Annotated in this window: 79 protein-coding genes and 1 other RNA gene; 30 read left to right on the forward strand and 50 right to left on the reverse strand. The window is 70.7% G+C overall.

Going from position 1 to position 103,374, the window contains the following annotated elements:
- Positions 1-118: 118 nt before the first annotated feature.
- From AB0D59_RS43010 to AB0D59_RS43035, 6 genes are all read right to left on the reverse strand, one after another.
- Positions 119-1,783: a beta-N-acetylhexosaminidase gene (locus AB0D59_RS43010; RefSeq protein WP_362576761.1), complete on the reverse strand. Its 1,665-nt coding sequence runs from the start codon at positions 1,781-1,783 to the stop codon at positions 119-121.
- A 4-nt stretch (positions 1,784-1,787) separates the two neighbouring features.
- On the reverse strand, positions 1,788-2,633 hold the full coding sequence (locus AB0D59_RS43015) for a carbohydrate ABC transporter permease (RefSeq protein WP_362576763.1): 846 nt from the start codon (positions 2,631-2,633) through the stop codon (positions 1,788-1,790).
- Between the two features lie 5 nt (positions 2,634-2,638).
- The gene (locus AB0D59_RS43020; RefSeq protein ID WP_362576765.1) at positions 2,639-3,499 is read right to left on the reverse strand and encodes a sugar ABC transporter permease; all 861 of its coding nucleotides are present in this window, start codon (positions 3,497-3,499) and stop codon (positions 2,639-2,641) included.
- Between the two features lie 119 nt (positions 3,500-3,618).
- Entirely contained in the window at positions 3,619-4,908 is a 1,290-nt protein-coding gene (locus AB0D59_RS43025) for an extracellular solute-binding protein (RefSeq protein ID WP_362576767.1), read from the reverse strand.
- A 247-nt stretch (positions 4,909-5,155) separates the two neighbouring features.
- A complete protein-coding gene (locus AB0D59_RS43030) occupies positions 5,156-5,437 on the reverse strand; it encodes a DUF3039 domain-containing protein (RefSeq protein ID WP_351746829.1) in 282 nt (93 codons plus the stop codon).
- A gap of 52 nt (positions 5,438-5,489) precedes the next feature.
- Positions 5,490-6,062, reverse strand: a complete 573-nt coding sequence (locus AB0D59_RS43035; RefSeq protein ID WP_351701322.1) for a YqgE/AlgH family protein — start codon at positions 6,060-6,062, stop codon at positions 5,490-5,492.
- A gap of 252 nt (positions 6,063-6,314) precedes the next feature.
- Here AB0D59_RS43035 and murA point away from each other — a divergent pair, with 252 nt between their 5' ends.
- Positions 6,315-7,655, forward strand: a complete 1,341-nt coding sequence (gene murA / locus AB0D59_RS43040; protein ID WP_362576769.1) for a UDP-N-acetylglucosamine 1-carboxyvinyltransferase — start codon at positions 6,315-6,317, stop codon at positions 7,653-7,655.
- Between the two features lie 182 nt (positions 7,656-7,837).
- Here the strand turns inward: murA and AB0D59_RS43045 are convergent, their stop codons facing one another.
- The 6 genes from AB0D59_RS43045 to AB0D59_RS43070 form a co-directional block, all read right to left on the reverse strand.
- Positions 7,838-8,119 (reverse strand): HU family DNA-binding protein, encoded by a 282-nt coding sequence (locus AB0D59_RS43045; RefSeq protein WP_189268239.1) that lies wholly within the window; start codon positions 8,117-8,119, stop codon positions 7,838-7,840.
- 341 nt (positions 8,120-8,460) lie between these two features.
- The gene (locus AB0D59_RS43050) at positions 8,461-9,864 is read right to left on the reverse strand and encodes an NAD-dependent malic enzyme (protein WP_362576770.1); all 1,404 of its coding nucleotides are present in this window, start codon (positions 9,862-9,864) and stop codon (positions 8,461-8,463) included.
- A 325-nt stretch (positions 9,865-10,189) separates the two neighbouring features.
- On the reverse strand, positions 10,190-12,505 hold the full coding sequence (locus tag AB0D59_RS43055; protein WP_362576772.1) for a UvrD-helicase domain-containing protein: 2,316 nt from the start codon (positions 12,503-12,505) through the stop codon (positions 10,190-10,192).
- Positions 12,506-12,565: 60 nt separating this feature from the next.
- Positions 12,566-13,330 (reverse strand): zf-HC2 domain-containing protein, encoded by a 765-nt coding sequence (locus AB0D59_RS43060; RefSeq protein WP_362576774.1) that lies wholly within the window; start codon positions 13,328-13,330, stop codon positions 12,566-12,568.
- 59 nt (positions 13,331-13,389) lie between these two features.
- Complete coding sequence (locus AB0D59_RS43065; RefSeq protein WP_010039908.1) at positions 13,390-13,911, reverse strand: sigma-70 family RNA polymerase sigma factor; 522 nt, start codon at positions 13,909-13,911, stop codon at positions 13,390-13,392.
- A gap of 724 nt (positions 13,912-14,635) precedes the next feature.
- The gene (locus AB0D59_RS43070; protein WP_362576775.1) at positions 14,636-15,268 is read right to left on the reverse strand and encodes a CGNR zinc finger domain-containing protein; all 633 of its coding nucleotides are present in this window, start codon (positions 15,266-15,268) and stop codon (positions 14,636-14,638) included.
- A gap of 278 nt (positions 15,269-15,546) precedes the next feature.
- Between AB0D59_RS43070 and AB0D59_RS43075 the strand changes: the two genes are divergently transcribed.
- Positions 15,547-16,083 (forward strand): peptidoglycan-binding domain-containing protein, encoded by a 537-nt coding sequence (locus tag AB0D59_RS43075; RefSeq protein ID WP_362576777.1) that lies wholly within the window; start codon positions 15,547-15,549, stop codon positions 16,081-16,083.
- Here the strand turns inward: AB0D59_RS43075 and AB0D59_RS43080 are convergent.
- From AB0D59_RS43080 to AB0D59_RS43110, 7 genes are all read right to left on the reverse strand, one after another.
- Entirely contained in the window at positions 16,034-16,537 is a 504-nt protein-coding gene (locus AB0D59_RS43080; RefSeq protein ID WP_362576778.1) for a helix-turn-helix transcriptional regulator, read from the reverse strand. The genes AB0D59_RS43075 and AB0D59_RS43080 overlap by 50 nt on opposite strands.
- Before the next feature lie 401 nt (positions 16,538-16,938).
- On the reverse strand, positions 16,939-18,099 hold the full coding sequence (locus tag AB0D59_RS43085) for a uroporphyrinogen-III synthase (RefSeq protein WP_362576780.1): 1,161 nt from the start codon (positions 18,097-18,099) through the stop codon (positions 16,939-16,941).
- Positions 18,100-18,187: 88 nt separating this feature from the next.
- Positions 18,188-19,555, reverse strand: coding sequence for a nitrate/nitrite transporter (locus AB0D59_RS43090; RefSeq protein ID WP_362576782.1), 1,368 nt, complete (start codon positions 19,553-19,555; stop codon positions 18,188-18,190).
- A gap of 188 nt (positions 19,556-19,743) precedes the next feature.
- Positions 19,744-20,736, reverse strand: coding sequence for a hypothetical protein (locus AB0D59_RS43095; protein WP_362576784.1), 993 nt, complete (start codon positions 20,734-20,736; stop codon positions 19,744-19,746).
- 84 nt (positions 20,737-20,820) lie between these two features.
- Positions 20,821-21,171 carry an ATP-binding protein gene (locus AB0D59_RS43100; RefSeq protein ID WP_362576886.1) on the reverse strand — a complete coding sequence of 117 codons (351 nt, stop codon included), beginning with the start codon at positions 21,169-21,171 and terminating at the stop codon, positions 20,821-20,823.
- A gap of 50 nt (positions 21,172-21,221) precedes the next feature.
- Complete coding sequence (locus tag AB0D59_RS43105; protein ID WP_362576786.1) at positions 21,222-21,689, reverse strand: NUDIX domain-containing protein; 468 nt, start codon at positions 21,687-21,689, stop codon at positions 21,222-21,224.
- A complete protein-coding gene (locus AB0D59_RS43110; RefSeq protein ID WP_362576788.1) occupies positions 21,682-22,398 on the reverse strand; it encodes a DUF5919 domain-containing protein in 717 nt (238 codons plus the stop codon). Before AB0D59_RS43110 ends, AB0D59_RS43105 begins: the two co-directional genes overlap by 8 nt.
- A gap of 318 nt (positions 22,399-22,716) precedes the next feature.
- Between AB0D59_RS43110 and AB0D59_RS43115 the strand changes: the two genes are divergently transcribed.
- Together AB0D59_RS43115 and AB0D59_RS43120 are read left to right on the forward strand one after the other, a co-directional pair.
- Positions 22,717-23,079 (forward strand): hypothetical protein, encoded by a 363-nt coding sequence (locus tag AB0D59_RS43115; protein WP_362576790.1) that lies wholly within the window; start codon positions 22,717-22,719, stop codon positions 23,077-23,079.
- Positions 23,076-23,303: a hypothetical protein gene (locus AB0D59_RS43120; protein WP_362576792.1), complete on the forward strand. Its 228-nt coding sequence runs from the start codon at positions 23,076-23,078 to the stop codon at positions 23,301-23,303. Before AB0D59_RS43115 ends, AB0D59_RS43120 begins: the two co-directional genes overlap by 4 nt.
- 580 nt (positions 23,304-23,883) lie before the next feature.
- Here AB0D59_RS43120 and AB0D59_RS43125 read toward each other — a convergent pair.
- Positions 23,884-24,372, reverse strand: a complete 489-nt coding sequence (locus AB0D59_RS43125; RefSeq protein ID WP_362576793.1) for a hypothetical protein — start codon at positions 24,370-24,372, stop codon at positions 23,884-23,886.
- Positions 24,369-25,007 (reverse strand): hypothetical protein, encoded by a 639-nt coding sequence (locus AB0D59_RS43130; protein WP_362576795.1) that lies wholly within the window; start codon positions 25,005-25,007, stop codon positions 24,369-24,371. Before AB0D59_RS43130 ends, AB0D59_RS43125 begins: the two co-directional genes overlap by 4 nt.
- A gap of 417 nt (positions 25,008-25,424) precedes the next feature.
- On the opposite strand from AB0D59_RS43130, the gene AB0D59_RS43135 reads away from it, so the two are divergent.
- Complete coding sequence (locus AB0D59_RS43135; protein WP_362576797.1) at positions 25,425-25,751, forward strand: hypothetical protein; 327 nt, start codon at positions 25,425-25,427, stop codon at positions 25,749-25,751.
- Here AB0D59_RS43135 and AB0D59_RS43140 read toward each other — a convergent pair.
- Complete coding sequence (locus AB0D59_RS43140) at positions 25,706-26,053, reverse strand: ISAs1 family transposase (RefSeq protein WP_362576799.1); 348 nt, start codon at positions 26,051-26,053, stop codon at positions 25,706-25,708. The two genes, AB0D59_RS43135 and AB0D59_RS43140, sit on opposite strands and share 46 nt — an antisense overlap.
- Before the next feature lie 3 nt (positions 26,054-26,056).
- On the reverse strand, positions 26,057-26,515 hold the full coding sequence (locus AB0D59_RS43145) for a hypothetical protein (RefSeq protein WP_362576801.1): 459 nt from the start codon (positions 26,513-26,515) through the stop codon (positions 26,057-26,059).
- A gap of 49 nt (positions 26,516-26,564) precedes the next feature.
- Here AB0D59_RS43145 and AB0D59_RS43150 point away from each other — a divergent pair, with 49 nt between their 5' ends.
- Positions 26,565-27,041 carry a hypothetical protein gene (locus AB0D59_RS43150; RefSeq protein WP_362576803.1) on the forward strand — a complete coding sequence of 159 codons (477 nt, stop codon included), beginning with the start codon at positions 26,565-26,567 and terminating at the stop codon, positions 27,039-27,041.
- Positions 27,042-27,076: 35 nt separating this feature from the next.
- Here the strand turns inward: AB0D59_RS43150 and AB0D59_RS43155 are convergent, their stop codons facing one another.
- The 3 genes from AB0D59_RS43155 to AB0D59_RS43165 all read right to left on the reverse strand — a co-directional run bounded on the left by AB0D59_RS43155 (position 27,077) and on the right by AB0D59_RS43165 (position 29,118).
- A complete protein-coding gene (locus AB0D59_RS43155; RefSeq protein ID WP_362576805.1) occupies positions 27,077-27,385 on the reverse strand; it encodes a hypothetical protein in 309 nt (102 codons plus the stop codon).
- 39 nt (positions 27,386-27,424) lie between these two features.
- Positions 27,425-28,384 (reverse strand): hypothetical protein, encoded by a 960-nt coding sequence (locus AB0D59_RS43160; protein WP_362576807.1) that lies wholly within the window; start codon positions 28,382-28,384, stop codon positions 27,425-27,427.
- Positions 28,385-28,455: 71 nt separating this feature from the next.
- Positions 28,456-29,118 (reverse strand): hypothetical protein, encoded by a 663-nt coding sequence (locus tag AB0D59_RS43165; protein WP_362576809.1) that lies wholly within the window; start codon positions 29,116-29,118, stop codon positions 28,456-28,458.
- A gap of 350 nt (positions 29,119-29,468) precedes the next feature.
- On the opposite strand from AB0D59_RS43165, the gene AB0D59_RS43170 reads away from it, so the two are divergent.
- Positions 29,469-34,091, forward strand: a complete 4,623-nt coding sequence (locus AB0D59_RS43170; RefSeq protein WP_362576811.1) for a DUF6531 domain-containing protein — start codon at positions 29,469-29,471, stop codon at positions 34,089-34,091.
- Positions 34,092-35,069: an SUKH-3 domain-containing protein gene (locus AB0D59_RS43175; RefSeq protein ID WP_362576813.1), complete on the forward strand. Its 978-nt coding sequence runs from the start codon at positions 34,092-34,094 to the stop codon at positions 35,067-35,069.
- Between the two features lie 48 nt (positions 35,070-35,117).
- Here AB0D59_RS43175 and AB0D59_RS43180 read toward each other — a convergent pair whose 3' ends face one another.
- From AB0D59_RS43180 to AB0D59_RS43195, 4 genes are all read right to left on the reverse strand, one after another.
- Positions 35,118-36,308: an acyltransferase gene (locus tag AB0D59_RS43180; protein ID WP_362576815.1), complete on the reverse strand. Its 1,191-nt coding sequence runs from the start codon at positions 36,306-36,308 to the stop codon at positions 35,118-35,120.
- A 73-nt stretch (positions 36,309-36,381) separates the two neighbouring features.
- Positions 36,382-38,493, reverse strand: coding sequence for a glycosyltransferase (locus AB0D59_RS43185; RefSeq protein ID WP_362576888.1), 2,112 nt, complete (start codon positions 38,491-38,493; stop codon positions 36,382-36,384).
- Positions 38,494-38,615: 122 nt separating this feature from the next.
- Positions 38,616-39,545 (reverse strand): hypothetical protein, encoded by a 930-nt coding sequence (locus AB0D59_RS43190; protein WP_362576817.1) that lies wholly within the window; start codon positions 39,543-39,545, stop codon positions 38,616-38,618.
- 192 nt (positions 39,546-39,737) lie between these two features.
- A complete protein-coding gene (locus AB0D59_RS43195) occupies positions 39,738-40,712 on the reverse strand; it encodes a LysR family transcriptional regulator (protein ID WP_362576818.1) in 975 nt (324 codons plus the stop codon).
- A gap of 266 nt (positions 40,713-40,978) precedes the next feature.
- On the opposite strand from AB0D59_RS43195, the gene AB0D59_RS43200 reads away from it, so the two are divergent.
- The 5 genes from AB0D59_RS43200 to AB0D59_RS43220 all read left to right on the forward strand — a co-directional run bounded on the left by AB0D59_RS43200 (position 40,979) and on the right by AB0D59_RS43220 (position 46,749).
- A complete protein-coding gene (locus tag AB0D59_RS43200; protein WP_362576820.1) occupies positions 40,979-42,154 on the forward strand; it encodes a hypothetical protein in 1,176 nt (391 codons plus the stop codon).
- A 119-nt stretch (positions 42,155-42,273) separates the two neighbouring features.
- Positions 42,274-43,590, forward strand: a complete 1,317-nt coding sequence (locus AB0D59_RS43205; protein WP_362576822.1) for an MFS transporter — start codon at positions 42,274-42,276, stop codon at positions 43,588-43,590.
- A 121-nt stretch (positions 43,591-43,711) separates the two neighbouring features.
- Positions 43,712-44,998: an extracellular solute-binding protein gene (locus tag AB0D59_RS43210; protein WP_362576824.1), complete on the forward strand. Its 1,287-nt coding sequence runs from the start codon at positions 43,712-43,714 to the stop codon at positions 44,996-44,998.
- Positions 44,995-45,927 (forward strand): sugar ABC transporter permease, encoded by a 933-nt coding sequence (locus tag AB0D59_RS43215; RefSeq protein ID WP_362576826.1) that lies wholly within the window; start codon positions 44,995-44,997, stop codon positions 45,925-45,927. Before AB0D59_RS43210 ends, AB0D59_RS43215 begins: the two co-directional genes overlap by 4 nt.
- Positions 45,928-46,749 carry a carbohydrate ABC transporter permease gene (locus AB0D59_RS43220; protein ID WP_362576828.1) on the forward strand — a complete coding sequence of 274 codons (822 nt, stop codon included), beginning with the start codon at positions 45,928-45,930 and terminating at the stop codon, positions 46,747-46,749.
- Between the two features lie 164 nt (positions 46,750-46,913).
- Here AB0D59_RS43220 and AB0D59_RS43225 read toward each other — a convergent pair whose 3' ends face one another.
- From AB0D59_RS43225 to ftsE, 7 genes are all read right to left on the reverse strand, one after another.
- Positions 46,914-48,221, reverse strand: a complete 1,308-nt coding sequence (locus tag AB0D59_RS43225; RefSeq protein ID WP_362576830.1) for a hypothetical protein — start codon at positions 48,219-48,221, stop codon at positions 46,914-46,916.
- Between the two features lie 123 nt (positions 48,222-48,344).
- Positions 48,345-53,252 (reverse strand): ricin-type beta-trefoil lectin domain protein, encoded by a 4,908-nt coding sequence (locus AB0D59_RS43230; protein ID WP_362576832.1) that lies wholly within the window; start codon positions 53,250-53,252, stop codon positions 48,345-48,347.
- A gap of 376 nt (positions 53,253-53,628) precedes the next feature.
- Positions 53,629-54,016: a transfer-messenger RNA gene (gene ssrA / locus AB0D59_RS43235) on the reverse strand.
- Between the two features lie 101 nt (positions 54,017-54,117).
- Positions 54,118-54,660, reverse strand: a complete 543-nt coding sequence (gene smpB, locus AB0D59_RS43240; protein ID WP_351701596.1) for an SsrA-binding protein SmpB — start codon at positions 54,658-54,660, stop codon at positions 54,118-54,120.
- Positions 54,661-54,729: 69 nt separating this feature from the next.
- On the reverse strand, positions 54,730-55,899 hold the full coding sequence (locus AB0D59_RS43245; protein ID WP_362576834.1) for a S41 family peptidase: 1,170 nt from the start codon (positions 55,897-55,899) through the stop codon (positions 54,730-54,732).
- A 68-nt stretch (positions 55,900-55,967) separates the two neighbouring features.
- Complete coding sequence (gene ftsX / locus AB0D59_RS43250; RefSeq protein WP_362576836.1) at positions 55,968-56,888, reverse strand: permease-like cell division protein FtsX; 921 nt, start codon at positions 56,886-56,888, stop codon at positions 55,968-55,970.
- 62 nt (positions 56,889-56,950) lie between these two features.
- Complete coding sequence (ftsE, locus tag AB0D59_RS43255) at positions 56,951-57,640, reverse strand: cell division ATP-binding protein FtsE (protein ID WP_059203505.1); 690 nt, start codon at positions 57,638-57,640, stop codon at positions 56,951-56,953.
- A 247-nt stretch (positions 57,641-57,887) separates the two neighbouring features.
- Here ftsE and AB0D59_RS43260 point away from each other — a divergent pair, with 247 nt between their 5' ends.
- Positions 57,888-58,079: a hypothetical protein gene (locus tag AB0D59_RS43260; protein WP_362576838.1), complete on the forward strand. Its 192-nt coding sequence runs from the start codon at positions 57,888-57,890 to the stop codon at positions 58,077-58,079.
- 139 nt (positions 58,080-58,218) lie between these two features.
- On the opposite strand, the gene AB0D59_RS43265 is transcribed toward AB0D59_RS43260, so the two are convergent.
- From AB0D59_RS43265 to AB0D59_RS43280, 4 genes are all read right to left on the reverse strand, one after another.
- Positions 58,219-58,860 (reverse strand): hypothetical protein, encoded by a 642-nt coding sequence (locus AB0D59_RS43265; protein ID WP_362576840.1) that lies wholly within the window; start codon positions 58,858-58,860, stop codon positions 58,219-58,221.
- 323 nt (positions 58,861-59,183) lie between these two features.
- On the reverse strand, positions 59,184-60,290 hold the full coding sequence (prfB, locus tag AB0D59_RS43270; protein ID WP_351701428.1) for a peptide chain release factor 2: 1,107 nt from the start codon (positions 60,288-60,290) through the stop codon (positions 59,184-59,186).
- A gap of 122 nt (positions 60,291-60,412) precedes the next feature.
- A complete protein-coding gene (locus AB0D59_RS43275; RefSeq protein WP_362576842.1) occupies positions 60,413-61,642 on the reverse strand; it encodes a serine/threonine-protein kinase in 1,230 nt (409 codons plus the stop codon).
- A 111-nt stretch (positions 61,643-61,753) separates the two neighbouring features.
- Entirely contained in the window at positions 61,754-63,496 is a 1,743-nt protein-coding gene (locus AB0D59_RS43280) for a serine/threonine-protein kinase (protein ID WP_362576844.1), read from the reverse strand.
- A gap of 416 nt (positions 63,497-63,912) precedes the next feature.
- On the opposite strand from AB0D59_RS43280, the gene AB0D59_RS43285 reads away from it, so the two are divergent.
- The 9 genes from AB0D59_RS43285 (at position 63,913) to AB0D59_RS43325 (ending at position 81,858) form a co-directional block, all read left to right on the forward strand.
- Complete coding sequence (locus AB0D59_RS43285; protein ID WP_362576846.1) at positions 63,913-68,022, forward strand: FHA domain-containing protein; 4,110 nt, start codon at positions 63,913-63,915, stop codon at positions 68,020-68,022.
- Between the two features lie 162 nt (positions 68,023-68,184).
- Complete coding sequence (locus AB0D59_RS43290) at positions 68,185-69,567, forward strand: ABC transporter substrate-binding protein (protein WP_362576848.1); 1,383 nt, start codon at positions 68,185-68,187, stop codon at positions 69,565-69,567.
- A gap of 7 nt (positions 69,568-69,574) precedes the next feature.
- Entirely contained in the window at positions 69,575-70,906 is a 1,332-nt protein-coding gene (locus AB0D59_RS43295; protein ID WP_362576850.1) for a sugar ABC transporter permease, read from the forward strand.
- Positions 70,903-71,742 carry a carbohydrate ABC transporter permease gene (locus AB0D59_RS43300; protein WP_351746716.1) on the forward strand — a complete coding sequence of 280 codons (840 nt, stop codon included), beginning with the start codon at positions 70,903-70,905 and terminating at the stop codon, positions 71,740-71,742. The genes AB0D59_RS43295 and AB0D59_RS43300 overlap by 4 nt, the downstream gene beginning before the upstream one ends.
- A 187-nt stretch (positions 71,743-71,929) precedes the next feature.
- The gene (locus tag AB0D59_RS43305; protein ID WP_362576852.1) at positions 71,930-74,227 is read left to right on the forward strand and encodes a bifunctional glycosyltransferase family 2 protein/CDP-glycerol:glycerophosphate glycerophosphotransferase; all 2,298 of its coding nucleotides are present in this window, start codon (positions 71,930-71,932) and stop codon (positions 74,225-74,227) included.
- A 124-nt stretch (positions 74,228-74,351) separates the two neighbouring features.
- Positions 74,352-76,553: a bifunctional glycosyltransferase family 2 protein/CDP-glycerol:glycerophosphate glycerophosphotransferase gene (locus AB0D59_RS43310; protein ID WP_362576854.1), complete on the forward strand. Its 2,202-nt coding sequence runs from the start codon at positions 74,352-74,354 to the stop codon at positions 76,551-76,553.
- 2 nt (positions 76,554-76,555) lie between these two features.
- On the forward strand, positions 76,556-78,745 hold the full coding sequence (locus tag AB0D59_RS43315) for a CDP-glycerol glycerophosphotransferase family protein (protein ID WP_362576856.1): 2,190 nt from the start codon (positions 76,556-76,558) through the stop codon (positions 78,743-78,745).
- Positions 78,742-80,037 (forward strand): hypothetical protein, encoded by a 1,296-nt coding sequence (locus AB0D59_RS43320; RefSeq protein WP_362576858.1) that lies wholly within the window; start codon positions 78,742-78,744, stop codon positions 80,035-80,037. Before AB0D59_RS43315 ends, AB0D59_RS43320 begins: the two co-directional genes overlap by 4 nt.
- Positions 80,038-80,115: 78 nt before the next feature.
- A complete protein-coding gene (locus AB0D59_RS43325) occupies positions 80,116-81,858 on the forward strand; it encodes a hypothetical protein (RefSeq protein WP_362576860.1) in 1,743 nt (580 codons plus the stop codon).
- Here the strand turns inward: AB0D59_RS43325 and AB0D59_RS43330 are convergent.
- The gene (locus AB0D59_RS43330; RefSeq protein ID WP_351701464.1) at positions 81,845-82,261 is read right to left on the reverse strand and encodes an organic hydroperoxide resistance protein; all 417 of its coding nucleotides are present in this window, start codon (positions 82,259-82,261) and stop codon (positions 81,845-81,847) included. The genes AB0D59_RS43325 and AB0D59_RS43330 overlap by 14 nt on opposite strands.
- 125 nt (positions 82,262-82,386) lie before the next feature.
- Between AB0D59_RS43330 and AB0D59_RS43335 the strand changes: the two genes are divergently transcribed.
- Positions 82,387-82,869 (forward strand): MarR family transcriptional regulator, encoded by a 483-nt coding sequence (locus tag AB0D59_RS43335; RefSeq protein WP_362576862.1) that lies wholly within the window; start codon positions 82,387-82,389, stop codon positions 82,867-82,869.
- A gap of 13 nt (positions 82,870-82,882) precedes the next feature.
- Here the strand turns inward: AB0D59_RS43335 and AB0D59_RS43340 are convergent, their stop codons facing one another.
- Positions 82,883-84,523, reverse strand: coding sequence for a glycosyltransferase family 39 protein (locus tag AB0D59_RS43340; RefSeq protein ID WP_362576890.1), 1,641 nt, complete (start codon positions 84,521-84,523; stop codon positions 82,883-82,885).
- A 418-nt stretch (positions 84,524-84,941) separates the two neighbouring features.
- Between AB0D59_RS43340 and AB0D59_RS43345 the strand changes: the two genes are divergently transcribed.
- Together AB0D59_RS43345 and galE are read left to right on the forward strand one after the other, a co-directional pair.
- A complete protein-coding gene (locus AB0D59_RS43345) occupies positions 84,942-86,159 on the forward strand; it encodes a glycosyltransferase family 87 protein (protein ID WP_362576864.1) in 1,218 nt (405 codons plus the stop codon).
- 39 nt (positions 86,160-86,198) lie between these two features.
- Complete coding sequence (galE, locus tag AB0D59_RS43350) at positions 86,199-87,179, forward strand: UDP-glucose 4-epimerase GalE (RefSeq protein WP_362576865.1); 981 nt, start codon at positions 86,199-86,201, stop codon at positions 87,177-87,179.
- Positions 87,180-87,507: 328 nt separating this feature from the next.
- On the opposite strand, the gene AB0D59_RS43355 is transcribed toward galE, so the two are convergent.
- The 3 genes from AB0D59_RS43355 to AB0D59_RS43365 form a co-directional block, all read right to left on the reverse strand.
- Positions 87,508-88,431: an RNA polymerase sigma-70 factor gene (locus AB0D59_RS43355; protein ID WP_362576867.1), complete on the reverse strand. Its 924-nt coding sequence runs from the start codon at positions 88,429-88,431 to the stop codon at positions 87,508-87,510.
- A gap of 39 nt (positions 88,432-88,470) precedes the next feature.
- Positions 88,471-88,848: a DoxX family protein gene (locus AB0D59_RS43360; RefSeq protein WP_362576869.1), complete on the reverse strand. Its 378-nt coding sequence runs from the start codon at positions 88,846-88,848 to the stop codon at positions 88,471-88,473.
- An 80-nt stretch (positions 88,849-88,928) separates the two neighbouring features.
- Positions 88,929-89,555, reverse strand: coding sequence for a TetR/AcrR family transcriptional regulator (locus AB0D59_RS43365; RefSeq protein WP_362576871.1), 627 nt, complete (start codon positions 89,553-89,555; stop codon positions 88,929-88,931).
- Between the two features lie 361 nt (positions 89,556-89,916).
- Between AB0D59_RS43365 and AB0D59_RS43370 the strand changes: the two genes are divergently transcribed.
- Both AB0D59_RS43370 and AB0D59_RS43375 read left to right on the forward strand, forming a co-directional pair.
- A complete protein-coding gene (locus AB0D59_RS43370; protein WP_351701484.1) occupies positions 89,917-90,834 on the forward strand; it encodes an ABC transporter permease in 918 nt (305 codons plus the stop codon).
- Positions 90,827-91,714 carry an ABC transporter ATP-binding protein gene (locus AB0D59_RS43375; protein ID WP_362576873.1) on the forward strand — a complete coding sequence of 296 codons (888 nt, stop codon included), beginning with the start codon at positions 90,827-90,829 and terminating at the stop codon, positions 91,712-91,714. The genes AB0D59_RS43370 and AB0D59_RS43375 overlap by 8 nt, the downstream gene beginning before the upstream one ends.
- A 184-nt stretch (positions 91,715-91,898) precedes the next feature.
- Here the strand turns inward: AB0D59_RS43375 and AB0D59_RS43380 are convergent, their stop codons facing one another.
- The 3 genes from AB0D59_RS43380 to AB0D59_RS43390 form a co-directional block, all read right to left on the reverse strand.
- On the reverse strand, positions 91,899-96,836 hold the full coding sequence (locus AB0D59_RS43380) for an NAD-glutamate dehydrogenase (RefSeq protein WP_362576875.1): 4,938 nt from the start codon (positions 96,834-96,836) through the stop codon (positions 91,899-91,901).
- A gap of 432 nt (positions 96,837-97,268) precedes the next feature.
- On the reverse strand, positions 97,269-97,934 hold the full coding sequence (locus tag AB0D59_RS43385) for an HAD family hydrolase (protein ID WP_362576877.1): 666 nt from the start codon (positions 97,932-97,934) through the stop codon (positions 97,269-97,271).
- 91 nt (positions 97,935-98,025) lie between these two features.
- Complete coding sequence (locus AB0D59_RS43390) at positions 98,026-98,541, reverse strand: hypothetical protein (protein ID WP_362576879.1); 516 nt, start codon at positions 98,539-98,541, stop codon at positions 98,026-98,028.
- Positions 98,542-98,865: 324 nt separating this feature from the next.
- On the opposite strand from AB0D59_RS43390, the gene AB0D59_RS43395 reads away from it, so the two are divergent.
- Complete coding sequence (locus AB0D59_RS43395) at positions 98,866-99,327, forward strand: Rv3235 family protein (protein ID WP_362576881.1); 462 nt, start codon at positions 98,866-98,868, stop codon at positions 99,325-99,327.
- Positions 99,328-99,491: 164 nt separating this feature from the next.
- Here AB0D59_RS43395 and secA read toward each other — a convergent pair whose 3' ends face one another.
- Positions 99,492-102,338: a preprotein translocase subunit SecA gene (gene secA, locus AB0D59_RS43400; protein WP_362576883.1), complete on the reverse strand. Its 2,847-nt coding sequence runs from the start codon at positions 102,336-102,338 to the stop codon at positions 99,492-99,494.
- A gap of 346 nt (positions 102,339-102,684) precedes the next feature.
- Between secA and AB0D59_RS43405 the strand changes: the two genes are divergently transcribed.
- The gene (locus AB0D59_RS43405) at positions 102,685-103,260 is read left to right on the forward strand and encodes a GNAT family N-acetyltransferase (RefSeq protein ID WP_362576884.1); all 576 of its coding nucleotides are present in this window, start codon (positions 102,685-102,687) and stop codon (positions 103,258-103,260) included.
- Positions 103,261-103,374: the final 114 nt, after the last annotated feature.

Below are 103,374 nucleotides of genomic sequence, written 5' to 3' on the forward strand. Positions count from 1 at the left end.
CACTCTCGCCGCACCAGCCGAAGACCCAAGTACGTCCAGTACGAGGGCCTCCGTCCGGCACGCCGAGAGTGCGTGCCGGGCGCCGCTCCTTCACGGGCAAACGTTGCCTGCCACGGCACTAGCGGTTCGGGGGCGGGCCGTCGATCGGGCGGCCCGGCACCCCGGGGCGCCGCTGCCACGGCAGCGGTCCGGTCGGCGGGCGGTAGGCGACCCCCAGGGCGTCCAGTCGCCGGTAATGGGCGGCCATACGGTGCTCGAAGGCGGCGAAGTCCCGTTGCTCGGGGGCCGGGAGAGCGCTCCAGGCGACCTCGGCGAAGGCGGCGAGCCGGGGGAAGGCCTGGTAGTCCACGCGCGCGTGGTTCTCCATCACCTCGGTCCAGACGTTGGCCTGGGTGCCCAGCACCCGACCCGCCTCGGACGCGTCGAGGCCCGGCGGAACGGGCTCGAACCGGTACACGTCCTCCAGGGTGCGGACGAATCCGATCGGCACGGGCTCGTCGGCGCCGTCGGCCTGCCGGTGGTCCAGGTACACATGCTGCTCGGGGCACATGACGACCTCGTGCCCGGCCCGCGCGGCCGCGATCCCGCCGCCGTAGCCGCGCCACGACGACACGGCGGCGCCCTCGGCGAGCCCGCCCTCCAGGATCTCGTCCCAGCCGATCAGTCTGCGCCCGCGCGCGGAAAGCCACTTGGCGAAGTGACGGATGAACCACGACTGCAACTCGTCCTCGTCGGCGAGCCCGAGTTCCTTCATCCGCGCCTGCGCGGCCGGTGAGGCCCGCCACTGGTCCTTGGGGCATTCGTCGCCCCCGACGTGAATGAACGCCGAGAACTCGGCGGCGTCCGCCGGGAACAGCTCCAGCACTTCCTCGAACACCCCCTCGTAGAAGCGCAGGGTGTTGTCAGTGGGGGCGAGTACGTTCGGAGAGATCCCCCAGGAGTCCCAGACCGAGAGGGCGGTGCCCCCTGCGATGGATGCAGTGAGGACGTCGGTGTTGCCGAGTTCCGGATACGCGGCGATGGCGGCCTGCGAGTGGCCGGGCACGTCGATTTCGGGGACGACCGTGATATGCCGCGCGGCCGCGTAGGCGACGATCTCCCGGATGTCGTCCTGGGTGTAGTAGCCGCCGTGCGGCTTCTCCTCCCACAGCGGTGAGGCCCGGTGGCCGAATTTCGTGCGGGCCCGCCAGGAGCCGACCTCGGTGAGCCGGGGGTGGCGCTCGATCCGGATGCGCCAGCCCTGGTCGTCCGTCAGATGCAAGTGGAAGACGTTGAGTTTGTGCGCCGCCATGAGATCCAGGTAGCGCAGGACGCCTTCCTTGGGCATGAAGTGCCGGGCGACGTCGAGCATGAGGCCGCGCCAGCGGAATCGGGGGGCGTCGTGGATGACGACGGCGGGCACTTCCCAGGAGCGCCGCGAGCTGACCGGGGCACGGCGGAAGGCATCCGGCCCGAGGAGCTGACGGAAGGTCTGAGCGCCGTGGAACACGCCGGCCTCGCTCGCCCCGACGATGGCGACGCCCTGACCGTCCACGGTGAGGCGGTACGCCTCGCGGCTGCCGAGTTCGTCGGCGAGCGGCGGCGCGATCCACAGGCGGATACGGAGGCCCTCGCCGTCCTCGGACGGCCACAGCGGCAAGCCGGTCGCCGTGCCGACTGTCGTGCGCAGCCAGTCCACGACACGCCAGGTGCCCCGGCCGCCCGTGATCTTCGTGCCCTCGTCGAGGACGAACGCCTGCCCACCCGGGGTGTCGACGCTCGACGGCGCCGGAATCAGTTCCATGACCTCAGTCCTTAACCGCTCCGCCCAGTCCGGAGACCAGCCGTCGCTGTACGAGTACGAAGAACACCAGCACCGGAATCGTCATCACCGTGGAGGCCGCCATGACCCCGCCCCAGTCCGGGTCGTCCGGCTTGAAGAACACCAGCAGCGCCATCGGCAGCGTGGACTGCGAAGTGTCGCTGATGATGAAGGACTTGGCGAAGAGGAAGTCGTTCCAGGCGGAGATGAAGGAAAACACGCTCGTGGCCACCAGACCCGGCAGCACGAGCGGGAAAAGGATCTGCCAGAGAAAGCGCGACCGGCTCGCCCCGTCGATGTACGCGGCCTCCTCCAGCGCCTGAGGCACCCCTTTCACGAACCCCCGCAGCATCCAGATCGCGAAGGGCAGCGAGAAGGCGATGTGGGGCAGGATCAGCGAGCCCAGCGTGTTCAGCAGACCGAAGTCCCGCATCTGGAAGAACAAGGGGATGGTGAGGGCCTCCACGGGCACCATCTGGGCCACCAGAAACATGATCAGCAGGGTGGTCCGGAAGCGGAACCGGAATCGTGTCACGGCGGTCGCGGCGAGAAAGGCGATCAGCGCCGAGACGATGACCACACTGCCCGCGACGACGAGGCTGTTGACGAAGTAGCGGCCGAATTCCTGCTGCCCGAAGACCCGCCGGAAGGAGTCCAGAGAGGGCGCGAGAGTCCATGGCCGGGGCCGGTCGGACTCGATCTCACCGGCCGGTTCGAAGGCGCCCAGCACCATCCAGTACAGCGGAAAGGCGACCACGGCGGCGATCGCCAGCGCCGCCGCCTCGGCGGCCAGCCGCCCCGGCCGGCGGACCAGCCCGCGCACAAGATTCACGACGGTCACAGCTCCTCCCCCTGCCGGCGCAACAGCCGCAGGTAGCCGAGGGTCACGGCGAGCAGGATCAGCAGCGTGACGACACCGATGGCGGCGCCCAGCCCGTACTGCGAGGACGCGAAGGCCTGCTGATAGGCATACACGTTGAGCACCAGGTTCTGCCCGGCGATCCCGCCCCCGCCGGTCATCACATAGATCTGCGTGAAGATCTTGAAGTCCCAGATCACCGACTGGATGGTGACGACCAGGAGGATCGGGCGGAGCATCGGCGCCAGCACCGACCGCCAGATCCGCCACTGCGAGGCACCGTCCAGCGCGGCGGCCTCCAGCACCTCGGACGGCACGGCACGGATCCCGGCGTACACGGTGACCATCACGAACGGGAAGGAGCACCAGACCACTTCGAGCAGGACGAGGAGGAAGGCGCTGTACCGCCCGTACGTCCAGGAGTGGTCGCCGAGCCCGAGGACACGGTTGACGGGCCCGAAGTCCGGGTCGAAGAGGAACAGCCAGACGGTCGACCCGGTGACCGCCGGGGTCGCCCAGGCCCCGAGCGCGGCCAGCATCAACGCCAGCCGGGGCACCGCCCGCACCCGCGTGAGCAACACGGCGAGCGCACACCCGACGGCGAGTGTCGACACGACGCACGCGGCGGCGAAGACAACCGTGGCCAGCACTACCGACCAGAACTGATCGTCCCCGAAGACCTCCGAGTAGTTGTCGAGCCCCACGAAGGCGGTCGGCTCACCACCACTGACCTGGGCCTGGGTGTACCGGAAGACGGAGATCAGGCCGAGCTGGTAGACGGGGTAGAGCAGCAACCCCCCGAGGACCACGAGAGCGGGCGCGAGATAAAGCCAGGGCACGCCCCGACTTGCCAGGGGGCGCGGGGCCGCGCTGAATGCGCGGCTGCCGCCGCGGGGGCGCAACAAGCCACGACGGTCCCGCACCCGCCCACGCGCCGCAGCCCCCGCCCCCGTGGGCGTCACCCGGCCGCCCCGAACGCCGAGTCCATCTTCTTCGCCGCCTCCCCCGAAGCCGCCGCCACGCTCTTCTTGCCGCTGATGACCTCCTGGAACATCGTCGGCAGCACCAGCGACGAGTCGATCCCCGACCATCCGGCGGAGGCCGGCACGAACTTCGTCCCCGCGGCCAGCGTCTGTACGAACGGCTTCACGAACGGCTCCTTGGCCGCCGCCTGGTCCCGCACGTCCTTGAACGTCGGCAGGAACCCCATCGCGTCGAAGAGCGCGGCCTGCGTCTTCTTCGAGGCCAACGCCTCCATCAGCTCGACGGCCAGCGTGCGGTGCGTCGTGCTCTTCAGCACCCCGATGTTGTTGCCGCCCGCGAAGGCCGGCGCGACGGACCCGGCCGTGGCCCCCGGCAGCGGCACCACCGCGTACTTGCCCTTGACGGTCCCCGCCTCCACGGCGGCATGGCTGAAGTCGCCGCCGATCGCCATGGCCGCCTTGCCGGCCGCGAACGCGGTGACCGTGTCGTTGCCGCCGAAGCCCGCGCACTTGGCCGCCGGGCAGTTGTCGTCGCCGAAGAGTGACGTGTACTCCTTGATGCCCTTCTGGGCGGCCGCGCTGTCGATCACCGAGGTGTACGAAGTGCCCTTGGCCGTGGCGAGTTCGCCGCCGGCGGCCCAGATGAAGGGCATCGCGCCGTAGGTGTAGGCGCCGCCGACGACCAGGCCGTACAGGTCGGGTTTCGCCTTGCGGACGGCACGGGCCGTGGACGCCAGCTCGGCCAGGGTCGCCGGCGGCTTCAGGTCGAGTTCCCTGAAGACGTCCGTGCGGTAGTAGAGGGCGCGGACGCCGACGTAGAAGGGGGCGCCGTAGACCTTGCCGGCGACGGTGACCGACTGGCGGGCGGTCGGGTCGGCGTCCTTGGCCTCCGGCCACGCGCCGAAGTCCTTGGTGACGTCGAGCAGTCCGCCGTCCCCTACGTAACCGGCGGTGTCGGTGTTGCCGTACTCCATCACGTCCGGAGCCGACTCCGGGTCGTTGAACGCGGCCTTGACCCGCTGCGCGCGCGTGTCGACCGGGATGTACTCCACGTCGACCTTCGTGCCGGAGTGCGCCTTCTCGAAGTCGGCGACGACCGAGTCGACGACCTTCTGCTTGGGGTCGTTGCCGACCTCCTGGAAGAGCCACACCCGCAGGGTGCCGCTCTTGTCGTCCTTGTCGGAGGCGGAGTTGGAGGAGGTCTGCGGGGCGCAGGCCGCCAGGAACAGGGCGGCGACGAGGAATGCGGGGACGTGGAGCTTCATGGAGTGACCCTCCGGGGCGCGCTGAAGCGTAAGCGTTCAAGGCACTGCACACACTGCATCCGTTGCAACATATGCAACGGCGGTTTCGCTCTGCACAACACCACGGAGGGTAGGGACAACATGAACATGCCGACAAGAGGTCTCGACCACTCTGTGACCGGCGGACGCACCCTGCGCAACGCACGGGTACGACAAAGGCCCCGGAGCACGCCAAAGCGCGCCCGGGGCCTCGGAAGATCCGGGGGTGTTACTTGTCCTTGCCGCCCTCGCCGTCGCCGCCGCTGCCCATGGATTCGTAGATCTCCTTGCACATGGGGCACACGGGGTACTTCTTCGGGTCGCGGCCCGGCACCCACACCTTGCCGCACAGCGCCACGACGGGGGTGCCGTCGAGGGCGCTCGCCATGATCTTGTCCTTCTGGACGTAGTGGGCGAAGCGCTCGTGGTCGCCGTCGCCGTGGGACACCTGTGGCGTCGGCTCTACGAGGGTCCCCGTACCAGTCCCGCGCTCGGGCTCAAGAGTGCTCATAAGGCTCAAGGGTACTGAAGCGCCCGGGCAACGGTTGAGAGAAGGCCCACCGTCAGTTGAGCGAGGCGTCGTCCGGGTAGGTGGCCACCATCGCCAGCTCGTTGCGCTGGCGGCGGAGCACCTCGCGCCAGAGTCTCTCGGGGGACGGCGAGGAGACGTCGCCGGGCTCCGACTCGACGACGTACCAGGCACCCTCGACCAGTTCGTCCTCCAGCTGGCCGGGGCCCCAACCGGCGTAACCGGCGAAGATCCGCAGCGAGCCGAGGGCCGAGGCGAGCAGCTCCGGTGGGGCCTCCAGGTCGACCAGGCCGATCGCGCCGTGCACCCGGCGCCAGCCGAGCGGGGCCCGGTCGCCGTTGCCGCCGCCCGGGATGACCGCGACGCCGAGCGCGGAGTCCAACGACACCGGGCCGCCCTGGAAGACGACCCCGGGCTCGCCGGCGAGAGCGGCCCAGCCCTCCAGGATGTCCCGGACGTCCACCGGGGTGGGCCGGTTGAGGACGACACCGAGGGAGCCCTCCTCGTCGTGGTCGAGAAGGAGCACCACCGCACGGTCGAAGTTCGGGTCCGCCAGGGCGGGCGTGGCCACGAGCAGCCGCCCTGTGAGCGAGGACACCTCGGTCATGCCTGACATGATCCCGCATCTTCCCCTCGCATGGGGAGCCAACTGGGGTGTGGGAGTGAATGCAGCTCAGGGAGGAAGGAAGCACTCCCGGCGCACGGTGACGGGCGGTGACCCCATGTGCCCGATGTGGAACCGTTCGTGTTGTGACACAGCTATGACGTAGCTGGGCGGTCCTTGGGCTTACGGCGGGGGGCCGATGGGCGATTACTCTGTCTTTCCGGCCCTGCCCCACCTCCACGGAACGCGAGATTCATGACCGTCAACGACGATGTCCTGCTTGTCCACGGCGGCACCCCGCTGGAGGGCGAGATCCGGGTCCGCGGTGCGAAGAACCTCGTACCGAAGGCCATGGTCGCCGCCCTGCTGGGCAGTGCGCCGAGTCGGCTGCGCAACGTTCCGGACATCCGTGACGTGCGTGTCGTACGCGGCCTGCTCCAACTGCACGGGGTGACGGTCCGTCCGGGTGAGGAGCCCGGCGAGCTGGTGCTGGATCCGACGTACGTGGAGAGCGCGAACGTCGCTGACATCGATGCCCACGCGGGTTCCAGCAGGATCCCGATCCTGTTCTGCGGCCCGCTGCTGCACCGCCTCGGGCACGCGTTCATCCCGGGCCTGGGCGGCTGTGACATCGGCGGTCGCCCCATCGACTTCCACTTCGACGTGCTGCGGCAGTTCGGCGCGACCATCGAGAAGCGGGCCGACGGGCAGTACCTGGAGGCGCCGACCCGCCTGCGCGGTACGAAGATCCGGCTGCCGTACCCGTCCGTCGGCGCGACCGAGCAGGTGCTGCTGACGGCCGTACTCGCCGAGGGCGTCACGGAGTTGTCCAACGCGGCCGTCGAGCCGGAGATCGAGGACCTCATCTGCGTGCTGCAGAAGATGGGCGCGATCATCGCGATGGACACCGACCGGACCATCCGCATCACCGGCGTGGACGAACTCGGCGGCTACAACCACCGCGCCCTGTCGGACCGTCTGGAGGCCGCCTCCTGGGCGTCGGCGGCGCTGGCGACCGAGGGCAACATCTACGTCCGGGGCGCCCAGCAGCGCTCGATGATGACGTTCCTGAACACCTACCGCAAGGTGGGCGGTGCCTTCGAGATCGACGACGAGGGCATCCGCTTCTGGCACCCGGGCGGCCAGCTGAAGTCGATCGCCCTGGAGACGGACGTGCACCCCGGCTTCCAGACCGACTGGCAGCAGCCGCTGGTGGTCGCCCTGACCCAGGCCACGGGTCTCTCCATCGTCCACGAGACGGTGTACGAGTCGCGCCTCGGCTTCACCTCCGCGCTGAACCAGATGGGTGCGCACATCCAGCTCTACCGCGAGTGCCTGGGCGGCTCGGCCTGCCGCTTCGGACAGCGCAACTTCCTGCACTCCGCGGTCGTCTCCGGCCCGACCAAGCTCCAGGGCGCCGACCTGGTCATCCCCGACCTGCGCGGCGGCTTCTCGTACCTGATCGCGGCCCTGGCGGCCCAGGGCACGTCCCGGGTCCACGGCATCGACCTCATCAACCGCGGCTACGAGAACTTCATGGAGAAGCTCGTGGAACTCGGCGCGAAGGTGGAGCTGCCCGGCAAGGCACTCGGCTGACCGCCACCTCCTGACCCCGGCCCCGACCAGCGCCCTCCGGCCGGGGGTCCGGGGGTCGCCCCCGGGCGGACACAGCGTGGGGAGAGGCTTGCGGTACGACGATGGGGCGGCCCCTGGTGGAGGGGCCGCCCCATCGTCGTGTTACACGCCGTACGCCGTCCCGTGGCCTACGGAAGGCAAGGTCACTTGCCCTTCGCGGATTCCTTCAGCTTCGAACCCGCGGAGACCTTCACGCTGAAGCCGGCGGGGATGTTGATCGGCTCGCCGGTCTGCGGGTTGCGCGCGGTACGAGCGGCACGGTGGGTCCGCTCGAAGGTCAGGAAGCCGGGGATGGTGACCTTCTCGTCGCCCTTGGAGACGATGTCACCGACGACGTCGGCGAACGCGGCCAGCACGGCGTCGGCGTCCTTGCGAGTCACCTCGGCACGGTCGGCCAGCGCGGCCACCAGCTCACTGCGGTTCATGTTGTTACTCCCGTGTTCTTCTTGCCATTGAGGCGTGCCACGCGGCGGAGCCGCATGTTGGGCCGGGACGCATCCTGCCCCCACCTGCGGCGGGAACGCCAATCCGTTGCCGCCCATACCCTACGGGGGGGGCCGAAGGGGGGGTTTCACGACGCGCCGATTGGATGGCGTGGCAAGTTTCACAGACGTTTACTGGGGGCTGCTGCCCCCAGACCCCCGCATCATGCGGGCGCGTCGCGTTCTGGCTGCCGGCCGATGGGGGCTGGTCGCGGCCACGCGGCGGTAGCCGCACATCGACACAGCCCCGCGCCCCTGTCGGGGCGCTCCTGGCGAGGACGCTTTCAGGCGCCCTTCGCCGCCTCCCTCACCGCGCCCGCCACCGCTCCCGCGACCTTCTCGTTGAAGACGCTCGGAATGATGTAGTTCGGGTTCAGCTCGTCCTGGGTGACCACGTCCGCGAGGGCCTTCGCGGCCGCGAGCATCATGTCCGTGTTCACCGTACGGGACTGGGCGTCCAGGAGGCCGCGGAAGACACCCGGGAAGACCAGCACGTTGTTGATCTGGTTGGGGAAGTCGGAGCGGCCGGTGGCCACCACGGCGGCCGTCTGGCGGGCGATCGCCGGGTCAACCTCGGGGTCCGGGTTCGCGAGTGCGAACACGATCGCATCGTCGGCCATGGCGGCCACGTCGTCGCCGTCGAGGACGTTCGGGGCCGAGACGCCGATGAAGACGTCCGCGCCCCGCACGGCCTCCTTCAGCGTGCCGCGGAGGCTCTCGGGGTTGGTGTTGTCGGCGATCCAGCGCAGCGGCGAATCGGCCGGGGCCTCGACCAGGTCCTCGCGGGCGGAGTGCACGACACCGCGGATGTCGGCGACGACGGCGTTCTTCAGGCCGGCCGCGAGCAGCAGCTTGAGGATGGCCGTACCGGCCGCGCCGGCGCCGGACATGACGACCCGGATGTTCTCGATCGCCTTGCCGGTGCAGCGAAGTGCGTTGGTCAGGGCGGCGAGGACGACGATCGCGGTGCCGTGCTGGTCGTCGTGGAAGACGGGGATGTCGAGGGCCTCACGCAGGCGCGCCTCGATCTCGAAGCAGCGGGGGGCCGAGATGTCTTCCAGGTTGATGCCGGCGAAGCCGGGGGCGATCGCCTTGACGATCTCGACGATCGCGTCGGTGTCCTGGGTGTCCAGGCACAGCGGCCAGGCGTCGATGCCGGCGAACCGCTTGAAGAGGGCCGCCTTGCCCTCCATGACGGGCAGCGCGGCCTTCGGGCCGATGTTGCCGAGGCCCAGGACCGCGGAGCCGTCCGTCACGACCGCAACGGAGTTGCGCTTGATGGTGAGGCGGCGCGCGTCCTCGGGGTTCTCCGCGATCGCCATGCACACGCGGGCCACGCCCGGGGTGTAGATCATGGAGAGGTCGTCACGGTTGCGGATGGGGTGCTTGGACTGCATCTCGATCTTGCCGCCGAGGTGCATGAGGAACGTACGGTCCGAGACCTTGCCGAGGGTGACGCCCTCGATCTCACGGAGCTGCCCGACGATCTGGTCGGCGTGGGCGGTCGAGGTGGCCGCGATGGTGACGTCGATGCGGAGCTTCTCGTGGCCGGACGCGGTGACGTCGAGGCCGGTCACCGAGCCTCCGGAGGACTCCACGGCGGTGGTGAGCTGCGAGACGGCGGTTCCGCTCGCGGGCACCTCCAGCCGGATGGTCATCGAGTAGGAGACGCTGGGCGCCGTTGCCATGGCCGACTTCCTTCGTTTCACCGTGTAACGAGTTGTGCCGTCCGATCGTCGCACCTACCGCCGGGTAGGCGTTAGCGGGGGCGGGTTTCGTGCCTATTGTTCGCGCGAAGAAGAGGCCCACATCACACCGTGATGTGGGCCTCTTCGACGTTCATGACACCGACCCGCCATGCTCGCCTCGCGGCAAGTGGTCGCTCGTAGCGACGAAGGTTGGGCCCGGGGGCTTGGATCGAGCCGGTGTCACGACAAGGCTAACAAACGGATCCCGTAGAGCCATTCCCGTCCGGGGACTTCACAGGAAACCTCCAGCCGAACGGCCCCGCGCTCACTCCCTGAGGAGGTCCGGCACCCCGGCCGCGTCCGGCTCGTCCCGCTCCCCGGAGACCACCGTCAGCTGCTGGGTCGCCCGGGTGAGGGCCACGTACAGCACCCGCAGCCCGGCCGGGGACTCGTCGGCGATCTCCGCGGGCGACACGACGACCGTCGCGTCGTACTCCAGGCCCTTGGCCTCCAGGCTGCCCAGGGCCACCACCCGGTCGCCGAGCCCGGCGAGCCAGCGGGCGGCCTCCGCGCGCCGGTCCATGGCGACGACCACGCCGACCGTGCCGTCGACCAGGTCGAGAAGCCGCTCGGCCGCCGCCCGCACGGTCTTCTCCAGCGAGTCGCGGACGACCACGAAACGCGGCTCGACCCCGGTGGAGCGGACCGCCGAGGGGGACTTGGAGCCGGGCATGGCGAGGGCCAGCACCCTCGCCGCCAGCTCGGCGATCTCCGCCGGGTTGCGGTAGTTCACGGTGAGCTCGAAGCGGCGGCGCGGCCGGGTGCCGAGGGCCTCGTCCCGCGCCTCGGCCGCCTCGTCCGGGTCGGACCAGGAGGACTGGGCGGGGTCGCCGACCACCGTCCAGGTGGCGTGCCGGCCGCGGCGGCCGACCATCCGCCACTGCATGGGGGTGAGGTCCTGCGCCTCGTCGACGATGACGTGGGCGTACTCGACGCGCTCCTGGGCGAGCCGTTCGGCGCGCTCGCGCTGGGACTCCTCGCGCGTCGGCATCAGCTCCTCCAGGCCGGTGAGCTGGTCCAGCGGGTCCAGTTCGCGCTTCTTCCTGGGGCGGACCGGGGCGCCGAGGATGGCCTGGAGTTCGTCGAGCATGGCGATGTCGTGCACGGAGTGGCCGCCCCGGCGCAGGGAGCGGGCGACCCTGCGGATCTCGCCGGGGTTGAGGATGCGGCGGGCCCAGCGGCCCAGGCGGCGCTCGTCGGCCATCGCGGTGAGGACGGCCCGCGGGGTCAGCTCGGGCCACCAGGCGTCGAGGAACTCGATGAAGGAGTCCTCCGTGAGGATGTCCTCGTCGAAGGAGGAGCGCAGTTCGGCGGCGAGCTCCGGGTCGCTGTGCCGGCCGGCCGCGCCGGAGCGGGTCCACAGGGCGTCCAGGAGGAGCTTGCGGGCTCGGGGCCGCAGCAGGTTGACGGGGGCCGTGCCGCCGAGCGCGTTGTGTCTGATGCGGTCGAGTTCCTCGGCCTCCAGCTCCAGGCGGCGGCCGAAGGCGACGACTCTGAGCCGGGCCGGTGAACCGTTCACCTCCAGGGCTCCACGGGCGGCCTTGCGCAGCACCCGGAGCATCCGGGAGGAGCCCTTGGCGCGGGCGTTGGCCGGCGTGTCGTACAGGGTCGCCTCGGCGCCGTCGACGAGGGAGCCGATGGCGCGGATGGCGACCTGGCCCTCCTCGCCGAGGGACGGGAGGACCCCTTCGGTGTACGCGACCAGCAGCGGGGTCGGGGAGACGATCAGGATGCCGCCCGCGTACCGGCGCCGGTCCTGGTAGAGCAGGTAGGCGGCGCGGTGCAGCGCCACGGCCGTCTTCCCCGTCCCCGGGCCGCCCTCGACGTAGGTGACGGAGGCGGCGGGGGCGCGGATGACCAGGTCCTGCTCGGACTGGATGGAGGCGACGATGTCCCGCATGGTGTGGGTGCGGGCCTGGCCGAGGGCGGCCATCAGCGCGCCGTCGCCGATGACGGGCAGGGTGCCGCCGTCGAGGAAGGCGGTCAGCTCCGGGCGCATCAGGTCGTCCTCGACCCCGAGGACCCGGCGGCCCTTGGAGCGGATCACCCGGCGTCGTACGACACGCCCGGGATCCACCGGAGTGGACCTGTAGAACGGCGCGGCGGCCGGGGCCCGCCAGTCGATGACCAGCGGAGCGTAGTCCTCGTCGAGGACGCCGATCCGGCCGATGTGCAGGGTCTCGGCGATGTCGGCGGTGTTGTCCGCGCGGACCGCGCCATCGGCGGGCTCCACGGCGGTGTAGGCGCCGTCCGGGCCCTTCTTGCCGTCCTTGCCGAGGAGCAGGTCGATGCGGCCGAAGAGGAAGTCCTCGAACTCGTTGTTGAGCCGGTTGAGGTGGATTCCCGCCCGGAACACCTGCGCGTCCCGCTCGGCGAGGGCACCGGGTGTGCCCACCTGACCGCGCTTGGCCGCGTCGTGCACGAGGAATTCCGCCTCGTGGATCTTCTCCTCGAGGCGCTGGTACACCCGGTCGAGGTGTTCCTGTTCGACGCTGATCTCACGGTCCCGAACGGAGTCCTGACTGGAGTCCTGTTCCGAGCCGTGAGGGCCGACCGCGGATTGTTGAGCCTGAGCGGCCACCGGGCCCCCTTCTGACGTGCTGGGCAGCCGTCAACCGTACGCGAAGGGGGCCCGCTGAAGCTACGCGCTGACCGAGACCAGCTTCTTTCCGTCGAACGTCATGACTTCGAAGTGGTCGATCTGGTTGGGGGTGAAGGCCGCGCCGCCGTGCACGTAGAGGGGCTCCTTGGCCTTCTCCGACTTGGCGTCCGTGATGCCGTATCCCCAGGTCGGGACGGACCAGGAGGTCACCGTCTCGCGCTCGCCGTTCTTGCCGACGGCGATCAGCGAGCACTTCTTCGGGCCGGCGACGTTCTTGAGCTGGAGGACCGCGTGGGTGCCCCAGTCCTTCTTCTCGACGGCGACGGTCGCGCTGACGTGGGTCGTCGGGTCCGTGGCCGACTTCTTGTCGGACATCGTCTGGAAGGCAGCCTGGGCGGGCCCCATGGCCATGTCCGTGCCGCTGCTGTCGCCGCTCGAGCCGCTCAGCGCCACGCCGGCCGCCGTGCCGCCGGCGATCAGCACGACCGAGGCCGCCAGACCGAACAGGCTGCGCCGGGTGCGGACCTTCCGCTTGTCGGCGACCTCCACGACCAGCTTCTCGACCATTCGGGGGCTGGGTTTGGCGGACAGCGACTCGCCGATGGACGGCGTGCTTCCGGAACCCGGCAGATCGGCCAGGGCCGCTAGCATGGGCTCCATTCCGGCCAGCTCGTCGAGCTGCTGGGCGCACCATTCACACCCGGCCAGATGGGCCTCGAAAGCGGTTGCCTCGGCGTCGTCGAGAATCCCGAGCGCGTACGCGCCCACGGTCTCGTGCTCATTGGGAACCGGAGATTCCTGCATAGCACCAGACATACCCGAACCACCTGTGCCGAATCCGCCGTGTCCCCCGTGCACACTCATCACGCCGTCACCCCCCGCTCCTCCAGTGCCAGCTTCATCGACCGCAGGGCGTAGAACACCCGTGAGCGCACGGTGCCGCTGGGTATACCCAGCGTTTCGGCCGCCTCGTTGACGGTACGCCCCTTGAAGTACGTCTCGACGAGCACCTCCCGGTGGGCCGGGGTCAGGTCGTCGAGCGCGTCAGACAGCGTCATCAGCCACAGCGCCTTGTCGATCTCGTCCTCCGCGGGGATGACCTCCAGCGGCGACGGATCGACCTCCTGCGGCCGGGCCTGCCGGCTGCGGTGACCGTCGATGACGATGCGGCGAGCGACCGTCACCAGCCAGGGGCGTACCGATCCGGTCGCTCGATTGAGCTGGCCGGCGTTCTTCCAGGCACGGATGAGTGTCTCTTGCACGACGTCCTCGGCGCGTTGCCGATCACCGGCGACCAGCCGAAGGACATACGCAAGGAGAGGTCCGGCGTGCTCTCGATACAGAGCACGCATCAGCTCCTCATCGGGCTCCGAGGGCTGGGACATGCGATGTCGGGCCCTCGATCCACGTTCATTGGCCACGGCCGCATCCTTGCGCACGCCCACCTCCGGTGTCCGGGGGTTCCCCCAGTCGGTCGCTCCCCCACCGGTACGGAAGTGACTCGCGGTGTGTTCAACAAGACCTCACATTTTTCTGCGAGGTGCCATGACGAGCGGGACATGACCGCACATTCCCACCGCGTGATCTTTACATTTCCGACACATCGTCGAACGCCCGAACGGTGCCCGTGGGTTGCCGCCGGCAAACTGAATGTTGTCGAAATCACTTCCGGGGAGCTTCGATGAAGATCTGACAGATGCCCTAAAAGGGGCGGGGGTTGGGGCGGGCGGGTCGAGCGAGCGCGGCCTTCCGGGCGGCACGGAGGGCCACTTCGCTCGGGCGAGAACCTCTGCCGGGGGGGTGGGCTTCGCGTCGGGCGGGAACTGTGCGGCCGGGGACCGGTCGGGCGTCGCACTCACGCAGGCAGGCAGGCAGGGCCCGCTCGCCGAGTCGGGCGGACGGGACTCACGTGGGCGAGGGCCGCTCGGTGCTCATGCTCGGGCAAGAGCCGCGCCGCCGCGACAGCGGGCCACCCGGCTCGCGAACGCCGCGGACCTCGCCGGAGCAGGCCGCCCGGTGTTCACGCTCGGGCAAGAGCCGCGCCGCCGCGACAGCGGGCCACCCGACTCGCGAACGCCGCGGACCTCGCCGGAGCAGGCCGCCCGGTGTTCATGCTCGGGTGAGGGCCGCGCGGCGGCGGTGGCGGGCCACTCGTTCGCGGTTGCCGCAGATCTCACTGGAGCACCAGCGGCGTCTGCGCCCGCGGGAGGTGTCCAGGTAGACGATGGGGCAGTTGTCGCCCTCGCACTCCCGGACGGCCGCCCGCGCCACGGGGTCGGTGAGCAGCTCCACGGCGTCCCGGGCGACGGCCGCGAGCAGCGCGGCGCACTCCGGCGGGCCGGCCAACTCCCGGACCAGGAACCCGTCCGCGCCGGGTACGGCACACGGGGCCGGGGGTGCGGCGGCGCGCACGAGGTCGTTGACGCCGGCGAGCGCGACGTCGTACGACCGGGGGCGGGGAGTGTTCCGGGCGCCGTTATAGCCACTTTTTCGGCTATTGCCACATTCGCTTATCAATTGACCTACATGTCCCCTTAGTTCGCGGAACGCGACCAGCCAGCCCGTGTCGGCGTGCGTCAGCGGGGTGCCCGGCGGGACGAGTCCGGAACCGGTGATCCAGGCCCGCAACGGTTCGAGCGCGTCGAGCCGTTCGCCGGGATGCGTGGTCGCCAGCAGATCCAGACAGATCCGCCCCGCGTCGAAGCGCAGCTCGTACGGGGCCGTCGCCGTACCCAGTGCCATGTGCCCGCCACCGCCTAGGACAGGGAACCGTGTCACCTCACAGTGCCCGCCCCGGCGGGCGGCCGGAACCCCTCGCACCCGTGTTCCGCGAGGTTCCCGTCCGACCCGGACCCGGCGGGGACGCCGGTGCGTGCGGCGCGGGCCGTCCCCGTCCGGTCCGGATACCCCGGCAGGCCTCGCCGCGGCGGCCCGCGACCGTGAGCCTTTGTCCTGCGAACGCACGGCGAGCCGCCCCAGGGGGGACCACGGGGGACGGCGGCTTCAGAGAGGACACGTTCATGAACAAGCGCATCCGGATCGTCGCGATGGCGACGGCCGTACTGCTGGGCGCCGGCGGCCTGGCCCTGGCACCCGCGGCCAGTGCCGCCGCGCCGTACCACGGCATCGACGGCGGCGGCGGCGTCACCGACGACTGGCAGGACGAGGAGAACCTCGGCGTCGACGACTACGCCACGAGCAACGCCACCGCCCTGTGGGAAACCGTCCTGTGGGCGGACGGCGCCCAGTGGCAGGACGACGACGGCGACTGGCACCCCTTCACCAGGAGCCGGATCGACGGCTCGTTCGGCCCCGAGACCGAGTCGGCCACCCAGTGGTGGCAGGAGCACTTCGGCCTTTCGGACAACGACGGCGTCGTCACCGACCAGACGTGGACGTTCGCCCAGCAGCGGCTCACCGGCCCCACCTCGTTCCAGACCGTCACCTACCACGGGACCGCGCACAACGCCCCGCTCAAGCGGATCAGCGGCAAGTACCGGGTGCGGATCAAGGGCACCGGCTCCTACAAGATCGCGTACTACGACAAGCTCGGCTGAGCACCCCGCGGGGCAGCGCCCACAGCAGCCCCGCGGTCAGCAGCACGATCACACCGAACGCGGCGAGGGCGGCCGTCCGCCACCGCCGCGTTTCCGGTTCCGCCTCCTGTACCGGTACAGGAGGCGGCTCCGGTATGGGAAGCGGTTCCGGTACCGGGAGGCCGTCCGCCGGTGGCTCCGACGCGCCCTGCGGCCACGCCTGTTCGGCCAGTTCCCACAGTGCCAGCAGCCGCGTCTGGTCCCCGCCGCCCAGCCGGCACAGCACCTGGGCCGCACTCCTCGGCGGCAGTCTGTCCCCGCTCAGATAGCGCTGCCACGACGACTTGCTGTACGCGGTACGCCGGGCCAGCTCGGCCAGGCTGAGCCCGGTACGGCCTTTCAGAACGCGCAGTTGCTCGACCAGGTGCCGGGCCTCTCCCGGCAGTGTGGCCGGCAACGGCTGCCAGCGTGTCATGTCCCGTTCCCCCCGTATGCCTCGGTCCGGCGTCAGCGTGCCGTCCGCCCGGCGGGATCCGGCAGAGCGCGCGACCTCGGACCGGGGCACACCCGGTCGCGCGTACGCGTCCGCGCGGGACGACCCGGCGCGGGCGGGGAGGAACGGACTCGAGTGGCGGCCCGGGAGCCGCCGGTTACGGCCGGTTGCCGGGAGACGGTCCCCAGAACGTCGTACGACGGTCAACCGGACCGCTCATCCCCGTGGCGAATCCGGCCCAGGCGACGGTGCGGCGGGGGATGCGGTAGTCCGTGACGGGCGGGCGGGCAGGCGGGCAGGCAGGCCGGGGCGGGGCCGGGGCGCGGTCCGGCGGCAGCTCACGCCGCGGCGGCTCACGCCGCGGCGGCTCACGCCGCGGCGGCTCACGCGTCCGCGTACTTGGCGTCCGCCGCCGGGTCCAGGGCCAGCCGGTAGCCCCGCTTGACCACCGTCTGGATCAGCTTCGGCGCCCCCAGGGCCGTGCGCAGGCGGGCCATCGCCGTCTCCACCGCGTGTTCGTCGCGCCCCGCGCCCGGCAGGGCCCGCAGCAGTTCGGCGCGGGCCACCACCCACCCCGGCCGCCGCGACAGCGCCCGCAGCAGGGACATCCCGGCCGGCGGTACCGGCTTCAGCGCGCCGTCGACGAGGACCGCGTGTCCCCGGATCTCCACCCGGTGACCGGCGATGGGCAACGCCCGTGCGCGCGAGGGGAGTTCCTGGCAGAGCAGCTGTACGAGGGGCCCGAGCCGGAAGCGTTCGGGCTGGATGGTGTCGACGCCCAGGGCCTGGAGCGGGAGCGCGGTGACCGGGCCGACGCAGGCCGGGACGACGTCGTGGTGGAGGGCGGCCAGCAGGTCGGCCTGGAGCCCCCGTTTCTCGGCGCGGGAGAGGAGGGAGGCCGCGGCGGGCGCGCTGGTGAAGGTGATCGCGTCGACCGAGCGGGTGACGACGGCGTCCAGGAGCCGGTCCACCGGACCGAGGTCCTCCGGCGGCATCCACCGGTACACCGGCACCGGCAGCACCTCCGCTCCCGCCGCCCGCAGCGACTCCACGAACCCCGGCAACGGCTCCCCGTGCAGCTGTACGGCGATCCGGCGGCCGTCGACGCCCTCCTCGAGGAGCCGGTCGAGCACCTCGGCCATGGACTCGGAGGTCGGCGACCACTGCTCGGTGAGCCCGGCGGCCCGGACCGCCCCCTTGACCTTGGGACCGCGGGCCAGCAGCTCGACATGGCGCAGCCGGTCCAGCAACTGCTCGCCGAAACCCCAGCCGTCCGCGGCCTCGATCCACCCCCGGAACCCGATCGCGGTGGTCGCCACGGCCACGTCCGGCGCCCGGTCGATGATCTCCTTCGTGGCGGCGAGGAGTTCCCCGTCGTCGGCGAGCGGCACGATACGCAGGGCGGGCGCGTGCAGCACGGCGGCGCCGCGCCGCTGGAGCAGCGCCCCGAGCTCGTCGGCCCGGCGCGCGGCCGTGACCCCCACGGTGAACCCCGCGAGAGGGCCTGGCCGGCCGGGATCCGGCCGCTGCTGTTCCTCGTCCATGGCTGCTCTCCTAGCTGACCCGCATGACGAACGAGCCTGTCAACGGCGCGTGACAGGCTCGGTTCGGGTTGATGTCACCAGTGTTACGTCACACCTCGGCGTAGCTGAACTGCGCCTTTGCCTCGGTGGCGGCTGTGGGATGCCCCTGCGCGGCGGGCCGCCGAAGGTATACGGCCCAGGTGACGGCGAAGCAGAGGCCGTAGAAGACCAGGAAGGCGACGAAGGCGCCGGTGCCGGAGCCGTAGGAGAGGTAGGACTGCCGGAAGGCGAGGTTGATACCGACGCCGCCGAGCGCGCCGACCGCCCCGATGAGTCCCATGGAGGCCCCGGACAGCCGCCGCCCGTAGGCCACGGCCTCCTCACCGGCGAGCCCCTTGGCGAGGGCCTTGGTCTGGAAGATGCCGGGGATCATCTTGTACGTCGACCCGTTACCGAGGCCGCTGAGCGCGAACAGCACGACGAAGAACGTGACGAACAGCGGCAGTGACTTCGCCATGCTGGCGACGACGAGGAGGGCGGTGGCTGCGGCCATGCCGACGTAGTTCCAGAGCGTGATCCGCGCCCCGCCGTACTTGTCGGCGAGCCATCCGCCGACGGGCCGGATGAGGGAGCCGAGCAGCGGACCGATGAAGGTGAGGTACGCGGCCTGGAGCGGCGTACGGCCGAACTGGACCTGGAGCACCTGCCCGAAGGCGAACGCGTACCCGATGAAGGACCCGAACGTCCCGACGTAGAGGAAGGACATGATCCAGGTGTGGGCGTCCTTCGCGGCGTCGATCGCGGCGCCGGTGTCGTTCTTCACGGTGGCGAGGTTGTCCATGAAGACCGCGGCGAGGACGGCGGCCAGGAGGATCAGCGGGATGTAGATGCCGAGCAGCACGCGCGGCCCGCCGCTGGCCCCGATGATCGCGAGCGCGACCAGCTGGATGACGGGCACACCGATGTTGCCGCCGCCCGCGTTGAGCCCGAGTGCCCACCCCTTCTTCTTCAACGGGAAGAAGGCGTTGATGTTGGTCATGGAGGAGGCGAAGTTCCCACCGCCGATGCCGGCCAGCAGGCCGACGAGGAGGAAGGTGTTGAACGACGTCCCCGGCTTCATCACCGCGAAGGCGGCGACGGTCGGGATGAGCAGCAGCCCGGCGGAGATGATCGTCCAGTTCCGGCCGCCGAAGAGCGCCACGGCGAAGGTGTACGGCACCCGGACGACGGCGCCGACCAGGGTGACCATGGAGGTCAGCAGGAACTTGTCGGCCGGGGTCAGGCCGTACTCGGGGCCCATGAACAGCACCAGCACGGACCACATGGTCCAGATCGAGAACCCGATGTGCTCGGACAGGACCGAGAAGATCAGGTTCCGCCGTGCGACCTTCTCGCCGGTCGCGTTCCAGAACGCCTCGTCCTCCGGATCCCACTCCTGGATCCAGCGACTGCGTGAGATAGGGGCTGGGGCTGTCATGACGCCTCCACGGTGCTCCGCGTGCTCGGTCTTCCGACTCCGGATGAGTGACTGAGCCCGAAGGTAGGGAGACGGAGTTTCCGCACTGTGGCCACGGGTGACCGGAAGGGAACGTTGCTCTCACCCGGGCGGGAGGCCGGGTGAGAGGTCGGGTGAGAGGTCGGGGCGGAGGCGCCCGGGAGGAGGTCTCAGCGGGAGGAGGGGGAGGGAGGCTGCTGGGGCGGGGTGTAGGGCCCGTAGGGGCCGGGGGGCTGCTGCGGGGGCGGGGCGTAGGGGCCGGGGGCGGGCGGGGCGGGCGGCTGCTGGCCGTAGCCGGTGGGGGCGGGTTGGGCGCCGTGCGGGGGCTGGGCGCCGTACGGGGGCTGGGCGCCGTACGGGGGCTGGGCGCCGTACGGGGGCTGGGCGCCGTACGGGGGCTGGGCGCCGTGCGGGGGCTGGGCGCCGTACGGGCCGTAGGGACCGGGCTGCTGCGGCCATGGCTGCTGGTACTGGGGTTGCTGCCACGGTTGCTGGGGCTGCTGCACCGGGGTCGGCTGCATCGCCATCGGCATCGCCATCGGCATCGCCATCGGCATCGCCATCGGCATCGGCGTGCCCGGCGGCAGATACCGCACCCGACCGCTCTCCTCCGTCACCGGCATGAACCCGGCGGCCTGAAGTCGCTGGGCGAACTTGGCGTTGCGGCCGCGGGTGACGAAGATCCCGAGCCCCATGACGGCCATGAGGATGACCCATACGACACCGGAGACGAAGAAGGCCCCCGCACTCCCGCCGGCCCGCGCCGCGGCCAGCACCAGCCCGAGGGTGATACCGCCGGCCGCGAACAGCATCCGCTTCTCGGCGTTCTTGCCGGTGAGGTCGAACTGGATGCGGGCCTTGAGGAGTTCGACGGCGTCGGGAACGAGGGGCGGCAGGGAGACCCCGTCGGCGGCGTTCGGGTACTGCGCCCAGTTCTGCGCGGCGCGGGCCCGGCCCTGCGGGCTGTGGTCGGGCACGATCAGCATCTTGAGGACGTTGTTGCGGGAGCCGGTGTAGCGGGCGTCGGCGTACTCGTACCCGAACTGCTGGGCGATGAAGGCCAGTCGGGCGAGCTTCTTCACGGAGGACCAGGCGTTGGTGAGCTCCACGGGCTCGCCCCCGGCCATCAACCGGAACATCTTCCGCACTTGCCGCGTGCTCACAGCATCCACTCCCCGTCGGCTGAGCCACTTGTTTCACTTCCGCAACCGGGAAAGTTTTCCATGCGGCAGGCCACGAGGGGACGGCTACCGAGCGGATTGACCGGAGCTTGACCTGTCCACCTCGAACCACAGCAGCTTCCCGGCGCCACGGTCCAGCGGGCCGCCGTCCCCGATGGGCCAGCCGCCCCACGAGTCGGCGTACTCCTGCACGAGATGCAGCCCGCGCCCCTCTTCCTTATCCGCCGGGGCGAGCGGGACACGGTCCCAGGGCGGTGCACCGAAGGGGGCCGGGACGCGCGGATGACTGTCCCAGACACCGACCCGCAACCGACCGCCGGGCAGGGCGGTCAGCCGGAGGGAGGCGGGGCCGTTGGTGTGCCGGTAGGCGTTGGTGACCACTTCGCAGGCTACTTGCGAAAGTGCGCTCTGAAGAATCCCAGTCGGCGCAGATCAGAAGGAGTGTGTCGGGTTACCGCCTCTCCCGGCTACCGGGCTGCGGGCATGTTGCCGCCGCGCCAGTCGTTCACGCGCTTACGGATGCTGGGAACCATCGGAAGCGCGTCGACCTCTTCGGGCCGGAACCAGCGAACATCCGTGGATTCCTCGGACACCGCCAGTTGCCCGGCCACGGGCCGCGCCAGGAAGCAGATGGAGAACTCCTGCCGCACCTCACCGTCGTCGTAGGCGAAGACATGACGGGGGTTGGTGTACGTGCCGACAATGCCGGTGATCTCTACGTCGTAGCCGGTCTCTTCGCGGGTCTCGCGGACGGCGCAGTCAGGTAGCGACTCTCCGATGTTCATGGCGCCGCCGGGCAGAGCCCACATGCCGTTGTCACGGCGACGCTGGAGGAGGATGCGCCCGGAGTCGTCGACAACAACCGCGGAGGCGGCGGGAACCAGGCTGTTCGCGGCCGGGGCGTTGGGGTCGTCCTCGTAGTCGCGCCTAGCCATTGGCTTCCCTGTCCCATACCGAAGTGCCTCGGTTCCACAGTTCGTCAACGTGCGACGCGAAGCGGTCAAACATGCCGTCGTCCTGGTGACGACGCAGATGCAGCGTTGGGGCATCGTGTCCGACCCGGTGCGTCAGCAGGGGCGTGACGATCATGTCGTCATCGAAGCGGAAGACGGACAGGTGGGCGTGTCCGTCGCTGTACCTCGCATCGATGCCCGGCTGACTTCTGATCTTCTCCAGCTCGGCGAGCGTCACGCGGATGCGGGTGGAAAGTGTGAGCGCAACGTCTTCGTCCTGCTCACGCGACCGCGTGAGATCGCTGTCGGGGTCACCGAGCAGGAACCGAACTCGGCACCCCTGTGCGGCCTTCCGCCGGAGTGCGGTGCCGAACCGGGCCTGTTCAAGCCATAGGAAGTAATTGGTGTACCCCGCGAAGGTCAGCTCTCGTTCGGCCTTGGTGATCAGAGACCGCCACAGGGAGGCCGGGCAACCGGACCGGTAGGGATAGACGGATACGACCTCACGGTCCGGGCCGACCTTGATCGCCTTCTTCGCGGCTGCTGGCCACAACACTGCCTCGTCCTCTCCGACCGCTTCACAGACGGCCCACCGGTGACGGGCACGGGGAACCCTCCCGGTCTCGGTGATCCATCGGCCGACGGTCTTGATATCGACGTCGCACTTCTCCGCCAACTGACGGTCTGTCATGCGGGCTTGGAGCATCGCACGGCGCAGAGCCTCATTCACTGGTACCCCCAGGGACGTTAGGCACGCTTCACACGGTAGACGTGCTCCGTGCCTAACGGTCGCGGAACGCAGTAGGAACGCACCGACAGGGGCGGAAGTGTGGTGATGGACAAGACCCCCGCGACCGCGCGAACGGCCCGGGGGCATGGACAGCCTGAAAGAGCAGGTCGACATGGGCCAAGGTATCGCCCGCTTCGCCGAGTCGCCGTCGCGGCTCCGCTCCCATCGTCCGAGGTGCCACCAGTCCGCGCACCTGATCCACAGTGTGGAGGCGTCGGCGTGACCGGACACATCAACGTAGTGCGGCTCTTGCCGTGGGCGGGTCCGGAAGGCAAGCCGTGCTATCTCGCCGGGGACGGCTCCGGCGGCTACCTCTCGCGCCTCGCGGACAACATGGAGGCGAGGCAACTCGGCCTGGCCGCCGACCTCGTCAAGGAAGCTACGAGAATCCTTGACGAGCGCAAGTGGACTCCGGGCGAACTCCACTTGCTGGCCGTTCAGCTGACCGAGGCTCTCACTGACGTGCATCGCGTCGCGGAGAGCCGAGGTGCACGCCTGGCCGATCCCGCATGGGATGACCCCTACGTGACCGACGACAAGGACGAAGACGACCCCGCACGACCCGTCGAGGCGTCCGCATGAGCCGCGTCGTTCTGCGCTTCGTGCCCCACACGATCCGGCATGTACCGGAGGGCGGAGTCACCTTCGAAGCCATCTGCGTGGCGCCCGGGTGCGACGAGACATCCGGCCCCCAGGAGGAACAGAAAACGGCTCAGGACTGGTGCCTGCGTCATACCGGCCGCACGGGCCATGACCTCTTCCGCCGCGTCGTGACCGACCACGCCCGCGTCACCCGGGACGAATGACCTCGGCCCGCTGCGCGCCGGCGAGTAACAACGCTCAGCGTGTCGGCTGCCCCGCCTGTGCGCCCTCCCCCGTGGCGCAACGGGCGGGGCTCTCCTTTTTCCGAGGTACTGGTCCTGACTGGGGGCCCGACTTCGGCCGCACAACGCGAAACGGTCCGCCGCCCCCAGGGCTTCGGCGTTCTCGCGTGGGATCCGGTTCGTGGCGGTCTGTCAGTTCAGTGGCGACCCGGAACGTGGCAGGCGCGGGCTTCCAAGATCATGGAGTTCTCTACGCCCCGTGATCCGACTGGAAGACCGTGCCTGCCGACGCATCATCGCTGGGCCCGCCTGCCTTTGACCGGCTCCGTGAGCATCCCGAGGTCGTATCCGACGAGGTCCCGCACCTGCTGGAGCGGCTGGCCGAGGTGCCCGACCCGCGAGACCCACGCGGCGTAGGCACGCTCTGATTGCCGTCCTCGGCCGGGGCCCACGTCAACTTCCGCTACGAACAGGGCTCCTCACGCTGTTGGCCTGTCTCGACCAGCGGTACCAGCGCTCCTTGCGGCCTGCGCCATCCGCGGACCGGACGACGAAGCCAAGGTCAGATAGAGTCGATCTCCCAGGCGACCACGCCGTTCGATCCATGGCTGGCGTCGACGTCAATATGGATCTGCTTGCCTGCGGAGATCCGCTGCCGGACCACCGACTGATCACAAGGCACCTTGGCCGGTGTGCCAGTACCCGTCGGTTTGAAACTCAGCTGCGCTGCGCCGTGGCCGACGCAGACCAATTTGAGCTCGTAGGTCTTGCCCGCATGCAGGCTGGGTTCGGTGTGGATGCCGTCCGTCAGACGTTCCGCCCCGGACTCGACCATCCGCCCCGTTTGAGCGGCGGCGAGGGCGGTCTGGGCCTGCTCGATCAGGCGTTTGTCTGAGGACCCGTCTGCCGCCCGGGAGGAACTGGGAGAGCGCGTCGTGGGCTCCTTGGCCGCCTTCCCGTCACCGGCCTCAGACGTGCACGAGGCGAGGAGGAACACCGACGCCGCCACGGTGCATCCAGCGATCCATCGCCTTGCGGTCGCATGCGTCATGACGATGTCTCCCAGTATTTCCAGCCGGTCTCGGTCGTGGGCAGCGTAGCGTTTCCGTGAGCGAGTTCGACGCGGGTGTCACAGCTCCTGCCGCCAGACCGATACTTCTTCCAGGTTATCTTGTAACCCCATGAACCATACTGCAGGTGACCGTACTTATTCCTGGGAATTTCGTGGCTGTATTCATGGCCCGTCGTAATGGTCACACTGCCTGCCACCTTGACACTGATGGTGGTTTTAGCCTTCGCGAGAATTGCCCCCGCTGACCACTCTCCACTGCCCGAGATCTCTAGAGAGATGGTTCCACCCTTGGTGACGGAAACCTTCATGGTGCCGCCCGGGCCGTCCTTGTATTTAGTGCCGTTCCACCACGAGGGAACATGGTATGCCTTCTTCGACGTGATGCTGTACCACGTGGACGGGTGCTCACACGCTTGCGGTCCAATCTCGGAGAGCGGCTGGTCCGCGTCGTCCTCCCATCCCTGTCTGTCGTTGATGTCCGTTGTCTCAGCAGCGGATACCGAGTCGTCATTATCGCTGGGCACATCATCGGCTGCAGCCGTACCCACGGCGGATAGACCGAGAAGTAGAGCCGTTGCAGCGCCGGTCAGCACGCGCCTTGAACCCATGCCCATGGCACACCCTTTCAGTGGACCGCCCCCGTGGCGATCAAGCACTCAGACACTAAGCTCACGTCATGCACGCAACAACCAATACGCCGCCGTTCTGAGGATTAATTGAGCCTTTCACGGGCAGCGACTGGAAATAGCCGCACGCATTGGCCGGATCACCTCGGGTTGAAGTGGAGATCGCCAACATGCCCCCCAAGGGCTTGGGCGTAGTCGCATGACGTCTGGTTCCTGATCGCCCGAGGCCGAGGAGTGCGAGGGGCGGCGAGAGTCGCGGACGTTGCGGCGGAGGCCAGCAGCGATGTTCTTCACTCCGGCCGCGCGGAGGGCTCCGATGGCGAGGTTGCGCAAGGTGGCCATCGCGCGGGGCGCGCTGCCGGTCCGCAGATGGGAGGCGTCCTCAGCAAAGGTGGTGTCGCGGCCATGGTGCAGGGCCTCGATGTTCCCGTGGTCGCGGACGAGTTCGGCAAGCTGGGCCGCGACGGCCTGCCCGGCGGTCAGGCTGGTGACGGCGTAGACCGTCTTGACGGTGGTCTTGCCGGTCTTGTGATCGGTGCGTCGGCGCTTGACCTGGACGGCTTGGCGGGCTCCGGGAAGAGGAGGCTGTTCACGGTGGCGAGCTTGATCTGGCGGATCTCCGAGCGGCCGTGGTCGATTCCCCGGGTGCGTCCCTGCGGGATATATCTCCAGGGAAGGGACTTGAGCTATCGGCGCACCTTCTTCTGGTTGCCCTTGACGATCACGATGTAGTGGGCGCCCCGGCCGAGGAGGTATTCGGCGTGCTCGCGCTGGGTGTGCATGGCGTCGCTGGTGACGACGGTTCCTGCGAGGTCAGCGATGGTGTCCAGCAGTAGCTGGAAGCAGGTGATCTCGTTCGTCTTCTCGCCGACGTCCAGCTGGGCCAGGACCAGGCCGGTGGCGTGCTCCAGTGCGGCGAGCAGGTGGATCTTGCGGCCCTTCGCTTTGGCCGCGCCGCGCAGGCTTTTGCCGTCCACTGCGAGGCCGCGTAGCCCGGTCACCTTCGGTCGGCCGTCGGCGACGGCGTCCGGCATTCCTCAGCCTTCCTTGGTCTCAGCAAGCTCGAGCGACTCGGCCAACGTCTGCGCCACCGCATAGGTGACCGTTTCCATCATCGTCTTCTTCTTGAAGAGCGAACCGGTCTCGACCGAGAGGAGTTCCTGGACGCGTACACCGGGGCCGGCCGGAAGGTTCACCTCTGTCACGCTGCGGCGCTCGGGGGACGTGGGCAGCACGGCTTCCAGGAGATCCGGGAGACACTTCGTGGACCGGTATCCGTCCCCGTCGTAGTCGTGGACCTCGTAGACGGCGGTCAATGCCTTGGCGGCGTCGATCACATAGGCATAGGCGAAGGTGGGGTCGCCGAGATGAGCCGTGGCCGCCACCCGAGCCAGTACCGAGGCCAGTTCGCGGATTTCGCCCCGGGGAGCATCTGTGCCCAGGTATTCCCGGGCAGCTTGCTTGGCCCACTCCCCGAACTCCGCGTTCTCTCCCACTCGCGCGGCCCGCCTTCTCCCCCGCCCGGTTGCGGGCGTCCTTGGCAGCGTGCACCCGTTTGACGGCGTCCTTGATCCGACCATCGACCTCGTCCCGCTTCGTGGTCAGGTCGTGCTTCTGCTGCTCGTAGTCGCCCGCGGACTTGTCCAGGGCGTCGAGCGACTTGTCGAGGCGGTCCCGCTCCTCGCGGTCGCGCTCGGCGTCGTTGCGGGCCTTGTCCGCCGCCTGCTGGGAGGAGGCCAGGACGGAGGCGTACTTCTCGTCCGGCCGGTCGGTCTGCTCACCCAGGAGGTCGGCAGCCGTCTCGAAACGGTCCAGGACCTTCTTCAGCCGTCCGACGGTTCCCTCGGCCGTCTTGCGGAACTCGTTCGCGGCATCACTCTGCCAGCCGTCCACACCGCACAGGGCCTCGATGTTGCCCGTCTGCCTTCTGATGGCATCGGCCACGGAGCGGAATCGCCGGCCCAGCTTCGCCACGGCATCGGGGTCCCCGGACACCGGGTCGGAGTCCAGCTCGACCGGTGACCAGTCCTTCGGTCGGGACATCATCCCCCTTGCCGCTAGGGCTGCTTCTCCTGCTTGCGGACCGCATTGGCGAGGTCGGTGTCTATCTGCTCGTAGGCCTGGGCCGCGGCCTTCGTGATTCCCGCGAGCTTGGACAACTCCCCTTCGAGCTTTCCCCGCTTGTAGTCCCAGTTGTCGGCGAAGTCGTCGAGCCGGTCCGTGAGTTCCTCATGGCCGACGACTTCGCGGCCCCAGCCGTACTTGTCCTTGTCGTCGAGCCCCTGCAACTCCTCGACGATCTTCTCGATGCCCGTGGCAACGCTCTTGAGCACGTCGAGATCGTCGATCCTGGTCCTGTCACCCACGGCGCCCCCTACGGCCGGAGGGCTCCGGCCGGCCATTGCTCACCTGTTGACGGACTGGATCTCCTGCACGATGACATCCTGAGTGGCCCCGAAGGTGCCGTCAGGCAGGTTTCCGCCTGGCGTGCCGGTACCCGTCCAGTGGATCTTCCAGGTGATCGTGGCCTTGAGCGGGTACGAACCCGTGCCAGAGGAGTGCAGGTACTTCACCCCACAGGGTGGCGTCTCGTCGGCCTTCCCCTTGGCGTAGGCCTCACCGATGCTGCCGTTCTTGAACTCGCAGACGCCCGAGGCTGGGTACGTCACGGCGTCCGACGTACCGGGGTCGATCTTGAGGGAGTACGGGGTGGCGGTGGTCGTGGCGCTGATGCCCAGCACGGGAACCGACGCGGTGACGGAGACCGGCTTGAACTCGGCACCGTCCAGCCAGGCCCAGGTGGGAAGGTTGACCTTCGTCTTGTCCGCCGGGGCCAGGGTCACCTTCGTACTGGGGACGCGGATCTCCTTGTACGCGAGTTCCGCCAGAATCTCCGGCGTTACTGCGTTCTCGATGTCGGCAGGCGGGGCATCGCCCTTGTCCACCCAGAAAATGGGCTTGTCGCACTTGTCCCAGCCTGGCGGGAAGCTCTTGTCGACGTACGAGTCCCACCAGTAACCCTTGTCGGCCTTCTCCTTGTTGAAGTCCTTGTAGGGTTGCCCGTTGACATACCTATCGCGCTGCCCGGCATCCCATTCGTAGCCTGTCGAGCCCGCCTCCCAGATCGGCTCCAAGTACGCCTGGAGTTGGGCAGGGGTGTATTTCGGGGCGTACCAGCAGGCAGGAGGAGTCCAGGACGTAGTAGAAGTGACCGACCCCACCGATGCACCCGAGCCGTTGTCAGAGAGGTCGAAAACGACGCCTGACGCGCTGGCCGATATCGTGCCGTCCGGACTGCTGTTCCCTTTCGGCCCGGGCTCAGAGTTCTGAGAATTGCCGTCAAGCGTGTCATCGGCATACGCCATGCCTGGACCGGACAGAAGAGACAGACACGTCCCCAGAGTGACCAGCAGGGGAAATGCGTGCGATTTGCGCATCAAGGCTGGCACTCGGCACTCCCAATCTGCGAAATGATCTTCTCGACCACCCAGACACCTTTTGCGTTCTTCTTCAATGACGTGTGATAACTGACGTAGCTCTTCGCAGTTACCTTGGTCTTCTTGATCTCATTGGTCTTGAGGTACTTCACGAACGCCTTGCCTTGATCTTCGCAATAACTCAGCGAAGCCGTCCCGTCTTTAGACACAGCCACATCAGGAGAGTAGAAGCGGTAGGCGCCCGTAATGCTGGCCTTGTGGTCCACATAATTCTGGATGAACTTCTGCGTGCCCGCAGCAGCTTCACCCTCATAATAGTAGAGATACGCCTTGTCGAGGGCATCCTGATGAACGATCGCAAGGTCCACCGCTTTGATGGACTGCTCACTGTCGGCGAGCACTTCATCCTTATCGGCATTGCCGGTCTGCGGCCAGTCGAACTGGTACGACAGGTCGGAAGGTGTGTCGAGCTTCGGGCGCCCGTCAGCCGAAGCCGACGCACTCGGCGGAGCCGAAGTCGAAGCCGAAGCCCCCGTGTCCGCGCCCGCGATCTTGCCGTTCGAGTCGGACTTGCCTCCGTCGCCTCCGCCGCAGCCGGCGAGCAGGAGCGCGGCCGTCACACCGGCGGTGGCTGTCGTGAGCAGGCGGGAACGGCGGGTCACGGTGGGCTCCTGGTGGGGCGGTTGGGGTCTGCGAAGCAGCGAATACGGTATCGGGGTCCATCCGGAACGCACCAGAGCGATTTACTGCGCCCCGGTCGTACGAAACCCGCATAGCAGATCATAGACGGGCAACTCAACGCCCTCACGGCAGGTTTGGTGCCGTCCCGTGACATCGCGACGCCCCTCAGTTGCCCCACGCAAAGGACTGTTGACCGGGCCAGGCAGCCCGGAGGCGGTGTCGGCTCCCGCGTGCCGATCACGGACCACCCTTCGCCTCGAACCGACCTGGCCTGTAACTTCACGTGTGCACAGGTTTGTTGATGGGGCGCACGCGACGGGGGTTGCGGCACATGGCGGGATATCGGCCGGCGGACTGGCATCCACTCGACCTCGACAGGGACCCGACCCCGGGCGATCCGCAGCGCGTCCGCTCGCTCGCGAAGCAGCTGCACGACTTCGCCGACGACGTCTCCGACGCCCTGCGCCTGGTCAAGGGCATGGCCGGCGAGGACACGCTGCTGGAATGGGCGGGCAAGTCCGCGGACGTGTTCAAGGAGCAGTTCAAGGACGTCCCGAAGAACCTGAAGAAGCTGAAGAAGTCCTACGAGACGTGCGGCGACGCGCTCGCGGACTACTGGCCCAAACTGGAGCGGGCCCAGGCCCTGGCCGACAAGGCCCTCGCCAAGGCGAAAGAAGCACAATCCGACCTCAGCTCCGCCAAGTCCCGGCTTTCTTCCGCTGATTCCTGGGTGACCCGCGCCGGCAAGGAAGCCGACAAGTACAAGGACGACCCCACCGGCAGCAAGTCCAGCGCGGACAAGCCGGACGAGGCGAAGGTGCGGGCCGCCACCCGGGATGTGCAGAGCGCCAAGTCCGCGCACACCCAGGCGCAGTCGGATGTCACCACCGCGCAGAACGCCCTTGATGCCGCGAAGAAGATGGCCGAGGACGCGCGGAAGATGCGGGACGACGCGGCGGGTGAGGCGAAGCGGAAGATCGACGAGGCGTCGGACGCCGGTATTCCGAACCGGCACTGGTGGCAGGACGTCGGGCACTGGTTCGAGGACAACTGGGACACCATCGTCACGGTCTGCAAGGTCGTCGTGACGGTCGTCGGGATCATCGCGATGATCATCGGCGGGCCCATACTCGGCGCGATCGTGCTGGTCGCAGCCCTCGTCGTGCTCGCGGACACGCTCTACAAATACTCCAAAGGCCAAGCCTCCCTCTGGGATGTCGCGTTCGCCGCGCTGGACTGCATACCCGGCGGCAAGGGCATCACCAGCCTCGGCAAGCTCGCCAAGGGAATGAAGACGCTCGGCAAGGGCGGCCTCAAAGTCATAGCGAAGAGCCTGGCCGAGAAGGGGTTGCGCAAGGAGGCCGACGACGTCCTCGCCAAGAGCAAGCCCGGCAAGGGCCGCTGCCTGAACGGCGACCCCATCGACATGGTGTCCGGCGAGATGTTCATGTCCGAGACCGATGTCGAGCTGCCCGGGCTGCTTCCGCTGGTCCTGCGGCGTACCCACCTGTCGACGTACGCGTCAGGTCGGTCCTTCGGTCCGTCCTGGGCCTCCACACTGGACGAACGCCTGGAGCTGGACGAGCAGGGAGCCGCCTTCGCCACCGAAGACGGCATGATCCTTCTCTACCCGGTGCCCGAGTCCGGCACATCGGTGCTGCCGGTGGAGGGTCCGCGCTGGCCGCTGGACATGGACGGCGAGCCCGGCGCACCTCTGCGCATCACCGATCCGGTCAGCGGCGTCACACGCCATTTCGCTGCTCGGCAACGGCCGGCGGCAGCCGCCGAGCCGTTCACCCTGCACCTCGTCGCGCTCACGGACCGCAACGGGTTCCGGGTCGACTTCGACCGTGCTGCCGACGGCACACCGGTCGCCGTCCGCGACTCGGGCGGCCGTCACGTCGATGTGGACACCGAGGGCGAGCGCGTCACCGGTCTGCGTCTGCGCAGTCCGGAGGACGGTCCCCGAGGTGTCCTCCTGAGGCGCTTCGGCTACAGCCCCGACGGCGACCTCGCCGAGGTGTACAACTCCAGCGGTCTGCCGCTGAAGCTCGCCTACGACGGTCGTGCGCGCATCACGTCGTGGACCGACCGCAACGGTTCCTGGTACCGCTTCGCCTACGACGACCAGGACCGCTGTGTGCACGGCGAGGGCGCCGACGGACGTCTCTCCTGCTCCCTCGCCTACGACACCGAGGGCAGAGAGACCCGCTACACCGACGCGCTCGGCAACACCACGACGTACCGGCACAACGAGCTGTACCAGCTCGTCGCGGTGTCCGACCCGCTCGGTCACACCACGTACTCCGAGTGGGACCGCCACGACCGACTGCTCTCCCGGACGGACGCCCTGGGCCGCACGAGTCGTTTCGCCTATGACGAGCTGGGTGTGCCGGTCGCCGTCACCAGGCCCGACGGCAGTCGGGAAGCCGCTGAGAACAACACGTTCGGACAGCCCGTCTCGGTCACCCAGGCCGACGGCCACGTCTGGCACATGGAGTACGACACCGGCGGGAACCTGATCGCCGAAACGGATCCCACCGGGGCCCGTGTCACCTACCGGTACCGGGAGAACGGCGCGCTCGCCGCCGTCACCGACGCCCTCGGCCGAACCGCCCTCCTGGAGACCGACGCGGCGGGCCTGACCGTCGCGTCCACCGATGCCGAGGGCTCGACCACACGATATGTGCGGGACGCGTTCGGCAGGGTCGTCGCCCAGACCGACCCGGACGGGTCGGTCACCCGGATGAGCTGGACGCCGGAAGGCCGGCCGACCCGGCTCGTGCGGCCGGACGGCACCACGGAACTGCGGGTGTACGACGGGGAGGGCAACCTCGTCGAGCACACGGATCCCCAGGGCCGGGTGACCCGCTTCGAGTACGGCGGGTTCGACCTCCTGGCGGCCCGTACCGACCCCGACGGCTCGCGCCTGGAGTTCGTCCACGACGGCGAACTGCGCGTCACCTCGGTGATCAACCAGCAGGGCGCCGCGTGGAGTTACTTCTACGACCAGGCGGGCCGGCTGGTCCGGGAGCGGGACTTCGGCGGACGCGAACAGAGCTACCGGTTCGACGCGGCCGGCCGCCTCGTCGGTCAGACCAATGGCGCGGGCGAGCCGGTCGAGTACATCCGTGACCACTCCGGCAAGGTCACGGAGCAGCGGACGCCAGAGGGCGTCACCACGTACGCGTACGACGCCATCGGCCAGGTACGCCGTGTGGTCAGCGGGCGTATGGAACTCACGTACGAGCGGGACGCCCGCGGCAGGGTCCTCGCCGAGACGTGCAACGGGGCGACGGTGCGCTCGGAGTACGACCTGCTGGGCAGACGCGTCCGCCGTGTGACGCCGTCGAACGCCGAGAGCGTGTGGGAGTACGACGGACGCGACCGGCCGGTGTCGCTCCGGACGGCGGGCCGGACCGTCACGTTCGGGTACGACTCGGCGGGCAGGGAGATCGAACGCCGCGCGGGCGACGTCCTCCTGAGGCAGACCTGGGACCCGGCCGGCAGACTGAGTTCGCAGACCGCCACCGTCGGGACGAACGCCGATCCGAGGGGGACGGGCGGAGCGCGGCGCGTTCAGGACCGTTCGTACCACTACCGGCCGGACGGGACGATCGCCGCGATCGGCGATCTCCTCAACGGCGACCGCCGCGTCGACCACGACGCTTCGGGGCGCGTCACCGGCGTACGTGCGGCGACGTGGTCCGAACGCTACGCGTACGACGCGGCCGGAAACCTGAACGACGGTGAGTGGTCGAACGACCTCCCGGCCGGTCCCGTCCAGGGTGCGACGGGACCGACCGTCCGCAGGGCCGGGGACATCGCCTACGAGTACGACGCCCAGGGCCGGGTGGTGGTCAGGCGGAGGAAGCGCCTGTCGCGCAAGCCGGACGTGTGGCGGTACCGCTGGGACAGCCAGGACCGCCTGATCGGGGTGACCACTCCGGACGGCACCGAGTGGGCCTATGAGTACGACCCCTTCGGCCGTCGCGTCGCGAAGCGGCGGTTCGCCTCCGACGGCGTGACCGTGGTGGAGGAGGTGACCTTTGCCTGGGACGGATTCGTGCCGGCGGAGCAGGTCGCCAGAACGGGTGACGACGCGCCCGTATGCACGGTGTGGGACTGGGAGCGGGACCGTTTCAGCCCGGTCACCCAGGTGGACAGGGTGCGGGCCGGGGAACGATCCCAGGAGTGGGTGGACGACCGCTTCTACTCCATCGTTACCGACGTGGTCGGCACCCCCACCGAACTGTTCGACGAAGCAGGGGAGTTGGCCTGGCGGGCGCGGGCCACGGTATGGGGCGTCCCGCTCGACGACCGGGGGACCGGCGGCGCGGACTGTCCGCTGCGCTTCCCGGGCCAGTACCACGATCCCGAATCGGCGCTCAACTACAACTACCACCGCCACTACGACCCCGAGACCGGCCAGTACGCCTCCGTCGACCCGTTGGGGCTGGCGCCCGGGCCGAACCCGCGTGCCTACGTGGCCGATCCCTTCACGGCCGTGGACCCCTTCGGACTGGCGCCCTCGTGCGAGGACGCGGCGCGGGACGCCGCCCGGCGGCGCGCCGACCAGGAGCAGCAGCGTCCGGGAGCCAGCAAGAAGACCAGGCCGACGAGCACGGCCGGGCTGTCGGTGCCGGGGCACGACCAGGTGTTCCACGGTGCGAGCCTCAAGGGCGGCGGCAGCCACAGTCTCCATCCCGACGTACAGGCCGCATACGATCGGGTCCCGCAGGCCATCAAGGACAGCGTCGGCGGAGCGCACTCGAAGTGCGGCGAGGCCGAGGCGCTGTCGGACGCCATGAAGGCGGGGGTGGATCCCCGGGGCGGGGTGAGCGCGGCCGTGAACGTTCGCGCGCCGGGCAACCCCATGCACAACACTCCGAAGCCGCCCTGCGCGTCCTGTCAGCATGTTCTGGATCAACTGGGTGTGAGAGCGGTGGTGTGAGTGGAGAACGACCTGACCTGGTCCCCTGAGACCGACGGTGTGCTTCGCCGGGCGGGCTGGCGGCCGGATCGTGCGGTGCCGACGGACACCTGGGAGTGGATCCTGCGGGAGCGTGGCTCCTTCGTGCCCCACGAGGCCGCCCGACGCTTCCTCCGCGCCTTCGGCGGGCTGGTGACGTACGGATGGCCGACCGACTCGGTCACAACCCGGTCGGCCATCCGGTTCGACCCCCTCCAGGCCGAGTGGGAGAACGAGACGTACGCCTGGATGAGCCGGCAGGCCGGGACTCCTCTGTACCCCGTGGGCAGCGCGGACGAAGGGAGCAGCCGCCTGGGTATCGCCGAAGACGGGCAGCTCTACATCGCTGCCGGGAACCACCTGGAACTGCTCGGCGCGACCGTGGACCAGGCTCTGGACCGGCTGGTCACGACGCAGGGTGCCCGGACCGTCCCCCGGACCGCCGACGTGTCCCCGGGTGGCGGCGCGGCGTTCTGGACACGGTTGGACGCCGTGTCGCCCGATGACCGCGCGGCTGAGCGGCGCTGGCCCGCCCTGACGGATCGGGTGCTGCGGGCGGGTGGCTGGTTCCCGGGACGGTCGGTCCCCGTGACGACCTGGGAGAGCATCCTGCTGGAGACCGGCGAGTACGAGATCCACGATGCCGCGCGCCGGTTCCTCGCGGAGTTCGGTCAGGTCGGGATTCCCTACCGCTCCCCCCTGAACACCATGCCGTGGACGGACTTCCGGCTGGACCCGCTCCTGGCGATGTGGGACGCCGAGATCCTCGACGACCTCGGTGAACAGGCCGGAACCGATCTCTACCCGCTCGGCATGGTCGACCGCCGGAACCGGTACCTGGCCATGGCGGAGGACGGCGCGGTCTACATGGGCATGGACACGGTCTCGCTGTGGGCCGCCACGCCCGACGAAGCCGTCGAAAGGCTCACCAGGCCGGTCCGCCCGGAAGCTCTGCACTGATCACGGGCCGGGCGGGGCCTCGGGCCCTGCACAGAGTCAGGGGGTCCTTCACGATCGACCGCGAGGTCTTCCCCGCCGTCCCCCGTCCGGCCACACCCGCGTCCGCCGTCCCGCCGCCACGTCCTCCACCCACCCGAACGCCACCACCGCCGCCGCGAGCAGGGGCCACACCACCACGAACATCCAGAAGCCGTACGTCGAGTCCAGCAGGGACGCCGCTCGGTCCGACTCCATGAACGGCAGGTTGTAGGCCTCGTCGATGATCGGGACCGTGGCCATGATCAGCATGTTGTGCCAGAGGTAGATGGTCACCGCGCGGTTGTTGGCGAGGGTGATCGGTCTGTCCCAGCGGCGCAGGCGGCCCGGCAGCTCCCGCCACGACGGGGAGTACTGCAACAGCAGCACCACGGCCCCGAACGACCAGCAGGCCTGTGCCAGGGGAATGTCGTTCAGGTCCCAGCCGTCGGGGCCCTGGTGGCCCGACGCCCACCACAGGCCCAGCGCCATCACCAGGCAGGACAGCGAGACCGCCGCGTAGCGCGGGACCCGCGCCAGGGCGCCCTCGTGGTGGGCGAAGCCCAGGATCCAGCAGCCGCCGTACACCGCGAAGTCGGTCACGGCGTTGCCCGTCTCGCCGGGGACGGAGACCGCTCCCGTGCCCACCACCACCGTCAGCGCCAGCGGCGCCAGCACCGTCGGCAGCGGCGCCCTGCGGAACGCCCGCAGGAGAAGCGGGGACAGGAGCACGAACCAGAGGTAGGCGCGCAGGTACCACAGCGGGCCCGCCGCCTGTTCCGGCCAGGTGTCGTCCAGCAGGCCCGAGGCCGAGCCGAGGTGTTCGGGGTACGGCGGGGCGCCGATCGGCAGGACGTAGTCGATCAGCCTGCCCCAGCCGGTCCAACCGCTCCCCACGTCCGGGTCGTTCAGCGGGTGCCAGCCGGCCAGCAGCATCAGGGTCAGCAGGACCGCGCTGAACAGCCAGAGTGGGGGCAGGAGACGGCGCAGCCTGCCCCGGATCACGTGCGCCGCCGGGCGGTCCAGGCTGCGGGCCATCAGCGAGCCCGCCAGCGCGAACATCACGCCCATGGAGGGGAAGAGGATGGTCAGCCAGGGCCAGCCGAACAGGTGGTAGACCACCACGCGGAGCAGGGCCAGGGAGCGGAGCAGGTCCAGGTAGCGGTCCCGGCCGCCGGTTCCGGGCTTCCCCGTTCGGACGGGGGCCGCTTCTGCCTGTGTCATGCCGCCTGCCTCCCCTTCGCCCCGCCGCCGGTTCCGGACTTCCCCGCTTCGACCGGGGCCGTCTCGGCCTGTGTCATGCCGCCTGCCTCCCCTTCGCCCCGCCGCCGGTTCCGCCGCCCGGCGCCTCCACCACTCCCGTGCGCCGCAGCTTCTGCCAGCGCAGCCGGCCGCCGGTGAGGGCCGTGATCCAGGACTGGAGCAGTACGACGTACATCAGTTGGCGGTAGAGGATCTGCTGGAGAGGGAGCGAGACGAGGTGGGTCGTGCGTTCGCGGTCCAAGCGGAAGGCGTAGGCCGCGCAGAACGCCTGCACGGCCAGCACGCCCAGCCAGGCGCCGATCGTCTTCTGCGTCGGGCCGAAGACGATGCCGTAGAGGAGGAACGCGTCGATCAGGGGGGCCAGCAGGGGCGCCACCACCATGAAGAGCGAGACCAGGGGGAGGCCCACTCTGCCGAAGCGGCCCGACGGGCCCCCGTCGAGGAGCGCCCCGCGGTGTTTCCAGATCGCCTGCATGGTGCCGTACGACCAGCGGTAGCGCTGGGACCAGAGCTGGGAGACGGACTCCGGGGCCTCCGTCCAGGCCCGTGCCCGTTCCGCGTACACCACCCGCCAGCCGTCCCGGTGGATCGCCATGGTGATGTCGGTGTCCTCGGCGAGGGTGTCGTCGCTCATGCCGCCGACCCGTTCCAGGGCGGTACGGCGGAACGCGCCGACCGCGCCCGGGATCGTCGGCATGCAGCGCAGGACGTCGTACATCCGGCGGTCCAGGTTGAAGCCCATCACGTACTCGATGTGCTGCCAGGCGCCGATCAGCGAGTCCCGGTTGCCGACCTTCGCGTTGCCGGCGACGGCGCCGACCCGCGGGTCACCGAAGGGCTGGACCAGCTCCCCTACCGTGGCCGGTTCGAAGACCGTGTCGCCGTCCATCATCACGACGATGTCGTGACGGGCGTGGGCGAGGCCCCTGTTGAGGGCGGCGGGCTTGCCCGCGTTCACCTGGCGGATCACCCGGACGTCCGGCAGGTCCAGGTCCTCCACGATCCCCGCCGTGCCGTCCGTCGAACCGTCGTCGACGACGACGATCTCGATCGGGTGCTCGCTCGCGGTCAGTGAACGGACCGTGTTCTCTATGCACTTGGCCTCGTTGTACGCGGGGACCAGGACGGAGACCGGCTCCGTCACCGGCGGCCCCCACGTGAATCCCCTGCGGCGGACCCTGCGGGTGTGCACGAAGGAGAGCCAGAGCATCAGGGCGAACCGGGCCAGCACCGCCCCGCCGACCACCGCCAGGCCGGCCACCAGCACGTTCGTGACGCCGTCCGCCGCCTGGACCAGGGAGATCCACGCCCGGCCCTGCCAGAGGTCGGGGCCGGTGACCGGGGTGTGGGCGCTCGGCGCGTTCAGGGCCTCGGTGAGGTTGTCGAAGGTGTAGCCGCGGTGCTGGAGCAGCGGAAGGAAGCGGTCCAGGGCCTGGACCGTCTGGTGGCGGTCGCCGCCCGAGTCGTGCATCAGGACGATCGCGCCCTTGCCGGCGCCCGGGGTCGCGTTGCGGACGATGGCCTCGACGCCCGGCTTGCGCCAGTCCTCGCTGTCCGTGTTGTTGACGACCGTGATGTAGCCACGGCTGCCGATGTACCGCGTCACCGGCCAGGAGCGGTTGTCCATCGCGTCGGCGAAGGAGGAGTACGGCGGCCGGAACAGGGACGTCCGGATGCCGGCCGCGCCGGTGATCGCCAACTGGGTCTGGGACAGCTCCCAGTCGATGCGCTTCTTCGACTGGTACGACAGGTCCGGGTGGCTGAAGGTGTGCACGCCGACCTCGTGGCCCTCCGCCACCATGCGCCGGACCAGTTGCGGATAGCGGGAGGTCATGGTGCCGGTGACGAAGAAGACGGCGTGCGCGTGGTGCTTCTTCAGGACGTCCAGGACCTTCGGGGTCCAGGTCGGGTCGGGGCCGTCGTCGAAGGTGAGGACCAGATGGTGGTCGGGGATGCGCAGTGTCGTCGTACGGCCGCCCCGGGTGTCGATGACCGGGCCGCCGTCCAGGATCTTCTCCGGCACCTTGTCGGAGGAGCCCTCGGGGCGGACGCGGTGGTCGGCGAGGATCTCGCTGTGGACGTAGCCGCGCAGCATCAGCATCGCCATCACGGCCCCGAGGACCAGCACGGGCAGCGTCAGACGCATCGACAGACGGCGGCGCCGGGAGCCGTCGGCGGGCGGTGCGGGGGTGGTCCCATGACGACGGGTACGGGTGCCGGCAGGGCTTGCGGTACGGGTACGGGTACGGCCGCGGGTGCGGGGTGCCATCACAGGACAGGGGTGGGAGAGGTGCCGGTCCCGGTCCGGGGGGCCGCGCCCTCCGCGACCGGGCCGCCGGTCGGGGCGGCCGAATCGCTGGGCGAGGGCGGCGGCGACGACGCGGGCGGGGTCGGGGTGTCCGACGTGGGCGCCGGCGAGGACGGCGAGGGCGCCACGGACGACGACCCGGGCTTCGGCGAGGAGCCCGTCGTCCCGGCGGACGACGTCGGCCGCGTGGACGCCGACGCGCTCGGCCGGTCGGCCCCCTTCTTCCCCGCCCCGGGTGCCCGGGAAGAGGCGCGGGCCGACGGGGTCGTACCGTCGCTCACGGCCGGACCGGCCACCGAGGCGTCGTCGCCCGAGGACGGGGCGGACCGCGCGGGCTGCGGCGAGTCGTCGACCTTGCCGGCCGGCCGGCCGTGGTTCTGGCCGGGCACCGGCAGCCAGGGCGCGTCGGAGCTGCCGGACAGCAGCGTGACGACGATGACCACCGCGTAGACCGCGCAGGCGAGGCCGACGGCCATCCCGATCCTGCGGAAGCGGCGGCTGCGGCGCCCCGACGCGTCGACGAAGACCGGTGCGTCGGAGACCTCTGCCGCGCCGGTCGGCCGTATCCGCACCGCACCGATGTCGTCCGGGGCGGGCACCAGGTCCGGGCCCCGGACGGAGAACGGGTCGTCCGCATCGGCCGGGACCACGCGATCCCCATCGCCGGGGACCACGCCCCACGGATCCCGCAGCGCACCGACCCGCAGCACCTCGGTCACCCCGGTCGTCCCGGTCACCCCGGTGGTCCCGGTCACCCCGGCCGTCCCGCTCGCCCCGGTCGCCCCAGTCGCCCCGGTCGTCGCCAAGTCGTCGGCGTTCTGGGACGCCTCCCCCGGCTCGTCTCCTCCCGCCAGTGGCACATCCCGGGCATCCAAGGCCACCTGGGGCATTTCCGATTGGGTTTCTTCTCGCCAATTCTTCACGCGCTTGCATCCCCCCACGGGACTGTTCCGGGCGCGCTGACGAACCCGAGCACACGTCACCGGATCCGGGCCCCCACCCGGTTCCGGACGCCCCCTTCTAGCTCTCCGCGCTCGGGGCCATGAAGCTAGCGCACAAGGGGGTGCCGCGTTCTCGATGTGTCATTTGTGGCCGTCCATCACATCTTGATCACTGGCTGGAATCCATCCATCGGCCGGCCGCTGAAGCCAGCCTTCCGTCCGCCCGATCTCGGCGGCCGCCCGCCGCAGCGCGTCCACTCCCGGATGGACCAGCCCCTTTCGCCACACGAGCGACACAGGCGACAACGGGACAGGATCGACAAGGGGCCGCGAGACCGTCCCAGGTATGGCCGGAAATCCCACTACCCCGAGGATCGGATTCCGGTTCTTGGCCATGATGCGCTCGAATTCCTCCTCCCCGACGGCCAGCGGCAGCGGCGGCGCGACCGCGATATTCCGCCCCTCGAAGAGACAGAAGGCCAGGTCAGTCCATTCCAGGGTGCGCTCGTTCCCGGCGCCGGCGTACACCGCCTCGCCCGCCAGCGCGGCCAGCGGCACCTCCTCCAGGCCCGCCAGCCGGTGATCGGAGGGAATGATTACGGCCATGCGTTCGAACCGTACGGGCTGTTGTTCGAGCCCGGAGCGCAGCGCCGGATCCAGTCCCGCGAACCGTCCGAAGGACGCGTCGAGCCGCCCGGCGAGGAGTTCGGCCGCCGCTCCGGTGAGCCCGCTCTCGTAGCGGGCCATCAGCTCGCAGTCGGGGGCGAGTTCGCGGGCTCGGTACAGCACCCGGCGGCCGGTCTCCAGGCCCGGGGAGTTGAGGTCCACCAGCAGCGGCCGGGCCTGCCCGAACGCGGCGAGCAGCGCGTCCTGGGCGGCCAGCACCCGGCGGGCGTACGGCAGCAGCCGGGCGCCGTCGGCGGTCAGCGTGACCTGCCGGGTGGTCCGGAGGAACAGTTCGGCGCTCAACTCCCGCTCCAGTCGCCGTACGTCACGACTCAGGGCCTGCTGGGCGACGTACAGCCGGGCGGCGGCGCGGGTGAAGTGCAGTTCCTCGGCGACGGCGACGAAGACCCGCAGGAGCCGGGGGTCGATGTGGGCGGGAGAAGCGGCCATCGGGCGAACTTACCGGTACCGCACCGGGCACCTGGCCGATGCCCCGGCGGGCAGTCGCCGAGGCGTCGGCAGGGACATCACCGGTGCACCATCGGGCACTCTCACCGCCAACGCGGCAGGAAAGGGCAACTAGACCAATCCTCCAGCGAGTTGACTACAACGAGACAACGCGACGCGGCCTGGATCCGGCTCCCGCACCAGTACCATCGGCGCCCTGGCGCCGCCGGATGGGTTCCCCACCGCTCTCCTGGAAGGACGCGACACCAGTGCAGTCTCCACTGCCCCGGCGGCCGAAGGGGCCGTCGGCCATCGCCGCGGCGGCCGCCTCCCGCACCGCGCCGGGAGCCGGCCCCGAGGACGACTCCGCCCCTCAGCGGCAGCCCGACCCCTCCGCGCCGCCCATGTCCGAGGCGGCGGCCGCGTTCGCGGCGGAGAGCGCGATCACCCCTCAGCACACGGCCGTCAGGGCCGACCCACCGCGCCGCGGCGGCGAGCGCGGGGAGAGCAGCGAGCGCAGGAAGAGCAGCGAGCGCCAGCGGAGCCGGAAAGGCGTCGGCACGCCGCCGGACCGTAGCGGCGACCGCGCGGCCGAAGCCACCGCCGGACCGGGGACCGCAACCGCTCCGCGCCCTCCGGCCGGTAGCACCGCCCGGCGCCGGTTGCCCCGGGCGGTGCTCCTGACCGGGGCGTGCGTGGTCGTGGCCGCGCTGATCGGCGGCGCCTTCCTCATCGGCAGAGCCGGTGACGACGGCACGCGGTCGTCGGACTCGGCGTCCGGTGCCATGCCGGGCACTGCGGGGGACGGCGGCTCGCACGACAGCACGCCGAGCCTGCTCGGCCCGCCCCCACCGTCCGTATCGCGGTCCACCTCGCCGTCCACGTCGCCGTCGGCGGACGCCACCGGGGCGTCGTCGCCGTCGCCGGCCACGGGAGCCGCCAAGGGCGGCGGCACCTCCACCCACCCACCGACCGCACCGTCCGCCGCCGCGGCGGACGGCGGCCAGACCCCGGCCGGGTCGGGCGGCAGCGACAACGACTCCTCCTCCTGCACCTCGGCCGCGGGCGCCGGCGCCATCACCGACTACTCGGTCTGCGTGTCGTCCGGGGCGGTCACCTTCCGGGTCACCTTCCACACCTCGCAGTCCTACTACCACGTCTTCTTCAACACCGACGGCAACACCGCGACCGGTTACCGGCTCCCCTACCCGTCACCGTCGGCCCTCGGCGCCGACTACATGATCGAGAACGGCGGCCTCTACCGGAGCCGGTCGACCGACTGGAGCTGGACCGAGACAGCAACCCACCCGACGCGGACGGTCAAGGGCTCGACACAGACCTGGACCCTGCCCCTGAGCGGGATCGGCTCACCGACCGGCACCCAACGGGTCGAGTTCAACGCCGGATCCGACTACACGCAGATGATCGCCTTCAGCCCGAAGTAGCCCGAGCAACCCGAGCAACCCCTACGGCCCGGATCTCGCCGGACTCACAACAACAGTGCGTGAATCGGCGCCGAGCAGGTGTTGGACCCCTTGATCGGCTCCGGGCGACGGTGGTGTCCATGCCGCAACCGACCGAGCCGGCTCCCCGGCAGCCCCTGTACACCGTCACCGCCGACTCCCTCGTCGCCGTCGACTTCGCCCCCCGCGACCTCACTCCCCGCGTCCGCCGCCGCCCACCCGGCCCCTACCGCCGCCTCTTCGCCCTCCCCGGCACCCGTGCCTTCTCCGCCGGAAATCTGCTGGCCCGGCTGCCCATGGGCATGTTCAGCGTCAGCGCGGTCGTGATGATCGCCGGTGCCCGTGGTTCGTACGCCCTCGCCGGTGCCGTCACCGCGACCGGCCTCGCGGCGACCGGGGTGGCCGGGCCCTGGGTGGCACGGCTCGTCGACCGGTACGGCCAGACCCGGGTCGCCGTACCCGCCACCGTCACCGCCGTGCTCGGCAGCCTCGCCCTGCTGCTCTGCGTCCGCTTCGGCGCCCCGGACTGGACCCTGTTCGCCGCCTACGCGGCCACCGCCACCACCCCCAACCTCGGCGGCATGTCCCGCGCCCGCTGGGCCCACCTGCTGCGCGACGACCCGGACGCCCTGCACACCGCGAACTCCTATGAACAGGCCGCCGACGAGTTGTGCTTCATGCTCGGCCCGGTACTGGCGTCCTTCCTGACCGGCACCTTCTTCCCCGAGGCCGGCACACTCGTCGGCGCGGTCCTGCTGCTGACCGGCATGCTGCTGTTCACCGCCCAGCGGGCCACCGAGCCGCCGCCCCGGGCCACAACGGGCACCGCCAGAACTCCGCTGCGCATCCCCTCCCTCCTGGCCTGCTTCGTCGCGACCGGCGCGGTGTTCGGCTCGATGGAGGTCGTCACCATCGCCTACGCCGACGCCCAGGGCCACCGTTCGGCGGCCGGTGCCGTCCTCGCCCTCCAGGCGGCCGGCTCCTGCGCGGCGGGGCTGGTGTACGGGGCACTCAAGCCGCGGGGACCGGCCGAACGACGGTTCCCCGTCTGCCTGTTGGCGATGGCGATCCTGATGTCCCTCCCCCTCCTCGCGGCCCGCACGATCGACAACCTCTGGGCCCTGGCGCCCGCCCTGCTCGCGGCCGGCATGGCGACCGCGCCGACGATGGTGACCGCGATGACCCTGGTCCAGGACCGCACCCCCGCGGACCGCCTCAACGAGGGGATGAGCCTCGTCGTGACCGCCCTGCTGACCGGCGTCGCCGCGGGCTCCGCGCTGGGCGGCTGGGCGGCGGAGCACGTCTCGCCGACGGCCGGTTTCGCCGCGCCCGTCGCCGCGGCCGTCACAGCCCTTCTGCTCAACACGGTCAGCCGAGTCAGTCGAATCGCTTCCCTCAATTCCCGCCGCACCCATTGACGGCCACACAGCCCGCACCTACCTTCCTCCGTCGAAGCGCTTCGACAACGAACGACGACCCGTATCGAACCGATTCGACGCGGGACGAGCACCATCCATCCGACTCCCCTGGAGGCACTGGATGTTGACGGCACGAAGGCGGACGGCGGCCGCGGCGGTGATCCTCTCCGGGTCGCTGCTGCTGACCTCCTGCGGCGGCTCGGGCGGCAGTACGTCCGACGGGAAGACGCTGCGGCTGTGGCACTACGAGGGTCCGACCAGCGCGATGGGCGTCGCCTGGAACGAGGCCATCAAGGAGTTCGAGGCGTCCCACCCGGGCGTGCAGGTGAAGTACGAGGAGAAGAGCTTCGAGCAGATCCAGAAGACCGCCCAGATGGTCCTGAACTCCTCCGACGCCCCCGACATCATGGAGTACAACAAGGGCAACGCGACGGCGGGACTCCTCTCCAAGCAGGGACTCCTCACCGATCTGACCGCGGAGGCGGCCAAGCGCGGCTGGGACAGGAAGCTCAGCGCGGGCGTGCGCACCACCAGCCGGTACGACGCCGACGGCGTGATGGGCTCCGGCAAGTGGTACGGCGTGCCCAACTACGCCGAGTACACGATGGTTTACTACAACAAGGACCTGTTCAAGAGGTATGGGATCGCAGAGCCGAAGACGTTCGACGACCTGACGGCCGCGATGGACAAGTTCGTCGAGAACAAGGTCACCCCGCTGGCGAACGCGGGCTCCGAGTACATGGCCCAGCAGTACCTGTACCAGCTGGCGCTCTCGAAAGCCGACCGCTCCTGGGTGGACAGCTATGAGCTGTACAAGGGCAAGGTCGACTTCCACGACACCGCCTGGACCTACGCGGCGACCACCTTCGCGGACTGGGTGAAGAAGGGCTACATCGCGAAGACGTCGTCCGGTACGACCGCCGAGCAGGCCGGCGTCTCCTTCATCCAGGGCAAGGCGCCGATCCTGTTCTCCGGCAGCTGGTGGTACGGCCGCTTCCAGTCGGAGGCCACGTTCGACTGGGGCAGCTTCCTGTGGCCCGGCTCGAACCTCACCCTCGGCTCCGGCGGCAACCTCTGGGTCGTACCGAAGAACTCCGAGAACAAGGATCTCGCCTACGACTTCATCGACATCACCATGTCGAAGAAGATCCAGGACCTGCTCGGCAACAAGGGCGGAGTCCCGGTCGCGGCCGACGCGAGTGCGATCACCGACACCAGGTCGAAGCAGCTCATCGCGAATTTCAACACCCTGTCGGTCCGTGACGGCCTGGCCTTCTACCCGGACTGGCCGATCGCCGGCTTCTACGACACCCTCGTCTCCGAGACCCAGAAGCTGATCACCGGGAGCGAGAAACCGGACGCCTACCTGAGCAACCTCCAGTCGGCGTACGACAAGGGCTCGAAGTGACGGTCACCGTCGAAGGGCGGCGCACCCCAGGTGACGGGCGCCGCCCCCGGGACTCGTACGCCCTCTTCCTCCTCCCCGGCGCCCTCGCCTTCCTCGCGGTCGTCGTCGTCCCGTTCGTGATGAACACGGGTGTGAGCTTCACCGACTGGCAGGGCGTGGGCAGTCCGACGTGGTCCGGGCTCGCCAACTACCGCGAGCTGCTGCACGACGCCGAGTTCTGGGCGTCCTTCCGGCACAGCCTCTTCATGGTCGTCGCGATGGCCGTGCTCCCGACGGCGCTCGGACTGGTCCTGGCCGCCGCCCTGTTCGACTACGTCGGCAAGCACTTCGGCACCCGGATCGCCGCTGTCCTGCGCGCCTGCTTCTACCTCCCCCAGGTGCTGCCGGTGGCGGTCGCCGGCATCGTCTGGAGCTGGATCCTGGCCCCGGACAACGGCACCCTCAACGCCTTCCTGAAGGCGATCGGTCTCGGCGCCTGGCAACAGGACTGGCTCGGCGACCCCGACCTCGCCCTCTACACAGTGATGGGCGTGCTGGTCTGGGTGCAGATCGGCTTTCCGCTGGTCGTCTTCATGGCCGGGCTCGGGCGCGTCGACCCGCAGCTGTACGAGGCGGCCGAGCTGGACGGCGCCGGCTGGTGGCGGCGCTTCAGGCACATCACGCTGCCGCAGCTCCGGCCCGAGGTGTACGTCGTCCTGACCTGGTGCACGATCGCCGCGCTGAAGGTCTTCGGCGCGGTGTACGTCCTGACGAAGGGCGGCCCGGGCGGCGCCACCGACGTCCCCTCCTACTTCTCCTTCACCACGTTCTTCGAGAAGACCCAGGTCGGCTACGGCTCGGCGATCTCCACGGTCCTCACGGTGATCATCCTGACCCTGTCCCTGACCGGCCTGAAGCTGCAGAACCGCACGGAGGACGGAGATCTCTGAATGACCGCTCTACGCCGTTACCCCGTCCTCCTCGCCCTCTGTCTCGCCGCCCTCTTCATGATCGTCCCGTTCCTGATCGTGACGATGAACGCGATCAAGTCCCCGGCCGAGTACTCGCAAAGCGGCCCGCTGAGCCTCCCCCACGGTCTCTACCTCGACGGCCTCAAGGACTTCTGGCAGCGCGTCGACTACACCCGGAAGCTGGTCAACTCCACCCTCATCAGCGGCTCGGTCGCCGTGCTCGCGACCGTCCTCTCCGTCCTGAACGCGTACGCGATCGGCATCGGCCGGATCAGGGGCCGCACCTGGGTGCTGGCCTTCTTCGTCCTCGCCAACATGCTGCCGCAGGAGGCACTGGTCTATCCGCTCTACTACCTGAGCAAGCAGGCGGGCCTGTACGACACCAGGCTCAGCGTGATCATCGTGTTCACGGTGATCCAGTCGGCGTTCGGGACGTATCTCCTCTCCGCCGTCCTCGGCCGGTTCCCGCGCGAGATCGTCGAGGCGGCCCGGATCGACGGCGCGAACAAGTGGCAGATCCTGGTCCGGATCGTCGTCCCGGTCAGCCGCCCGACCCTGGGCGTGCTCCTGGTCTTCTTCTTCGTCTGGACCTGGAACGAGTTCCTGCTCCCGCTGGTCATGCTGATCTCCAACGACAACCAGACGGTGTCCGTCGCCCTCGGCGTCCTCCAGGGCCAGCGCCTGATGGACGCCACGATGACCAACGCGGCCGCCCTGCTCGGCGTGCTCCCGGCCATCGTCTTCTTCCTCGTCTTCCAGCGCACGCTCACCCGGGGCATCGCCGTGGGCGCCGTCAAGTAGGAGGTACGTGAGTATCGCCGTGGGCGCCGTCAAGTAGGGGTACGTGAGTGAAGGGCACCGTCCAGCCTCCGGAGCCGTTCTGGGCGGCGCCGTGGTCACCGGGTCCGTGACGAGGGCGGGCACGGTGGCTTCGGGGCCCGGTCGGCGGCCGGGCCCCGAAGGGGTCAGCGTTCCGCGTGCGGATCGGCCAGGTCGGCGACGTGTTCCCGGCCGTAGCCGAACCGGTCGGCGAGTGCCGTCCAGCGGGCGTACTGCTCGTCGGTAACCGGCACATCGTAGGCCCGGACACATCTGAGCAGCAGTCGGAAGCCGAGGTCGGGATCGACCTGGTCGACGACCTGCTCGAGCGCGGGAACCACCGTGCCGGAGCGTCCGAACCACGGGCTCGTGGTGGCGCCGTACCAGGGGCTGTCGTGCACCGCGCGGGTCAGAACGGGAGCGATCTCCCGCAGTTCCCGCAGCACCGCGTCCAGCTCCTCCGAGTCGCCCGGTGAGGGCGCGCCGACGGTGAACTCGGGGTCGATCTCCCGCAGGCGTTCGACGCAGACCTCCGCGATCCGATGGAGCCACTGCCGCGCTCCGGCACCCTCGTCCTGCGGGGCGTAGCCATAGCTCGTCGCCCCCTGCCAGAGCTCGGTGAGAGCATCGTCGGACATCGGTGACCGGGACAGCCGCAGCGTGTCCTCCAGCAGCGCGTACGCCGAGGAACCCGGTACGAGACCCGGGTAGTCGAAGACCGCGCCGCGAATGCCCTCGTCGACCGTGTGGGAGTGCTGCCACAGATCGCTGTGAAATCCTCCGGCGAGGAACGAGAACCCGAAGTCCCAGTCGAAGCGCCGCCGCAGCGAGACGTCGTCGAAGCGGGGCCAGCGCACATCGAGCCCGTCGTGCACCAGGCGCCCCGGGTAGCCGAACGCCTCACCGATCGTCCGGTACCGGTCGTACCGCTCCATGGTGACGGCGACCGGGGTCTCCTTCACCACACGCAGGAACAGCCGGAAACCGAGATCGGCGTCCGCTTCGGCGGCCACGCGTTCCAACGCGGCCCCGACGTCCGAGCCCGTCAGCCGGTGCGACACGGCGCACACCTCGGCACACACGGCTTTTCTCATCGCCGGTTCGTCCACCGTGACCATGGGCGGTGTGCCGTCGAAGAACGTGTCACCCGAAGAGAGACCGGCGGCTTCCCGGGCGATCCGGTCCTCGGCCGACTCCACGATCCGGCGGAGCAGGCCGAGGACGTCCGGCCCCGGGTCCTGGCCCGCCGCCGCGGCGCGCCATACCGTCCGCAGGGTCTCGGCCGGAAGGCGCGAGTCCAGCAGCAGACGGGCATCGTCCCGCAGGGCGCGGGCGTCGTCGGCGTCCCCGTCCGGCACCACCGGTGTCAGGGCCGTCCGGAGCGTCGCGATCAGCTGGCTGATCCCGAAGTCCTCCTCGAATCTCCAGAAGCGTGCTTCCCGTGGTTCTTGCATGAATTCCTCGCGGAGCGTCGGAGCGGGCGGGGCGGAGGAAGGCGACGCTCCTTCGCCCCGCCCGTCACGCCGGGGACGGTGTACCGTCGTCCCCGGCGCGGTCGGGCAGATGATGCCGGTGGCTCAGCCGGCGAGATACGACGAGTACACGACGTAGCCGGACGGGTGTTGGCGACCGACGTACTTCAGCTGGATGACCACCTTATTTCCGGCGTCGACCTTCTGTGGGCCGTCCTTCACCCACTTGAGGCCGAGATCCTTGGCGTCCTTGAGGGTCCAGGTGATCTCCTTCAGATCGGTCTGGGGATTGAAAAGCCCGCGGTCGCCGTTCCTGCCGAATTTGTCGCGCATGCGGCTCAGCCAGCCGTCCAGCCCCTTGGGGTTGCGGGCGAACCACTGCTGGAACGCGTCGTTGACCGAGCTGCTGGCGACGCCCTCGCTCATCCACCTGGTGGCGACGCCGCCCCGGACCGTCCTCGCCTTGTCGGCCATTTGCGCGTCGGTGAGCCGCACGTGCTGCTCAAGGGTGTGGGCACCGAACTTGCCCTCGTCCGCAATGATGTTCAGGCAGTTGTGGACGAGGACGTCCTGGGGCGCCTGCCCCTGGGTACGCACGAAGAACGTGTGCAGGTCGTCGACCGTGAGGTCGTAGACCTCGGTACGGCCCGAACGGTCCGTGAGGGCCGTGACAGGGCTCAGCGTCCCGTCCGCGGTGCGCAGCCTGTCGCCCACCTGGAGGTCGGAGACCGGGGTCCAGCCTCGGCCGGCCACGAAGAAGCGGTGCCCGCGCGTGCTGGTGATCAGACCACCGGCCACGCCGATGTCCGTCATGCGGTCCGTGTCGTGGCGGAACGTGTCCGTCACCGGTTCCGGGCGCAGCCGGCCGGTCTCCGGATCGGCGGCCAGCAGCAGGTCGCCCTCGTGGACGTCCTGGATCGCCTTGCGCGAGCCGTCGGACAACAGCACCTCGGTACCACCGGGGAAGCTGTCCTTCGTGCAGAGCGTGAGCGCGTCCTCGTAGACGTGTGCGGTGTCCTCGATCTTGGCGAGGGCCGCGGCGTCGATGTCGAGCGCGCGCAGCGCCTTCAGGGCGTCGTCGACTCCGATGCCGGTGCGCAGGGCGGCGTCGAAGGCGCGGATCGTGTCGGTGATCTTCCCGATCGGCCCGCCGAGCGGGAGCCAGGTGGCGGCCCAGGCGCAGTCGCCGTAGCTCCCGTCACCGCTGCCGGTGGCCTTGTGGTAGCAGCCGGTGAAGTCGTCGATGATCGAGTGGTACAGGCCCTTCCACAGGTCCTTGGTCGCCTCCCAGGAGGAGATCTTGACGTTCTTCTTCAGGTTCTTGAACGTCTTGGTGGTGAGGAAGTACGTGTCCTCGGCGGGGCAGCCGGACTCGGTGGCCGGGACGTCGGTGTTATCGCAGTAGTAGTAGCTGACGACCGCGTCGAAGTGCACTTCGAACACGAGGTCGCAGGGCAGGTGGGAGCAGTCGTCCGGAAGCCGCTGCGGGTCGCCCTGCTGCTTGATGTCGTCGATGACGGAGAACACCCCGCCGATCCCGGTCCCGGTGCCGGCGCCGGTCTGCACCTGCTTGTTCGCGTCGGCGGCTGCCGCCTGGTCGGCCGCCTGCTGTGCCGAGTCGGCGTACTTCTGGGCGTCCTTCGCCGCCTCCTCGGCCGCGGCGGCCTCGGCGTCGGCGCGGTCGGCCGCGGCGCGGGCGTCCTTCGCCGACTGCTCGGCCTCGGCGGCCGCCGTACGGGCCGCGTCCGCGTCCAGGGCCGCCTGGTCGGCGGAGTCCCGGGCGTCCTTGGCGTAACCCTCGGCGTTGCCGGCCGCCTGGTCGGCGGCTGCCGCGTCCGCGGTGGCCTGCTGGTCGTACTCGATGGTGCGCGCCAGTGACTTCTGCGCGTCCGCCGCGTACTGCGCCGCCTCGGCGGCGTACCCCAGCGCCTCCTTCGACGACCTGCGGGCGTCCGCCGCGTGACCGGCCGCCTCGGCGGCGATCGTGTACGCGGCCTTGGCGTCGCCGGTCGCCGCGTTGGCGAGGCTCTGCGCCTGCGCGGCGTTCTTCTGCGCGTTGGCGGCGTGCGCCTCGGCGACGGCCTGCTGCTGCTCGGCGATCGTCTTCGACGACTGTCCGGTCAGGACGACGAGCCCCGCCGCGGAGTCGGTGTCCACGTAGGGCGAACCGAGCTGGATCGCGTCGTTGGCCGGTGCGGCGACCTGCTGCGCGGAGGCTCCGGCGTCCTCGGCCGCCTGCGCGGTCGTGTACGCGTGACCGACCGCGTCGGCCGCGCCCACGACCGCCTTGGCGGCCTCGGCCTTGGCCGCGTCGGCCTGCTTCTTGGAGTCGGCCGCGTGCTGCTCCGCCTCGTCGGCCAGCTTGACCGCGGCGCGGGCCGCGGCGGCCGAGGCCTGGGAGGCCTTGATGGCGTCCGCCGCCGCGCTGGTCGCGGTGCGCACCGCCGCGTCCGCCTTCAGCTTGGCCGCCTGGGCGTCGTCCGCGTCGGAACGGGCCCGCTTCGCCGCCGCCTCGGCGCGTGTCGCCGCGGCGTCGGCGTCCGCGGCGGCCTGGCTCGCCGCGTCGGCCTCGGTACGGGCCGAACCCGCCGCCGCCTCCGCGTCGTCGGCCGCCTGGTCCGCCTCGTCGGCCGCCGCCCGCGAGTCCTTCGCGTCGGCGTCCGAGTCGTGCGCGTCGGCGTAGGCGTCCTTGGCGTCGGACTTCGCGCGAGCCGCGTTCGCCTTGTTCTTCGCGTCCCACGCGTCGTCCGACTTGCCCTTGGCCAGATCCCGCGCGGCCTCCGCGTCCTGGCGCTTGGCGCGGGCGGTGGACTCGGCGGTCTCCGCCCGGTCCTTGGCCTCGGCGGCGGTCTTCGCGTACCCCTCGGCGTTCGTCCTGTGCTGCGCGGCCTCGGCCTGCTTCTGCGCGGCGGTCGCCTTCTCCGCCTTGGCCGTCGCCTCTTCCGCCTCCGCGTCGAGCCGCTTGGCGTGCGCGGTGGCGGCGGCCGCCTTCGCGTCCGCCTCCGCCTGCTGGGTCTCGCCGAGCTTCGCCTTCGCCGTGTCCCGCGCGGCCTTGGCGGTCTGCGCCTGTACGGCGGCTGCGTCGGCGGCGGCCTTCGCCTGCGCGTTGGCCTCCTGTGCGGCGGCCGTACGGAACGCGGCCTTCGACTGTGCCGCCTGCGTCACCGCGCGGGCGGCGATGGTCGCGCTGTCACCGGCGGACGCTTTGGTCGCCGCGTAGGCGGTGTCGCCGGCCTTGGACAGGGCATCGAGCGCGGCGGCCGACGCCTTGGTGACCTGGGCCTTCTGCTGCCCGACGAGCAGGCCTCGGCCGCGCGGGGCGCCCGCCCGGTCGGCGATGGCGTAGGCGGCCTGGGTGGCGGTGTCCGTGTCGGTGGCGGACTTCTTCACCGCGGTGGCCTGGGCCTTGAGCAGGTCGAGCTGGGTCTTCGCCGCGGCCTGGGCGTCGGTGACGCCCTTCTTCGCCTTGTCGAACTGGGCCTTGGTCGGATAGTCCAGCTTGTCGGTGCCGTTGTGGCCGGACGGGGCGATGTCGAACTTCTGCGGGTCGGTGCCCTTGCAGTCCCACATCCGCGCGTCACGGCTGTTGTCGTAGGTCGCGAGGTCGAGGCAGTTGCCGGTGCCCGGGTTGTACAGGCGGCTGGTCGCGTGGGTGTCGTACTCCCACTTCTGGGCCGTGCTCTTGGCGTTGCAGGTCGAGATCTGCACCACGGTGCCGTTCGCGGTACCGCCGCCCTTCACCTCCAGGCACTTGCCGGAGTTGACGTTGACCAGGGCGTCGCCGCTGATCGCCCACTTCTGCCCGACCGAGCCGTTGCAGGTGTAGATCTGCACCGGCGTGCCGTTGTCCTTCTTGCCGCCGCCCACTTCGAGGCACTTGTCGGCGGCGCCGTGGGCGTGCACGATCATCGGGCTGTCGCCGATCCAGCCGGGACCGCCGGCGGACCAGTAGTCCTGCCAGCGGGCGAGGCGGTCGGCGATCCACGACTGGCCCAGCAGCTCGCCCAGCGCCTTGGAGCCGGTGGCGAGGGCCTTGGTGGCGTCGCGGTTCGCGTTGAGGATCTGGTCGCGCTGGGTGGTCTGGGCCGCGATCTCCCGCTGCCACTCGGCGGACGCGTCCGCGACCTCCTTGCCGAGGACCTTGTCGGGGTCGATCGGGGTGCGCCAGTCGCAGGAGGCGAACCGGCTCTTCAGGTCCTCCACGGCGATGCGGTACTCGACGCTGCCCGGCTCGGGCGCGGTGCGCGGGAAACCGCCGGAGGAGAGGAAGACACGGGCGTCGTCCGCACCCGTCGGCTGCGGGGACCAGTTCACCAGGCTGTCCCACGCCTGGTGTTCGGCGTACGCCTGCTGCCACTGCGGGCCGGGGAGCGAGGGGTCCGGGTCGCTGCCGTAGAGCGGGGTGCCGAGGTCCTTGACGGCCTTCACCGTGGCGTCGTCGGCCTTCGGGGTCGGATCCTTGTAGAAGTCGTCCTCCGACTTCCAGAACTGGGCGGCGATCCACTGGCCCAGGCCGGTCTGCTCGAAGAAACCAGGGCCCGTGCCGGTGGTTCCCGGCGGCCAGTGGAATCCGGTCTCGGTGAATCCGCCCGGGGTGCTCAGGCCGTCGAGCGGCTTCTTCCAGACGTCGACGTACGCGTTGAGGGCGTCGCCCGCCTTGTCGGCGGTGTCCTTGTCCTTGTCGTACGCCGTCGAGAGCGGGGTGGTGTTCCAGTACTCGCGGTTCGCCGCGACATGCAGCTTGTCCGGGGTCTGGTCGAGCCCCTCCTGCGCGGTGCTGTACATGGCGGAGCCGCCCGTGCGCAGCACCTCGGCCATCAGGCACTGGTCCTGGCGGAGCTGCTCGGCGGCCTTGGCGTCGAAACCGTCGTAACTGTCGGCCACCGGGCTGAAGTCGGCGGCCCGGTGGTGGGGCAGGTCCGACTGGCCGGCGACCGTGGCGAGCACGGCCAGCGCGAGCAGGGAGGGGACAAGCCGCCTGAGACTGCTGGATTTTCGCGCAAGGGGCGTCACGGGCCCGGGTCTGGAGCGCAAAAGAGCATCCGTTCTTCGTGAAGAGGGCAACGGGGGCCCGGCTCGAAGAGGTGAAGCGCCGTGGCGGCGGTCAGGCCTGCGTACGGCGCAGATTTGTGCGCTTTCGCGCACACGTCAGCCATGACGGCATGACGTTGTGCCCCTCCCCGTGGCGACAGTGTTCCCCCGGTCGCTGATGGACGTGCGCGGCGGCGGAGTGGTCGGCTCAGCACAGCGCGCATCGAACCTTAGTTAACTTGTGCGCCGCCTGTGAAGAGTTTTTGACCGAACGAGATCAACCTTCACATCAGCCGTGCCCCGCGAACGCGACGAGGGCCCGGTGGTCGTAGACCACCGGGCCCTCGCAACATGGAGACTGTGGAGATGGCGGGAATCGAACCCGCGTCCAACGGTGCAAAAACAGGGCTTCTCCGTGTGCAGTTCGCTGTGATTTTCTCGGCCCCGGTGATCTCGCGAACAAGTCGCCGACGGGCCCAGTCACTGTTTGATTTCCCATCGAACCCCGTGACCGGGCTCGATGGTTTAGTCCCCTAGATTATGCCAGGGTCCGGGTCGGGAACATCCCCGGGCTGACACCCGTTAAGGGCCTTCACTCACTGCTTATTAGGCAGCGAGGGCGAAGGCGCGGGAATCGCTCTTGGAATTGGCGATTATTGGTTGCGACATATGGTTAACGAGATCATTGCCGCTTCCTCGACACGCTTCCCCTGTTTCAACATCCGCTGTCGAAACCGATCATCCCCATGTTGATTTTTCAATGCGCACACCCGGGCTTCCCCTGGTGTTGGTGCCATCGTACGTGACCAACGCACACCGATGCCACCGTATTCCCGGCGGCTTCGCCCTACTGGCCCCGCTGCTTCCGCTTCGCCGCCGCGATCGCCCGGTCCGACTCCCGCCGGTCCTGCTGCTCGCGCAGGGTCTGCCGCTTGTCGTACTCCTTCTTGCCTCGCGCCAGGGCGATCTCCGCCTTCGCGCGGCCGTCCTTGAAGTAGATGGCGAGGGGCACGATCGTGTGGCCCGTCTCCTGGGACTTGGCCTCCAGCTTGTCGATCTCCTCCCGGTGCAGCAGCAGCTTGCGCTTGCGGCGCACCGAGTGGTTGGTCCAGGTGCCCTGGCTGTACTCCGGGATGTGGGCGTTGTGCAGCCACGCCTCGTTCCCGTCGATCTGCACGAAGCCGTCGGTCAGCGAGGTGCGGCCCTGGCGGAGCGACTTCACCTCGGTGCCGGACAGGACGATGCCGGCCTCGTAGGTGTCGATGATCGCGTAGTCGTGCCGCGCCTTCTTGTTCTGCGCGACGATCTTGCGCTTGCCGCCCTTCTCGCCGTCCCTGGCTTTGGCGGCCGTCCCCTGCTGCTTCTGCTGGGACTCTTTCGGTACGTACATTCCCTTGGCCATAGTGCTTTCCATTTTCGCACTACGGAGGGGGTGCGGGGGAAGCGGATTAGCAGGGGGTCACGAGGGATCGCCCAGGCCGCTCAGTACGGTCTCCGCCCGCTCCAGGGCCGCGGAGCCCACCTCCAGGTCGGGAGTGATGCCCCGGCCGTCGACGGTGTGGCCCGAGGGGGTGCGGTAGTGGCCGACGGTGAGTTCGGCGACCGAGCCGTCGGGGAGCCGGGTGGGCATCTGGATGGAGCCCTTGCCGAAGGTGCGGGAGCCGAGGACGACCGCACGGCCGCGGTCCTGGAGGGCGCCGGTGAGCATCTCGGCCGCGCTCATCGTGCCGCCGTCGACGAGCGCGACCAGGGGTCTCGCGGTGTCGCCGCCGGCGTCGGCGTGCAGGGCGCGCTGGGCGCCGTCGACGTCATAGGTGGCGACCAGGCCGCCGTCGAGGAAGGCGGAGGCGGCGGTGACGGCCTCACTGACCAGGCCGCCGGAGTTGCCCCGCAGGTCGAGCACGATCCCGCCGTCGGCGGGGGCCTGCCGTACGGCGTCCCGGACGAGTTCCCCCGAGCCCTTGGTGAAGGCGGAGATCTTGATGACGGTGATACCGGCGGACAGCTTGCGGACGGTCACCGAGTCGGTGGACAGCAGCGCCCGGCGCAGGGTCTCGCGCCACGCGTGCGTGCCTCGTTCGAGGCCGAGGGTGACGGTCGTACCGGCGCGGGCGTCGGTGGCGTCACCGCGCAGTAACGAGACGACGTCGGTGACGGGCCGCCCGTCGACGGCCGCCCCGTCGATGCTGCGCAGCCGGTCGCCCTTCCTGATGCCGGCGGTGGCCGCGGGCGACCCGGCCTGCACCTTGGTCACCTCGATCCGGCCGTCCCGCTCCCGCCGGGCCCACAGCCCGACACCGGTGTACTGGCCGTCGAGCGCTTCCTCGAACTCCTGGTACTCGCCCTCGGAGTAGACCGCGGCCCACCGGTCCCCGCTGCGGCTCACGGCCCGTTCGGCGGCCTCCATGGGGGACTTGCCGTCGGCCATCGCGTCGGCGGCGGCCTTGGCGACGTCCTCGTGCCGGTCGGCCGCGCGGGCGGCTCCGGTGGGCGTCTTCCGGTCGGGCTGCCCCGGGTCGGGGAACGCCCCGGTGGCCGCCCCGGTCACCAACAGCCCTGCGAACACCAACGTCAGAGCCGCCCCCCGGCGAACCCGGCGGGGCTGACAGAACAGCTCTCGGCCTGACATGCCGGTGAGTCTAGGACAAGGCAAGAGGGCCGCACGGGCGGTTGCCCGTACGACCCTCTTGGCATGCGTCACACCTTCAGGTACTTGCGCAGCGCGAAGAACGCCGCAAGCGCGGGCATCAGAAGGCTCGTTGCGAGGATGAGCGGGAGCTTGGTCAACACCGCGTCCCAGCCGATGAAGTTGATCAAGTTCAGCTTCTGGGAGAGGGCCAGGCCGTGGTCGATGATGAAGTAGCGGGCGATCACCAGGAATCCGCAGGCGACCGTGCCGCCGATCAGGCCGGCGACGGCGGCCTCCGCGATGAACGGGGCCTGGATGTAGAAGCCGGAGGCGCCGACCAGGCGCATGATGCCGGTCTCGCGCCGACGGCTGAACGCGGAGACGCGCACCGTGTTGACGATCAGCATCAGGGCGACGACCAGCATCATCGCCATGACCGCGCGTGCCGCCCAGTTCATGCCGTTCAGCAGCCCGAAGAGGTTGTCCAGGATGCCCTTCTGGTCCTGCACGGACTGGACGCCGTCGCGGCCGTCGAACGCCGTCGCGACCACCTGGTACTTCTGCGGGTCCTTCAGCTTGATCCGGTACGACTCCTGCATCTGGTCCGGCGTGAGGGAGTCGGCCAGTGGCGAGTCGCCGAACTGCTCCTTGTAGTGCTTGTACGCGTCGTCCTGCGACTCGTAGGTGACCTTCTCGACGATCGAGGTCATCTTGCCGAGGTCCGCCTGGATCTGCTTCTTCTGGTCCTCGGTGACCGCGCCCTTGGCACAGTTGGGGTCGGACTCGGCGTCGCTCTTGTTGCAGAGGAAGATCGAGACGTTGACCTTGTCGTACCAGTAGCCCTTCATGGTGGTGACCTGGTCGCTCATGAGGAGCGAGCCACCGAAGAGCGCCAGGGACAGGGCGACCGAGACGACGACCGCGAAGGTCATCGTCAGATTGCGGCGGAGACCGACTCCGATCTCCGACAGTACGAACTGGGCGCGCATGGCGTCGGGTTATGCCTTTCCGTCGTGGAGCGCGTGATGCGTCGGGAACGTGTGCATCGGTGTCAGTGCTGGTAGCCGTAGACGCCGCGGGCCTGGTCGCGGACGAGTCGGCCCTTCTCCAGCTCGATGACGCGCTTGCGCATCTGGTCCACGATGTTCTGGTCGTGCGTCGCCATCACCACAGTGGTGCCCGTCCGGTTGATCCGGTCGAGCAGCTTCATGATGCCGACGGAGGTCTGCGGGTCGAGGTTGCCGGTCGGCTCGTCGGCGATCAGCAGCTTGGGCCGGTTGACGAAGGCCCGCGCGATGGCCACGCGCTGCTGCTCACCACCGGAGAGTTCGCCCGGTCTGCGGTCCTCCTTGCCGCCGAGCCCGACGAGGTCGAGCACCTGCGGCACCGACTTGCGGATCTCGCCCTTGGACTTGCCGATGACCTCCTGGGCGAAGGCCACGTTCTCGGCGACCGTCTTGTTGGGCAGCAGGCGGAAGTCCTGGAAGACCGTCCCGAGCTGGCGGCGCATCTGCGGCACCTTCCAGTTGGAGAGACGGGCGAGGTCCTTGCCCAGGACGTGCACCTGGCCGTGACTGCACCGCTCCTCGCGGAGGATCAGCCGCAGGAAGGTGGACTTCCCGGAGCCGGAGGATCCCACGAGGAAGACGAACTCGCCCTTCTCCACTTCCAGGGACACATCCCTGAGTGCGGGGTGGGTCTGCTTGGGGTAGACCTTGGAGACATTGTCGAATCGGATCACGGATGCACCACGGGTCGCCGGGGGTAGATGAGCGTGACCATACGCGAGTCGGGTGAGGAAGCGCAGGCGCCGGTCACGGTTGGGTGAGGCTTGTGCGGGTTTGTTCCGGGGCAGTCTTTCCGGAAGGCCGGGGCGGAGTCCGCGGACGGCCGCGCCCTTTCCGGGGGAACCTGGCACAGTGGAGGGGGAACGTTCTCGTTCCGTTGAGCGTTGTAAGGGTAATGGCCGGTGCAAGGAGGGCGAGCGCATGACGTACGACCGGTTGGTGTGCGCGAACTGCGCGGCGCCTGTGAGCGAAGGCCGGTGCCACGTGTGCCGCGCCAACCGCGAGCGTCTTCAGCAGGAGAACTTCCTGGGCGGTCTGAACCCGATGGCGCTGATCGGGCTGCTGGCGGTACTGATCGCCGCGGTGGCGCTGCTGGCGCATCAGACCGCGTAGCGAAGGTCTCGGACCGCGTAGCGAAGGTCACCGAAAAGCGCGCGGCGAAGCCTGCGAAAAGCGATCGAAGGGCCCGGAGCCGCTGCTCCGGGCCCTTCGCCGTATGTGACGCATTCGCTCTGCGAGCGGATGACTACCGTCAGGCCGCGGCGCCGCCGCGGCCGGTCATGAGGCGCGGCAGGATACGGAAGCCGATACCGCCGGCGATCATCGTGGCGGCACCGACGACCAGGAAGGTCGTCTGCGCGGCACCGGTCTCGGCAAGCTGGTCGCCGCCACCCTGGGCCTGGGCGTTCGAGGTGTCCGAACCGGTGTCGGTGAGGGCGGAGGAGCCCTCCTCCTGCGCGGAGGTGCCCGAGTTGCCGTCGGTGCCGGTGTTGTTGCCGCTGCCACCGTCGCCGCTGCCCGTGCCGCTGCCGTCGGTCGGGCTGTCGGTGGTCGGCTCGTCGGTCGGCTCGGTGGGCTCGTCCGTCGGCTGAGTGGGCTCGTCGGTCGGCTCGGTGGGCTCATCGGTCGGCTCGCTGGGCTCGTCCGTGGGCTCGGTGGGCACGTCCGTCGGCTCACTGCTCGGCGGCTCGCTGGTGGCCGGGCCGGTCGGGATCCCGGTGGGGTCGTCGGTCGGATCGTCGCCGGTGCTGACGGTGGCGGTCAGGCCGTCCTCGTTGGCCTCGACGCCGATGGAGAGGGCGGAGGCCGCGCCGGCGGCGGTCAGCGAGGCACCGGCGGCGATCACGGCGCAGGCGGCTATCCGCGCGACCCGGATCCGTGTCTTCTTGGTCATCTGGTTGCTACCCCCAGTAGCTGAATGTCAGGTTGGCGGCGCTGGGGCTGTGCTCTACGGAGATAGCTACGGATGCGCAAGCCCCCCGGTTCTCATGCGCCCCAAAGATACGCACGCCACGCTTCACCTTTCCCATTTTTCAAAGCAACGTCAAGGCCGTTGCGGGCGCGATGTCCAGTTGCGCGCCTAATGCGGGGAGTTGAAGCCTGTGAGTGTGATGTAAAACCCAGACATAACCCTGGCGCGGCCCGGATATACGAGAACTGCCGCCACGGGGGCGGCAGTTCCGGATCGGCCGACTCACCATGGGCAAGTCGACAAAGTTACTTCTCCTGCTGCTTGCGCCAGCGAATTCCGGCCTCCAGGAAGCCGTCGATCTCGCCGTTGAAGACGGCCTCGGGGTTGCCGACCTCGTAGTCCGTGCGCAGGTCCTTGACCATCTGGTACGGGTGCAGGACGTACGAACGCATCTGGTTGCCCCAGGAGTTGCCGCCGTCGCCCTTGAGGGCGTCCATCCTGGCCTGCTCCTCCTGCCGGCGCCGCTCGAGCAGCTTGGCCTGGAGGACGTTCATCGCGGTCGCCTTGTTCTGGATCTGCGACCGCTCGTTCTGGCAGGAGACGACGATGCCGGTGGGGATGTGAGTGAGGCGCACCGCGGAGTCGGTGGTGTTGACGCCCTGCCCGCCGGGCCCGGAGGACCGGTACACGTCCACCCTCAGCTCGGACTCGTCGATCTCGATGTGGTCGGTCGTCTCGACGACGGGGAGGACTTCCACGCCCGCGAAGGAGGTCTGCCGCCGGCCCTGGTTGTCGTACGGCGAGATCCGCACCAGCCGGTGGGTGCCCTGCTCGACCGAGAGCGTCCCGTAGGCGTACGGCACCTGCACGGCGAAGGTGGTCGACTTGATGCCGGCCTCTTCCGCGTACGACGTCTCGTAGACCTCGGTCTTGTAGCCCTTCTGCTCCGCCCAGCGCAGGTACATCCGCTGCAGCTTCTCGGCGAAGTCGGCGGCGTCGACGCCACCGGCCTCGGCGCGGATGTTCACGAGCGCCTCGCGGGAGTCGTACTCCCCGCTGAGCAGCGTCCGCACTTCCATCTCGTCCAGTGCCTTCTTGACGGCGGCGAGCTCGGAGTCGGCCTCGGCACGGGTGTCCGGGTCGTCCTCCTCCTCGGCCATCTCGAACAGCACGGCAAGATCGTCGATCCGCCCGCGCAGCGTCTCCGCCTTCCTGACCTCGGCCTGGAGGTGGGAGAGCTTGCTGGTGATCTTCTGCGCCTCGTCCGGGTTGTCCCACAGGGACGGCGCGGCCGCCTGCTCCTCGAGCACGGCGATGTCTGCCCTCAGCTTGTCGAGGTCCAGAACGGCCTCGATCGACTCCATGGTCGAGGAGAGGGACTTGAGCTCTTCGGATACATCGACGACTGCCACGCCTCCCAGCGTAACGGCTCCGCCAACCGCACAGCGCCCGGCCACCGACGCCCGGCCCGTCGGCCTGGTGGGGCGGGGTGCCCGGGGACCGCGGTTGCCGGGTCAGGCGGGCGGGCGGAGGGTCACGGGGTCGAGGTGCTGTGGGTGTCCTGGGGCGGGGAGTCGTCGCCGGAGGTGGCCAGCCAGGTGCCGACGCCCACCGCGGCCGCCAGCACGACCCCGGCCACGCCCAGCGTCACCCTGCGCCGCCGCGCCGCCGCCTTGTGCCGGGCCGAGCCCGGTCGCGGCGCCCCGGACGCCCTCGGCGCCCTGGCCGTGCCCCGCGCTCCGCCCGCCAGCTCGTCAGGACCCGGCACCCTCATCGAGGTGTGCGTGTCCCGGTTGGAGTCCGGCTTCGCCCCCGGTACCAGGGAGACGGCCCCCCGGCGCCGTACCCGCTGCTCCTCCGCGGCCGGAGCGGCGGCCGTCTCCTCGGCCGCCTCCTCCGACGCCTCCGTCTCCGGCTCGTCGACGTCCAGCGGCGGCATCCCCGCCAGCGTCGGCAGCTGCTCCCGCAGCCGCGTGGCCAGCTCGGATGCCCGCAGCCGGGAGGCCGGCGCCTTCGCCAGGCACTGCACGAGCAGCTGCCACAGCTCCTCGGGGATACCGGGAAGCGGGACGACGGTCTCCGTGACGTGACGGCGCAGGACCGCCCCGGGGTGGCCGCCGCCGAACGGGGTGAAGCCGGCCAGGAGCTCGTACAGGACCGTCGCGAGCGCGTAGATGTCCACGGACGCCCGGGGCGGCAGGCCCTCCACGATCTCCGGGGCCAGGTAGTCCGGCGTACCGATGATCTTCGTGGCGCGGGTCCGCTTCGGGGAGTCGATCAGCTTCGCCACGCCGAAGTCGGTCAGCAGGGCGGGGTGGGCACCGCCGGGGCCGAGCGGGCCCTGCATGTCGAGCAGGACGTTCTCCGGCTTCACGTCCCGGTGGACCACGCCCGCCGCGTGCGCCGCCGCCAGTCCGTCCGCGACGTCCGCGACGATCGCGACGGCCGCCTCGGGCGCGAGGCGCCGCTCCCGCTCCAGGCGGGTGCGCAGATCGGTACCGCGGACCAGGTCCATGACGAGGGCGAGGTCGTTGCCGTCGACGACGAGGTCGCGGACGGACACCACGTTGGGGTGCTCAAGGCCCAGCAGGGCCGTGCGCTCCTGTACGAAGCGGCCCACCAGCTCCTCGTCGGACGCGAGATCCTCGCGCAGCAGCTTGATGGCGACGGGCCCTTCCGGCCCCTCGCCCAGCCACACCGTGCCGGCGCTGCCCCGCCCCAGGATCTGGTTGGCGGTGTACCGGCTGCCGATCTTCCGTGCCAAGGCTGCTCCTACAGACGCGTGTTGCCGACAAAAGTACGCGTCCGATGAGCCAACCTTCACCACGGAGGCGGAAATCACCCGCCAGGTGTCGACAAATCCCCAGACTCGCGGTCAGTTGTTGTTGCCGGAGCCGCTGCCGCTGCCGCTGCCGCTGCCGAGGTCGCCGAACCAGTTGCTGACCGACGTCGTCCAGTCCTTCAGCTGGCTCCAGTAACCCCTGCCCTCCCCCACCCACGTGTGCAGCGGGGTCAGGTCCCAGATCAGCCAGCCCGCGACGAACAGGATGACGACCATGAACAGGCAGCCCTTGAGGCAGCCGAGCCCGGGGATCTTCATCGGGTTGGCGCTGCGCTGCCGCGGCTCTCGCGGGGCCCGCTGCGGCTCGGCGGGGGCGGCCGGGGGTGCGTAGCGCTGCTGCGGCCGCTGGGGCTGCTGCGGCGGCGGGGCGTACTGCTGCGGCTGGTGGCCGTACCCGGCGGGCTGCTGCTGGCCGTATCCGCCCTGCTGCCCGTACCCGCCGCCCTGCTGCCCGCGCGGCTGCGGTCGGCGTACCGGCTGCTGCTGCGGGGCCTGGCGCGGCGGCGCCTCCTGCGGCCGGGCCACCTGGCGCTGCGGGCGGCGGCGCAGCGGGTCCTCGTTCGGGTCGAGGTACTGGACCTGCGTCTGCTCGTTGCGGTCGCGGGCCGCGCGGAGCTGGGTCTGCCAGGGGTGCGGCTGCTCCGGCTGCTGCTGGCCCGGCTGCCCCTGGGGCATCGGCGGCATGACGGCCGTCGGGTCGGCGGCGCCGGTGTTCGGCAGCACGGCGGTCGGGTCGGCGGCGCCGGTCGGGCCGCCGGTGTGCGGGAGGAAGCTGGTCACCGCGTTCGGGTCGTACGATCCGGCGGGCGCACCGGTGTTCGGCAGCACCTGCGTGGGATCGGCCGACCCCGGTACGGCCGTCGGCGCCGGGTCGGGGGCCAGCAGCGCGCCCACCCCCTCGGCGGCGGCGATCTGCGCGGAGTTCGCGTGCACGCCGACGCCCTCGGCGACGACCCGCAGGCCGCGGGCGAGGTTCTCGGCGCTGGGCCGGTCGTCGGGGTTCTTGCGCAGGCAGCGCTCTATGACCGTCCACAGCGGGTCGGGCACGGTGGACGGGCGGCGCGGCTCGGCGCTCAGGTGCTGGTGGAGGACCTCGAGGGCGCTGCCGCCGGAGAACGGCGGGCGGCCGGTGACCAGCTCGTACAGCAGGATGCCGGCGCCGTAGATGTCGACGGCGGAGGTCTGCGGGCGGCCCTCGGCGGACTCCGGCGCCACGTACGCGGGCGTGCCGACGAACTCGTGGGTGCGGGTCAGGCCCGGGGAGTCGGCGAGCCGGGCGATGCCGAAGTCGGTCAGCAGCGGGTGCATCTGGCCGTTGTACTGCTGGAGCAGCACGTTGGCGGGCTTCAGGTCGCGGTGCACGACGCCGTCGGCGTGACTGGCGGCGAGCGCGTCGGCGATCTGGGCGGTCAGCAGGGCGGCGGCGACCGGCGAGAAGGGGCCGTTCTCGCGCAGGTAGCGGTGCAGGTCGGGGCCCTCGACGAGGTCCATGACCAGGGCCAGCAGATCGCCCTCGACGACCAGGTCGCGGACCCGGACGATGTTCGGGTGGGTCAGCCGGAGCAGCACGGAGCGCTCCCGCAGGAACCGCATCACGATGTCGGGGTCGCTGGCGAGCTCTTCCTTGAGGACCTTGATCGCGACGGTCTCCCCGGGCTGGCCGGGCACGGCCGCCTCGGCGCCCGCGGTCTCCCGCTGGCGGGCACGCCAGACGGTACCGGTGGCGCCGCGTCCGAGCGGCTCCTCCAGGAGGTACTTGCTGCCTACCGGCCGCACGTCATCCGCTCCCTGTTGCTTGCTGGTGTGTCCGGTTCTTGTGTCCGACCCACTGTAGTGCCGTGGTCCCTGGCACCGGGCTGTCGTCCGGCTGTGCTTTCCCCCGCACCGTAGGCGGCCGACGAGTGTTCCGGACGTATCCCCATACGTAGGCGTTCCCGCACTTGTTCGATGGAAAGACGCTCGCTTCGGTCCGGTGGTTGCCGGGTCCGGACGTGACCGATCTCAAGTGATCACCCGCGCGGTATTGGTCAGGCACTTTTGGGGGCAGAGCTGACCAATCAAGATCACTTACCATCGGGTCGTGGGCGCGTTGTCAGTGGCAGGTGCGAGGATGCGTGCGACAGCAGAACTGGCCGACGTGCTCGTGGTGGTGGGGGGAATTCCGCGCCCGCGCAGAAGGGACCGCTGACGCGATGCAGATCCGGCTGACCGTCGTAGACCCGCTGGGCCCTGCCGCGCAGCGGGGCCGGACCGTGAGCCGGGACGTGCTGGTGACGGCACCCGCGGGCACGGATCTGGCCGCGGTCGCCTCCGCGCTGGCCTCGGCGGTCACCGGTGACGGCGGACCGGGCGGCCGGGAGACGAGCGGCGCCCCCGTCGTGCTGTACGCCGGGGCGGAGCGGCTGGACGCCCGCCGCCGCATCCTGGGCGAGCCCCCGCTGGTCGACGGCGCCGTGCTGTCCCTGGGCGCGCCCGCCGCCCCCGAGCCGCATCCCGAGCTGGACGACGCCCCGGCCCAGCTCCACGTGATCGCCGGCCCGGACGCGGGCGGGGTCCATCTCCTGCACGGCGGCCAGATCACCATCGGCCGCTCCGCCGACGCCGACGTCCCGCTCGACGACCCGGACGTCTCCCGGCTGCACTGCGCGGTCACGGTCGCCGCCGACGGCCGCGTCTCGGTGGCCGACCTGCACTCCACGAACGGCACGGCCCTGGACGGCACCCGCGTCACCGACCGCCCGGTCCGCCTCGCCCCGGGAGCGCTCCTGCGCATCGGGGAATCGGCCCTGCGGCTTACGCCGTCCGGGGGACCGGGAGCCCGGGTCAGCACGGCACCGGACGGGGACGGATGCGTGCGGGTGCTGCTCGGGGGTGAGGGCGCGGAGGGCGGCGACACGGCCGACGGGACCGGCGGTGACGGCCTGGCGGCCGGCGGTTTCGCGCGTCCCGCGCGCGGGACGGCTGCTTCCGAAGGCTCGACCGGCCCCGCGGGCCGCACCCATCACGCCTACGGCACGGCGGGCTGGGGGGCCTCGGGCGGAGCGGCGGGGGGCCAGGAGCACGGGCCGGTGGAGTCACCGGTCGTACCCGCGCAGGGGGAAGCGCCGAGGATCGAGAGCCGCGGTGGGCTGCCGACGACCGGCCAGGGCGGCGGGTCGCCGCAGGCCGGGTGGGGCAGCGGGGCCCCGGCGGCCGGGGCCGGGCAGGGCAGCGGGCTCCCCACGGGCGCCGGGTACGGGGAAGGACCGCAAACCGCCGCGCGTGGGGACGGTTCGCAGGCAGCCGGGCCCAGGCACGAGCCCCCGTCGGCCGGACGCGGAGACGGATCGCAGCCGGCCGGATCCCGGCACGAACCGTCCGCAGCAGGACGCTGGGACGGAGCACAGGCGACCGGACCCGGGCACGAGCCGCCCTTGTCCGCCGGACGTGGGTACGAGCCCCCGTCGGCCGGGCCCAGGCACGAGCCTCCCTCGGCCGGACACGGGTACGAGCCCCCGTCGGCCGGAAGCCGAGGCGGGCTGCCCGGCCCACGCAGCGGTTCCGCCACCACCCAACGCTCCGGCGACGCGCAACGCCCCGCCGCCACGGACCGCTCCATGTCCACGGAGCGCCCCGCCGCCACGGACCGCTCCACCCCCACGCAACGCTCCGGCGACACCCACGCCGGCCGCTCCGGAGTTCTCGGCGGCCCCGCCGCCCGAAGCGGCTCCAACGGGCCGACGCCCGGCCCCGGTACCCGAAGCGGCGCCACCGGACCCACGCCCGGCCCCGGTACCCGAAGCGGCGCCACCGGACCCACGCCCGGCCCCGGTACCCGAAGCGGCGCCACCGGGCCCGCGGCCTCCGACCCGGCGGCGGCGTACCACCGGGCCTCCCCGGACGGCGCCCCGTCGGCCGGCGACGTCTCCGACGGCCCCGCCCCCGCCGCCTCCTCCGGCCGGCGCAAAGGCACCCCCCTGCGCGGCACCGACGCCCCCGCCCTGCCCGGCGCCCGCAGGCGTGGCGGGCTCGGGGCCTGGGCGCGGCGGCTGGCCGGCGGGCGTGGCGAGGTGCCGTCGGCCGCCGACGGCGAGCCCGCGGCCGAGGACGGCGGCACCGCGTCGGCCGGCGCCCCCGCCCAGCCCGAGACCTGGCCGGACCCCGCCGCCCTGCTGCTGACCGCGCTCGGCCCCGGCCCCCGCCTCTGGGAGCGCGGCCCCGGCCACCCGGAGACGCTCACGTTCCGGCTCGGCACGGCGGACCGCCCGGCGCCCGACGGACCGGGGCTGCTCCCCGCCGTACCGGTCACCGCCGATCTGCGCGAGGCCGGCGCCCTCGGCCTCGCCGGCCCGCGCACCCGCCTCGCCGGTCTCGCCCGCGCCGTACTGGCGCAGCTCGCCGCGCTGCACTCCCCCGACCTGCTGGAGATCGTGCTGATCAGCGCGGACCGGGCCCGCTCCCTGGAGGAGCGCACGGCCGAGTGGTCCTGGCTCGGCTGGCTTCCGCACGTCCGCCCCGGGCACGGCCAGGACTGCCGGCTCCTGCTCGCCTACGACCGCGAACAGGCCGCGGCCCGCGTGGAGGAACTGCTGCGCAGGGTGGAGGACCTGTCCGCGCCCCGACGCCCGGCCACCGCCTCCGACCGCCCGAACCTGGCGGGTACGACCGCGGACGCCCCGCCCGCCGAGGACGCCCACCGCCCCTCCTGGGCCCGCGACGACCTCGGCGCCGACGACGGCGACGGCAGAGGCGGCTTCCCGGGGCCGTACACGGTCGTCGTCGTGGACGGCGATCCCGGCGGCTCGGCACTGCGGGACGCGGTGGCGCGGCTGACCGTCGCCGGGCCGCGGGCCGGAGTGCATGTGATCTGCCTGGCGGAGACCGCGCCCACCTCGCCCACCTCGCCGGTCACCCAGACCTACGAGGCGGCGTGCGCGGTGACCCCCACGTTCCGGGAGTGCGGGACCGTGTCCCTGCTCAGCGGGGACGTGGCGACGGCTCTGCATCTGCTGCGGGTGGCCCGCACCGACGCGGCGGGTCCGCTCGGCCCCGGCACCCTGGCCGCGGTGGACGCGGTCTCCGCCGCCTGGGCCGAGCGGTTCGCGAGGGCGCTGGCCCCGCTGCGCCCCGACGGACCGGCCGGCGACCGGCACACGCGCGTGGCCACCCCGCTCCCCCAGTCCGCCCGCCTGCTGGACGAGTTGGGGCTGGCGCGGGCCACCCCGGCGTCGCTGATGGCCCGTTGGGCGGACGCGGCCGACGACGCCGAGTCGCTGGGCGGCCGGGCCCGGGCGGTGCTCGGCGCCGGACCGCGCGGCCCGCTCGGCGCCGACCTGGTGACCGAGGGACCGCATCTGCTCATCGAGGGCCCGCCCGGCAGTGGCCGTACGGAGCTGCTGCGGGCGATGGTCGCCTCGCTGGCCGCCGCCGAGCGCCCCGACCGGCTCGGGATCGTCCTGATCGACGGCCGCGACGGCGTCGGCACCGGGGCCGGCGCCGGCCCCGGCGAGGGCCTGCGGGTGTGCACCGACATACCGCATGTGACGACCCACCTCTCCGTCAACGACCCGGTCCGGATGCGGGAGTTGGCGCAGTCACTGAGCGCCGAGCTGAAAAGGCGTACCGAGCTGCTGGGCCGCTCCGACTTCACCGACTGGCACGCCCAGCGGGAGGTCTCGGGCCGGATCGTCGCCCAGCGCGGCCGTCCCGCCGCCGCGGGCGCCGCCGACATAGAGGCACCGCCCAGCTCGACGCTCCGGCTGCGCCCGTCGGCCGGTGCCGCCGCCCGCCGGCGCACGGAGGCGCCGCCGCCGCTGCCCCGTCTGGTCGTCGTGGTCGACGATCTGGACGCCCTGGTCTCGCCCGCCCTCGGTTCGCCGGGCCGTCCGGCCGCCGGCTCCGTGATGCGGGCGCTGGAGGCGGTGGCGAAGGAGGGCGACCGGCTCGGCGTCCACCTGATCGCGGCGGCCGGTGCGGGCGGCCGTACGGCGGAGACGGAACCGGCCCGGCGGGCCACCCTGCGCGTCACCCTGGACCCACCGGCCGCCGGCCCCGACGAACCGGCCCCGGGCCGCGGCCGCCTGACCACACCGGACGGCCACGTCACGGCGTTCCAGGCGGGCCGCGTCACCGGCCGCATCCCCCGCACGGCGACCCAGCGCCCCACGGTCGTCCCCCTCGACTGGCCCCGCATGGGCGACCCCCCGACCCGCCGCCCGGTAAGGGAGTTGGGCAACGGCCCGACGGACCTGGCGCTGCTGGCGAGCGCGGTGGAGAGAGCGGCGAGAGAGGTCTCGGCTGCGGAGGTCCCCTCGCTTCTGTAGCGGAGGCCCCCGCCGCTGCCGGCGAGGGCGACCGATCACGAGGCGATCACGATCTCCGGCCCTCACCTGTACGCACCCTTGCCGCACGGACGACCCCCGCGTACACCGGAGCGCACGGGACAGAGTTCTGACGTTCAACGAGGAACGACGAACGGGGAAGTGATGCGCGCCATGAGCAACACCATCCGGACAGGCAGGGCCGTCACCACGCTCGCGGCACTCCTCGCGGGAGCCCTCGCGCTCACCGCGTGCGGAGGCAGCGACGACAAGAAGGACCACAACGGCTCGGAGAACAGCGCCAGTACGTCCGGTTCCACCCTCACCCTCCCCAAACTGGACGGCACCACGCTCGAGGTGGCCGCCGTCTGGACCGGGCAGGAGCAGAAGAACTTCAAGCAGGTGCTCGCGGAGTTCGAGAAGCGCACCGGTGCGAAGGTCACCTTCGTGCCCGCCCAGGATCCGATCATCAACTTCCTCGGCTCGAAGATCGCGGGCGGTCAGCCGCCGGACATCGCGCTGCTGCCGCAGCCCGGCGCGATCAAGCAGGCCGTGCAGAAGGGCTGGGCGAAGCCGCTCGGCGCGGACGCGGTCAAGGAAGTGCAGAAGAACTACTCGCAGGGCTGGCAGGACATCGGCAAGGTCGGCGGCAAGCAGTACGGCGTCTACTACAAGGCCGCCAACAAGTCGCTGATCTGGTACAACACCACGGTCTTCGAGAACGCGGGCGCCAAGGAACCCAAGACCTGGCAGGACCTGCAGACGACCGCGCAGACGGTGTACGACTCGGGCGTCACGCCGTTCTCGGTCGGCGGCGCCGACGGCTGGACGCTGACCGACTGGTTCGAGAACGTCTATCTCTCCCAGGCGGGCCCGGACAAGTACGACCAGCTCGCCCAGCACAAGATCAAGTGGACCGACCCGTCGGTGAAGCAGGCGCTGACCACGCTCGCCCAGATCTGGGGCAAGAAGGGTTACGTCGCGGGCGACGCGGACGGCGCGCTGCAGACGGAGTTCCCTGCCTCGGTCACCCAGACCTTCACCGGCGGCGACCAGCCGAAGGCCGGGATGGTCTACGAGGGCGACTTCGTGCAGGTCAACATCGGTGAGACCAAGGCGAAGGTGGGCACGGGCGCCAAGGTGTTCCCGTTCCCCGCGGTCGGCTCCGCGGCCCCCGTGGTCTCCGGCGGTGACGCGGCCGTCATCTTCAAGGACTCCAAGGGCGCCCAGGCCCTCGCGACCTTCCTGGCCTCCCCGGACGCGGCGACGATCCAGGCGAAGCTCGGCGGCTATCTCTCCCCGAACAAGAGCGTGCCGAACTCGGCGTACCCGAACGAGGTGCAGCGCACCATCGCCAAGGCCCTGATCGCGTCCGGTGACGACTTCCGCTTCGACATGTCCGACCAGGCCCCGCAGGCGTTCGGCGGTACCCCGGGCAAGGGCGAGTGGAAGGACCTCCAGGACTTCCTGAAGAACCCGAAGGACGTCGCGGGCACCCAGGCGAAGCTGGAGAAGGACGCGGCGGCCGCCTACGGCAGCGGAAGCTGACCGGGCGATGGCCGCACCCGCGACCACGGCCCCCGCTCCACCGGGCCACCGCAAGAGCGTGACCGGCACCCGCAGGACCGTGGCGTTCCTCTTTCTCCTCCCCGCCCTGGTGCTGCTCGGCGCGCTCGTGGTCTACCCGATCGGGTACTCGCTGATCCGCAGCTTCTACAACGCGAACGGCGACGGTTTCGCCGGCTTCGACAACTACAAGGCGATCTTCACGGACGACGGCATCCGCACCGCCCTGAAGAACAACATCATCTGGGTGGTGTTCGCGCCGACGATCTCCACCGCCCTCGGTCTGATCTTCGCGGTGCTGACCGAACGGATCCGCTGGGGCACGGCGTTCAAGCTGGTCGTCTTCATGCCGATGGCGATTTCGATGCTGGCCGCCGGGATCATCTTCCGTCTCGTCTACGACCAGGACCCGGACAAGGGGGTCGCCAACGCGGTCTGGGTGGGCGTCCACGACACCTTCGCCCAGTCCTCCGCGTTCCCGAACGCCCACCCGGGCCGGGAGTCGCCGCTCAAGCCGGACCAGGGCGGCTTCGTCACCACGGCCACCGTCCACACCGGGCAGACCGTCGCCCTCCCCCTGGTGGGCGTCGCCCCGGACCAGATGCCGGACGGCGCGAAGAAGGCCGTGGCGGCGCGGCCCGACCCCGGGAAGATCACCGGCACCACCTGGCAGGACTTCACCCGCGGCAAGGGCGTCGGCAGGCTCGGCGCCCCCGACCCGTCCGAGGTCGGCTACGACGGGATGCGCATCGAGGCGGTGAAGGACGGCAAGGTGGTGGCCTCGGCCAAGGCCGCCGCCGACGGCACCTTCACCCTCCCCGCCGCTGCCGACGGAGCTCGGCTCAAGCTCCCGGCGAGCAACTTCAAGCAGCCCTACAACGGCGTCGACTGGCTCGGCCCGTCCCTGGTCACGCCGGCCATCATCGGGTCGTACATCTGGATGTGGGCGGGCTTCGCGATGGTGCTGATCGCGGCCGGACTGGCAGGTGTCCCCCGGGAACTCCTCGAGGCGGCCCGGGTCGACGGGGCGACCGAGTGGCAGGTGTTCCGCAAGGTCACCGTGCCGCTGCTGGCGCCGGTCCTCGCGGTGGTCACCGTCACCCTGATGATCAACGTGCTGAAGGTCTTCGACCTCGTGTACATCATCGCGCCGGGCTCCTCGCAGGACGACGCGAACGTGCTCGCCCTGGAGCTGTACCGCAAGGGCTTCGCGGAGGGCCAGCCGGGCATCGCGAGCGCGATCGCGGTGTTCCTGCTGCTCCTCGTCATCCCGGTGATGTGGTTCAACGTGCGCAGGCTGCGACGGGAGGAACGGCGATGAGCTGGCTGCTGGAGAAGATCAACGGCGGTCTGGTGCGGTTCTTCCTGATCGTCGTCGCCCTGTTCTGGCTGGTGCCGACGATCGGGCTGCTCGCCTCCTCCCTGCGTTCCCCGGAGGACATGAGCGCGAGCGGCTGGTGGAACGTGTTCGCCAAGCCGTCCCAGCTCACCTTCGACAGCTACCAGAACCTTCTGGAGAACAGCGACATCACCAACTCGCTGTGGAACACCGTCCTGATCACCGTCCCGGCGACGGTCCTGGTCGTGATCATCGGGGCGCTGGCCGGTTACGCGTTCGCGTGGATGGAGTTCCCCGGCCGGGACTGGTGGTTCCTGATCGTGGTCAGCCTGCTGGTGGTCCCCGTGCAGGTCGCGCTGATCCCGATCGCCGAACTCTTCGGCAAGATCGGCCTGTTCGGGACGATCCTCGGAGTGGTCCTCTTCCATGTCGGCTTCGGACTGCCGTTCGCGGTGTTCCTGCTGCGGAACTTCTTCGCGGAGATCCCGCGGGAGCTGCTGGAGGCGGCCCGTCTCGACGGCGCCGGTGAACTGCGCCTGTTCACCCGGGTGGTGATGCCGCTGGGCGGGCCGGCGATCGCGAGTCTGGGCATCTTCCAGTTCCTGTGGGTGTGGAACGACATGCTGGTCGCGCTGGTGTTCACCAAGTCGGGCACCCAGCCGATCACGGTGGCGCTCCAGACCCAGGTCCGTCAGTTCGGCAACAACGTCGACGTGCTGGCCCCCGGCGCCTTCATCTCGATGGTGATCCCGCTGGCGGTGTTCTTCGCGTTCCAGCGGCAGTTCGTGACGGGGGTGATGGCCGGCGCGGTCAAATAACCGCACAAGGCAGTTCGAAGAAGGGCGAGTCGGCCATCGGCTCGCCCTTCGCCACGGATCCGGGGGTGCCGTCCCCCGGAAAGCACAGCACGGAACGTAACCCACATGACGTAGAGAACCGTAACCAAATCATTCCATTGGCCGTTCCCGGGCAGAACGCCCGCGCCGACCGACCCATGGATGCCCCTTGCCCAGGTTCAGTGTCATTGTCCCCGCGTACAAGGTCCAGGCGTATCTGCCCGAGTGCCTGGACTCGGTGCTCTCGCAGTCCTATCCCGATCTGGAACTGATCGCCGTCGACGACCGCTCGCCGGACGCCTGCGGCACGATCATCGACGAGTACGCGGCCCGCGACGCGCGCGTACGGCCCGTCCACCTTCCGGAGAACCAGGGCCTGGGCGCTGCCCGCAACGCCGGGATGGAGCAGGCGCGCGGCGACTACCTGCTCTTCCTGGACAGCGACGACACCCTCACCCCCGACGCGCTGCGGGCGATCGCCGACCGGATCAAGGAGACCGGCGAGCCGGACGTGCTGGTGTACGACTACGCGCGGACCTTCTGGACGGGCCGGGCGGAGCGCAACAAGGTCGCGTTCCAGCTGACCGAACAGGGCCCGGCGCCCTTCCGGCTCGAGGACCGGCCGGGCCTCCTCCGCGTCCTCATGGTGGCCTGGAACAAGGCGTACCGGCGGGAGTTCGTGACGGAGCACCACTTCGCCTTCCCGTCCGGCTACTACGAGGACACCCCCTGGACCTATCCGGTCCTGATGACCGCCGGGTCCCTCGCGACCCTGGACCGGGTCTGTGTGCACTACCGGCAGCGGCGGCAGGGCAGCATTCTCGGCACCACGAGCCGCAGCCACTTCGACATCTTCGAACAGTACGACCGGGTCTTCGCGTTCATCGAGGAGCGGCCCGAACTGGCCCGCTGGCGGCCGGTGCTGTTCCGGCGGATGATCGACCACTTCTCGACGGTGTTCACCAGGCGGGAGCGGCTGCCGCGCGGCACCCGCGCCGAGTTCCTGCGCAGGGCCCGCGCCCACTACCGCCGTTACCGGGCCGCGGGCACGCCGGTCCCTCCCCCACTCTCGGCTCCGCTCGAGCGGGGGTACCCCCTCCGCACCCGGCTCCGCCACGGTCTCGTCCACTACGGCCTGCACCGCACCTACCGCGCCCTCCAGCTGGCGCGGTCCGGTGGCCGCCGCACGGTCAAGGCCGGCGTCAAGTCCGTCCGGGGCCTGCGCTCGGCCCTCCTCCAGCTGCACTACCGCGTCCAGCTGCGCCTGCCGCTGCGCGCCGACCGCGCGGTCTTCGCCGCCTACTGGAACCGCGGCCACGGCTGCAACCCGGGTGCGCTGGAGGCGGCGTTCCGCAGTCACGCCCCGCACATCCGCACCTCCTGGATCGCCCGCCCCGAGCACCAGCACACCGTCCCGCCGGGCCCGCGCCGGCTGCGCCCGGGCACCTTCGGCTACTGGACCGCACTGGCCCGCTCCAAGTACCTGGTCAACAACGTCAATTTCGACCGGCGGCTGAAGAAGCGCCCCGGCCAGGTGTTCGTGCAGACCCAGCACGGCACCCCGCTCAAGCACATGGGCCTCGACCTCCAGGAACACCCGGCGGCCGGCGCCGACATGGACTTCGAGGAGCTCCTGCGGGGCGTCGACAAGTGGGACTACCTGCTGTCCGCCAACCGCCACACCACCCTGACCTGGGAGCGCGTCTACCCCGGCGGCTACACCACCCTCGAATACGGCTATCCCCGCAACGACGTCTTCCAGCAGGCCACCTCCGCCGACGTGACCCGGATCCGCGAGTCGCTCGGCGTCCCCGAGGGCACGGTCGCACTGCTGTACGCGCCCACCCACCGCGACTACCGGCGCACCCAGCGCCCCGCGCTCGACCTGGACCGGATCGTGCGCCGGCTCGGCCCGCGCTTCGTGATCCTGGCCCGCGCCCACTACTGGCACGGCGGCCCGCTCGCGGCCGGGTCGCGGGTGATCGACGTCAGCGACCACCCGAGCGTGGAGTCCCTCTGCCTCGCCTCGGACGCGCTGGTCACCGACTACTCGTCGATCATGTTCGACTACGCCAACCTGGACCGTCCGATCGTCGTGCACACCGAGGACTGGGACGCCTACCGCGCGGCCCGCGGTACCTACTTCGACCTGCGCTCCGCCCCGCCGGGCGCGGTCGCCCGCAGCGAGGACGAGCTGATCGACATCTTCGCCAGCGGCCACTGGCGCGGCTCCCGCTCCGCGCAGCTGCGCGCCGCGTTCCGCGAGCGGTTCTGCCGGTACGACGACGGACGCGCCGCCGAACGGGTCGTACGGCATGTGGTGCTCGGCGAGCCGGCCGGGCTGCCGGGGTTCATCCCGCTGGATGAGCGGCATCCCGTGCCGTCGGCGGCCTCGGGGCTCGCCCACTCCCCGCTCGCCACCGTTCCGCAACCTTCTGGCCACCTGCCCGTCACCGAGGGCCGCTGACCGCCGTTTGCCTTCCAGGGAGTTCCTTCATGCCCCCCAACACCTCGCGGCCCACTCCGTCGCGGCCGTCCACCTGGCGACCCGTGGGGAGGCCGGGCCGCATGGACACCTGAGAAAGAGCAGCATGCCCCGCTTCAGCATCATCGTCCCGTCCCACGGGGTCGCCGGCCGGCTGTCCCAGGCGCTGGACTCGGTCCTCGCCCAGTCCTTCGGCGACCTGGAGCTGATCCCGGTCTGCGACGCGCCGGACGCCCCGGCCGCCGCGGTCGCCGCCGGATACGCCGAGCGGGACTCCCGGGTGGCCCCGGTGCACTCACCGCCGTCCGCGGGGCTGAGCGGGGCCCGTAACACCGGGATGCGGGCGGCGAAGGGCACGTATCTGCTGTTCCTCGACGGCGACGACGTCCTGGTGCCGGGCGCGCTGGCACGGCTGGCGGCACGGCTGGACGGGACCGGTGACGTGGACGTGCTGTACTTCGAGCACGAGCGGGTGCCCTGGTGGGAGGGCGAGCCGGCCAACCCGGCGGCACCGCTGCTGGCGGGCACCCCGCGGGGCGCCTTCGCCCCGGCCGAGGCACCCGCGCTGACCGGCGTGACGCTGCCGGCGTGGAGCGCGGCCCATCGCCGCGCCTTTCTCAGGGACCGTCGGCTGCGCTTCCCCGACGGCCACTTCACGGACATCGGCTGGGGCGGCCTGACCGGTATCGCCGCCGACCGTGTCGCGGTGCTGCGTTCGGTGGTCGTACGGCACCGGCTGCGTCGGCAGGGCAGCCGGCTGAACCTGCCGGGTGCGCATCAGCACGACCTCCTCGACCAGGTGGAGCTGGTGCTGGCACGGGCGTTCGCGGCGGGGCTCCCGGGCGAGCGGGCGCGGCCGCTGTTCGAGCAGCTCGTCGAGGCCGTGCTGAGGACGGCCGCCCGCCCGCAGCGGCTGCCGTCCGGGCACCGGGCGTTCTTCCGGCGGGCGAGGTGGCTGCACCGCACGTACCGCCCGGCCGGGTTCCGGATGCCGGGCGGGAGTCTCGGGGTGCAGCACCGGCTCCTCGCGGCGGGCGCGTACACCGCGTTCCGGGCGCTGCGCGGGGCCAACCGGGCGGCGGTCCGGGCGGCCGGGCTGCTGCCCCGCCCGCGGCTGCCGCTCACCCGGCTGCGTTACGCCCTCGACCTGCGCCGCCCGCTCGACGAGAGCCTCGCCGTGTACTGCGCCTACTGGGGGCGCGGTTACGCCTGCAACCCGGCCGCGATCCACGCCACGGCCAGCCAACTCGTCCCGCGGCTGCGCTCGGTGTTCCTGGTCGAGGCCGGCCAGGAACACACCGTGCCCCAGGACGTCGAGTACGCGGTGATCGGCAGCCGCCGCTACTGGCAGGTGCTGGCCCGCGCCAAGTACCTGGTCAACAACGCCAACTTCGCCGAGGGAGTCGTCAAGCGGCCCGGCAGCGTGCATCTGCAGACGCAGCACGGCACCCCGCTGAAGAAGATGGGCGTCGACCAGTCGACGTACCCCGTGGTCGCCGCGCGGACCGGCAGCTTCACCAAGCTGCTCGGCCGCGTGGACCGCTGGGACTTCAACCTCTCCGCGAACCGGCACTCCACCCAGACCTGGGAGCGCGCCTTCCCCGGCTCGTACGAGGCGCTGGAGTACGGCTACCCGCGCAACGACGTCTACTACACGGCGTCCGGCCACGACGTGGTCCGGGCCCGCCGCAGCCTGGGCGTCCCGGACGGCAGGACGGCCGTGCTGTACGCCCCCACCCACCGCGACCACCACACCGGCTTCGAGGCCGGTCTCGACCTGGAGGCGTTCTGCGAGGCGGCCGGCGAGAACGTGGTCGTCCTCCTGCGCGCCCACTACTTCTACGACCGGGGAGCCTTCGCGGGTACCGGCCGGGTCATCGACGTCACCGCGCACCGCTCCGCCGAGGACGTGTGTCTCGCGGCGGACGCGCTGATCACCGACTACTCCTCCATCATGTTCGACTACGCCAACCTGGACCGGCCGATCGTCGTCTACGCCGACGACTGGGAGGTCTACCGGCAGACCCGGGGCGTCTACTTCGACCTGATGGCCGAGCCGCCGGGCCCGGTCGCCCACACCCCGGAGGAACTGGCCCGGATCTTTCGCGAGGGCGTCCACCGGGGCCCGGAGTCCCAACGGCTGCGGGCCCGGTTCCGGGACCGTTTCTGCCAGTTCGACGACGGTCTGGCCGCCGAACGCGTCGTACGCCGGGTGTTCCTCGGCCAGTCGCCGGAGTCACTCCCACCGCTGATCCCGCTCGCGGAACGCCTGCCCGCCCCGGCCACCACCGCCTTCGTGAGGAGCTGATCGTGCCCCGATTCAGTCTGATCGTGCCCTGTTTCAAGGTGCAGGGCTTTCTGCGCGAGTGCCTGGACTCGGTCCTGGAGCAGTCCTTCCACGACATCGAGGTGATCGCCGTCGACGACCGCTCCCCGGACGGCAGCGGCGCGATCCTCGACGAGTACGCGGCCCGCGACCCGCGCGTGCGGGTCCTGCACCTCCCCGAGAACGTCGGCCTCGGCCACGCCCGCAACGCCGGACTCCCCCACGCCACCGGCGACTTCCTGCTCTTCCTCGACAGCGACGACACCCTCACCCCGGGCGCCCTGCGCGCGATCGCCGACCGGCTCACGGAGACCGGCGACCCGGACGTGCTGGTCTTCGACTACGCCCGCACCTACTGGTGGGGCGGCACGCGGCGCAACGCCCTCGCGGAGGTGTTGAGTTCGACCGACGGCGTCTTCACCGCGACCGAACGCCCGGAGGTCCTCGACCTGTTGATGGTGGTGTGGAACAAGGTCTACCGGCGTGACTTCGTCGAGGAGAACGGCTTCCGGTTCCCGCCGGGCTACTACGAGGACACCCCCTGGACCTTCCCGGTCCTGCTCGGCGCCGGCCGGATCGCCACCCTCGACCGGATCTGCCTGAACTACCGCCAGCGCCGCCAGGGCAACATCCTCTCCACCACCAGCCGCAAGCACTTCGACGTCCACGACCAGTACCGGCGGGTGTTCGAGTACGTCGACTCGCGACCGGAGCTGGCGGGTTGGCGGCCGTATCTGCACCGGAAGATGGGCGAGCACTGCCTGGACATCCTCGCCAAGCCGGACCGGCTGCCGCCCGCCGCCAAGGGCGAGTTCTTCCGGCGCACGGCGGAGCTGTACCGGGCGTACCGGCCGGAGGGCGCCGACCTCGGGGTGCTGGGCGGCTCGTACACGGCATACCGGCTGCGGCAGCAGGCCGGGCGGATCGGCCGGGAGAGCGGACGGCAGGCGCTGCGGATGCGGCGGGCGGCGGGAGCCCGGGCCCGGCACGCGCTGACCGGGCTGAGCGTCCACCGCGCGCTGGACGAGCGGCTGGTCCTGTACTCGGCGTCCTCGCACCGGGGCCTGCTGGGCGACCCGGCGGCCGTCTACCGCAAGGCCCGGGAGATCGCACCGGAGCTGCGTGGCGTCTGGGTGATGAAGGACGCGGAGGTGGCGGCGGGGCTGCCCGCCGACGTGGAGCACGTGCTGCTGGACTCCCCGGGGTACCGGCGGCTCACCGCCCGCGCGAAGTTCCTCGTGAACGACGTCAACTGGCCCGGCGCGCTGGTCAAGCGGCCCGGCAGCGTGCACATCCACACCCATCGGGGCACCCCGCTCAAGTACCTGGGCGCCGACCTGCTGGGCAAGCCCGGCGCCCGGCTCGGTCTCGACGTGCCCCAGATGCTGCGCCGGGCCGACCGCTGGGACCACAGCCTGGTCGCCAACCGTCACTCCGAGCTGGTGTGGGAGCGGGCCTACCCCTGCCACTTCGCGTCGGCCCGCACGGGCAGCCCGCGCAACGACGTGCTGGTCGAGGGCGGCCCCTCGGACTTCCGGGCCCGGTACGGCATTCCGGCCGACCACACGGTCGTGCTCTACGCCCCGACCCGCCGGGACTACGTCCGGGGCGGCCATGCCGAGCGGATCGACCTGGCCCGGTTCGCCGCCGACCTCGGCGCGGGCCACACCCTGGTGGTCCGGCTGCATCCGACGCTGGCGACCGGTCCGGCGCGCGGGATGGGCCTGGCCGAGCTGCACCGGCGCGGGATCGTGGTCGACGCGACCGGCGAACCGCACGGGGAGCAGGTGCTGCTGGCGGCGGACGCCCTGGTCACCGACTACTCCTCCGTCATGTTCGACTACGCCAACCTGGACCGGCCGATCGTCGTGCACGCCGACGACTGGGCCGCCTGCACCGCGAGCCGGGGTGCCTATCTCGACATCACCGCCGAGGCGCCGGGCCATGTGTCGTACTCCTACCGGGAGTTGGCGTGGCTGTTCGCCTCGGGCGGCTGGCGGGACGAGGAATCGGCACGGCTGCGGGCCGACTTCCGGTCCCGTTTCTGCGAGTTCGACGACGGCAGGGCCGCCGAGCGGGTGGTACGGACGCTGCTGCTCGGCGAGTCGATGCCGGCCGCCGCTGTACGGGTGCCGGAACCGGTCGCGGGTCACGATCTGCTGGCGTCGACGTGAGACCGCGCACCTGGGTGCTGGTCCTGGCCGCCGTGTTCGCGGTGCTGCAACTGGCCAACGTCACCGGCCGGGACACCCCCGACTCCGCGAACTACGTGTCGTACGCGCTGACCCTGGGCGGGGCGGATCAGCGGGAGGCGGCGGCCCGGACGGTCGACTGGGTGTGCGCCGGCCAGGCGTCGGCGGCGGCGCGCGCGCAGAGTGTGAACGTGCTGCACTTCCATGCGCCGAGCCCGGCGGGGCGGGTCTTCGCGGAGTGCCGACAGGGTGCACTGCGGCTCGTGGAGCGCCGGTTGGCGGCCGGGCAGACGGACGGGCACATCGTGCCCTTCGTGGGTCCCCGGCTGCGGGCGATCTTCGAGGTGCGGCCCGGCTATCCGTTGTTCCTGCTGCCGTTCGTCACCGTGTTCGGGGTGACCTGGGGAGTATGGCTGGCCAGTGTGCTGGTCACGACCGCGGGCGGGGTGTTGGTCTTTCTGGTCCTGCGGACGCTGTCGGTACCGGTGCCGCTCGCGCTGACCGGGCAGGCCCTGTACTACGTCCTGCCGGTGGGCACGACCGCGATGCGGCCGATGACCGAGGGCCTGATGCTGGCGCTGACCCTGACGGCGGTGTGGGGCTGTGCGCTGGCCCTCACCGGGCGGGCACGGGCGGGAACGGCGCTGGTGGCGGGCGCGCTGCTCGCGCTGTTCGCCGTGAAGCACGCCCAGGCGCTGTTCCTCGGGGTGTGCCTGGCCGGGGCGGGAGCGGCGGTCGCCCTGGGGCGGCGACGGCACGGCCGGGCGCCCGGGCGCGGGGTGGTGGCGATCGCCGCGGCGGGCTGCGTGGCGGCCGCCGCCACCCTGCTTCTGGCCCGGCTGCTGCGCTATCCCTCCGAGGCGGAGAGCGTGCAGGACCTGCTGACCGGCCACTACACCCACCCGGACCGGGTCCGGCCGTGGCCGGAGTTCCTCCATCTGGAGTGGGACTTCTGGGTGGAGTGGCTGCGCCGGCAGCTGCTGGCGCCGCTGTTCCCGGCGGCGCTGGCGGCCGGGGCCTGGGGAGCGCGGCGGCGGCCGGCCTTCGGCGTCTTCCTGCTGGCGGCCGCGGGCACCGGGTTGCTGACCCAGGCCGGGCATCCGGACATCACCATCTGGGGCGACCGGCTGATCGTGCTGGCCTGGCTGCTGCCGGTGGTGGGGGTGCCGTTGCTCCTTGAGCCGCTGATGGACCGGGTGGTTCCGGCTCCCGTGCAGGGGTCACTCGATGAGGTGAGCGGCGGTGGCCTGCCGGAGGCTCACTCGATGAGGTGACGGCCGCCGAAGCCGCCGGGACGTCAGCGGGACCGGCGGGAACACTCGCCCAATGGTCCGCCCTGTCCGTTCCCTCCGGTGAGCACCGGCGCCCTGGTCCGGCGCGACGCGCGCGGCTCCACCGCTCTGCGCGGCGGCCGCGCCCGCAGACTCACCCCGTACCAGCTCTCCGGCCTGCTGTTCTGGCTGGTGATGACCCTGGCGTACTGGCGGGTGCCGCCGTGCTGCGAGGCCGGACAGCACGCGGCGACGGTGGAGCGGCTGCTGCGGGCGGGCCTGGCGGACGCCGCCGCGTCCCCGTACGTGCTGGCCCAGGACGCGCTGGCACGGCTGACCGGGCTCAGCGGCTGGCAGCTGCTGCGGGTGTGCGGCCCGCTGAACCTGCTGGTGCTGCTGACCGGCCTCGGCCGACTGGTCCGCGTGCTCTCCCCGCGCCCCTGGGCACCGGTGCTGGCGCTGGCCTTCATGTCCGTGCTGTGGGGCACCCGGCCGGGACGGGGCGGCGGTTCGCTGGCCCTGCTGCCGTTGACCGGCAGTCTCGGCTACCCGTCCGCGTTCGCCCTCGGCCTCACCCTCTGGGCCTGGGCCCTGGCCGGCGCCCGGGCCCGCGATCTGCGCCGGGTGCGCTATGTCGGCCCGAGCGGCCTGCGCAGCCTCTCCGGATACGCGGCGCTCGGGGTGCTGTACGGGGTGGTGGCCCTGGTCGACCCGGTGCTCGGCGTGGCGGCGGCGGCCGGGGCGGTGGCGTTCGTGGCGGGGTGGCAGCCGGGGTGGCGGGGCGCGGTGTGGGGGCGGTGGGGGCTGACGGGCGCGGTGGCGGCCGGGGTGATCGCCTTCGGGACGCATGCGCGCGTGCTGCCACAGGCGTACGAGACCTACGGGGGCTTCGGGGCCTTCAGCGGCTTCGGGGGCTTCGGGGCCTTCAGCGGCTTCGGTGGCTTCGGGGCCTTCGGTGGCTTCGGTGGCTTCGGTGGCTTCGGTGGCTTCGGTGGCTTCGGCGGGGTGGTCGGGCAGTGCTGGCTGGCGCTGCTCGGGGTGCCGACGCTGTGGCTGCGGGCGCGGCGCGCGGCCGGGCAGGTGCCTCGACGGGCGGCCGGGGAAGCTGACCTGCCGGCGGATCAGACGGATCAGACGGATCGGCAGACGGATCGGCCGACGGACCGGCAGGGGGGTCCGGGTGCGGGCTGGACCGTGGGACGAGCCCCGGGACAGGTCGGGGGACGGGCCGCGGCTTGGCGTGATCCGCTCGTACTGCTGTTCGTTCTCGAGGCCCTGCTGGCGGGATACGGCCTCCGTCACGGCTTCGGCGAACTGCTCGGTCCTGCCCTTCTGGCGCCGCAGTGCGCGCTCGCGGTGGAGCTGGCGGCGGAGCGGCCCCGGCCGGCCCGGCGGCGGACGCTGGGCTGGGCCGCGGCCGGCGGAGCCTGCCTGGGCTTTCTGACCGCGCAGGCCGGGGCGGTCGTACCGCGCTCACTGGACCCGGTCGGCTTCGTCCAGCCGCCGCGCTGGCCGTCGTACGACTGGGCCGCCCGGCACATCGGCCCCGGGGAACCGGTGGTCACGGACGCCTACTACGCCGTACACCTGCTCCCCGGATACGGCATTGAACTGGCCGACGCCCACGACCACCGCCCCCGGGTGCGCTGGCTGCTGCTGACGCGGCGCGAGCGGCTGCCCACAGATGCGGTGGTCGTGGACTGGAGCCGGCGGACCGGGGAGGTGCTCGCGCGGCTCACCCGGACGAAGGACGTACCGGTGGCCGCTCGGCCGACTGCCCGGCTGACTACTCGGGCGTCTGGTGGGGCGACTACTCGACGATGAGCTCGACCGGGATGTTGCCCCGGGTGGCCTTGGAGTAGGGGCAGTACTCGTGGGCCTGGTGGACGAGCTTCTCGCCGGTCTCGTTGGAGAGCTCCTCGGGCAGCTCGACGCGCAGGGTGACCTTGAGCGCGAAGCCGCCGTCGGACTCGTCCTTGCCGATGCCGACCTCGGCGGTGACGGAGATCTCGCCGGTGTCCACCTTGGCCTGGCGGCCGATGGCGCCGAGGGCGCTGGCGAAACAGGCGGCGTAACCGGCGGCGAAGAGCTGCTCGGGGTTGGTGCCCTGGCCGTTGCCGCCGAGAGCCGGCGGGAAGGCCAGCGCGAGGTCCAGCTGCCCGTCCGAGCTGACCGCCCGTCCCTCCCGGCCGGTGGCGGTGGCGGCTGCGGTGTAGAGCGCGTCCATGGAAGACCATCCCTCTCGAAGTTCGGTGTTCCGGCGGCTCCGTTCCTGCCGCCCTCACGACGACAAGTAGAGCACACGATTCAATTGCGCACAACTAAATGACTCACAAGAGGTACGATCGAGCCATGACCGCGACAACCCCGACCCCCGCCCCCGAGGCAGAGTGGCTGCGCCTGGACCGCCAGATCTGCTTCTCCCTGCACGCCGCGTCCCGCGCCTTCAACAGCGTCTACCGCGTGATCCTCAAGGACCTCGGGCTCACCTACCCGCAGTACCTGGTGATGCTGGTGCTGTGGGAACAGGGCGACCTGCCGGTCAAGAAGCTCGGCGAACACCTGCGCCTGGACTCCGGCACGCTGTCACCCCTGCTCAAGCGCCTGGAGGCGGCGGGCCTGGTCCACCGGGAGCGCAGCACCCGCGACGAACGCTCGGTGGAGGTACGGCTGACGGAACAGGGCGCCGAACTGCGGGAGCGGGCGCTGGAGGTACCGCGCCGGATCGTGTCGGCGACGGGTTTCGACGTGGATGAGATCCGGAACCTGAAGGCGCGCCTGGACCAGCTGACGGGAACGCTGGATGCCGCGGCTCTGGAAGAAGGGCCGTGCTAGAGCACCCCTTCCTTCAGGGGCGCGCGGCGGTGTCGATGGTGCGGCTACCGCCGCGCGGGCGCGACCGGCCCCCACCGCCCCGCAGTCCGGACTCGGCCGAACCCACCCGAATCGGCCGCACGTACAACCGCAGCGCGATCCGATCGATCACCGTCTCCTCCCGCAGCACGAACTGCTGGTTCAGCACGGCGAGTTTGGCGCGCTCCGTGGCGAGCCGCGGCCGGTACCCGCTCACCAGCGCGTACTTCTCCATCACCGCCCACACCTCGTCCGCCCCCGCGAGCCGGCGCCGCAGCGTCCCCGCCCCGACCTCGCTCCCGTACAACGTCCCGGACACCGAGGCCGGTTCGGCCAGTGCGACGTCCCGCGTGCCCTTGAAGTCGGCGGGGTAGGCCAACTCCGCCCCGCGCGCGTGGGCCGGCAGGTACAGCACGGGGTCACCGGGCCGCAACGTACGCGCCACCGCCTCCGCGACCGCGCCGAGATCGTCGGGCCGGGTGGTCGGCACACGGTCCTGCCGCAGCAGCGGCACCTGGTGGGTGAAGGCGAGGACGAGCGCCAGGACCCCGGCCAGGGTGAACACGGGCGACCTGGGCGTGGTCGCCGAGCCGTGCGACCAGAGCCGGCCGAGCACCCCGGCGACCCGGTCCGCGCCGAGCGCCACCAGCAGGGGCGCCCCGGCGAGCGCGTACAGCACATACCGGTCGACGTACAGCGGTGTGAGCTGCGAGGCCAGCATCAACGCCACCGGTGGCAGCACCGCGAGCGGCAGCGCGACCGCCGCGAGGGTCACCTCGCCGCGCCGGCCCACCAGCCGGGTCAGCCCCAGCAGAGCGAGCGCGAGGCATGCCCAGTACACCCTGTCGGTCGGTCCGAGGTACTGGCGCAGCAACTCCTGCGCGGTCTCCAGGTCCGGCTCGCGCAGCCACGCCAGCTGGGCCGACTGCGCGTGCGAGACGACGACCATCGGCAGCAGGGACAGCACCACGCCCCCGGCCGCGCAGCCCCACCCCCGCCACACCCTTCCCGACGAACGGGCCAGCGCCAGGGTTCCCGCGTGCGCGAGCAGCAGCAGGACCGCGAACTCGTGCAGCCAGCAGGTGACTCCGAGGACGGCGCCGTACCACCACCAGGCCCGCCACCCCCCTCCGGTCTCCCCTCCGGCCTCTCCTCCGGCCTCTCCTCCGGTCTCCCCTCCGGCCTCCCCTTGGATCTCCCCTTCGGCCTCCCGTCCGGCCTCCCTTTCGTCAGCCGCCCGTACGAACAGCAGGGTCGCGCCGGTCGCGCCGGCGGCGACCAGGGCGTAGGAGCGGCCCTCCTGCGCGTAGTGGCCGACCAGCGGCGTGACCGCGTACATCAGCCCGGCCCACAGGCCGACGCGCGGCCGGGCCAGGCGGGTGCCGAGGGCGGCCACCAGACCCGCGGTGGCGGCCGCCGCGCACACCGAGGGCAGCCGGAGGTCGACCTCGCCCGGCCGGCCCGGCGCGGCGGCGAGGACGACGTGCATCAGCAGGTAGTACAGGCCGTGCACCGCGTCCACGCCGTGCAGCAGCCGCCAGATCTGCGGCACCGTGCGCCGGGCCACCTGGTAGGTGACGGCCTCGTCGCGCCACATCCCGCCGCGGTGCAGCCCCCAGAGACCGACCGCGAGCATCACCGCGGCCGGGACGGCCACGACGACGGCACGGCGCGCGCGGCCCGGCGGCCCGTCGGGCGGTCCCCCCAACGGCTTCGGCCGACTCGATGGAGTCGGCCGGCCGGTTGTCGTCGTTCGCGTTGTCCGCGGATGCGCTTTTACGAGAGGCCCGATACTCACCACGGCCCGATCTTTTGCGATTAGCCAACCTTTGCCGGGTATTGACGGCGTATCGGCATGGATACACCATCCGCGCGGCTTACGCTCGCGGTTGATGAATCGCCGCTCGTACTTCCCGCTCCCACGCGCCCCGTTCGCCCCACCTGTTCGACTCCCGCGCCTGCGGAGCCCCGCGCGCATCGCACACCCCCCGCGCTCGCCGCGCCTCGCGCGCCCCCTCTGCCTCGCCGGTGTCTGGCTCGCCACGCGCGCGTCGATGCTGTGGCTCCTCGCCCACAACAACGAGCGACTCCTGGGACACGGAGCGGTCGCGCGCGAAGTGTGGCGGCTGTACTTCCACTGGTACGGCGTTCTGTCGCACGGCGCGTTCCCGGCGCACGACACGTTGTGGCAGTACCCGCCGGGCGCCGGCGCGGTGTTGCTCGCGCCGGGGCTGGTGCCCGGACCGAGCTACTTCCAGGCGTTCGTGGCGCTCACCCTGGCGACCGACGCCCTGATCACGACGGCGCTCGCGCGCGCGGGCAGCCGCCCCGGCCGCACGCTGCTGGGCGCGGCCCTGTGGGCCGGCGCCCTCCCCCTCCTGCTGCACCTTCCGCTCGCCCGCTACGACGTGGAGGTCACCGCCTTCGCCGTGCTCTCCCTGCTGGCGCTGGGGCGCACCACGCGCGCGTGCGGGGCGCTCGCGGCCCTCGGCGCGCTGGTGAAGGTGTGGCCGGCGCTGGTGCTGCTGGGCGTCGAACGCGGGCGCCCGACGCGCACGGCGTGGACCTGGGCGGCCGTGACCGGGGCCACGACCCTCGCCGCGTTCCTGCTCTCCTTCCGCAACCCGCTCTCCTTCCTCCGTCAGCAGGGCGGCCGGGGTGTGCAGGTCGAGTCCCTCGGCGGCACCGCGCTCAGCCTCGCCCGGCGCGCCGGCTGGCGGGGCACGACCCACTACCAGTACGGCGCGATGGAGCTGGTCGGCCCGCATGTGCACGCGGTCGCGACGGCCTCCCTCGCACTCACCGTCGTCGCCTTCGCGCTCCTGCTGCTGTGGCGGGTACGGGCCCGGCACTGGACCGAGGCCACCCCGTACGACGCGGCACTGAGCGCGGTGCTCCTCTTCACCGTCACCAGCCGGGTGATCAGCCCCCAGTACATGATCTGGCTGCTCGGCCTGGCCGCCGTCTGCCTGACCTCGCGGCACACCACCCAGCGCCCGGTCGCCGCGCTGATCGTGACGGCGACCGCGCTCAGCGCCGTCGCCTACCCCACGTTCTACGCCGAGGTCGTGCACGGCACCTGGACCGGCTGTCTGCTGATGCTCGCCCGCAACGGCCTGCTGGCCACCGCCGCCGTCCTCTCCCTGACCCGCCTGTGGCGCGCCACGCGGCGCCCGGCGGACACCGTCCGCACCTCCTCGGGTGCGAGAGGCCACCTCAGCCGTCCGCTGACGTCGGCGGCACCTGCTTCACTGAAGGTCGACCGCGGCTGACGAACACCACGGGCCAACAGACGGAGGGGACGGGCATACATGACCTGGCTCATCACCGGCGGCGCCGGTTACATCGGGGCGCATGTCGTACGCGCGATGACCGAGGCGGGCGAGCGGACGGTGGTGTACGACGACCTGTCCACCGGCGTCGCCGAGCGCGTGCCGGAGGAGGTCCCGCTGGTGGTGGGCTCCACGCTGGACGGCGAGAAGGTGGCGCGCGCCCTGGCCGAGCACGAGGTGACCGGGGTCGTCCACCTGGCGGCGAAGAAGCAGGTGGGCGAGTCGGTGGACCGCCCCCTGCACTATTACCGGGAGAACGTGGAAGGCCTGCGCGTCCTGCTCCAGGCGGTGACGGAGGCGAGCGTCCCGTCCTTCGTGTTCTCCTCCTCCGCGGCGGTCTACGGCATGCCGGACGTCGAGCTGGTGACGGAGGAGACGCCGTGCGTGCCGATGTCGCCGTACGGCGAGACGAAACTGGCGGGTGAGTGGCTGGTCCGGGCGACGGGCCGGGCGACCGGTCTCTCGACGGCCTGCCTGCGCTACTTCAACGTGGCCGGCGCGGCCCGCCCCGAACTCGCCGACGTGGGCGTCTTCAACCTCGTCCCCATGGTCTTCGAGAAGCTCACGCAGAACGCGCCGCCGCGCGTCTTCGGCGACGACTACCCGACACCCGACGGCACCTGTGTCCGTGACTACATCCACGTGGTGGACCTGGCCGAGGCCCATGTGGCGGCGGCGCGCGCCCTCCAGGCCGAGCCGGGCCGCGAACTGACCCTCAACATCGGGCGCGGGGAGGGCGTCTCGGTCCGCGAGATGATCGACCGCATCAACGCGGTCACCGGCTACGACCGCCCTCCGACCGTCACTCCGCGCCGCCCCGGCGACCCGGCCCGCGTGGTCGCCTCCGCCGACCGCGTCGCCACGGAACTGGGCTGGAAGGCCAAACACGACGTCCAGGACATGATCACCTCAGCCTGGGCGGGCTGGGTGCGCCTGCACCCGGAGGCGACCCGGGCCTGACCCACGCCCCCGCCACCCCGAATCCGCCCGCCCGCCACCCGCCATCCCGGATCCACCTGCCGCTCGCCACCCCTGACCCGCCTGCCGCCCCGGATCCCGGCCGCCGGCCACCGCCCGGACTCCGGCCGTCGCCCCGGGCCCCTGCCGCCGCTCGGGATCCGGCCGGCAGCCGCTGCCCACCCGTCGGCCGACAACAGCAAAGGCCCCCCGCCCAGAGGCGGACGCGCCCCCGGCCGGCACCCCGGCACCCCGGCCCCGCGGCCGAGTTCCACGGCGCCGTGTGGCCGGGCCTCGGCTCCGCGGTCCCGGCGGTGCGGGCGAGGGGTGGTCAGTCCACGGTCCGGCGGGCTCGCTTGAGCTCCTCCGAGATGGCCCAGGCGTCCGCCACCGGACCCATGTGGGCGAGTTTGTCGGGGTTGAGGACCAGGCGGATCGCCTGGATCCGGCCGTCGAGGATGTCCAGCGAGAAGGTCTGGAGGACCTTGCCGTCGCGGTCGTGGAAGACCGCGCCCGGCTGGCCGTTGACCTCGCGCTGCTCGCAGCTCACCTCGACCCGGTCCAGCACCGGGAAGACGGCCGCGAGGAGACGGGCCACGTTCTGGGCGCCGGCGACCGTCCGGGCCAGCCGCGGAGCCTTGCCGCCGCCGTCACCGACCAGGGACACGTCGGCGGCGAGCAGATCCCGCAGGCCGGCCAGGTCGCCCTCGTGGAGGGCCTCGAAGAAGCGTGACGCCAGTTCGTCGCGCTCCCTCCGGTCCGCCTCGAAGCGGGGGCGGCCCTCGGCCATGTGGCGCCGGGCCCTTACCGCGAGCTGGCGGCACGCGGCCTCCGAGCGGCCCACCGCCGACGCGACCTCGGGGAAGCCGAAGTCGAACACCTCGCGCAGCACGAAGACGGCTCGCTCCAGCGGGCTGAGCCGCTCCAGGAGCAGCAGGGCGGCCATCGACACCGAGTCGGCCAGCTCCGCCGACCGCGCCGGGTCCTCGTAGGGGTCGGCGAGCAACGGCTCGGGGAACCACGGGCCGACGTACTCCTCGCGCCGGACGCGGGCCGAGCGCAGTACGTCGATCGAGATCCGGGTGACCGCGGCCGACAGGAACGCCTTCGGTGACCTGACCTCCGTCGGCGAGCCCTCGAACCGCAGCCAGCTCTCCTGGACCGCGTCCTCCGCCTCGCTGACGCTGCCCAGGATCCGGTACGCGATCGAGAACAGCAGCGGCCGCAGCTCCTGGAACTCCTCGGTCCTGTTCATGTCCACTCCCCCTTCGGCTTCCGTGAACCGGCCGGCCGGTCAGAAGGACGCGGGGCCGAACCGGCCCACCGCGACGACCAGCGCGAGCACGAGGTAGACCACGTTCAGCGCCACGAACGCGGTCTCGCCGCGCCGGCCGTGGGTGATCATCGCACCGGCCATCAGCAGGATCCAGGCGGCGGCCGTCACGGGAACCAGTACCGGTGCGACACCGACGACCGCAGGCAGGACCAGGCCCGCCGCGGCCAGGAGTTCCAGCACGCCGAGCGTCTTGACGAAGCCGGTGCCCGCTTCTCCGGTCCAGCCGCCGCCGTGGGCCACGGCCAGCTTCTCCCGGGGTACGAACGTCTTGCTGATGCCACCGGTCAGGGCCACCGCGGCGAGCAGTCCGGCGGCGATCCACAGGGCGAGGTTCATCGTCCACTCCTTGATCGAGGATGCCTGCGCCCTCTACGACGAGACGGCGGCCCCGCCTGTGACATCCCCAGCGGAGTGGTTCACAGCGCCTTGAGCGCCTCCGTGGTGCCGCGGGCCAGCGCCGCCAGATATCCCTTTGGCAGCTTCGGGGTGCGGATCACCACCGAACGCCAGTACAGCGGGCCCGAGATCAGGTCCATGGCCAGGTCGTCGTCAAGGTTCGCGGCGAGTTCGCCGCGCCGCTGGGCCGCCTCGATGATCTTGCTGGCGACGCCGTCCTGGCCCTCGCGCAGCGTCTTCTGCATGGCCTCGGCGATCTCCGGGTTGCGGGCCGCCTCGGCCTGGAGGTCCGGGATGATCTGCGAGGCGACCGGGTGGCGCAGCGCACGGGACGTGACCTCGTACAGGAGCCGCAGGTCGCCCTCCAGGGAGCCGGTGTCGGGCACCGGCAGGCCCAGCACCGCGAGGGCCGAGACGACGTCGAGGACGAGGTGCAGCTTGGAGCGCCAGCGGCGGTAGACGGCGGTCTTGCCGACACCCGCGCGGCGCGCGATGCCCTCGATGGACATACGGGCGTATCCGACCGCCGCGAGTTCCTCGAAGACGGCGCCCCGGATGGCCTCGGTCACGTCCTCGCGGAGGACGGCCGCCCCGGCGGGGGCTCGTCGGCGCGGACGCGTCTGGGACTCCTCGGCGTTCGTCGTCATGTCTCCCAGCATAGGGGCGTAACGACGAAACGGTTGCGTCCCGACGAGGCCCACCACCCGATCGTCGCAACAGGGCCGCACTGAACGACTCCCAGCTCACCGCCGTACCGAACACGAGCCCGGCTCGCCCTTTCGCAACGAATCGGTCGCACCCCGACCTCGGAAGTGTCACGGCGCACACCAGTCCGTGACGACGAAACGGTTGCGTTCCGACGCCAACTCGGCCTACGCTCCCGTTGCGACGATACGGTCCCGTCCCGACGTAAGAAAACGCGAAGAGAAGCGTAAGGAAACATCGGATGACGGCACCGGTGCCCAGCCGGACGCCGCACCCCCCACCCCCCGAGTGAAAGCAGCGGATGTGACCCAGGTTCTCCACACACCGCCCCCGACCCCGGTCACGGCCGAGGACGACCTCGCGGCGCTCGCCGCCCGGCACGGACTCTCGGTCAGCGGCGCCCGTCCCACCCTGCCGGCGTACGTCCGGCAGCTGTGGGCGCGGCGGCACTTCATCACCGCGTTCGCCACCGCCAAGCTCACCGCCCAGTACGCGCAGGCGAAGCTCGGCCAGGTCTGGCAGGTCATGACCCCGCTGCTGAACGCGGCGGTGTACTACTTCATCTTCGGTGTTCTGCTGCACACCAAGAAGGGCGTGCCAGACTACATCCCGTTCCTGGTCACGGGCGTGTTCATCTGGACGTTCACGTCGAGTTCGATCATGACCGGCACCCGTGCGATCGCCGGCAACCTCGGGCTCGTCCGCGCCCTGCACTTCCCGCGCGCCGCACTCCCGATCTCCTTCTGCCTCCAGCAGCTCCAGCAGCTGCTGTTCTCGATGGCCGCCCTGGTCGTGATCCTGCTCTGCTTCGGCGTTCCGGTGGCCGCCTCCTGGGTGCTGGCCGTCCCGGCGCTGGTCCTGCAGTTCACCTTCAACACCGGCATGTCGCTGATCATGGCCCGCTGGGGCGCCAAGACCCCGGACATCTCCCAGCTGATGCCGTTCGTGCTGCGCACCTGGATGTACATCTCCGGCGTCATGTGGAACATCGACAAGCTGACCGGCGAGCACAGCGGTCTGCCGAGCTGGGTGAACCCGGTGCTCAAGGCCAACCCGGCCGCCGTCTACATCGACCTGATGCGCTTCGCCCTGATCGACAGCTTCCACGCCGGCCAGCTGCCGCCGCACGTGTGGGTCATCGCGACCGGCTGGGCCCTGGTCGTCGGCGTCGGCGGCTTCATCTACTTCTGGAAGGCTGAGGAGACGTACGGCCGTGGCTGAGAACGTAAGCGACACCCGCAGCGTGAGCGACACCCGTGTCCCCACCGTCGTCGCCGACGGCGTCGACATCGTCTACCGGGTCAACGGCACCGGCGCCGGCCGCGGCTCCGCCACCGCCGCCCTCAACCGCATGCTGCGCCGCCAGAAGGCCGAGAAGGCGGCGGGCGTCCGCAAGGTGCACGCGGTCAAGAACGTCTCCTTCGTCGCCTACAAGGGCGAGGCGATCGGTCTCATCGGCACCAACGGCTCCGGCAAGTCCACCCTCCTCAAGGCCGTCGCCGGCCTGCTCCCGGTGGAGAACGGCGCCATCTACACCGACGGCCAGCCCTCCCTCCTGGGCGTCAACGCGGCCCTGATGGGCGACCTGACCGGCGAGCGCAACGTCTACCTCGGCGGCCTCGCCATGGGCATGTCCCGCGAGGAGATCAAGGAGCGCTACCAGGAGATCGTCGACTTCTCCGGCATCAACGAGAAGGGCGACTTCATCACCCTCCCGATGCGCACCTACTCCTCCGGCATGGGCGCCCGGCTGCGGTTCTCCATCGCCGCCGCCAAGGACCACGACGTCCTGCTCATCGACGAGGCGCTGGCCACCGGTGACGCGGCCTTCCGGATGCGTTCCGAGGAGCGCATCCGGGCGCTGCGCGAGCACGCGGGCACGGTGTTCCTGGTCAGCCACAACAACAAGTCCATCCGCGACACCTGTGAGCGGGTGCTGTGGCTGGAGCGCGGTGAGCTGCGCATGGACGGCCCGACCGAGGAGGTCCTCGCGGAGTACGAGGCCTTCACCGGCGACAAGGCGAAGCCGAAGCCCAAGCCGAAGCCGAAGGCCGCGCCGCCGAAGCAGGCCGATGCCTCGAAGGTCGCTCAGCCCTCCTGAAGCAGAGGTACGACCCCGAGCCGCGCCGCCCCCACACGGCGCGGCTCGCGTCCGTCCGGAACACCCACCTCGGCGCGCGTCATCACCGCCGAGAAGGAAGCCCAGAAAGAGGCCGAGAAAGAGGCCGAGAAAGGAAAGGCGCCCCGAGCCGTCACCGGCCCGGGGCGCCTTTCGTGTCGTACGACTACGAGTGCGCGCGCAGCAGCGTCCGCATCGTCCGCATGGCCACCGACAGGTTGGCCAGGTCGAAGGAGTCCGAGCCGCGGATCTCCTCGAGCGTGGACCGGGCCCGGCCCAGGATGGCGGCGTTCTTCTGCTCCCAGGCCTGGTAGCGCTGCTCAGGCGTCGAGGTGCCGTTGCCCGCGGCGAGCACGTCGGCGGTGAGCATCGCGTGGGCCGCGTACAGGTCCTCGCGGATGGAGGCGCGGGCCATCGACTGCCAGCGGTCGGCGCGCGGGAGTTCGATGATGCGGTCCATCAGCTGGGTCACGCCGAGACGGTCGGCGAGGTCGTAGTAGACCTCGGCGACGTCCAGCGGCTCCTTGCCCGTGCGGTCGGCCACCGAGACGATGTCCAGCGCCGGGAAGGCCGAGGAGAAGCCGGCCACCCGGGTCGCCACCTCGTCCGGGACACCGGCCGCGGACAGCTCGTCGTACACGTGCTGGTACCACTCCAGGTCCGCGCCGCGCAGCAGCTTGGGCAGCTGCTGCCAGACCTGTTCGACCCGCTCGGAGAAGAAGTCGACGGTCTCGAGCAGCTCCAGCGGCTGGGGCCGGTTGTTGAGCAGCCAGCGGGTGCCGCGCTCCACCAGACGGCGGGAGTGCAGCCGGATCCGGGTCTGGACGGCCGCGTCGACCTTGTTGTCCAGCTCCTCGACCGCGTCCCACACCGGGGCGGAGCGGAAGATCGCACGCGCCGCGGTCTGCGCCCGGACGATCTCCTCCAGGGAGGCCCCGGTCTCCTCGCGCAGCCGGTGCAGATAGGTCGTGCCACCGGTGTTGACCGTGTCGTTGACCAGGACCGTGGTGGTGATCTCGCGGCGCAGCGGGTGGGTGGCGAGCGCGGCGGCGAACCGCTCGCGCAGGGCCGTCGGGAAGTAGGCGTGCAGCAGACCGCTCAGATACGGGTCGTCCGGCAGCGTGGTCGCCAGCAGCTCGTCGGCGACCGTGATCTTCGTGTACGCCAGCAGGACGGCCGTCTCCGGGCTGGTCAGACCCTGGCCGGAGCCGAGCCGCTCGCGGATCTGGCGGTCGGTGGGCAGGAACTCCAGCGCCCGGTCGAGGTGGCCCTCCCTGACCAGGTGGCGGATGAACCGCTGCTGGGCGTGGAGCATGTCCTTGGACTGGGCCAGCGCGTTGGCGATCGCCACGTTCTGCGCGTAGTTGTTGCGCAGCACCAGCGAGCCGACCTCGTCGGTCATCTCGGCGAGCAGCTTGTTGCGCTGCTTGACCGTCATGTCGCCGTCCGCGACCACGCCGTTGAGCAGGATCTTGATGTTCACCTCGTGGTCGGAGGTGTCCACGCCGGCGCTGTTGTCGATGGCATCGGTGTTGATCTTGCCGCCCTGGCGGGCGAACTCGATCCGGCCGAGCTGGGTCAGGCCCAGGTTGCCGCCCTCGCCGACGACCTTGACGCGCAGGTCGGCACCGTCGACGCGGATGGCGTCGTTGGCCTTGTCGCCGACGTCCGCGTTCGACTCGGTCGACGCCTTGACGTAGGTGCCGATGCCGCCGTTCCACAGCAGGTCGACCTGCGCCTCGAGGATCGCCTTCATCAGCTCGGCCGGGGTCAGCTTGGCGACCTTCCCCTCGATGCCGAGGGCCTCGCGGATATGGGCGTTCACCGGGATCGCCTTGGCGCTGCGCGGGAAGATCCCGCCGCCCGCCGAGAGCAGCTCGGTGTTGTAGTCGGCCCAGCTGGAGCGGGGCAGTTCGAACAGCCGGCGGCGCTCGGCGTAGCCGGTGGCCGCGTCCGGGGTGGGGTCGATGAAGATGTGCCGGTGGTCGAACGCGGCGACCAGGCGGATGTGCTCGCTGAGCAGCATGCCGTTGCCGAACACGTCACCGGACATGTCACCGATGCCGACGACGGTGAAGTCCTCGGCCTGCGTGTTGACGCCCAGCTCCCGGAAGTGCCGCTTCACCGACTCCCAGGCGCCGCGCGCGGTGATGCCCATGCCCTTGTGGTCGTAGCCCGCGCTGCCGCCGGAGGCGAAGGCGTCGCCGAGCCAGAAGTTGTAGCTCCCTGCGACCTCGTTGGCGATGTCGGAGAACGTCGCCGTGCCCTTGTCGGCCGCGACCACCAGGTAGGTGTCGTCCTCGTCGTGCCGGACCACGTCCTGCGGGGGCACGACATCGCCGGCCACCATGTTGTCGGTGATGTCGAGCAGCGCCGAGATGAACGTCTTGTAGCTGGCGATGCCCTCGGCCAGCCACGCGTCCCGGTCCTTCGCCGGATCCGGCAGCTGCTTGGCGACGAACCCGCCCTTGGCGCCGACCGGCACGATGACGGTGTTCTTGACCATCTGCGCCTTGACCAGGCCGAGGATCTCGGTCCGGAAGTCCTCACGCCGGTCGGACCAGCGCAGACCACCGCGCGCGACCTTGCCGAAGCGCAGGTGCACACCCTCGACACGCGGCGAGTACACCCAGATCTCGAACGCCGGACGCGGCGCCGGGAGGTCCGGGATGGCCTGCGGGTCGAACTTCATGGAGACGTACGTGTGCGGGGTGCCCTCCACCGTCTCCTGGAAGAAGTTGGTGCGCAGCGTCGCCTTGATGACGGTCAGGAAGGAGCGCAGGATGCGGTCCTCATCGAGACTCGCCACCTGGTCGAGGGCGGCGTCCAGCTCCTCGTGGAGGGCGTCGGTGATCTCCAGGCCGGCCTTCTGCCGGTCCGGCGACATCCGCGCCTCGAAGAGGGAGACGAGCAGCCGGGTGGTGTGGACGTTGTGACGGAGAGTGGTCTCCATGTAGTCCTGGCTGAACGTGGAACCGGCCTGCCGCAGGTACTTGGCGTACGCCCGCAGCACCATCGCCTGCCGCCAGCTCAGCCCGGCGCTCAGCACCAGCGCGTTGAAGCCGTCGTTCTCCGCGAGGCCGGTCCAGGTCGCGGCGAAGGCGTCCTGGAACCGCTCACGGCCGTCATCGCCCAGGTAGTCGCCGTTGCCGCCGCCCGCCGTCTTCGGCATCCGCATGCCGAAGTCGTAGATCCACGCGGTCGTCCGGTCCGAGCAGCGCAGCTCGTACGGCCGCTCGTCGATCACCTCGACGCCCAGCCGGTTGAGGACCGGCAGCACCGCCGACAGGGAGATCGCCGCGCCCTTGCGGTAGATCTTGAAGCGGCGCTCGTCGGGGGCGGCGCCCACCGGCTCGTAGAGGCTGAGCGCGAAGTCGTTGCCCGGCTCCTCGGTGAGCCGCTCCAGGTGGACCAGGTCGGCGACCGCCGCACGCGGGGTGTGGTCTGCCTTGTAGCCCTCGGGGAAGGAGGTGGTGTAGCGGCGCTGCAGCTCGGCCGCGCGCTCCTCGCCGCACTCGGCGTTGAGCGCCTCGGCGAAGCTGTCGGCCCAGGAGCGGGCCGCCTCGACCAGGCGGGCCTCGATGCGGTCCTTGTCGGCGTCGGACAGCTCGGGCAGCTCAGTGCCCTGCGGGACCCGGACGACGAAGTGCAGCCGGGAGAGGATCGACTCGGTGTTCCAGGCCGTGAAGTCGACGCTGGTGCCGCCGAGTTCCTCCTTCAGGATGTCGATGATCCGCAGCCGGACACCGGTGGTGTAGCGGTCGCGGGGGAGGTAGACGAGGGCCGAGTAGTAGCGGCCGTACTCGTCCTGGCGCAGGTAGAGGCGGAGCCGTCGGCGTTCCTGGAGGTAGAGGACGCTCGTGACGATCGACTCCAGCTCGGGGACCGGAGTCTGGAACAGCTCGTCACGCGGGAAGGTCTCCATGATCTGGAGCAGGTCGCGGCCGTCGTGGCTGTTGGGCGAGAAGCCGGCCCGGTCGAGCACCGCGTCGACCTTGCGGCGGATGACGGGCACCCGGCGCACCGACTCTGTGTACGCGGCGGACGAGAACAGCCCCAGGAAGCGGCGCTCACCGACGACGTTGCCGTCCGCGTCGAACTTCTTGACACCGATGTAGTCCAGGTACGACGGCCGGTGCACGGTCGCCCGGCTGTTCGCCTTGGTCAGGACGAGGAGCTTGTGCTCGCGGGCCTTGGCGCGCGCGTCGGCCGGGAGCCGCTCGAAGGAGGGGCTGACCGGATGGCCCTCCTCACCCGCGTGGGGCGGGTCGGAGCGCAGGATGCCGAGCCCGGTGCCGGGCACCGCGCCCAGCGAGTCGTCCTCGCGCAGCTGGTACTCGCGGAAGCCGAGGAAGGTGAAGTGGTCGGTGGCCAGCCAGCGCAGCAGCTCACGGGCCTCCTCGACCTCGGGGCGGGGCAGGTCGCCGGGGACCGGCTCGTCGCCGAGGTCCTCGGCGATACGGACCGCCGCCTCCCGCATCTTCTCCCAGTCCTCCACGGCCTCCCGGACGTCGGACAGCACCCGCAGCAGGTCGACGGTGATCTGCTTGAGGTCGGAGCGGTCGGTCTCGCGGTCGATCTCGACGTGGATCCAGGACTCGATGTGCGCGTCGTGCGGCAGTTCCTCGCCGGCGGCCGGGGTGGGCAGCGTCTCGATGAGCTTGCCGGTGAGGTCGCGGCGCACGACGAACTGGGGGTGGATGACGACGTGGATGCCGCGCCGCTGCCGGGTCAGCTCATTGGTGACCGAGTCGACGAGGAAGGGCATGTCGTCGGTGACGACCTCCACCACGGTGTGGCTGCAGGTCCACCCGTTCTCCTCGACCGTCGGGGTGTGGACGCGGACGTTCGCGGTGCCCTGCGGGCGGGTCTCGGCGAGACGGAAGTGCGAGACGGCTGCGCCGAAGACGTCGACCGGGTCACGGTCGGCGAGGTCCTCTGGCGCAGTGTGCAGGTAGTAGCGCTGAAGGAACGTGAACACGGACTCCTGGTCCGCCGTCCCCGTCGTCCCAGTCGGTAGGTGCCCCCCTGCCGGGCTGTTCTCAGCTACCCGGGCGGCCCGTTCGAGCAGCTCGGCCTTGGCTTCGTCCAGCTTGGTCTGCATTGTCCTCTGGCTCCTGTCGCGCGCCATTGCGTGACGTAGAAGGAAGTACGGGATCTTCCCCCTGCGGCTCGACGCCACTGCCGGGGTGTCCGGTCTGCTTCGACGCTATGCCGCAAGGCGAGATGAGCGGGGGGTATTGAGCCATATTTGAGCTGCTCCGCAGGTGTGATGCTGCTCTCGGCAGCGCCCCTGTCAGGGCCGCTCTCGGCGCCCTCCGCGCGGGAAGACCAGCGACCGCCGCCCGGTCACGGAGGTGTTCCGTGCTCACCGGGCGCAGGGCAGGGGCGCCGACGCCCCCGCGAACTATCGCGCTGATCACGCCACCAAGGCTATCGCTCCTCACCCGGGGGCCGTCATGAGCCGTATGTGTACAAAAGAGGGGGTGGAACTTTGACGTTCTGCACAGCGACGCGCGGCGCTCGCCCCCACCGCTCACGCCACCAGCCGCTCCGCCTCCTCGACCGCCTCCGCCAGTGAGTCCACGACCGGCACCCCGACCTCTTCCAGGCTCGCCCTGCCGTGCGACCCCCCGGTGTACAGCACCGCCTTCGCCCCCACAGCCCGCGCGGCCACCGCGTCGTCCGCCGCGTCCCCGATCACCACGGTCCGCCCGGGCCGCACATCCCCCAGCGACCCCAGATGCCGCACCATGTGCTCGGCCTTGCTGCCCCCGGACGGCCCGACCCGCCCCTCGACCCGTAGGAAGTGCGGCTCGATCCCGAATCCCCGCACCAGCGGTATGAGCTCGTCATGCGTGTACATGCTCAGCAGCGACTGGCTGCGCCCCGCCGCGATCCACCCCGCCAGCAGTTCGGCGGCTCCGTCGGTCAGCCCGCACCGCCCCCGGTGCTCGGCGTAGTACCTGTGGAAGATCACGTCCATGACCTCCCACTCGGCGTCGGTCGGCAGCCGACCCATCAGCCGCTCGTAGAACTTCGGCACCGGCACGCAGTACAGCGCCCGGTACTGCTCCAGCGTGATCGGTGCCAGGCCCAGCTCGGCCGAGGCCGCGTTCGTCGCCCCGATGATCGCGTCGTTGTCGTGGAACAGCGTCCCGTTCCAGTCCCAGACGATGTGTGCGCTGTGGTGCTTCCCCATGCCAAAAACGCTACCCGCCACCACTGACAATCAAGACAGCTGGCACGTCACCGCAGGTCACAGGTGTCCGGCTGGGCCGCGCCGACCCCGCTCAGCCGCCCAGCCCCACCAGGTTCGGGATCTCCTGCGTCGCGTACCAGAGCAGTTCGTGGTCCTCGGCCCCGTCCACGACGAACTGCGCGTCGTCGTCCCCGCCGTCGGCCGCCGGAAGCGCTGCCGCCGCTGCGGCCACGTCCGCCTCCGCGTCGTCGGAGTCGACGTGCACCGCGGCCGCCTTGGCCAGTGCCACCGTCCCGGCCACCCGCACCTCGCCCAGTGCCGCCGGGTCGAGCCCGCGGTCCGGGTCGGCCGCCGCCGCGCCGTCGGGGACGTCCACGGCGACCACGACCCGGCGACGCATCGCGCCCGGGTCGGCGGCCAGCAGCCGCAGCGAGGCGAGCGCGGCCCGGTTCAGCGCGGCGTACTCCAGTTCCTCTATGTCGTCGGAGAGGTACCACTCGCGGAGCGCGGGCGTGACGGCGTAGGCGACGAACGGACCGGTCCCCAGCTCGCCCGTCTTGTGCGCCTCGGCGAGCCCGGGGAGGGTCAGGGGGACGTAGACGCGCATGGCTGGCCGCTCTCTTCTGGACTTCGACTCTGCGTCTCCCGAAGGTCCTGGGGCCTCCCGGAGGGCCTTCAGGATACGTGCGGGCGTCCCCTTTCGGGTCCCGGGCGGTGACGTCGGGGGCGTCCACCCGGCGCCCGGCGATTCACCCGGTGCCGCCGCCCACCCAGAGGGTTTCCCGCACCTCCGATCACTCGGATAGGTGAATCATCCTGGGCCCCGACACGAGCCGGCACCGCCTTGCTGCCGCCGTCCCGGCCCCCGTACAAGATCCCCAACCGCAAGTTACCGCCCGGTACCCGCCGGGCCCGCCGAACGGGGATCCCCATGAACAAGGTCATGACCAGGACCGCCCAGCTCCGCCCGGGCACCCGCCCGCCCGGCCGCCGCGACTCCCGCCGTCCCGGCGTGCCCTCCTCCCGCAGGCCGCTGACGCCTCCGGCGGCCCCGCCGAGCCCGCGCCCCACCGATCTCTTCGCGGAGCGTCTGCTGGCCGTCCTCAGCGGCCGCCGCCCCGTCCACTGGATGCTCCGGCACACGGCGGGACCCGCTTACGACGACCTGGCCCGCCTCGCCGAACGCGGCCCCCTGCGCACCCGCGGCACCGATCCCGTCGTCCGCGACATCGGCTACTACGTCCCCCGCGCCGGCGCCCTGGAGGTCTTCGCCCGCATCGCCGCGGGCGACCGGCTGCGCGCCATGGCCTTCCGCCTGGAACAGGGCCCCGACCTGCGCTGGCGCTGCACAGCGGTGGAACTGGGCGGCTCCCGCGCACCGCGCGGCGACTAGGGCCTGTCTGACCTCGAACCGAAGGCCCACCGCACCCCGGTCACGAGCCGAAGCCCACCGCCTTCGGTCACCGGCCGAAGGCCCACCGCGCCCCCGGCCGCAAACCGAAAGGGCCGGCCCCCCCCTTTCGGAGTGGCCGGCCCTGGTGAGCGCTGTCGGTGCCGTTACTTCCGGCGGCGGCGGCTGCCCTTCGCCTGCTTGCGGCGCTCCGCGCGGGTGAGGCCGTCCGCCTCGGAGCGGGCCGGCTCCTCGTCGTCGTAGTCGAACTCGCCCTCGACGATGCCGCCCTCGCCGTCCACGGTGGCCGCCGAGAAGTGCATGCCCCGCCGCTGCGGCGCCTCCAGACCCTTCGCACGGATCTCGGGACGCGAGCCCGCCTGGGCCGGCACCGAGTCCTGGACGCCCTCCGCGACCGCCTCGGCGTCCTCGACCGGGACCTCCTCGACCTGCTGCTCGACCTGGACCTCCAGGTTGAACAGGTAGCCGACGGACTCCTCCTTGATGCCGTCCATCATCGCGGTGAACATGTCGAAGCCCTCGCGCTGGTACTCGACCAGCGGGTCCTTCTGGGCCATCGCGCGCAGGCCGATGCCCTCCTGGAGGTAGTCCATCTCGTAGAGGTGCTCGCGCCACTTGCGGTCGAGGACCGAGAGCACGACCCGGCGCTCCAGCTCACGCATGATCTCGGAGCCGAGCTGCGTCTCACGCGACTCGTACTGCTCGTGGATGTCGTCCTTGATGGACTCGGAGATGTACTCGGCGGTCAGACCGGCCCGGTCGCCGGCCGCCTCCTCCAGCTCGTCAACGGTCACCTTGACCGGGTAGAGCTGCTTGAAGGCGCCCCACAGGCGGTCGAGGTCCCAGTCCTCGGGGAAGCCCTCGGCGGTCTCCGCGCCGACGTACGCGTCGATCGTGTCGTCCATGAAGTGGTGGATCTGCTCCTGCAGGTCCTCGCCCTCCAGGACGCGCCGGCGCTCGCCGTAGATGACCTCACGCTGGCGGTTGAGCACCTCGTCGTACTTCAGAACGTTCTTACGCGTTTCGAAGTTCTGCTGCTCGACCTGCGACTGCGCGGACGCGATCGCGCGGGTGACCATCTTGTTCTCGATCGGCACATCGTCCGGCACGTTGGCCATGGACATCACGCGCTCGACCATCTGGGCCTTGAACAGGCGCATCAGGTCGTCGCCGAGGGAGAGGTAGAAGCGGGACTCACCGGGGTCGCCCTGACGGCCGGAACGACCGCGCAGCTGGTTGTCGATCCGGCGCGACTCGTGCCGCTCGGTGCCGAGGACGTAGAGGCCGCCGAGCTCCTTGACCTCTTCGAACTCGGCCTTCACCGCGCGCTCGGCCTTCTCCAGGGCGGCGGGCAGCGCCTGCGCCCACTCCTCGATGTGCTCCTCGGGGTCGAGGCCGCGCTGGCGCAGCTCCGCCTCGGCGAGGTCGTCGGGGTTGCCGCCGAGCTTGATGTCGGTACCACGGCCGGCCATGTTGGTGGCCACCGTCACGGCACCCCTGCGGCCGGCCTGCGCGACGATCGACGCCTCCCGCTCGTGGTGCTTGGCGTTGAGCACCTCGTGCTGGATGCCGCGCTTGGAGAGCTGCTGCGAGAGGTACTCCGACTTCTCGACGGAGGTCGTGCCGACGAGGATCGGCTGGCCCTTCTCGTGCTTCTCCGCGATGTCGTCGACGACCGCCTCGAACTTGGCGACCTCGGTGCGGTAGATCAGGTCCGACTGGTCCTTGCGGACCATCGGCCGGTTCGTCGGGATCGGGACCACGCCGAGCTTGTAGATCTGGTGGAACTCGGCGGCCTCGGTCATGGCCGTACCGGTCATGCCGGACAGGCCGGGCTGTTCCTTGCCGTTGTGGTCGTGGCGCTTGTAGAGGCGGAAGAAGTTCTGCAGGGTGATCGTGGCGAGGGTCTGGTTCTCGTCCTTGATGTCCACCCCTTCCTTCGCCTCGATCGCCTGGTGCATGCCCTCGTTGTAGCGGCGGCCGGCGAGGATACGGCCGGTGTGCTCGTCGACGATCATGACCTCGCCGTCCATGACGACGTAGTCCTTGTCCTTCTTGAAGAGCTCCTTCGCCTTGATGGCGTTGTTCAGGTAGCCCACCAGAGGCGTGTTCACCGACTCGTAGAGGTTGTCGATGCCCAGCCAGTCCTCGACCTTGGAGACGCCGGACTCGTGGATCGCGACCGTGCGCTTCTTCTCGTCGACCTCGTAGTCGCCGGTCTCCTCGATGCCCTTGAGCGGGTTGCCGGCCTCGCCCCTCTTCAGACGCAGGACCAGCTTGGCGAAGTCGCCGTACCACTTGGTGGCCTGGTCGGCCGGGCCGGAGATGATCAGCGGCGTCCGGGCCTCGTCGACCAGGATGGAGTCGACCTCGTCGACGATGGCGAAGTTGTGGCCGCGCTGGACGAGCTCGTCCTGGGCCCACGCCATGTTGTCGCGCAGGTAGTCGAAGCCGAACTCGTTGTTCGTGCCGTATGTGATGTCGGCGGCGTACTGCTCGCGGCGCTGGGCCGGCGTCATGTTGGCCAGGATGCAGCCGACGTTCAGGCCGAGGAACTTGTGGACGCGGCCCATCATCTCGGAGTCGCGCTCGGCCAGGTAGTCGTTGACCGTGATGAGGTGGACGCCCTTGCCCGACAGCGCGTTGAGGTACGCGGGGAGGGTGCCGACGAGGGTCTTGCCCTCACCGGTCTTCATCTCGGCCACGTAGCCGAGGTGAAGGGCGGCGCCACCCATGATCTGCACGTCGTAGTGGCGCTGGCCGAGGGCGCGCTTGGCGGCCTCGCGGACGGTGGCGAACGCCTCGGGGAGCAGGTCGTCGAGGCTCTCTCCGTCGACGTAGCGCTGCTTGTACTCATCGGTGAGGGCCCGCAGCTCGGCGTCGGAGAGGTCGACGAAGTCCTCTTCGATGGAGTTGACCTGGTCCGCGATGCGGTGCAGCTTGCGCAGGATCTTGCCTTCGCCTGCACGCATGATCTTCGAGAGGACGGACACGGGGGTTTGTCTCCTTGCCGGTCGGGCCTGGGACGGTCGGTTTCCATTGGACGTACTGAGCAACGGCCATCGTATGCGAGGACCCGGCCGCGCCGGGAGGCCTGGCGGCCCGACGGCCGTCCGCCGCTTTCCCGAGGGCTCTGCGAGCCCCCTTCGTGTGACTCTTCCGGGTGGGTATTCGGTTGTGCCGGGTGGTGTCGCCAGGTTTTGCCGTTTCATAAAGGACAACGGCCGCGGCACGCGGATAGTGCCGCATCCCGGCGAGGAATTGCACGAAACGTGATCACGTGGTCACGGAACGCGAAAGGAATGGCGTCCCGGGCGCCGGGCCGCGCAGAATCGGCCGATGGAACCCGTCACGCTCACCACGCCCCGTCTGTTCCTGCGCACGGTCGGCCCGCAGGACACCGAAGCGGTGTACACGGCCGTCCAGGACCCCGACATCCAGCGCTGGACGACGATTCCCTCGCCCTACCTCCCGGAACACGCCCGGAGCTTCACGGAGCAGATGGTCCCCGAAGGCTGGTCCGAGGGTTCTATGTTCACCTTCGGCGTCTTCCTGCCCACGGGCGAACTGGCCGGGATGCTCGGCCTGACCATGCGCTCCCTCGGGGTGGCCGAGGTGGGTTTCTGGACCGCCAAGGAGCACCGCGGCCGCGGCTACACCACCGAGGCCACCCTCACGACCGCCCGCTGGGGGTTCACCCGGCTGGCGATCGACCGGGTCGAATGGCGTGCCGAGGTCGGCAACCAGGGCTCCCGCGCGGTCGCGGAACGCGCCGGTTTCACCATCGAGGGCACCCTCCGCTCCGCCCTCAACAACAAGGGCGTACGACGCGACTGCTGGGTGGGCTCCCTGCTCCCGTCGGACCTGGGCCTGCCCTCGGCCGCGCCCTACCTCCCGGTCCCGTCCCAGGGCTGAACTCCCAGGTCGCGCCGGACTGATGCTCCTATTGATCGTCAAGCCCTGTGGGTGGGGTGAGCGCCGTATCGTGGCCGGGTGCGGTACTTGACGGAGTCGTTCATTCTTGGGGCC

Source organism: Streptomyces sp. NPDC048417 (assembly GCF_040651615.1).
GTDB lineage: Bacteria > Actinomycetota > Actinomycetes > Streptomycetales > Streptomycetaceae > Streptomyces.

What these genes read in the sequence shown, in the direction of transcription:
- AB0D59_RS43205 (WP_362576822.1), top strand. Translation starts at nt 42,274, where the DNA reads ATGCCGCAACCGACCGAGCCGGCTCCCCGGCAGCCCCTGTACACCGTC.
- AB0D59_RS43085 (WP_362576780.1), bottom strand. Translation starts at nt 18,099, where the DNA reads ATGGACGAGGAACAGCAGCGGCCGGATCCCGGCCGGCCAGGCCCTCTC.
- AB0D59_RS43060 (WP_362576774.1), bottom strand. Translation starts at nt 13,330, where the DNA reads ATGCAGGAATCTCCGGTTCCCAATGAGCACGAGACCGTGGGCGCGTAC.
- AB0D59_RS43065 (WP_010039908.1), bottom strand. Translation starts at nt 13,911, where the DNA reads ATGTCCCAGCCCTCGGAGCCCGATGAGGAGCTGATGCGTGCTCTGTAT.
- AB0D59_RS43225 (WP_362576830.1), bottom strand. Translation starts at nt 48,221, where the DNA reads ATGCAAGAACCACGGGAAGCACGCTTCTGGAGATTCGAGGAGGACTTC.
- AB0D59_RS43080 (WP_362576778.1), bottom strand. Translation starts at nt 16,537, where the DNA reads ATGACACGCTGGCAGCCGTTGCCGGCCACACTGCCGGGAGAGGCCCGG.
- AB0D59_RS43310 (WP_362576854.1), top strand. Translation starts at nt 74,352, where the DNA reads ATGCCCCGCTTCAGCATCATCGTCCCGTCCCACGGGGTCGCCGGCCGG.
- AB0D59_RS43330 (WP_351701464.1), bottom strand. Translation starts at nt 82,261, where the DNA reads ATGGACGCGCTCTACACCGCAGCCGCCACCGCCACCGGCCGGGAGGGA.
- AB0D59_RS43190 (WP_362576817.1), bottom strand. Translation starts at nt 39,545, where the DNA reads ATGCCCCAGGTGGCCTTGGATGCCCGGGATGTGCCACTGGCGGGAGGA.
- AB0D59_RS43010 (WP_362576761.1), bottom strand. Translation starts at nt 1,783, where the DNA reads ATGGAACTGATTCCGGCGCCGTCGAGCGTCGACACCCCGGGTGGGCAG.
- AB0D59_RS43140 (WP_362576799.1), bottom strand. Translation starts at nt 26,053, where the DNA reads ATGCCGGACGCCGTCGCCGACGGCCGACCGAAGGTGACCGGGCTACGC.
- AB0D59_RS43120 (WP_362576792.1), top strand. Translation starts at nt 23,076, where the DNA reads ATGAGCCGCGTCGTTCTGCGCTTCGTGCCCCACACGATCCGGCATGTA.
- AB0D59_RS43390 (WP_362576879.1), bottom strand. Translation starts at nt 98,541, where the DNA reads ATGCGCGTCTACGTCCCCCTGACCCTCCCCGGGCTCGCCGAGGCGCAC.
- AB0D59_RS43030 (WP_351746829.1), bottom strand. Translation starts at nt 5,437, where the DNA reads ATGAGCACTCTTGAGCCCGAGCGCGGGACTGGTACGGGGACCCTCGTA.
- AB0D59_RS43395 (WP_362576881.1), top strand. Translation starts at nt 98,866, where the DNA reads ATGAACAAGGTCATGACCAGGACCGCCCAGCTCCGCCCGGGCACCCGC.
- AB0D59_RS43070 (WP_362576775.1), bottom strand. Translation starts at nt 15,268, where the DNA reads ATGGCACTGGGTACGGCGACGGCCCCGTACGAGCTGCGCTTCGACGCG.
- AB0D59_RS43300 (WP_351746716.1), top strand. Translation starts at nt 70,903, where the DNA reads ATGAGCTGGCTGCTGGAGAAGATCAACGGCGGTCTGGTGCGGTTCTTC.
- AB0D59_RS43075 (WP_362576777.1), top strand. Translation starts at nt 15,547, where the DNA reads ATGAACAAGCGCATCCGGATCGTCGCGATGGCGACGGCCGTACTGCTG.
- AB0D59_RS43340 (WP_362576890.1), bottom strand. Translation starts at nt 84,523, where the DNA reads ATGCTCGCGGTCGGTCTCTGGGGGCTGCACCGCGGCGGGATGTGGCGC.
- ftsX (WP_362576836.1), bottom strand. Translation starts at nt 56,888, where the DNA reads ATGCGCGCCCAGTTCGTACTGTCGGAGATCGGAGTCGGTCTCCGCCGC.
- AB0D59_RS43260 (WP_362576838.1), top strand. Translation starts at nt 57,888, where the DNA reads ATGACGTACGACCGGTTGGTGTGCGCGAACTGCGCGGCGCCTGTGAGC.
- AB0D59_RS43385 (WP_362576877.1), bottom strand. Translation starts at nt 97,934, where the DNA reads ATGGGGAAGCACCACAGCGCACACATCGTCTGGGACTGGAACGGGACG.
- AB0D59_RS43170 (WP_362576811.1), top strand. Translation starts at nt 29,469, where the DNA reads ATGGCGGGATATCGGCCGGCGGACTGGCATCCACTCGACCTCGACAGG.
- AB0D59_RS43105 (WP_362576786.1), bottom strand. Translation starts at nt 21,689, where the DNA reads ATGGCTAGGCGCGACTACGAGGACGACCCCAACGCCCCGGCCGCGAAC.
- AB0D59_RS43110 (WP_362576788.1), bottom strand. Translation starts at nt 22,398, where the DNA reads ATGACAGACCGTCAGTTGGCGGAGAAGTGCGACGTCGATATCAAGACC.
- AB0D59_RS43050 (WP_362576770.1), bottom strand. Translation starts at nt 9,864, where the DNA reads ATGGCAACGGCGCCCAGCGTCTCCTACTCGATGACCATCCGGCTGGAG.
- AB0D59_RS43135 (WP_362576797.1), top strand. Translation starts at nt 25,425, where the DNA reads ATGGTGCAGGGCCTCGATGTTCCCGTGGTCGCGGACGAGTTCGGCAAG.
- AB0D59_RS43360 (WP_362576869.1), bottom strand. Translation starts at nt 88,848, where the DNA reads ATGAACCTCGCCCTGTGGATCGCCGCCGGACTGCTCGCCGCGGTGGCC.
- AB0D59_RS43345 (WP_362576864.1), top strand. Translation starts at nt 84,942, where the DNA reads ATGCTGTGGCTCCTCGCCCACAACAACGAGCGACTCCTGGGACACGGA.
- AB0D59_RS43160 (WP_362576807.1), bottom strand. Translation starts at nt 28,384, where the DNA reads ATGGCGTATGCCGATGACACGCTTGACGGCAATTCTCAGAACTCTGAG.
- AB0D59_RS43245 (WP_362576834.1), bottom strand. Translation starts at nt 55,899, where the DNA reads ATGTCAGGCCGAGAGCTGTTCTGTCAGCCCCGCCGGGTTCGCCGGGGG.
- AB0D59_RS43365 (WP_362576871.1), bottom strand. Translation starts at nt 89,555, where the DNA reads ATGACGACGAACGCCGAGGAGTCCCAGACGCGTCCGCGCCGACGAGCC.
- AB0D59_RS43045 (WP_189268239.1), bottom strand. Translation starts at nt 8,119, where the DNA reads ATGAACCGCAGTGAGCTGGTGGCCGCGCTGGCCGACCGTGCCGAGGTG.
- AB0D59_RS43380 (WP_362576875.1), bottom strand. Translation starts at nt 96,836, where the DNA reads ATGCAGACCAAGCTGGACGAAGCCAAGGCCGAGCTGCTCGAACGGGCC.
- AB0D59_RS43335 (WP_362576862.1), top strand. Translation starts at nt 82,387, where the DNA reads ATGACCGCGACAACCCCGACCCCCGCCCCCGAGGCAGAGTGGCTGCGC.
- AB0D59_RS43285 (WP_362576846.1), top strand. Translation starts at nt 63,913, where the DNA reads ATGCAGATCCGGCTGACCGTCGTAGACCCGCTGGGCCCTGCCGCGCAG.
- AB0D59_RS43210 (WP_362576824.1), top strand. Translation starts at nt 43,712, where the DNA reads ATGTTGACGGCACGAAGGCGGACGGCGGCCGCGGCGGTGATCCTCTCC.
- galE (WP_362576865.1), top strand. Translation starts at nt 86,199, where the DNA reads ATGACCTGGCTCATCACCGGCGGCGCCGGTTACATCGGGGCGCATGTC.
- smpB (WP_351701596.1), bottom strand. Translation starts at nt 54,660, where the DNA reads ATGTACGTACCGAAAGAGTCCCAGCAGAAGCAGCAGGGGACGGCCGCC.
- AB0D59_RS43195 (WP_362576818.1), bottom strand. Translation starts at nt 40,712, where the DNA reads ATGGCCGCTTCTCCCGCCCACATCGACCCCCGGCTCCTGCGGGTCTTC.
- AB0D59_RS43265 (WP_362576840.1), bottom strand. Translation starts at nt 58,860, where the DNA reads ATGACCAAGAAGACACGGATCCGGGTCGCGCGGATAGCCGCCTGCGCC.
- AB0D59_RS43025 (WP_362576767.1), bottom strand. Translation starts at nt 4,908, where the DNA reads ATGAAGCTCCACGTCCCCGCATTCCTCGTCGCCGCCCTGTTCCTGGCG.
- AB0D59_RS43180 (WP_362576815.1), bottom strand. Translation starts at nt 36,308, where the DNA reads ATGACACAGGCAGAAGCGGCCCCCGTCCGAACGGGGAAGCCCGGAACC.
- AB0D59_RS43185 (WP_362576888.1), bottom strand. Translation starts at nt 38,493, where the DNA reads ATGCGTCTGACGCTGCCCGTGCTGGTCCTCGGGGCCGTGATGGCGATG.
- AB0D59_RS43130 (WP_362576795.1), bottom strand. Translation starts at nt 25,007, where the DNA reads ATGGGCATGGGTTCAAGGCGCGTGCTGACCGGCGCTGCAACGGCTCTA.
- AB0D59_RS43125 (WP_362576793.1), bottom strand. Translation starts at nt 24,372, where the DNA reads ATGACGCATGCGACCGCAAGGCGATGGATCGCTGGATGCACCGTGGCG.
- AB0D59_RS43405 (WP_362576884.1), top strand. Translation starts at nt 102,685, where the DNA reads ATGGAACCCGTCACGCTCACCACGCCCCGTCTGTTCCTGCGCACGGTC.
- AB0D59_RS43295 (WP_362576850.1), top strand. Translation starts at nt 69,575, where the DNA reads ATGGCCGCACCCGCGACCACGGCCCCCGCTCCACCGGGCCACCGCAAG.
- AB0D59_RS43220 (WP_362576828.1), top strand. Translation starts at nt 45,928, where the DNA reads ATGACCGCTCTACGCCGTTACCCCGTCCTCCTCGCCCTCTGTCTCGCC.
- AB0D59_RS43090 (WP_362576782.1), bottom strand. Translation starts at nt 19,555, where the DNA reads ATGACAGCCCCAGCCCCTATCTCACGCAGTCGCTGGATCCAGGAGTGG.
- AB0D59_RS43035 (WP_351701322.1), bottom strand. Translation starts at nt 6,062, where the DNA reads ATGACCGAGGTGTCCTCGCTCACAGGGCGGCTGCTCGTGGCCACGCCC.
- murA (WP_362576769.1), top strand. Translation starts at nt 6,315, where the DNA reads ATGACCGTCAACGACGATGTCCTGCTTGTCCACGGCGGCACCCCGCTG.
- AB0D59_RS43355 (WP_362576867.1), bottom strand. Translation starts at nt 88,431, where the DNA reads ATGAACAGGACCGAGGAGTTCCAGGAGCTGCGGCCGCTGCTGTTCTCG.
- AB0D59_RS43290 (WP_362576848.1), top strand. Translation starts at nt 68,185, where the DNA reads ATGCGCGCCATGAGCAACACCATCCGGACAGGCAGGGCCGTCACCACG.